General features: G+C 71.4%; 103 protein-coding genes, 1 tRNA gene and 1 pseudogene (2 of these 105 running past the window's edge). 53 read left to right on the forward strand and 52 right to left on the reverse strand.

Features of this window, described 5'->3' with window-relative positions:
• The 3 genes in view from FHR33_RS53025 to FHR33_RS53535 are tightly spaced (at most 12 nt apart) and all read right to left on the reverse strand, a layout consistent with a single transcriptional unit that may run on beyond the window.
• On the reverse strand, positions 1–1,251 hold the 5' portion of the coding sequence (locus FHR33_RS53025) for a M81 family metallopeptidase (protein WP_183661124.1). 219 nt of this gene lie to the left of the window's left edge; only the first 1,251 of its 1,470 coding nucleotides appear in the window; it begins with the start codon at positions 1,249–1,251; its stop codon lies off the left edge, out of view.
• Positions 1,252–1,263: 12 nt separating this feature from the next.
• On the reverse strand, positions 1,264–1,395 hold the full coding sequence (locus FHR33_RS52285) for a hypothetical protein (protein WP_281388545.1): 132 nt from the start codon (positions 1,393–1,395) through the stop codon (positions 1,264–1,266).
• Positions 1,365–1,988 carry an ROK family protein gene (locus FHR33_RS53535; RefSeq protein ID WP_350656421.1) on the reverse strand — a complete coding sequence of 208 codons (624 nt, stop codon included), beginning with the start codon at positions 1,986–1,988 and terminating at the stop codon, positions 1,365–1,367. The genes FHR33_RS52285 and FHR33_RS53535 overlap by 31 nt, the downstream gene beginning before the upstream one ends.
• Before the next feature lie 140 nt (positions 1,989–2,128).
• On the opposite strand from FHR33_RS53535, the gene FHR33_RS43995 reads away from it, so the two are divergent.
• Both FHR33_RS43995 and FHR33_RS44000 read left to right on the forward strand, forming a co-directional pair.
• Positions 2,129–2,503, forward strand: a complete 375-nt coding sequence (locus FHR33_RS43995; RefSeq protein WP_221242604.1) for a helix-turn-helix transcriptional regulator — start codon at positions 2,129–2,131, stop codon at positions 2,501–2,503.
• Between the two features lie 10 nt (positions 2,504–2,513).
• Entirely contained in the window at positions 2,514–2,930 is a 417-nt protein-coding gene (locus tag FHR33_RS44000; RefSeq protein WP_183661127.1) for a VOC family protein, read from the forward strand.
• Between the two features lie 215 nt (positions 2,931–3,145).
• Here the strand turns inward: FHR33_RS44000 and FHR33_RS44005 are convergent, their stop codons facing one another.
• Positions 3,146–3,727 (reverse strand): hypothetical protein, encoded by a 582-nt coding sequence (locus tag FHR33_RS44005; RefSeq protein ID WP_183661130.1) that lies wholly within the window; start codon positions 3,725–3,727, stop codon positions 3,146–3,148.
• Positions 3,728–4,356: 629 nt separating this feature from the next.
• Here FHR33_RS44005 and FHR33_RS44010 point away from each other — a divergent pair.
• The 5 genes from FHR33_RS44010 to FHR33_RS44030 all read left to right on the forward strand — a co-directional run bounded on the left by FHR33_RS44010 (position 4,357) and on the right by FHR33_RS44030 (position 8,270).
• Entirely contained in the window at positions 4,357–5,556 is a 1,200-nt protein-coding gene (locus tag FHR33_RS44010; protein ID WP_183661133.1) for a DUF2786 domain-containing protein, read from the forward strand.
• 196 nt (positions 5,557–5,752) lie between these two features.
• Positions 5,753–6,187, forward strand: a complete 435-nt coding sequence (locus FHR33_RS44015; RefSeq protein WP_221242543.1) for a metalloregulator ArsR/SmtB family transcription factor — start codon at positions 5,753–5,755, stop codon at positions 6,185–6,187.
• Positions 6,184–6,516, forward strand: coding sequence for a YnfA family protein (locus tag FHR33_RS44020; RefSeq protein ID WP_183661135.1), 333 nt, complete (start codon positions 6,184–6,186; stop codon positions 6,514–6,516). Before FHR33_RS44015 ends, FHR33_RS44020 begins: the two co-directional genes overlap by 4 nt.
• 267 nt (positions 6,517–6,783) lie before the next feature.
• On the forward strand, positions 6,784–7,866 hold the full coding sequence (arsB, locus tag FHR33_RS44025; protein WP_281388547.1) for an ACR3 family arsenite efflux transporter: 1,083 nt from the start codon (positions 6,784–6,786) through the stop codon (positions 7,864–7,866).
• The gene (locus FHR33_RS44030) at positions 7,866–8,270 is read left to right on the forward strand and encodes an arsenate reductase ArsC (RefSeq protein ID WP_183661138.1); all 405 of its coding nucleotides are present in this window, start codon (positions 7,866–7,868) and stop codon (positions 8,268–8,270) included. The genes arsB and FHR33_RS44030 overlap by 1 nt, the downstream gene beginning before the upstream one ends.
• 119 nt (positions 8,271–8,389) lie before the next feature.
• On the opposite strand, the gene FHR33_RS44035 is transcribed toward FHR33_RS44030, so the two are convergent.
• The 3 genes from FHR33_RS44035 to FHR33_RS44045 all read right to left on the reverse strand — a co-directional run bounded on the left by FHR33_RS44035 (position 8,390) and on the right by FHR33_RS44045 (position 10,792).
• The gene (locus FHR33_RS44035) at positions 8,390–9,805 is read right to left on the reverse strand and encodes an MFS transporter (protein ID WP_312896051.1); all 1,416 of its coding nucleotides are present in this window, start codon (positions 9,803–9,805) and stop codon (positions 8,390–8,392) included.
• Between the two features lie 190 nt (positions 9,806–9,995).
• The gene (locus tag FHR33_RS44040; protein WP_183661144.1) at positions 9,996–10,349 is read right to left on the reverse strand and encodes an ArsR/SmtB family transcription factor; all 354 of its coding nucleotides are present in this window, start codon (positions 10,347–10,349) and stop codon (positions 9,996–9,998) included.
• A complete protein-coding gene (locus FHR33_RS44045; protein WP_183661159.1) occupies positions 10,346–10,792 on the reverse strand; it encodes an SRPBCC domain-containing protein in 447 nt (148 codons plus the stop codon). Before FHR33_RS44045 ends, FHR33_RS44040 begins: the two co-directional genes overlap by 4 nt.
• A gap of 248 nt (positions 10,793–11,040) precedes the next feature.
• On the opposite strand from FHR33_RS44045, the gene FHR33_RS44050 reads away from it, so the two are divergent.
• Positions 11,041–11,481 (forward strand): pyridoxamine 5'-phosphate oxidase family protein, encoded by a 441-nt coding sequence (locus tag FHR33_RS44050; RefSeq protein WP_221242544.1) that lies wholly within the window; start codon positions 11,041–11,043, stop codon positions 11,479–11,481.
• Here FHR33_RS44050 and FHR33_RS44055 read toward each other — a convergent pair.
• Entirely contained in the window at positions 11,471–12,055 is a 585-nt protein-coding gene (locus FHR33_RS44055; RefSeq protein ID WP_183661161.1) for a TetR/AcrR family transcriptional regulator, read from the reverse strand. The genes FHR33_RS44050 and FHR33_RS44055 overlap by 11 nt on opposite strands.
• A 218-nt stretch (positions 12,056–12,273) precedes the next feature.
• Between FHR33_RS44055 and FHR33_RS51245 the strand changes: the two genes are divergently transcribed.
• Positions 12,274–12,405, forward strand: coding sequence for a zinc-binding dehydrogenase (locus FHR33_RS51245; protein WP_312896052.1), 132 nt, complete (start codon positions 12,274–12,276; stop codon positions 12,403–12,405).
• Here the strand turns inward: FHR33_RS51245 and FHR33_RS44065 are convergent.
• Both FHR33_RS44065 and FHR33_RS44070 read right to left on the reverse strand, forming a co-directional pair.
• On the reverse strand, positions 12,392–13,294 hold the full coding sequence (locus FHR33_RS44065) for a zinc-binding dehydrogenase (protein ID WP_183661163.1): 903 nt from the start codon (positions 13,292–13,294) through the stop codon (positions 12,392–12,394). The genes FHR33_RS51245 and FHR33_RS44065 overlap by 14 nt on opposite strands.
• A gap of 20 nt (positions 13,295–13,314) precedes the next feature.
• The gene (locus FHR33_RS44070; RefSeq protein WP_376773311.1) at positions 13,315–16,101 is read right to left on the reverse strand and encodes an ATP-binding protein; all 2,787 of its coding nucleotides are present in this window, start codon (positions 16,099–16,101) and stop codon (positions 13,315–13,317) included.
• Positions 16,102–16,308: 207 nt separating this feature from the next.
• On the opposite strand from FHR33_RS44070, the gene FHR33_RS44075 reads away from it, so the two are divergent.
• From FHR33_RS44075 to FHR33_RS44090, 4 genes are all read left to right on the forward strand, one after another.
• Positions 16,309–16,824: an NADPH-dependent FMN reductase gene (locus FHR33_RS44075; RefSeq protein WP_183661168.1), complete on the forward strand. Its 516-nt coding sequence runs from the start codon at positions 16,309–16,311 to the stop codon at positions 16,822–16,824.
• Between the two features lie 105 nt (positions 16,825–16,929).
• Positions 16,930–18,489: a serine/threonine-protein kinase gene (locus FHR33_RS44080; protein WP_183661171.1), complete on the forward strand. Its 1,560-nt coding sequence runs from the start codon at positions 16,930–16,932 to the stop codon at positions 18,487–18,489.
• A gap of 180 nt (positions 18,490–18,669) precedes the next feature.
• Positions 18,670–19,677 carry an NAD-dependent epimerase/dehydratase family protein gene (locus FHR33_RS44085; RefSeq protein ID WP_183661174.1) on the forward strand — a complete coding sequence of 336 codons (1,008 nt, stop codon included), beginning with the start codon at positions 18,670–18,672 and terminating at the stop codon, positions 19,675–19,677.
• Positions 19,678–19,800: 123 nt separating this feature from the next.
• Positions 19,801–20,199 (forward strand): STAS domain-containing protein, encoded by a 399-nt coding sequence (locus FHR33_RS44090; protein ID WP_183661177.1) that lies wholly within the window; start codon positions 19,801–19,803, stop codon positions 20,197–20,199.
• A gap of 165 nt (positions 20,200–20,364) precedes the next feature.
• Here FHR33_RS44090 and FHR33_RS44095 read toward each other — a convergent pair whose 3' ends face one another.
• Positions 20,365–21,150 (reverse strand): SAM-dependent methyltransferase, encoded by a 786-nt coding sequence (locus FHR33_RS44095; RefSeq protein WP_183661179.1) that lies wholly within the window; start codon positions 21,148–21,150, stop codon positions 20,365–20,367.
• A 47-nt stretch (positions 21,151–21,197) separates the two neighbouring features.
• Between FHR33_RS44095 and FHR33_RS44100 the strand changes: the two genes are divergently transcribed.
• Positions 21,198–22,508, forward strand: coding sequence for an MFS transporter (locus tag FHR33_RS44100; RefSeq protein ID WP_183661182.1), 1,311 nt, complete (start codon positions 21,198–21,200; stop codon positions 22,506–22,508).
• Here FHR33_RS44100 and map read toward each other — a convergent pair.
• On the reverse strand, positions 22,505–23,329 hold the full coding sequence (map, locus tag FHR33_RS44105; protein ID WP_183661185.1) for a type I methionyl aminopeptidase: 825 nt from the start codon (positions 23,327–23,329) through the stop codon (positions 22,505–22,507). The genes FHR33_RS44100 and map overlap by 4 nt on opposite strands.
• An 86-nt stretch (positions 23,330–23,415) precedes the next feature.
• On the opposite strand from map, the gene FHR33_RS44110 reads away from it, so the two are divergent.
• Positions 23,416–23,685 (forward strand): helix-turn-helix domain-containing protein, encoded by a 270-nt coding sequence (locus FHR33_RS44110; RefSeq protein ID WP_183661188.1) that lies wholly within the window; start codon positions 23,416–23,418, stop codon positions 23,683–23,685.
• Positions 23,686–23,726: 41 nt separating this feature from the next.
• Here FHR33_RS44110 and FHR33_RS44115 read toward each other — a convergent pair whose 3' ends face one another.
• Positions 23,727–24,746 carry an aldo/keto reductase gene (locus tag FHR33_RS44115; RefSeq protein WP_183661191.1) on the reverse strand — a complete coding sequence of 340 codons (1,020 nt, stop codon included), beginning with the start codon at positions 24,744–24,746 and terminating at the stop codon, positions 23,727–23,729.
• Positions 24,747–24,888: 142 nt separating this feature from the next.
• Here FHR33_RS44115 and FHR33_RS44120 point away from each other — a divergent pair, with 142 nt between their 5' ends.
• The 3 genes from FHR33_RS44120 (at position 24,889) to FHR33_RS44130 (ending at position 29,512) form a co-directional block, all read left to right on the forward strand.
• Entirely contained in the window at positions 24,889–25,482 is a 594-nt protein-coding gene (locus FHR33_RS44120; RefSeq protein ID WP_183661194.1) for a TetR/AcrR family transcriptional regulator, read from the forward strand.
• Positions 25,483–25,653: 171 nt separating this feature from the next.
• Positions 25,654–28,710, forward strand: a complete 3,057-nt coding sequence (locus tag FHR33_RS44125) for a WD40 repeat domain-containing protein (RefSeq protein WP_183661196.1) — start codon at positions 25,654–25,656, stop codon at positions 28,708–28,710.
• Between the two features lie 166 nt (positions 28,711–28,876).
• Positions 28,877–29,512, forward strand: a complete 636-nt coding sequence (locus FHR33_RS44130) for an MBL fold metallo-hydrolase (RefSeq protein WP_183661199.1) — start codon at positions 28,877–28,879, stop codon at positions 29,510–29,512.
• Between the two features lie 170 nt (positions 29,513–29,682).
• On the opposite strand, the gene FHR33_RS44135 is transcribed toward FHR33_RS44130, so the two are convergent.
• The 3 genes from FHR33_RS44135 to FHR33_RS44145 form a co-directional block, all read right to left on the reverse strand.
• On the reverse strand, positions 29,683–30,876 hold the full coding sequence (locus tag FHR33_RS44135; protein ID WP_183661202.1) for an MFS transporter: 1,194 nt from the start codon (positions 30,874–30,876) through the stop codon (positions 29,683–29,685).
• A 56-nt stretch (positions 30,877–30,932) separates the two neighbouring features.
• On the reverse strand, positions 30,933–31,478 hold the full coding sequence (locus FHR33_RS44140) for a TetR/AcrR family transcriptional regulator (RefSeq protein ID WP_246453701.1): 546 nt from the start codon (positions 31,476–31,478) through the stop codon (positions 30,933–30,935).
• 165 nt (positions 31,479–31,643) lie between these two features.
• Positions 31,644–32,012 (reverse strand): VOC family protein, encoded by a 369-nt coding sequence (locus FHR33_RS44145; RefSeq protein WP_183661208.1) that lies wholly within the window; start codon positions 32,010–32,012, stop codon positions 31,644–31,646.
• A 490-nt stretch (positions 32,013–32,502) separates the two neighbouring features.
• Here FHR33_RS44145 and FHR33_RS44150 point away from each other — a divergent pair, with 490 nt between their 5' ends.
• The 3 genes from FHR33_RS44150 to FHR33_RS51250 are packed head-to-tail and all read left to right on the forward strand — an operon-like array spanning position 32,503 to position 35,017.
• The gene (locus FHR33_RS44150) at positions 32,503–32,967 is read left to right on the forward strand and encodes a hemerythrin domain-containing protein (protein WP_246453702.1); all 465 of its coding nucleotides are present in this window, start codon (positions 32,503–32,505) and stop codon (positions 32,965–32,967) included.
• A complete protein-coding gene (locus FHR33_RS44155) occupies positions 32,964–33,944 on the forward strand; it encodes an iron-containing redox enzyme family protein (protein WP_183661211.1) in 981 nt (326 codons plus the stop codon). Before FHR33_RS44150 ends, FHR33_RS44155 begins: the two co-directional genes overlap by 4 nt.
• A complete protein-coding gene (locus FHR33_RS51250) occupies positions 33,941–35,017 on the forward strand; it encodes a glycosyltransferase family 2 protein (protein ID WP_246453703.1) in 1,077 nt (358 codons plus the stop codon). Before FHR33_RS44155 ends, FHR33_RS51250 begins: the two co-directional genes overlap by 4 nt.
• On the opposite strand, the pseudogene FHR33_RS51255 reads toward FHR33_RS51250, so the two are convergent.
• Positions 34,981–35,139 (reverse strand): annotated as a pseudogene (locus FHR33_RS51255) (hypothetical protein); the annotation flags it as partial. The gene FHR33_RS51250 and the pseudogene FHR33_RS51255 sit on opposite strands and share 37 nt — an antisense overlap.
• A 152-nt stretch (positions 35,140–35,291) precedes the next feature.
• Between FHR33_RS51255 and FHR33_RS44170 the strand changes: the two are divergent.
• Both FHR33_RS44170 and FHR33_RS49480 read left to right on the forward strand, forming a co-directional pair.
• Entirely contained in the window at positions 35,292–36,032 is a 741-nt protein-coding gene (locus FHR33_RS44170) for a class I SAM-dependent DNA methyltransferase (protein WP_183661214.1), read from the forward strand.
• Positions 36,033–36,107: 75 nt separating this feature from the next.
• Positions 36,108–37,430 (forward strand): serine/threonine-protein kinase, encoded by a 1,323-nt coding sequence (locus FHR33_RS49480; RefSeq protein ID WP_221242545.1) that lies wholly within the window; start codon positions 36,108–36,110, stop codon positions 37,428–37,430.
• A 259-nt stretch (positions 37,431–37,689) separates the two neighbouring features.
• On the opposite strand, the gene FHR33_RS44180 is transcribed toward FHR33_RS49480, so the two are convergent.
• The 3 genes from FHR33_RS44180 to FHR33_RS44190 all read right to left on the reverse strand — a co-directional run bounded on the left by FHR33_RS44180 (position 37,690) and on the right by FHR33_RS44190 (position 39,177).
• Entirely contained in the window at positions 37,690–38,034 is a 345-nt protein-coding gene (locus FHR33_RS44180; protein WP_183661215.1) for an isoamylase early set domain-containing protein, read from the reverse strand.
• 286 nt (positions 38,035–38,320) lie between these two features.
• Positions 38,321–38,644: a hypothetical protein gene (locus FHR33_RS44185; protein ID WP_246453704.1), complete on the reverse strand. Its 324-nt coding sequence runs from the start codon at positions 38,642–38,644 to the stop codon at positions 38,321–38,323.
• Positions 38,645–38,718: 74 nt separating this feature from the next.
• On the reverse strand, positions 38,719–39,177 hold the full coding sequence (locus FHR33_RS44190; protein WP_312896053.1) for a MarR family winged helix-turn-helix transcriptional regulator: 459 nt from the start codon (positions 39,175–39,177) through the stop codon (positions 38,719–38,721).
• A 62-nt stretch (positions 39,178–39,239) separates the two neighbouring features.
• Here FHR33_RS44190 and FHR33_RS44195 point away from each other — a divergent pair, with 62 nt between their 5' ends.
• The 4 genes from FHR33_RS44195 to FHR33_RS44210 all read left to right on the forward strand — a co-directional run bounded on the left by FHR33_RS44195 (position 39,240) and on the right by FHR33_RS44210 (position 43,962).
• Entirely contained in the window at positions 39,240–40,259 is a 1,020-nt protein-coding gene (locus tag FHR33_RS44195; RefSeq protein ID WP_312896054.1) for a hypothetical protein, read from the forward strand.
• Between the two features lie 238 nt (positions 40,260–40,497).
• Positions 40,498–42,282 (forward strand): APC family permease, encoded by a 1,785-nt coding sequence (locus FHR33_RS44200; protein ID WP_221242546.1) that lies wholly within the window; start codon positions 40,498–40,500, stop codon positions 42,280–42,282.
• Positions 42,283–42,400: 118 nt separating this feature from the next.
• Positions 42,401–42,754 (forward strand): STAS domain-containing protein, encoded by a 354-nt coding sequence (locus FHR33_RS44205; RefSeq protein ID WP_183661217.1) that lies wholly within the window; start codon positions 42,401–42,403, stop codon positions 42,752–42,754.
• Between the two features lie 38 nt (positions 42,755–42,792).
• Complete coding sequence (locus tag FHR33_RS44210) at positions 42,793–43,962, forward strand: FUSC family protein (protein ID WP_183661219.1); 1,170 nt, start codon at positions 42,793–42,795, stop codon at positions 43,960–43,962.
• Between the two features lie 108 nt (positions 43,963–44,070).
• Here FHR33_RS44210 and FHR33_RS44215 read toward each other — a convergent pair whose 3' ends face one another.
• Entirely contained in the window at positions 44,071–44,898 is an 828-nt protein-coding gene (locus FHR33_RS44215; RefSeq protein WP_183661220.1) for an ATP-binding protein, read from the reverse strand.
• On the reverse strand, positions 44,888–45,724 hold the full coding sequence (locus tag FHR33_RS44220; RefSeq protein ID WP_183661222.1) for an MEDS domain-containing protein: 837 nt from the start codon (positions 45,722–45,724) through the stop codon (positions 44,888–44,890). The genes FHR33_RS44215 and FHR33_RS44220 overlap by 11 nt, the downstream gene beginning before the upstream one ends.
• A gap of 219 nt (positions 45,725–45,943) precedes the next feature.
• Between FHR33_RS44220 and FHR33_RS44225 the strand changes: the two genes are divergently transcribed.
• Positions 45,944–47,095, forward strand: coding sequence for an NAD(P)/FAD-dependent oxidoreductase (locus FHR33_RS44225; protein ID WP_312896055.1), 1,152 nt, complete (start codon positions 45,944–45,946; stop codon positions 47,093–47,095).
• On the opposite strand, the gene FHR33_RS44230 is transcribed toward FHR33_RS44225, so the two are convergent.
• Positions 47,092–47,934, reverse strand: coding sequence for a UbiA family prenyltransferase (locus tag FHR33_RS44230; RefSeq protein WP_183661229.1), 843 nt, complete (start codon positions 47,932–47,934; stop codon positions 47,092–47,094). The two genes, FHR33_RS44225 and FHR33_RS44230, sit on opposite strands and share 4 nt — an antisense overlap.
• Positions 47,935–48,073: 139 nt before the next feature.
• Between FHR33_RS44230 and FHR33_RS44235 the strand changes: the two genes are divergently transcribed.
• Genes FHR33_RS44235 through FHR33_RS44245 form a run of 3 tightly spaced genes read left to right on the forward strand, consistent with a single transcriptional unit; the run spans position 48,074 to position 50,595 of the window.
• Complete coding sequence (locus FHR33_RS44235) at positions 48,074–49,132, forward strand: type III polyketide synthase (protein WP_183661232.1); 1,059 nt, start codon at positions 48,074–48,076, stop codon at positions 49,130–49,132.
• Positions 49,133–49,138: 6 nt separating this feature from the next.
• Positions 49,139–49,678 carry an isoprenylcysteine carboxyl methyltransferase family protein gene (locus tag FHR33_RS44240; protein ID WP_183661234.1) on the forward strand — a complete coding sequence of 180 codons (540 nt, stop codon included), beginning with the start codon at positions 49,139–49,141 and terminating at the stop codon, positions 49,676–49,678.
• Complete coding sequence (locus FHR33_RS44245) at positions 49,675–50,595, forward strand: NAD(P)/FAD-dependent oxidoreductase (RefSeq protein ID WP_221242547.1); 921 nt, start codon at positions 49,675–49,677, stop codon at positions 50,593–50,595. The genes FHR33_RS44240 and FHR33_RS44245 overlap by 4 nt, the downstream gene beginning before the upstream one ends.
• 142 nt (positions 50,596–50,737) lie before the next feature.
• On the opposite strand, the gene FHR33_RS44250 is transcribed toward FHR33_RS44245, so the two are convergent.
• Positions 50,738–50,811: transfer RNA gene (locus tag FHR33_RS44250), tRNA-Leu, on the reverse strand.
• Positions 50,812–51,248: 437 nt separating this feature from the next.
• On the opposite strand from FHR33_RS44250, the gene FHR33_RS44255 reads away from it, so the two are divergent.
• Both FHR33_RS44255 and FHR33_RS44260 read left to right on the forward strand, forming a co-directional pair.
• On the forward strand, positions 51,249–53,270 hold the full coding sequence (locus tag FHR33_RS44255) for a hydantoinase/oxoprolinase family protein (protein ID WP_183661237.1): 2,022 nt from the start codon (positions 51,249–51,251) through the stop codon (positions 53,268–53,270).
• Positions 53,267–54,895, forward strand: a complete 1,629-nt coding sequence (locus tag FHR33_RS44260) for a hydantoinase B/oxoprolinase family protein (protein WP_183661239.1) — start codon at positions 53,267–53,269, stop codon at positions 54,893–54,895. The genes FHR33_RS44255 and FHR33_RS44260 overlap by 4 nt, the downstream gene beginning before the upstream one ends.
• Before the next feature lie 49 nt (positions 54,896–54,944).
• Here the strand turns inward: FHR33_RS44260 and FHR33_RS44265 are convergent, their stop codons facing one another.
• The gene (locus FHR33_RS44265; RefSeq protein ID WP_183661242.1) at positions 54,945–55,787 is read right to left on the reverse strand and encodes an NAD(P)-dependent oxidoreductase; all 843 of its coding nucleotides are present in this window, start codon (positions 55,785–55,787) and stop codon (positions 54,945–54,947) included.
• 54 nt (positions 55,788–55,841) lie between these two features.
• Between FHR33_RS44265 and FHR33_RS44270 the strand changes: the two genes are divergently transcribed.
• The 4 genes from FHR33_RS44270 to FHR33_RS44285 all read left to right on the forward strand — a co-directional run bounded on the left by FHR33_RS44270 (position 55,842) and on the right by FHR33_RS44285 (position 62,178).
• Complete coding sequence (locus tag FHR33_RS44270; protein ID WP_183661245.1) at positions 55,842–58,793, forward strand: ATP-binding protein; 2,952 nt, start codon at positions 55,842–55,844, stop codon at positions 58,791–58,793.
• A gap of 50 nt (positions 58,794–58,843) precedes the next feature.
• Positions 58,844–59,965 (forward strand): sensor histidine kinase, encoded by a 1,122-nt coding sequence (locus FHR33_RS44275; protein ID WP_312896056.1) that lies wholly within the window; start codon positions 58,844–58,846, stop codon positions 59,963–59,965.
• Positions 59,962–60,624, forward strand: a complete 663-nt coding sequence (locus FHR33_RS44280; RefSeq protein WP_183661249.1) for a response regulator — start codon at positions 59,962–59,964, stop codon at positions 60,622–60,624. Before FHR33_RS44275 ends, FHR33_RS44280 begins: the two co-directional genes overlap by 4 nt.
• A gap of 78 nt (positions 60,625–60,702) precedes the next feature.
• The gene (locus FHR33_RS44285) at positions 60,703–62,178 is read left to right on the forward strand and encodes a serine hydrolase domain-containing protein (RefSeq protein WP_312896057.1); all 1,476 of its coding nucleotides are present in this window, start codon (positions 60,703–60,705) and stop codon (positions 62,176–62,178) included.
• 52 nt (positions 62,179–62,230) lie between these two features.
• On the opposite strand, the gene FHR33_RS44290 is transcribed toward FHR33_RS44285, so the two are convergent.
• Together FHR33_RS44290 and vanR-Sc are read right to left on the reverse strand one after the other, a co-directional pair.
• The gene (locus FHR33_RS44290) at positions 62,231–63,337 is read right to left on the reverse strand and encodes a sensor histidine kinase (protein WP_281388551.1); all 1,107 of its coding nucleotides are present in this window, start codon (positions 63,335–63,337) and stop codon (positions 62,231–62,233) included.
• A gap of 30 nt (positions 63,338–63,367) precedes the next feature.
• Complete coding sequence (gene vanR-Sc / locus FHR33_RS44295; protein WP_183661258.1) at positions 63,368–64,045, reverse strand: VanSc-type vancomycin resistance response regulator transcription factor VanR; 678 nt, start codon at positions 64,043–64,045, stop codon at positions 63,368–63,370.
• Positions 64,046–64,182: 137 nt separating this feature from the next.
• Between vanR-Sc and FHR33_RS44300 the strand changes: the two genes are divergently transcribed.
• Positions 64,183–64,728, forward strand: coding sequence for a M15 family metallopeptidase (locus tag FHR33_RS44300; RefSeq protein ID WP_312896058.1), 546 nt, complete (start codon positions 64,183–64,185; stop codon positions 64,726–64,728).
• Positions 64,729–65,840: 1,112 nt separating this feature from the next.
• On the opposite strand, the gene FHR33_RS44305 is transcribed toward FHR33_RS44300, so the two are convergent.
• On the reverse strand, positions 65,841–67,541 hold the full coding sequence (locus tag FHR33_RS44305) for a hypothetical protein (RefSeq protein ID WP_183661263.1): 1,701 nt from the start codon (positions 67,539–67,541) through the stop codon (positions 65,841–65,843).
• Between the two features lie 417 nt (positions 67,542–67,958).
• Positions 67,959–68,630: an HxlR-like winged helix-turn-helix transcriptional regulator gene (locus FHR33_RS44310; protein WP_183661266.1), complete on the reverse strand. Its 672-nt coding sequence runs from the start codon at positions 68,628–68,630 to the stop codon at positions 67,959–67,961.
• A gap of 338 nt (positions 68,631–68,968) precedes the next feature.
• Here FHR33_RS44310 and FHR33_RS44315 point away from each other — a divergent pair, with 338 nt between their 5' ends.
• The 3 genes from FHR33_RS44315 to FHR33_RS44325 all read left to right on the forward strand — a co-directional run bounded on the left by FHR33_RS44315 (position 68,969) and on the right by FHR33_RS44325 (position 70,363).
• Positions 68,969–69,346: a hypothetical protein gene (locus FHR33_RS44315; protein WP_183661268.1), complete on the forward strand. Its 378-nt coding sequence runs from the start codon at positions 68,969–68,971 to the stop codon at positions 69,344–69,346.
• Positions 69,347–69,600: 254 nt separating this feature from the next.
• A complete protein-coding gene (locus FHR33_RS44320; RefSeq protein WP_183661271.1) occupies positions 69,601–69,972 on the forward strand; it encodes a VOC family protein in 372 nt (123 codons plus the stop codon).
• Between the two features lie 133 nt (positions 69,973–70,105).
• Positions 70,106–70,363, forward strand: a complete 258-nt coding sequence (locus FHR33_RS44325) for a hypothetical protein (RefSeq protein ID WP_183661274.1) — start codon at positions 70,106–70,108, stop codon at positions 70,361–70,363.
• 199 nt (positions 70,364–70,562) lie between these two features.
• On the opposite strand, the gene FHR33_RS44330 is transcribed toward FHR33_RS44325, so the two are convergent.
• The 9 genes from FHR33_RS44330 to FHR33_RS44370 all read right to left on the reverse strand — a co-directional run bounded on the left by FHR33_RS44330 (position 70,563) and on the right by FHR33_RS44370 (position 80,491).
• Positions 70,563–72,596: a PucR family transcriptional regulator gene (locus FHR33_RS44330; RefSeq protein ID WP_183661276.1), complete on the reverse strand. Its 2,034-nt coding sequence runs from the start codon at positions 72,594–72,596 to the stop codon at positions 70,563–70,565.
• Between the two features lie 154 nt (positions 72,597–72,750).
• Positions 72,751–73,776 carry a DUF917 domain-containing protein gene (locus tag FHR33_RS44335; protein ID WP_183661279.1) on the reverse strand — a complete coding sequence of 342 codons (1,026 nt, stop codon included), beginning with the start codon at positions 73,774–73,776 and terminating at the stop codon, positions 72,751–72,753.
• Positions 73,773–74,924, reverse strand: coding sequence for a hypothetical protein (locus FHR33_RS44340; protein ID WP_183661282.1), 1,152 nt, complete (start codon positions 74,922–74,924; stop codon positions 73,773–73,775). Before FHR33_RS44340 ends, FHR33_RS44335 begins: the two co-directional genes overlap by 4 nt.
• Positions 74,921–76,228 (reverse strand): MFS transporter, encoded by a 1,308-nt coding sequence (locus tag FHR33_RS44345; RefSeq protein ID WP_183661285.1) that lies wholly within the window; start codon positions 76,226–76,228, stop codon positions 74,921–74,923. Before FHR33_RS44345 ends, FHR33_RS44340 begins: the two co-directional genes overlap by 4 nt.
• A 140-nt stretch (positions 76,229–76,368) precedes the next feature.
• Positions 76,369–76,737, reverse strand: a complete 369-nt coding sequence (locus tag FHR33_RS44350; RefSeq protein ID WP_183661288.1) for a nuclear transport factor 2 family protein — start codon at positions 76,735–76,737, stop codon at positions 76,369–76,371.
• A gap of 135 nt (positions 76,738–76,872) precedes the next feature.
• Positions 76,873–77,523, reverse strand: coding sequence for a polysaccharide deacetylase family protein (locus tag FHR33_RS44355; protein WP_183661291.1), 651 nt, complete (start codon positions 77,521–77,523; stop codon positions 76,873–76,875).
• A 189-nt stretch (positions 77,524–77,712) separates the two neighbouring features.
• On the reverse strand, positions 77,713–78,471 hold the full coding sequence (locus FHR33_RS44360; RefSeq protein ID WP_183661294.1) for an ATP-binding cassette domain-containing protein: 759 nt from the start codon (positions 78,469–78,471) through the stop codon (positions 77,713–77,715).
• Positions 78,468–79,496, reverse strand: a complete 1,029-nt coding sequence (locus FHR33_RS44365) for an ABC transporter permease (RefSeq protein ID WP_183661297.1) — start codon at positions 79,494–79,496, stop codon at positions 78,468–78,470. The genes FHR33_RS44360 and FHR33_RS44365 overlap by 4 nt, the downstream gene beginning before the upstream one ends.
• Positions 79,493–80,491: a sugar ABC transporter substrate-binding protein gene (locus FHR33_RS44370; RefSeq protein ID WP_183661300.1), complete on the reverse strand. Its 999-nt coding sequence runs from the start codon at positions 80,489–80,491 to the stop codon at positions 79,493–79,495. Before FHR33_RS44370 ends, FHR33_RS44365 begins: the two co-directional genes overlap by 4 nt.
• Positions 80,492–80,626: 135 nt before the next feature.
• Between FHR33_RS44370 and FHR33_RS44375 the strand changes: the two genes are divergently transcribed.
• On the forward strand, positions 80,627–81,265 hold the full coding sequence (locus FHR33_RS44375; protein WP_246453705.1) for a TetR/AcrR family transcriptional regulator: 639 nt from the start codon (positions 80,627–80,629) through the stop codon (positions 81,263–81,265).
• Positions 81,266–81,285: 20 nt separating this feature from the next.
• Here the strand turns inward: FHR33_RS44375 and FHR33_RS44380 are convergent, their stop codons facing one another.
• Positions 81,286–82,086, reverse strand: coding sequence for an HpcH/HpaI aldolase/citrate lyase family protein (locus FHR33_RS44380; protein ID WP_183661303.1), 801 nt, complete (start codon positions 82,084–82,086; stop codon positions 81,286–81,288).
• Positions 82,083–83,270 (reverse strand): CaiB/BaiF CoA transferase family protein, encoded by a 1,188-nt coding sequence (locus FHR33_RS44385; protein WP_183661306.1) that lies wholly within the window; start codon positions 83,268–83,270, stop codon positions 82,083–82,085. The genes FHR33_RS44380 and FHR33_RS44385 overlap by 4 nt, the downstream gene beginning before the upstream one ends.
• Positions 83,271–83,302: 32 nt before the next feature.
• Here FHR33_RS44385 and FHR33_RS44390 point away from each other — a divergent pair, with 32 nt between their 5' ends.
• Positions 83,303–83,944, forward strand: coding sequence for a GntR family transcriptional regulator (locus FHR33_RS44390; protein WP_183661309.1), 642 nt, complete (start codon positions 83,303–83,305; stop codon positions 83,942–83,944).
• A 36-nt stretch (positions 83,945–83,980) separates the two neighbouring features.
• Here FHR33_RS44390 and FHR33_RS44395 read toward each other — a convergent pair whose 3' ends face one another.
• A complete protein-coding gene (locus tag FHR33_RS44395; protein WP_183661312.1) occupies positions 83,981–85,300 on the reverse strand; it encodes a helix-turn-helix domain-containing protein in 1,320 nt (439 codons plus the stop codon).
• 89 nt (positions 85,301–85,389) lie between these two features.
• On the opposite strand from FHR33_RS44395, the gene FHR33_RS44400 reads away from it, so the two are divergent.
• The 6 genes from FHR33_RS44400 (at position 85,390) to FHR33_RS44425 (ending at position 92,587) form a co-directional block, all read left to right on the forward strand.
• A complete protein-coding gene (locus tag FHR33_RS44400) occupies positions 85,390–86,469 on the forward strand; it encodes an S-methyl thiohydantoin desulfurase family protein (RefSeq protein ID WP_183661315.1) in 1,080 nt (359 codons plus the stop codon).
• Positions 86,466–87,767, forward strand: coding sequence for a hydantoinase/oxoprolinase N-terminal domain-containing protein (locus tag FHR33_RS44405; protein WP_183661318.1), 1,302 nt, complete (start codon positions 86,466–86,468; stop codon positions 87,765–87,767). Before FHR33_RS44400 ends, FHR33_RS44405 begins: the two co-directional genes overlap by 4 nt.
• A gap of 25 nt (positions 87,768–87,792) precedes the next feature.
• A complete protein-coding gene (locus FHR33_RS44410) occupies positions 87,793–89,106 on the forward strand; it encodes a purine-cytosine permease family protein (protein WP_183661320.1) in 1,314 nt (437 codons plus the stop codon).
• A gap of 14 nt (positions 89,107–89,120) precedes the next feature.
• Complete coding sequence (locus tag FHR33_RS44415) at positions 89,121–90,638, forward strand: hydantoinase/oxoprolinase N-terminal domain-containing protein (RefSeq protein ID WP_183661321.1); 1,518 nt, start codon at positions 89,121–89,123, stop codon at positions 90,636–90,638.
• Positions 90,631–91,689, forward strand: a complete 1,059-nt coding sequence (locus FHR33_RS44420; protein WP_183661323.1) for an S-methyl thiohydantoin desulfurase family protein — start codon at positions 90,631–90,633, stop codon at positions 91,687–91,689. Before FHR33_RS44415 ends, FHR33_RS44420 begins: the two co-directional genes overlap by 8 nt.
• 157 nt (positions 91,690–91,846) lie before the next feature.
• Positions 91,847–92,587: a GntR family transcriptional regulator gene (locus FHR33_RS44425; protein WP_183661325.1), complete on the forward strand. Its 741-nt coding sequence runs from the start codon at positions 91,847–91,849 to the stop codon at positions 92,585–92,587.
• Here FHR33_RS44425 and FHR33_RS44430 read toward each other — a convergent pair.
• From FHR33_RS44430 to FHR33_RS44445, 4 genes are all read right to left on the reverse strand, one after another.
• Positions 92,531–93,184, reverse strand: a complete 654-nt coding sequence (locus tag FHR33_RS44430) for a DedA family protein (RefSeq protein WP_183661328.1) — start codon at positions 93,182–93,184, stop codon at positions 92,531–92,533. The genes FHR33_RS44425 and FHR33_RS44430 overlap by 57 nt on opposite strands.
• Before the next feature lie 341 nt (positions 93,185–93,525).
• Complete coding sequence (locus FHR33_RS44435) at positions 93,526–95,205, reverse strand: RICIN domain-containing protein (RefSeq protein ID WP_183661330.1); 1,680 nt, start codon at positions 95,203–95,205, stop codon at positions 93,526–93,528.
• Between the two features lie 462 nt (positions 95,206–95,667).
• Entirely contained in the window at positions 95,668–97,749 is a 2,082-nt protein-coding gene (locus FHR33_RS44440; RefSeq protein WP_183661332.1) for an ATP-binding protein, read from the reverse strand.
• Positions 97,746–100,088 carry an ATP-binding protein gene (locus FHR33_RS44445; RefSeq protein ID WP_183661334.1) on the reverse strand — a complete coding sequence of 781 codons (2,343 nt, stop codon included), beginning with the start codon at positions 100,086–100,088 and terminating at the stop codon, positions 97,746–97,748. The genes FHR33_RS44440 and FHR33_RS44445 overlap by 4 nt, the downstream gene beginning before the upstream one ends.
• A gap of 205 nt (positions 100,089–100,293) precedes the next feature.
• Here FHR33_RS44445 and FHR33_RS44450 point away from each other — a divergent pair, with 205 nt between their 5' ends.
• Positions 100,294–102,669 (forward strand): ATP-binding protein, encoded by a 2,376-nt coding sequence (locus FHR33_RS44450; protein WP_183661336.1) that lies wholly within the window; start codon positions 100,294–100,296, stop codon positions 102,667–102,669.
• A gap of 100 nt (positions 102,670–102,769) precedes the next feature.
• Here FHR33_RS44450 and FHR33_RS44455 read toward each other — a convergent pair whose 3' ends face one another.
• From FHR33_RS44455 to FHR33_RS44470, 5 genes are all read right to left on the reverse strand, one after another.
• Positions 102,770–103,204 carry an ATP-binding protein gene (locus tag FHR33_RS44455; RefSeq protein WP_183661338.1) on the reverse strand — a complete coding sequence of 145 codons (435 nt, stop codon included), beginning with the start codon at positions 103,202–103,204 and terminating at the stop codon, positions 102,770–102,772.
• Positions 103,201–103,395, reverse strand: coding sequence for a DUF5999 family protein (locus FHR33_RS49485; RefSeq protein WP_221242549.1), 195 nt, complete (start codon positions 103,393–103,395; stop codon positions 103,201–103,203). Before FHR33_RS49485 ends, FHR33_RS44455 begins: the two co-directional genes overlap by 4 nt.
• Before the next feature lie 163 nt (positions 103,396–103,558).
• Positions 103,559–104,776, reverse strand: a complete 1,218-nt coding sequence (locus FHR33_RS44460; RefSeq protein ID WP_183661340.1) for a metal-dependent hydrolase family protein — start codon at positions 104,774–104,776, stop codon at positions 103,559–103,561.
• A complete protein-coding gene (locus tag FHR33_RS44465; protein WP_183661342.1) occupies positions 104,773–105,216 on the reverse strand; it encodes a GAF domain-containing protein in 444 nt (147 codons plus the stop codon). The genes FHR33_RS44460 and FHR33_RS44465 overlap by 4 nt, the downstream gene beginning before the upstream one ends.
• Positions 105,213–106,601 carry an MFS transporter gene (locus FHR33_RS44470; protein WP_183661345.1) on the reverse strand — a complete coding sequence of 463 codons (1,389 nt, stop codon included), beginning with the start codon at positions 106,599–106,601 and terminating at the stop codon, positions 105,213–105,215. Before FHR33_RS44470 ends, FHR33_RS44465 begins: the two co-directional genes overlap by 4 nt.
• A 108-nt stretch (positions 106,602–106,709) precedes the next feature.
• On the opposite strand from FHR33_RS44470, the gene FHR33_RS44475 reads away from it, so the two are divergent.
• Positions 106,710–107,585: a MurR/RpiR family transcriptional regulator gene (locus tag FHR33_RS44475; RefSeq protein ID WP_183661346.1), complete on the forward strand. Its 876-nt coding sequence runs from the start codon at positions 106,710–106,712 to the stop codon at positions 107,583–107,585.
• On the opposite strand, the gene menD is transcribed toward FHR33_RS44475, so the two are convergent.
• Together menD and FHR33_RS44485 are read right to left on the reverse strand one after the other, a co-directional pair.
• Entirely contained in the window at positions 107,582–109,234 is a 1,653-nt protein-coding gene (gene menD / locus FHR33_RS44480; protein ID WP_183661348.1) for a 2-succinyl-5-enolpyruvyl-6-hydroxy-3-cyclohexene-1-carboxylic-acid synthase, read from the reverse strand. The genes FHR33_RS44475 and menD overlap by 4 nt on opposite strands.
• Positions 109,231–110,157 carry an o-succinylbenzoate synthase gene (locus tag FHR33_RS44485; RefSeq protein WP_221242550.1) on the reverse strand — a complete coding sequence of 309 codons (927 nt, stop codon included), beginning with the start codon at positions 110,155–110,157 and terminating at the stop codon, positions 109,231–109,233. Before FHR33_RS44485 ends, menD begins: the two co-directional genes overlap by 4 nt.
• Positions 110,158–110,206: 49 nt before the next feature.
• Between FHR33_RS44485 and FHR33_RS44490 the strand changes: the two genes are divergently transcribed.
• Both FHR33_RS44490 and FHR33_RS44495 read left to right on the forward strand, forming a co-directional pair.
• Entirely contained in the window at positions 110,207–111,364 is a 1,158-nt protein-coding gene (locus FHR33_RS44490; RefSeq protein WP_183661352.1) for an AMP-binding protein, read from the forward strand.
• A gap of 49 nt (positions 111,365–111,413) precedes the next feature.
• Positions 111,414–111,675, forward strand: the 5' portion of a protein-coding gene (locus tag FHR33_RS44495; protein WP_183661354.1) for a hypothetical protein. 68 nt of this gene lie beyond the right edge of the window; the window shows 262 of its 330 coding nt (coding positions 1–262); it begins with the start codon at positions 111,414–111,416; its stop codon lies off the right edge, out of view.

Genomic DNA, 111,675 nt, shown 5'->3' on the forward strand with positions numbered 1-111,675 from the left:
GTAGGAGGCCAGCTCGCGGTACTGCATCCGCCGGGAGGTGACGAACACGCTGAGCCCGCCCACCCGCACGCTCACGCACCGCCCGCCGTCGGGGTCGTCGGCGACCGCCTCCAGGACTCCTTCGAGCGGAAGCGGGCCCGGGTCCCGCGAGTCGATGCGGCCGCCGACGCGTACGCTGACCGGTGAGCCGAGCGGCAGGTCCGCGACCCGCGCCACGGCCTCGGGGTCGACCAGCGAGGCGTACACGGCCCGGATCGAGCTGTCGGCGATCTCCGGGCGGGCCAGCGTCCGTTCGAGGGCGAAGGTGACGTCGTCGGCGCCGCCGGCTCCCGGGTTGTCGCCGGAGTCGCTGATGAAGAACGGCCGCCGGGCGGGATCCTTGACCGCCACCATGGCCTCGGTGAGGCATTCGTCCATGGAGCCGGTGGGGGCGACGAAGGCGAATTCGTCGCGCGCCGCCCAGAAGTGTTCGGCGAGCTCGCGCGCCGCCTCGGCGGTGACGTCGGCGTCGGCGCCCGTGGCGACGACGGCGCCGCTGCAGCGGGGCTCGTCGGCCCAGGCGAAGCCGATCCAGATCGCCGCGTCGATGACGCCTTCCCTGGACTCGATCTCGGGGATGCGGGCGTACAGCCCTCTGGCCGGGTCGAGCCGGGTGCTGGTCATCTCTCCTGGCAGCAGGATCGGCACGTGGACGAGGGCCCTGTGCGGGCGCTGTCCGCGGCGGAGCGCGTCGACAAGGTTGCGCGCCGCGCGCTCACGGGTCTCCCACACGTCGACGTGGGGCGCGGTGCGGTAACAGGTGAGCAGGTCGCACCCGTCGAACAGGGCGTGGGAGACGTTGCCGTGCAGGTCCATGGCCGCGGAGACGAACGGTTCGGGGCCGATGACCGACCGGATGGCGGTGACGAGGTCGCCCTCGGCGTCGTCGCGGCCGGCGACGCTCATCGCGCCGTGGATGTCGAGCAGCACGCCGTCCAGGGGTCCTGCGGCGGTCAGCCCGTCGAGGATCTCGGCGTGCCAGGCGTCGTAGGTGTCGGGGGCGACCGCACCTCCGGGAAGGGCGCGCGCGTGGACGAGCGGTATCCACTCGACGTCGGCGGCCCACGGCTCGGCGGGTGAGAGCCAGCCGTACCGTGCCAGCAGGCTGTCGCCGCGGGTGACGTCGAAGTCGTCGGCGGTGCTCAGGTGCGGCGAGAACGTGCTGGACTCGATGTGCACGCCGCCGATGGCGACGCGAAGGGGACGGGACACGCGCGGGGCTCCTCAGGAGGATCGGACGTCGGCCTTCGCGCGCACCAGATGCCCGAGGCCGGTCAGGGCCGCATCCGGGCCCGCGATGCCGGCCTCGATGGACAGGGACTGGGTCATGGACGGCAGGCAGCGCTCGTAGAGCATGCTCCTGGCCGCGGCCACGGAGACGTCGAGGCCGGACAGCGCCCCGCCGATGACGACGGCGTCGGGGTTGAGGAAGTTGGCCGGCCCGGACAGGGCGACCCGAGCAGTCCGCCGGCGTGGCGCACCGTCGTCACGACCGAGGGCTCGGCGTCGGCGGTCGCGGCGATGACGTCACGGGTCGTGGCCACCGGCAGGCCCCGCTCCCCCAGCCGGCGGGCCAGGGCGGCGCCGCTGGCGACGATCTCCAGACAGCCGCGGCTGCCGCAGGAGCACTCGCGCTCGCCGCTGTCGGCCACGCGGACGTGGGGGACGTCGCCGCTGAGCCCGCGGCCCCCGCGGTAGATCCGGCCACCGCTGACCAGGCACCCGCCGATGTCGGTGCGAAAACCCTCGACCGGGCCTGCCGCGATCTCTCGACGAGATCGGCACGGGATGTGGCCGCGCCACTCGCCAGCAGGCTGAGGGCCTGCTCGCGCAGGTTGGCGGGACTCGATGGGTCCGACATGCCGCATGACTCTAGCTCGAAAAAAGTAGGCGAAACAAAGTCCATTCGTTCCGCCGGCTTCCTGCACAGCCGTCCAGAATCCCGGCATTGAGCGCACCTCGGCCCGAGACACAGGGCACGCGCACGTCAAGCGAGGAGTGCGCCGGCATCGGCGGGCGTCTGGCGCTGTGGGATGGTGGTGAGGTGACGTTGGAGGACCTCGTCCGGCTGCGCCGGGCCCGTGACCTGATGGATCGCGACTACGCCGAACCGCTCGACGTTCCCGCGCTGGCACGTTTCGCCCTCATGTCGCCCGGCCATTTCTCCCGCAGCTTCCGCGCCGCCTTCAGTGAAACGCCGTACAGCTACCTGATGACGCGCCGGATCGAGCGGGCCAAGGCGCTGCTGCGCAGAGGGGACCTGACGGTGACGGAGGTGTGCTTCGCGGTCGGCTGCACATCGCTGGGGTCGTTCAGCTCGCGCTTCAGCGAGCTGGTCGGCGAGAGCCCGAGCGCATACCGGGCCCGCCGCCATGACGAGGGCGCCGCCATCCCTGCCTGCGTCGCGAAGATCCACACGCGCCCGGTCAGGAACGGAGAAGCGAAACCCGCCCTCGGTCCGTAGCGTGAAGCGCATGGACATCAGGCTTTCGCAGTGCTTCATCGCCGTCGACGACCACGACAAGGCGCTCGCCTTCTACCGGGGCGCTCTCGGCCTGGAGGTGCGCAACGACGTCGGGTTCGAGGGGATGCGCTGGGTGACCGTCGGGGCGCCGTCGCAGCCCGATGTGGACATCGTTCTCGAACCGCCTCTCGCGGACCCGAACGCCTCGCCCTCCGACAGGAGGGCCATGGCGGAGTTGCTGGCGAAGGGCCTGCTGGGCGGCGTCATCTTCACGACCGACGACTGCGACGCCACGTTCGAGCGCATCAGCGCCGCGGGCGGGGAGGTGCTGCAGGAGCCGGTCGACCAGCCGTACGGCGTGCGCGACTGCGCCTTCCGCGATCCCTCAGGGAACATGCTGCGCTTCAGCCAGCCTCGCAAGCAGTGAGCTCTGCTCCCGCGCGTCAGGCGACCGGGTAGCGAGCCGCCGTTCCTGGGGGGTTCGGTCCGGCGGCTCGCCGTCTGGTGGTCGACCATGACTGTTCGCCGACCCCGCTTCCACCACGGTGGACGTCCGGCCGACGGGTGGGCGCTGACCGCTCGTCTGTTGCCCTGCCGGGCACGCCGAGTGCGCGCCGACTACCGGCGCGCACCATGGCGTGGTCAGCGGTCCTGCGTGAACTGATACAGCAGCGGGCCGTCGAGCTTCCAACCCGGCTCGTTCGCCAGGATCTTCTCGGTGTGCGCCTCGATCGCCAGGCGCCACCTGCCGTTGTTGGTCAAGCGGAAGATCTTCACGACCTTCCCCGCCTTGGCCGACGGCGCGTACCCGAGGACGCCCTCGTACCGGAAGCTGCCGGAAGCGACGAGTTTTTCACGCTCGGAGTCGGATCCGGTGATGATGTACGACGCCTTGTGCGTCCAGCGCAGCCGGTAGAGCGGCTTGCCGCCCGGGAACGGAGCGGACGACAGGTAATACATCGGCGTCTTCGTCACAGACCAGCCGTGTGCGGTGACCGCCCTTTCCTTCTCCGTCTCGCTGGCGGTGTAGAAGAAGCCCCCGTCCTTCGTCAGGAGCTCGTACACCTTCACCCGATGGTCGGCGATGCTCGTGGACTCCTTCACGGGAGCGGCCACGGGGTCAGCCGACGCCGGGGCGGCGGCACCCAAGGACAGGGCGGCGCCGAGCGCCACTGCCAGCCCGATGCGAACAGGACGCGCTATACGGCCGAACGTCAATGCCATGGAAGTAGTGATCCCTCTGTGTCAGTCCGACGGCTGCTCGAGGCGTCACCGGTGATGCCGGCATCGGATTCTCCCGCCATGGGGATACGAACCATGGCGCCGCGTCCGTCTCGCGGACGCTTGCCGCCGGGCACAAGCCAGATCAGTACTCGAGAGCAGTCACCTATTCGGCTGTCCTGGACGGCTTCGCCTACGCCGACCAGCAACCTGAGCGCGCCCAGTCTCCCAGCCGATCTTCAGATGATCGAGCCTCAGAACAGCCATCCTTCGCCGCTTTTCTGCCGTTTGATGATCCTGGGCGACAGCGGGTGGTGACTCGCCTCGCTTGACCAGAGCCCTCTTCACTGACGTGCCGGTCCAGTCGGCCGGCGCGTTCCGCCCCTATCGCGGTCGAGATGTGCACGCGAGCAGCTCGGACATGGCCGGTCGCCGGTGCCCAGATGGCGATGCCGCAGCTCCTGCGCCTGCGCGTACGGGTCGCTTGCCATGGACGCCCCCGATGCTCGGCCCTGATCGTCATGGTAGGCGGGTCGGTCAGGGCCTCGCCGCCTTCCACCGCGCCGGTGAGCAGGGGACGAGGCTCCGTCACGGTAGGGTTCTCGTGGACTTCTTCAAGGTGGACGGCATGGGTGAGTAAGGCTAACGAGCTGATCGGCGCGGCGATGGAGGCGCTTGCCCGCGAGGATCAGGCAGGCTTCGACTCCGCCGCCGCCTTCCTGGCCGATCGGGACGACGCCGATCGCGTGCTGGTGGAGGCCGTGACCCGTGCGATCTCGGGGTTGTGGCGCAACGGCTGGCAGCCCGCCGACGTGGTCAGGATCGCGGCCTGGCGGTTGACCGACTGGCACGGGCGGACGGCGGCTGACCTCATCGCCTGGGAGATGCGGGCCTACGCGCCTGCCACGGTGGATGAGCGCTGGCGCGATCAACTCGCCGGCCTGGAGGCCGCGGTGTGGTGGAAGGGCGGCTACCTGGCGGCGCGGCAGGCGCGCGACGGGGCCGGCCGGCTGGTGACCGTCTCGGGTGTGCTGGAACTGCTGGGATTGCTGACCGGGCTGCCGCGGCTGGAGTCGTTGGGCCCGCCGCCCGGGGCCGCTCGCCGTACGGTCCAGCCGCGCTCGCACGCGGTCGGCGAGAAGACGTTCGCGCGGGTGCGGGCGCTGCTGGCCAAGGCGGAGTCGACGACGTACGAGGCGGAAGCGGAGACGTTCACCTCGGCGGCGCAGAGCTTGATGGCGAAGTACAGCATCGACGCGGCGATGCTGGACGCGCAGCCAGGCGGAGGGGAGGCCCCGGCGGGCATCCGGGTCGGCATCGACGCGCCGTACGAGCAGCCCAAGGCCGTGCTGCTCCACCTCATCGCCGAGGCCAACAGGTGCCGGGTGATCTGGTCCAAGGAGCTGGGGTTCGCCACCGTGCTGGGGTTCTGGGCGGACCTGTCCTGGGTGGAGGTGCTGTTCACCTCGCTGCTGGTGCAGGCGCAGACCGCGCTGGTGAACTCGGGCACCAAGAAGCACGGCACCGGCCGGTCGAGGAACAAGACGTTCCGCCAGTCGTTCCTGTCGGCGTTCGCCTCCAGGATCGGGGAGCGGCTCGCCGAGGCCACGGCGGCCGCGATCTCGCAGGAGAGCGCCAGCCGGGGCACCGACCTGGTGCGGGTGCTGGCGCCCCGCGAGCAGGAGGTGGAGCAGGCGGTCGAGCGCATGTTCCCGCACCTGGTCTCGCACGCGGTCCGCACGTCCTGGGACCGGGAGGGCTGGGCGGCCGGATCTACCGCCGCCGATCAGGCCAGCCTCGGGGCGCGGGACCGACAGCGACTGTCTCCCTGATGCTGGGGATGGCTCGCTCGCCCAGGCGGCGGGCTGTGTCCGGGTGATGGATACCGCGCCCTGCGCCGTCGGCTGCGCGACGGGCTTCGGGACGTCACGCTCGCCAGAGGGTGCCATGTCCGGGTGATGGAGGCGTTGGCTGTGGCCGTCTCCCATCACCTATAATTTCGACAGATTTCGAAGTAAGGGGTTTCGCATGACCGCAGTCACGATCCAGTGCTGCGCGCCGATCGCGCGCGAGCCGCTGTCGGAGACCGACGCGGCTGACCTCGCGGTCATGCTCAAGGCCGTCGCCGACCCCGTCCGGCTGCGCCTGCTGTCGATGATCGGCTCACACGCGGGCGGCGAGGCCTGCGTCTGCGACCTCACCGACGCCTTCGACCTGACCGCCCCGACCATCTCCCACCACCTCAAAGTCCTGCGTACGGCAGGCCTGATCGACGGCGAGCGCAGGGGCACCTGGGTCTACTACCGGATCATCCCCGAGGCGGTGAACCCTCTTCGCGCCGCTCACCGCGCCAGGCGGCCCGGTCGAGCTGGAGCTCACCCCCGCATGAGCGAAGCCATCGGCCGGCCCGCGGTGACCCGATGGCACAGCGGCTGCCAGGGTGTGCTGCACTACCGGTCATGACTGTCGCTCGCTCCCTGCTGCTGTTCGCCCTGGCCGCGCTCGCCGAGATCGGCGGAGCGTGGCTGGTCTGGCAGGGCGTCCGCGAGCAGCGCGGCATCATCTGGATCGGTGCCGGCGTCCTCGCGCTCGGCCTGTACGGGTTCGTGGCGACGCTGCAGCCCGATGCTCATTTCGGCCGCATCCTGGCCGCCTATGGCGGCGTGTTCGTCGCCGGGTCCCTCGCGTGGGGCATGGTCGTCGACGGCTTCCGACCCGATAGATGGGACGTCATCGGCGCGCTGGTCTGCCTGGCCGGTGTCGCCGTGATCATGTATGCGCCTCGTGGCTGATCTGCCATAACGTGCTTCCACGTCGGCGCCGCGGGAGCGGACTGGACAAACATATAGACCTCCATGAAAATAGACATGCGTCTATATGTGGCGCTCAGACGACGAGCGCGCCCGGATCGGCGCCGGTACCGCCCATGTCCGGCCTGGCCGCCGCAGACCCGCGCGGAAACGCGGCAGGTGGGCCTTCCACCACGTCACCCTGTTCGCCCAACTGGACCGGCTCCCGCCGCCAGGCCCTGACCTGGCCGACCACCTCGAAGGAAGTTCATGGCGTCACCCACTGTCCTGGCCGACGACACCGAGGTGATGCGCGGGCTGTCACGGCTCGACCGCTTCCTGCCCGTGTGGATCGGCCTGGCCATGGCCCTCGGCCTGCTGCTCGGCCGGACGGTCCCCGGTCTCGACGACGCCCTGGACACCGTCAAGATCGGCCAGGTGTCACTGCCCATCGCGCTCGGGCTGCTGCTGATGATGTACCCGGTGCTGGCCAAGGTCCGCTACGACCGGCTCGACACCGTCACCGGCGATCGGCGGCTGCTGGTCTCCTCCCTGGTGATCAACTGGGTCGTCGGCCCCGCCGTGATGTTCGCCCTGGCCTGGACCTTCCTGCCCGACCTGCCCGAGTACCGCACCGGCCTGATCATCGTCGGGCTGGCCCGCTGCATCGCCATGGTCCTCATCTGGAACGACCTGGCCTGCGGCGACCGCGAGGCCGCCGCCGTCCTGGTGGCCATCAACTCGGTCTTCCAGGTCATCGCCTTCGCCGCGCTCGGCTGGTTCTACCTCGAGATCCTGCCCGGCTGGCTCGGCCTTCCCGAGACCAGTCTCGACATCTCCATGTGGGACATCGCCGAAAGCGTGCTGGTCTTCCTCGGCATCCCCCTGCTGCTCGGCTTCCTGTCACGCAAGCTCGGCGAGCGCGGCAAGGGCCGCGACTGGTACGAGAGCCGCTTCCTGCCGCGCATCGGCCCGATCGCGCTGTACGGTCTGCTGTTCACCATCGTCATCCTGTTCGCCCTGCAGGGCGACACCATCACCTCCCAGCCCGGCGACGTGGCCAGGATCGCGCTGCCGTTGCTGGTCTACTTCGCCCTCATGTGGGCCGGCTCCTTCGCCCTCGGCAAGGGCATCGGCCTGCCCTACGACAGGACCACGACGCTGGCCTTCACCGCGGCGGGCAACAACTTCGAACTCGCCATCGCCGTGGCGATCGGCGTCTTCGGCGTCACCTCCGGCCAGGCGCTGGCCGGGGTGGTCGGCCCGCTCATCGAGGTCCCCGTGCTCGTCGCGCTCGTCTACGTCTCGCTGTGGGCGCGCCGCCGCTTCTACCCCGCGAAGGAAACCGTCTGATGACCGACAAGCCCAGCGTCCTGTTCGTCTGCGTGCACAACGCCGGACGCTCCCAGATGGCCGCAGGCTGGCTCAGCCACCTGGCCGGCGACCGGATCGAGGTCCGCTCGGCGGGCTCCGCCCCCGCGGAAGGGGTCAACCCGGTCGCCGTCGAGGCGATGCGGGAGGTCGGCATCGACATCGCTGATCAGAAGCCCAAGATCCTCACGCCGGAGTCCGTCCAGGCCTCCGACGTGGTGATCACCATGGGCTGCGGCGACGTCTGCCCGATCTTCCCCGGCAAGCGCTACGAGGACTGGAAGCTCGACGACCCCGCCGGGCAGGGCATCGAGGCGGTCAGGCCGATCCGCGACGAGATCCGCACCAGGATCGAGAAGCTCGTCGGCGAGGTCCTGCCCGCGTGAGCTCCTGCGGAGCGCTACGCCTCACCTCCTCGACGTGGGACGGTTCGTCTGACCACGGGCGACGGAAAGGGACGGGTGCGACGCGGTTCGCACCCATCCCTCGCCGCTCCGGGGACGACTCAGTCCGAGGCGGCGGCCACTTCCTTCTCGGCTTCCTTCCATGCCGGTACGGCTGCCGCCACCGTACGGCGCTCGCCGCGCGGACGTAGTCCGAACCAGACGAGGACCACGCTGAGGAGCGTCACGGCCACGTTCACGCTCAGCGCGAGGTGGATGCCGGTCAGTTCGACGCTCCGCGTCGCGGCGACCGCGCTCAGGATCGGGATACCGACGGTGATGGCCACCTGCTGGGTCATCGAGGTCAGGCCCGTGGCCAGGCCCTGCTCCTCGTCCGGCAGCCCCGAGGTCCCTGTCACCGTGTAGGCCACGATGCAGGTGACGTGCCCGAAGAACCCGATGAACAGCGCGGGGATCAGGACCACGAGCGCCATTCGGTCGGCGCCGAGGAAGACCAGCGGGAGAGTCGCCAGGCCCTGCACGGCCAGGCCCAGGGTGAGGACCTTGCGGGTGCCGAAGCGCCCGATGAAGCGGCCGGCGATCACCCCGGCCGCCACGGCCGCCAGGCCGGGGACCCCGAAGATCAGGCCGGTGACCAGCGGGGAGAAGCCGAGGGTCTGCTGGAGGTAGAGCGTGGTCAGGAAGATCATGGCGGTCTCCATGGTGAAGACCACGAACCCCGCGTAGTTGCCCCACTTCACTGTGGGCCGCTTGAGGATGCGCACCGGGACGAGCGGCGCGGGCGAGCGCAGCTCGATCATCCAGAACGCGGCCAGCAGCAGCACGCCGATGACGGCCGAGGGCAGGTTCCTCTCGATGACCGCGTAGATCACGGCCAGCAGGCCGCCGGTCACCGTCACCGCTCCGGGCAGGTCCAGCTTCACGCGGTCGGGCAGCCTGCTCTCGCTGATCACGAAGGGGGTGAGCAGCAGGATGACCAGGGCGACGGGGACGTTGATGAAGAACGCGGCCTGCCAGCTCAGCAGGCTGACGAGGCTGCCTCCCACCAGCGCGCCGATGGTGAAGCCGGCCGAGAGCAGCGCGCCGTTGAAGCCGAGGACGCGGTCGCGCGTCGCGCCCTCCGTGAAGGTGGTGGTGAGCAGCGACAGCGACGCGGGGATCGTCATCGCGGTGGCGAAGCCCTGCAGCACCCGGGCGGTCAGCAGCATGTCGGGGGTGGTCGCGAAGCCGCCGAGCAACGAGGCCAGGGTCAGCAGGATCATGCCGGACATGAACAGCCTGCGGCGGCCGAACAGGTCCGCCAACCGGCCGAACAGCAGGGTGAATCCGGCCGCGGGCAGGGCGTAGGCGGAGGTGATCCAGGGCAGCCCGGTCAGTCCCATCCCGACGCCCGCGCCGACCTCCGGCAGCGCCACGTTGAGGATCGAGAAGTCGACGGACAGCATGAACCCGGCGCCGAGCAGGACGAGCAGGATCACCCGCTGCCTGCCGCTGATCAGGGAAGGCGAGGTGCTCACAAGACGGTTCCCTTCGTGAGAAACCAAAGATCGGCACGCAGGACGGCTGAGCCGTACGGCCATGAGGCATGGCGGACTCGACGCATGGCGATGAGGGGGAACCCGGCCCCGCGCCGTCCGACGGGGCGAGCCGACGCGGGGGGCGCTCTGCCAGAGCGGGACGACAGAGCTGATGAGGGAGAGCGGCGAGCTAGCGCGAATCCCGCTCCGCCGCCTCGGCGACGCGCTTGATGTTCGCCAGCCGCCGGTCCCAGTCGGCGGCGAGCGTGGCCATCCACCGCGCCGTCGCGTCCAGCGCCGCGGGCCGCACCGCGTACCGCACCTCGCGACCGACCCGGGCGCCGGAGACCAGCCCGGCGGCGTCGAGGACGGCCAGGTGCTTGACCACCGCCTGCCGCGAGACGGGAAGCCGTTCGGCGAGCGTCGTCGCGGTGGCCTCGCCCTGGGCGGCGAGCAGATCAAGCAGCTGGCGTCGCGTCGGGTCGGCCAGCGCGACGAGGACGCTGTCGACCGACGCGACGTCGCCGCCAGGCGCGTCCGTCACGACGACGGCTGTTCGGCGCGCGTCTTGAGCGCGTCCAATTCCTGGGGCCAGCCGCCGGTGTTGTCCTTCAGCGCCTTGCTGCGCAGTTCATCGGAGCCTGCCAGGGCCGCGAACCCGCTCTCGACGACGCGCAGCCGCGTCTTGTCGCCCTCCTGGGACAACGTGAACTCCACGAGCGTGCTGTTGTCCTCGCGCAGCTCCTGTCCGGGGAACGCGCTGGCCCAGCGGTAGGCCAGATAGGTCGGCGGCTCGACCTTCTCCACCCGCACAGGGAAGTCGCCGTACTCGGCGTTCCTCGCCACCATCGACTCGCCCTCTCTCGCCACGGTGCCGGACACGCTCGCCCGGTCGGCGACCCAGAACCCGGGCTCGGCCACCAGCGACCAGACCCGCTCCAGGGACGCCGCGATCAGGGTTTCACGTTCGATCCGATCCTCGCTCATGAGGAGACTCCTTTTCACTTCCACCTTTTGATGTGCAATCCCAGAGTTGCACGTCAGCCGCTTCAGACGCAACCCCCGAGTTGCACTTAGTGGCCGAGCTTGACCTATCGCGAGGTCACGTGCCGAGCCGTCGGCCGCGAAGGACAGCCTGCATCAGGGCCGGAGCGTCCCCGCCCATCGACCCCCAGCGAACCGTCAGCGGTGACAGGCAGGGTGAGGGCCAGGAATTCGAACTCGAGGAGCAGATCATGTCGACGCGGATGACGACAGCCGAGCGGGAGAGCTTCCTGGCCGAGACCCACATCGGAGTGCTGAGTGTGGCCGGCGCCGACGGGCGGGCGCCCATGGCGGTGCCCATCTGGTACGGCTACCGGCCCGGCGGTGAGATCACCTTCGCCACGAGCCCCGGCAGCGTGAAGATGACCCTGATCCGCGAGGCGGGCCAGATCGGGTTCACGGTTCAGCAGGAGGCGATGCCGTACAAGTACGTCTCCGTCGAAGGCTCTGTCGTGGGTTATGAGCCGACCGACGCCGACGAGTATCGCCAGTGGTCGATGCGCTACCTCGGCCCCGAAGCGGGCGAGCGGTTCTTCGACGACATCAAGGACTTCGTGCGGACGATGGTCACCGTCCGCGTGCGGCCCGAGCGCTGGCGGACCTACGACTTCGGCAAGGAGTTCAGCGGCTGACGCCCGGTGCCCGCGTGTCGATGACGTGCTCGGCGAGTTCGCGGGTGGCGGCCGCGGGGTCGGTTCCCTGCCGGGTGGCTCCGGCCGCGAGCAGGCCGTCGACGAGCAGCAGGAGCTGGGCCGCCGCGTGCCCGGGGCGCGGATGCCCGAGCGCGACCAGCTCGTGCTCCAGGAGTCGCCGCACCCGGTCGCGGTAGTCGCGTGTGACGGCGTGGCCCGGATGGGCGGGGTCGGGCAGCGCCAGGTCGGCCGCCAGGTAGCGGCAGCCGCGGAAGTCGGGCGCGTCGATGACCCTGGCCAGTTCGTCGAAGACGGCCAGGAGGCGGTCGCGTGGGTCCTGACCTGCGGCGTTCATGGTCTGCCTGTAGCGCGCCTCGTCCTCGTCGGTGCTGCGGCGCAGCACCTCGGCCAGCAGCCCGTCCTTCCCGCCGAAGTGCTCGTACAGCGAACGCCTTGCGACGTTGGCCTCTTTCAGGACCGCGTCGACGCCGACGCCCATGCCGTGGCGGTAGGTGAGGTCCTGGGCGGCCCGCAGCAGGCGTTCGCGTGGGCCGGGAGCGGTTCGTGTACTCACGGGCCCCAGCCTGCCAGCTGTCGACGAGTAGATCAACCGGTCGATATGGCGACGGAGTGATCACCGAGGCCCGGCCCCCTCACCTACGCCGAGGCCGCGACGCTTCCCTGCGCCGCGGTCACCGCCTGGAACGCCCTGACCGGCGACGGCGAGGGCCTGCGGCCGGGCCAGACCCTCGTCGTCCAGACACCGGCCTGCTGGAGCGCTCCCTCAAGGCGGTGACGACGGCCCGTCGGCTGCGCCCGGTCATCGACCGGGTCTTCGCCTTCGACGACGCACCCGCCGCCTACCGCCACCACGCCTCGGGCGAGGCGTTCGGCAAGGTCGTCATCGCCGTCAAGAGAGGGTGAGGACGGCCTTGCCCTGGACGCGGCGGGACAGGAGGGCCTCCGCCGCGCTCAAGGCCTGCTCCCACGGACCGCGCCAGCCCACCTGGGCGTCCAGCTCGCCCCTGGACAGCAGGCCGACAAGCCGGGCGAGGTCGTCGCCGAAGGGTGTGGTGACGTTGAAGTTCTCGATCCGGCCGCGCTGGGAGCGCGACCTCGACTCCTCGAAGTCGATCGTCGTCGGCTCCTTGGACGCCTTGCCGATCGCCTGGATCACGCCGTCGTCCTCCAGCCGGTAGAACGCCTCGGCCAGTTGCCGTCCGCCCACGTTGTCCAGCACGCCGTACACCCTGCCGGTCAGGTCGGCAGGGCCGAGCACGATCTCGGCCGCGCCCAGCTCCCGTAGTCCCTCGGCCCGCGACGGGCTGCCGACGGAGGCGATCACGTGCGCTCCCTCGAGGGCCGCGAGCTGGACGGCGTACCTGCCGACGCCGCCGGACGCCCCGGTGACCAGGACCCTGCGCCCCTGCAGCGGGCCGAGCCGCCGCACCGCCTGCAGGGCGGTGACCCCGGCGACCGGCAGCGCGCCGGTCAGGGCGAGATCGACCTCGTCGGGGACGAGGGCCAGCTCGGTGGTGTCCACGGCGCGCAGCTCGGCCCACGCTCCCGACCAGCCGAACGTCACCACACGAGCACCCACCGCCGGGCCCGAGCCGTCGGCGGCGGCCTGGACGACCACCCCGGCCGCGTCCCAGCCAGGGACGTGGCCCGGCCGCGGGTCCGGGGAGCGGTAGGCGATCTCCCCGAAGTTGAGCGAGACGGCCGACACCTGGACCAGCACCTGCGAGGGCGAGGGGACCGGGTCGGGGACGACACCGAAGGACAGGTCGGGGTTGAAGATCAGTGCTTTCATGCGTGCCACTGTGCCGACCCTCACGCACGATCCGCTGACGGTCGGGCGGCGATCATCCCGAGGATGCGCTCCACGTCGCCGCGTTCGGCCGGTGGCAGCGGCGCTCCGACCGACTCCCGCAGCTCCGCCGCCTCCGCCAGCAGCCTGGAGGCCTCCTCGAAAGCCCCCTCCAGCGCCGCCACCTCCGCCAGCCCCTCCTGCGCCAGCGCCACCGAGCGCGGGTCGCCGACCTCGCGGGCGGCGGCCAGCCCCTCCAGGTGCAGCGCTCTGGCGGCCGCCGCCTCCCCCCGGCCTGAGGCGATGAACCCCAGCTCGGCCAGGATCAGCGTCACCCCGTAGAACGGCACCCCGAACTCCGTCTCCAGCCGCCGGTTCCAGGCCAGCGATTCGAGGAACAGCTCCTCGGCTCGATCAAGCTCGCCCGACCTGCGCGCCACCAGCCCGAGACCCACCCTGGCGAACTCTTCGGCGAACCTGTTGCCCTGTTCGCCTGCCAGCCGCCTCCCCTGCTCGTGCAGGTCCGCCGAACGCTCCAGCTCGCCGGTCAGCAGCGCGATCCGTCCCAGGCTGGACAGCCGGTAGGACACGTCGGTCCACAACCGCAGGTCCTCCGCGATCCGCAGCCCCTGCCGATGCAGCCGGGCGGCGCGCGCGTAGTCGCCGGTGACCTCCGCCAGGTAGCCCAGCATGTCCGAGGCCTGGAGCTGCCCCCATCGATCGCCGAGCTCACTGAAGATCGTCATGCTCTGGGTGGCGCTGCTGGCGGCCAGGTCGAAGTCGCCCTGGAACATCGCCTGCTTGGCACGGCCGGCCAGCGCCGCGGCCTCGCCCCACCTGTCGTCCTGCGCCCTGAACCCCGCCAGCGCCTCGTCCAGCAGCCCCACCGCCGTGTTCACGTCCCCGAAGTGCAGGCAGGCGTGCGCGAGGAACCAGCGCGACCTGGCGTCGGGGAAGTCGATGTCATCGGTACGGCCGGCGCCCGCCAGCAGGGCGAACCCGGAACCCCACGCCGTCCCCTTGGTGTGGCGATACCCCTCCTGGTGCCTGCCCCGCAGGTACCAGTACCAGGTCAGCGCCTCGACCAGCCGCGGGGAGCCCGCCGAGTCCAGCACCGCCCTGAGGTTGAGCGCCTCCTCGTCCAGCCGCACCAGCCACTGCCGCTGGGCGCTGCCGTACAGGTGAGGGGCGGCCCGCACGGCGAGCTCGGTGTAGTAGGCGTCCCTGAGCCCGTACACGGGATCGTCCTGCTCGAGCCGCTCCAGGCAGTAGGCCGCCACGCTCTCCAGCAGGCGGTACCTGGGCGCGCCCGTCACCATCGACCTGCCGACCAGCTCGTCGAGCAGGTGGAGATCGACCCCGACCGCCTCGGCCGCCTCCAGTGTGCACCCGCCGGGATGGACCGCCAGCGCCAGCATCGCGGTCCGCTGCGGCTCGGTGAGCTGCTCCCAGCTCCAGTCGATCACCGCCCGCAGCGTCCGCTGCCTGGCGGGCCTGCCCCGTCCTGCGACCCCCAGCAGGCGGAACCGGTCGTCGAGGCGTTCGGCCACCCCCTGCACGCCCAGCGCCCGCGCCCTGGCCGCCGCCAGCTCCAGCGCCAGCGGCAACCCGTCCAGGCGGCGGCAGATCGCCTCGACCCACGGTGTGCTCCCGGCGTCCAGCGGCGTGCCCGAGCGCTCGGCGAACATCGCGACCGCGCTCGGCTGGTCGAGAGGCGGCACCACGAAGAGCCTCTCGCCCGGCAGGGCCAGCGACTCCTGGCTGGTGGCGAGCACCCGGACCCCGGGGGCCTTGCGCAGCAGCAGGTCCACCAGCGCGGCCACCTCCTCGACCAGGTGCTCGCAGTTGTCGAGCACGAGCAGCAGCCGCTGCCCGCGCAGCGCGTCGGCCAGCCGATGGGCCAGGTCGGGGACGGGCACCTGAGGAGGCGTGGAGGTCTCGTCCCTGATCCCCAGCGCGGCGGCCACCAACTCGGCCACCTGCCCGACGGCGCCGGCCAGCTCCACCAGCCACACGCCGCCCGGCAGCTCGACCGAGGCGGCGGCGGCCAGCGCCAGCCGGGTCTTGCCCACACCGCCAGGACCGGTCAGCGTGACCAGCCTGGAGGAGTCGAGCATGGCCCTGACCTCGGCCACCGCCCCGTCCCTGCCGATGAGGGAGGTGAGCTGCGCGGGAAGGTTCGTCGAGGACGCCGCGGGCGCGGGCGTCAGCGCCGGATCCTGCACCAGGATCGCCTGGTGGAGCGCGACCAGCTCGGGGCCTGGATCGAGCCCCAGCTCGTCGGCCAGCAGCTCGCGCAGCTCGGCGTACCCGGCCAGCGCCTCGCTCTGCCGTCCTGAGCGGTACAGCGCGCGCAGGTGCGCCGCCCGCAGCCGCTCCCTGAGGGGGTGCGCCGCCACCAGCTCCCCCAGCTCGTCGGCGAGGCGGCTGTGCTCGCCCAGCGCCAGCCGTACCTCTGCCTGCTCCTCGAGCGCCGTCAGGCGCTGTTCGTCGAGGCGGGAGGCGGCGGCGTGCGCGAAGGAGTCGCGGAAGTCGGCGTAGGCAGGGCCGCGCCACAGCGCCAGCGCGTCGGACAGCAGGTCGGCCTTGACCCGCAGGTCGTCGCTCGCCAGCGCGCCTGCGAGCAGCCGGGCGAACTCGATGGCGTCCACCGAGTCGCTGACCAGGGAGTATCCGGTCGGCTGGTAGGTCACCAGCTCGCGATCGCCCAGTGCGCGGCGCAGCTGGGAGACCTTGGTCTGCAGCGTGTTGGCGGGGTTGCCCGGCAGGTCCTCGCCCCAGAGGTCGTCCAGCAGCCGGTCGGCTGACACGGTTCGCCCCTCGTGCATCAACAGATCGGCGAGAAGCGCGCGAACCTTCAGTTCGGGAACTCGGACGGGCGTCCCGTCAGCAGCCCACACCGAAAGCGGACCAAGAACACCAAATCGCATCAAGTAAGGCTATCGGCCGCCGACCCCCAGCCGATCGTGCGCGCCCGCCGGCACAGTGGCGTCGTCAACCGGACGGAAGGAGGCGGGATGCGACTCGCGATCATCATCGGCAGCGTACGGCAGGGCAGGTTCGGTCCGACCGCGGCGGCCTGGCTGCACGCCAGAGCGTGTCGCCGAGACGATCTCGACGTGGACGTCATCGACCTGGCCGAAGCGTGGCTGCCGACGGTACTGCCGGCCGGCTTCCCCGCGCGTGGGGTCACCGGACCGCCGGCCGTGGAGCATCTGCGGCCCTGGCTGGCCGACGCCGACGCGTTCGTGATCGTGACGCCGGAGTACAACCACAGCTTTCCCGCCTCGCTCAAGAACGCCATCGACTGGTACCACGAGGAGTGGCGGGGCAAGCCCGTCGCCTTCGTCGCCTACGGGGAGGCCTCGGGCGGCCTGCGGGCCGTCGAGCAGCTGCGCCCGGTGTTCGACGCCCTCGACGCGGTGTGCGTCGGCGAACCTGTCACCCTCCCCTTCCACCGGATCCCTCCGGACTCCTCCGCCGAGCGCCTGCTCGACGCCCTGGAGAAGCACCATCGTGATCGTCAGCTGTGAGATCCGTCCCCTGAGATCAGGGTGAGCGGCCTTACGGCGGACGCACCTCGCGGCGGCGCGCCATCGAGATCGACCGGCCCGCCGCTCGGGCTCTAAGGTCATCGGGTGGGATTGACGGAGAAACGGAGCTTCGGCGTCTACGAGGCCTTCGACGTCCTGGGCGAGGGCGGGCAGGGGACCGTCTACCTCGGTCGCGGGCCCGACGGCGGCCAGGTCGCCATCAAGGTACTGCTCGGCCAGGTGGCCCGCGACGAGGACGCGCGACGGCGCTTCCGGCGTGAGGCCGAGGCCGCGCGGAGGGTGGCGCCGTTCTGCACGGCCAAGGTGCTGGCCATCGGCGTCGAAGGCGAGCAGCCGTACATCGTCAGCGAGCACGTCCCAGGCCCCTCGCTGGACACGCTGATCGCCACGCAGGGCCCGCGGTCAGGCGGCGGCCTGCAACGCCTGGCCGTGGCGACCCTGACCGCCCTGGACGCCATCCACTGGGCCGGGGTCGTGCACCGCGACTTCAAGCCCAGCAACGTGATCATGGGGCCGGAGGGGCCGGTGGTGATCGACTTCGGCATCGCCAGAGCCGCCGGCCACACCACCACGCACAGCGTCATGGGCACCCCCGCGTTCATGGCTCCCGAGCAGTTCGAAGGGCGCGGCCTCACCGGTGCGACGGACCTGTTCAGCTGGGCCAGCACCATGATCTACGCGGCGACGGGGCGCTACGCCTTCCGCGGCGACACGATGCCGGCGCTCATGCACGCCATCCTGACCACCGAGCCGGACCTGTCGGGCGTGCCGGACGAACTGCGCCCGCTGCTGAGATCCTGCCTGGCCAAGGATCCGGCGGCGCGTCCGACCGCCACGGCCCTCCTGCCGGCCCTGACGGGGGCCGCCCCCGCGGCGCGACCGGCCACCAGCCGCTTTCCCGAGGGGGACCGTCTCACGATCGCGGCCCCTTCGCACCACCCGACGGAGGTGGCCCCGCCGAACCCTCATCCCGCCTCCTTCCGGCACCAGGGCCGCTCTCCGGGCGTCCCGGGAGACCCGAGGCGGGTGGAGACGGGCGCGGCCGGGCTGGTGGCGGGTGGGCTGGCGCTCCTGGCCGGACTTCCGCTGCTGTACTACAGCGTGTACTTCGCCCTGGCGTCCATGGACTTCGCCATGGCGGAGCCGTTCCAGGTGGACCTGCCGAGAGCGATCGCGTTCGCGGTCGTGGCGGGGCTCCTGTGTGTGGCGCTCGGCCGGGCATCCTGGCCCGCGGCCCTCCTCGGCCTGGTCCATGTCCCGCTCGTGGTGGCCTTCGCGCTCCCGTCGCTGCCGCTCGCCACGCGGGAGCGGCTCGAGGACTCCTTACGCGCCGACCTCATGACGCTGGTGTCGGCGGCCACGCTGCTGACCGCCCTGATCCTTCTCGTCACCGGCCTGCTGCTGTCGCGCTGGAGCCGGGTCGTCGCCTTCCTCGCGGTGCTGAGCGGCCTGCTGCTGCTGGTCGCGGGCGTCACCGGCCTGCTGTCCGAGGCAGGTCTCGCCCATCCGCGGAGCGGCGCGTTCACCACGGAGGCGCTCGGGCGGCTGACGAGCGCGGTGTGGGCGCTGGCGACCGCGGGGCTGGCGGTGGCGCGAGCCGTACAGGCCAGAGGGCGACCGTCGCAGGGGACCTCCGCCGCCTGAGCGACGGGCCTGGTTCGCCCTGACGTGTCCCGCCGGAGAGGCGGGGCGCGGCCGGTGGGTCGGCCGGTCACGGTGCGGGCCGCGGGACCGGGCGGCGACCACGGTACGCCGTCGGCGAACCGGGTCCGCTGTCGGCGAAGACGCCTGGGTTCTCCATGTGCGCGGTGCTTGGGTGGCGGGATGGAGATCTTGGTTCTGGGCGGAACAGCGTGGGTGGGCAGGGAGCTGTCGCGGCAGGCGATCGAGCGCGGCCATCGGGTGACGTGCCTTGCTCGCGGCGAGAGCGGAGAGGTCGTGGACGGAGCGAGGCTGGTGGCCGCCGACCGGCGCGATCCTTCGGCGTACGAACCGCTGCTCGACCGCGAATGGGATGCGGTCCTCGAGGTGTCCTGGCAGCCGGGCTTCGTGCGCGGGGCGCTCGACGCGCTCGGTGGCAGGGCCGGGCACTGGGTCTATGTCTCCTCCATCAACGCCTACGCCTCCCATGACGCGCCGGACGCGGACGAGTCCGCGGCCCTGCTCGCTCCGACCGGCCAGGACGAGGTCGACCGCGCGTTGTACGGCGAGGCGAAGGTCGCCTGCGAGCAGGTCTCGACCGCCGCCGTGGGCGACCGCCTCCTCATCGCGCGCGCCGGTCTCATCGGCGGCCCCGGAGACACCAGCGGGCGCTCCGGCTACTGGGTGGCCCGCGCCGCCCGCGACACCCGAGGGCCGATGCTGGTGCCCGACACTCCCGCCAGGCCGACACAGGCGGTCGACGTGCGCGACCTCGCCGCATGGCTGCTCGACGCCGCGGAGAAGGGGAGCGTCGGCACCTACGACGCCGTCGGTCCTGTCGTTCCGTTCGGAGAGTGGATCGAGCTGTCGCGCGCCGTCGGCGGGCACACCGGTCCTGTGGTCACCGCCGAGTCGGCATGGCTGCTCGCGAACGGCGTGGCCGAGTACATGGGGCCCGAGTCGCTGCCGATGTGGCTGGTCGAGCCGGGCTGGGAGGGGTGGTCGGCCAGGAACGGCTCCGCGGGGCGCGCCGCGGGGCTGCGTCATCGGCCCAGGGCCGAGATGCTGGCCGACACGCTGGCATGGGAACGCGAGCAGGGTCTGGACCGGGAAAGACGTGCCGGCCTCAGCGCACAGCGCGAACGCGAATTGCTCCACTTGGTTCTCGAACCGGGGGGAACGCGCTCCTGACCACGCGGTGCGAAAGCAACCTGAGGAAGAAGGCAGGCGCCCAGGAGGATTTCCGCCGTACGGGCGGATCTGGCATCGTTCTACAGAGCGCAGGAAGAACGTGGACCAGGGAAGGCGGTCCTGATGAATCCCGATCCCTCCGGGTCAGGCCAGCCCACCCTGGTGATCTTGGTTCTGCCCTCCGTGGCAGGCGTGACGGTCGCGCTCCAGGGCGAGCTCGACATGGTCACAGCGTCATGGCTGCGCCAGGAGCTCGATCAGGTCTTCGCCGAGCCCGGCAGGAAGCGTCTGATCCTTGATCTGTCGGGACTGACCTTCTGCGACTCCTCCGGCCTTGGCGCCATGATCGGCGCCTACAACCAGGTGCAGCAGACGGGTGGACAGATCGCCCTGGTCGGAGCGCAGGAGAGACTCAGGAGCCTTCTGGTCCGCACGGGCCTCGACCGCATCCTCCCCCACTACCCGACCCTTGCCGAAGCGGAGAGCGCCTTCACCCCTCCGCCGCCGACGCCCGACATCTGAGCCGGACACGGCAGTACCCGCCCGCCGGCCCCGGTGGCAGCCCAGCCGCCGCGACGGCCTGCGCCACCGGTCATGACGATCGTCCGCTCCCCGCCGCTGTCCGTTGACGTCTTCCCCTTCCCTGCGGCTGATCGCGGGGACTGACGCCAGAGGCGGGAGGCAGTGTCATGGCCGTTTGGCGCCCACCGCGCACAGGTGGTAGTCGCCCTTGACGAGCGACCTGTCGGTGGTCGCGTCGGGACGCCACTCGCGGGTGTTGACGATGCCGGGCTCGAGAAGCTCGAAGCCCTCCAGGAAGCCCTCGAACACGTCGCGGCGGCGGGGGGTGAACGGCGAGGAGGCGTTCTGGTAGACGGAGCTGACCTTGTCGGCCTTCTGCGGCATCGTGTCGGGGGCGACATGGGTCAGCACCAGGTACCCGCCGGTGGGCAGCAGGTCGCGGTAACGGCGGATGATGCCGGCCGGATCCTCCTCGTCGGTGACGAAGTGCATCAGGGAGACCACGAGGAGCGCGACGGGCCGCTCGAAGTCGAGCACCTCCGCCGCCCGCGCCATGACCTTCTCCGGCTCTCGCAGGTCGCCCTCCTGGACCGTGACGCCGGAGGAATGGCCGAGCAGGGCCCTGGAGTGGGTGAGGACGACGGGGTCGTTGTCGACGTAGACGATTCTCGCCCCGTCGATCACCTCGTGAACATGGCCGGCGGTCGGCAGGCCCGAGCCGATGTCGAGGAACTGGTCGACGCCCGACTGCCTCAGGTGGCGGACCGCCCGCTGCAGGAAGGCCCTGCTGTTGCGGGCATCTCCCCTGACCTCCGGGATGATGGCCAGGACCTTTTCGGCGGCGTGCCGGTCCACCTCGAAGTTGTCCTTGCCGCCCAGGTAGTAGTCATACATGCGGGCCACGTTGGGGACCGCGGCGCTGACACCTGGGACCGTGCGTTCACTGCTCATGGGCCAAACCTAGACGATCTCCATCCGGAGTTGCGATGATCGTTCATATGTTAGGTCTGGACGCGACGCCCGGCATCAGCAAGACCAACCTGTGGGCCTGCATGGGGCTGGGGTTCCTCGGCACCACCGTCATCACCTTCCTGCCGGCCGGCCAGCCGTACATCCTCAACGAGGTTCTGGGGCTGTCCGCCGGCGACCTCGGCAGGATCACCGGCTACCTGCAGATCGCCGCGGAGGTCGCGCTGATCCTCAGCTTGACCTGGTACGGCGCGCTGGCCGACCGAATCGGCAGGCGACCCGTCGCGGTAGCGGGGCTTCTGCTGTGCGCGGCGGGGGCGGCGCTCTACCCGTTCGCCGGCAACGCGGCCGTTCTCGTCGCGCTGCGGGTCCTGTTCGCCCTCGGCATCGCCGCTCTGCACGTCACCATGTCCGCGATCACCGCAGACTACGTGCGAGACCGCACGCGAGGCAGGGCCTACGGCTGGCTCGGGCTCTTCAGCGGCATCGGCGCAGTGATCGCCGTGCTGGTGCTGGTCAGGCTGCCCAGCATGCTGGAGCAGGGCGGAATGGAGCCCATCGCGGCCGCCAGGACCGGCTTCCTGATCGTCGCCGCGCTGGTCGTGGTCGGCGCCCTGGCACTGCGCTTCACGCTTTCACCGAGCTGGGGCGTGACCGAGACGCCCAGGGTGCCGCTGACGCGGCTGATCGGCGAGGGCGTCAGACTGGCCCGCGACCCCGGGGTGGCGCTGTCCTACGCCGCCTCCTTCGTGGCCAGGGCCGATCTGGCCCTCGTGGCCAGCTTCCTGTCGCTGTGGATCGTCGACTACGCCAGGTCCGTACGCGGCATGTCGGCCACCGAGGCCCTGGCCAAGAGCGGCGCCATCGTCGGCATCGCCTACACGGTGATCGTGGTGGGCGCGCCGCTGTTCGGCTGGCTCGGCGACCGGATGCAGCGGCAGCACGTCGTCATCCTCGCCCAGGCCGTCGCCGCTGCCGCCTATCTGTCGACCCTGCTGGTCAGCGACCCGCTCGGGCCCGGGATGATGCTGGTGGCCGCCTTCATCGGTCTCGGCGAGATCGGCGTCATCACCACGGCTGGGCCGCTGCTCGCCCAGCAGGTGCCGGCCCGCTACCGCGGCTCCTCCTTCGGCGTGCAGGTCCTCTGCGGCGCGATCGGGATCTTCGTCGTCTCCGGGGTCGGTGGCTGGCTGTACGACCTGTGGCGGCCGGCCGCTCCCTTCGCGCTGTCCGGCGCGTGCGGGCTGCTGGTCGTCCTGTTCGGGCTCGCGGTACGGCGCCGCGTCGTCCCCCATCCCGAGGTCGTTGCCGCTGAACGAGCGGGCGAGCCGGCCGCTTAGGCGTCCTTCGCGGACAGCCGACCGGCGGAATCAGCCCGCGTTGCTGGATTCTCCGCTTCACGCCGGGTGAGCACCAAGGGGGCGTCCTCGGTGATGGCGACCGTGTGCTCGGAGTGGGCCGTGCGCGAGCCGTCGGCCGACCGGATGGTCCAGCCGTCGGCGTCGTAGACGATCCGGTCGGTCGTCCGCGCGAACCAGGGTTCGAGCGCGAGGGTCAGCCCCGGGCGGAGCGTGAGGCCACGCCCCGCCCGGCCCGTGTTGGAAACGTGGGGTCCCTCGTGCATGGTGCGGCCGATGCCGTGGCCACCGAACTCGGTGTTGACCGGGTAACCGTAGTCACGGGCCACCGACCCGATGGCCGCCGAGATGTCACCCAGGCGGTTGCCCGGACGTGCCACCTCGATCGCCGCCTCCAACGCTTCCTCGGTGGCACGGATGATCCGCAGGTCCTCCTCGGCAGCGGTCCCGACGATGACCGTGCGCGCCGAGTCGGCCACCCAGCCATCGACGCTGACCGCGAGGTCCGCGCTGAGCACATCGCCGTCACGCAGTGTGTAGTCGTGGGGCAGGCCGTGCAGGACGGCGTCGTTGACCGACAGGCAGATGACGTTGCGGAACGGGCCGCGTCCGAAAGACGGCGCGTAGTCCCAGTAGCACGACTCCGCCCCGCGCCGTTTGATCATGCCGCGCACGTGGCGCTCCAGGTCCAACAGGTTGACGCCCACGTCAGCGAGCCTGCCGACCTCGGAGAGCACCTCGGCGACGAAACGCCCGGCCGCATGCATGCGTTGGATCTCCGCAGGCGTCTTCAGTTCAATCACGAAAACCTCGCGTCACAGGTGTTGGTATAGTTATACCGGCACCTTAACACTTGCCGGTATAGTAATACCAGTCCTATCCTGGGAGCATGGTCCGCCAACCGCTCACACCTGAACAGATCGAAGCCGGCAGGCGTCTCGGCGCCCTGCTGCGCCACGCGCGAGGGGGACGCGACCTGGCGGAAGTCGCGCACGCGGCCGGCATCTCGCCGGAAACCCTGCGCAAGATCGAGACCGGACGACTTCCCTCTCCCGGATTCGGCACGATCGTCTGCCTCGGCGAGGCACTCAACGTGCCGATTCAGGAGTTGGCAGCCATCTGGCGCGGCAACGACCTACCGCTGGAAGCCGTCTCCTAGCCGCTGTCGTGGAGACGGTGTGGAGGCTGTCGCGGGGACCATCAGCGGCGGCGCAGTGACGGGTCGAGCAGCGCGGGCGGGGTGTCGTGCTTTTCGTGTGCGGCGAGGTCGGTGCCGGGGGCGACGATGGCGTCGATGGCGTCGAGTACGTCGGCGGAGAGCGCGGTGTCCGCGGCGGCCAGTTGCGAGTGCAGGTGGTCCAGTGTGCGGGGGCCGGTGAGCGCGCTGGTCACGGCGGGGTGCGCTGTCACGAAGCCGAGCGCGAGCTGGATCATCGTCAGGCCGGCCTCGTCGGCGACCTTGGCCAGCTGCTCGACGGCCTCGAGCCTGGCCTGGTTGGAGGGGATGGTGGTGTCGAAGCGTTGCGGCATGAACGTTGAGCGGCTGGTGGTGACTGCCCGGCCCTCGCGGATCGCGCCCGACAGCCAGCCCGAGGCCAGCGGGCTCCATGCCAGCACGCCGAGCCCGTACTCCTGGGTCACGGGCAGGACGTGGGTCTCGATCCCGCGCTGCAGGATCGAGTAGCTGGGCTGTTCGGTGACGTAGCGGCTCAGGTGGTGCTCGCGGGCGGCCCACTGGGCCTGCACGATGCGGTAGGCGGGGAAGGTCGAGGAGCCGAAGTAGCGGATCTTTCCCGCGCGTTGCAGGTCGGTCAGGGCCGACAGGGTCTCCTCGTCGCTGGTGCTCGGGTCCCATCGGTGGATCTGGTAGAGGTCGACGCAGTCGATGCCGAGGCGGCGCAGGCTGTCCTCCAGCGCGGTGACCAGCCAGCGGCGCGAGCTGCCCTGATGGTTGCACTCGTCGCTCATCGGCATGGTCGCCTTCGTGGCCAGCACGATGTCGTCGCGGCGGCCCGCGATGGCTTTGCCGACCATCTCTTCCGACTGGCCGCCGCTGTAGAAGTCGGCGGTGTCGATGAGGTTGATCCCGGCCTCCAGGGCGGCGTCGACGATGGCGGTGGCCTCGTCCTGGGTGGTGCGCCCGATCTTCCCGAAGTTCATCGCGCCGAGCGCGAGCGCGCTGACCTGCACACCTGTGCGACCCAAAGTGCGGTACTGCATGACCGTGTCCCCTCATTGCGGGTGAAGCGCATGGCTTGGCTACCAGGCCCCTGCTCTGACATCATGACGAAAGCGGAACCTCGTTCCGAAACGATACGGAACACAGTTCCGCTTTGCAAGCGGTGGCGGAGGGAGCGGCGCGGTGAACGACAGAAACGAGGTCACAGGGCAGGCGGGCGCGTCCAAGCGGAAGGACGCCCGGCGTAACCAGGAAACCCTCCTCGAGACGGCCGCCGCGGTCTTCGTGACGTCAGGCGTGAACGCCCCCGTACGCGACATCGCGGCCAAGGCCGGCGTCGGGCTGGGCACGATCTACCGCCACTTCCCGACGCGAGCGGACCTCATCATCGCCGTCTACCGGCACCAGGTCGACGCCTGCGCCGAGGCCGGGCCAACCCTGCTGGCGACCAGCCCTTCACCGCACGCCGCACTAGGGCAGTGGATCAACCTCTTCGTCGATTTCCTGGTCACCAAACACGGACTCGCCGCCGTGCTGCGCTCCGACAACTCCGACTTCGAGGCGCTGCACGCCTACTTCCTCGACCGCCTCGTACCCGTCTGCGCCGAACTGCTCGAAGCCGCAACCGTCGCCGGCGAGATCCGCCCCGACATCGATGCGTACGAGCTCATGCGCGGCGTCGGCAACCTCTGCATCGGCGCGGACAGCGACCCCCGCTACGACGCACGCCACATGGTCGACCTCCTCATCGCAGGGCTGCGCCGACCACATCACTGACCTCGGCTCCCGCGACGTCTCCACCGGGCAGGTCTTGTCGGCCAGAGAGCTGCTTGAGGCTGGTCGCGCGGACCTGGGTGGACTCCGCTCCCCCGTCGCGCCACAGGATGTCGGGGTGCGTTCACCGAACAAGAGGTGAAGTGTCGGTCATGTCCGTTACGGTCGCTTGGCATGATGATCAACGGCAGCCAGATCGTGCTGGCCGGGCGGTTCGGCCGGCTTTCGAAGGATGAGGCCAAGCGCCGTCTGGAGGCGTTGGGCGCGAAGGTGACCGCGTCGGTCACGGCCAGGACCGACCTGGTCTTCGCCGGGGCGAAGTCGGGGGCCAAGGCGGGTCCTGCGGCGGTACGCGGCGTTCCGATCTACGACGAGGACGCGCTGGAGGCCGTGCTCGACGGCAGGGAGCCCGGCACCGCGCCACCGTCCCCGCCGTTCACCGGCGTCCCTGGCGAGCCGATGGGCCCCGGCGAGGCCCTTGACCGTCTCAAGAACGCCGACTGGTCCGCGTTCTCCCCGGAGCGCGACACCGTGCCGCTGCGGGACGCCCTCCAGGCACTGGAGCGCGCCCACGGCGTCACCGACGCGCATCGCCTCGCCACCGCCAGACTGCGCGACGCGGGCGCGCTGCTGCGCCACTCCGACGTGCACCACGGCGAGCTGAACGGCCACGCGCTCAGCCCGGACGGCCGCCACCTCGCGGTCGGAAGCGGGGCAGGCGACGACTACGACAGGGGCGGCGTCCTTCAGGTCTTCGAGGTCGCCACCGGCCGCTGCGTCCATGCGATCGACGGCATCATGGGCGGCGTCGGCTTCCCCGGCCACGCGCGCAGCCTCCAGTGGTCGGCGGACGGCACGCGGATCGCCCTGGAGTACAACACCAACGCGACCGGCGTGTGGGACCCGTTCGGCACCGCCCACGAGCCGCTCGCCGACGCGTTCTTCCTCGCCTCCGGCCGGCCGTTGGGCATGGCCCTCGCCCCGGAGGGCAGGCGCGCGTTCGTCTACGGAGGCGGGTCGGACCTCCTTCGCAACGTCGTCGTGGCGATGCACGAGGGCTCGGTCGCCGGGCCACCGGACGCCCGCCCGGAGGGAACGGCGCCGATCGAGTTCAGCGGGCCGTCACCCGACGAGTGCGAGGAGATCTGGAACGACGAGCCCATGTTCGTCCTGGGCCGGGCGTTCTGGTCGCGCGACGGCTGCCGCGTCTACGGAGAGGCGGCGGACGCGTATGCGGCGATCTCGCTCGATGTGGAGAAGCGGCAGGTCGCCTGGGTCCTGCGCCTGGAAGAGGATCCGGAAGCGGCTGCGCCCGAGTGGAGCCTGGACGAACGACTCCTGGCCTGCCAACGCGACGGCAGGCTCGTCATCGCCGACGCGCTGACCGGTGAGCCGACGGCGGAGCTTCCTGGCTACCCGGGCGCCGACGTCCTGTGTTGGGGGCCTGGCGGCCGCCTGGCAGTGGTGGCCCCGGCGGGCGGGAGCGTCGGGATCGTCGACGCGACGACGGGCGAGCACCGGTACGACCTGGACGTTCGGGCGGCCGCCTCCGACCCGCGCGGCTGGGACGCCCGGTCGTGGGCCTGGTCGCCGAACGGCGAGCGGGCCGCCTGTGTCACCGCCGAGGGGCGGATCGAGATCTGGTCGCTCGGTGAGCGCCCCGAACGGCTGCGCGTCCTGGACGGCGTCCGGCGCACGGTCGGCCAGGATGATCACGGCTTCGGCCTGGAATGGCCCGCCGCCGACATGCTGATCGCGATCGGTCCGCACGCGGTGCGCTTCCTCCGTCCCGACACCGGCGAGATCGTGGCCGACCACCCCTTCCACCATGCCCCTGCCTCCGCTCGCCCGCTCTTCCTCACCGGCCGCGACCTCGGCGACCAGCTCCGGCTCAACCCGACGTTCGCGCTGGACGAGAACACCTGGGCGGTGGCGTTCGAGGACGGCACGGTCATCGCGCCGGTCGGCAGGCAAGACGATCTCGACGGTCGGCTCTGCTGGTCCGTCGCCCGCCGCTTCGCCTGGCCGTTCCGCTGGGGCGACCGGGAGATCTTCCCCGACCCCGCCCACGCGGCAGTGGGGGCGGGGTCGCCGGAGACCGACCGGCTCCTGGCGCCGTTCCTGGGACGTGGCAGCACGGCGGAGGCGAAGGGGACGTGGCCGCCACCCGACACCGCCACCGTCGGCGACCTGATCACGGTCGTCCGGGGGACGCTGGCCGACCTGACCGTTCATGACTCGGTCGTCCACGCGGAGTGGACCGTCGACACGCTCCAGCAGCTCGCGATGATCCGGGCCCGGCGGCGCGAGGCTGCCGAAGCCCGCGAACTGGCCCTCGCGATACCGGAACACCGGCGACGCCTCGGACACCTCGCGCGGATCGCGCTCGCGCTCGGCGCCGCCGGTTTCACGGCAGAAGCCGCCGCCGTCTTCCCCTACGCCGACGCCGACCTCGCGGACATGGGCGGTGCGGCGGACACGGCGGCGGACACGGCGGCCGACGCGGCGGCGGTCGCCGGCGCCTGCGCGGTCCTCGGGCAGCATGAACGCGCCGAGCGGTGGTTCACCGTCGCGCGCGAGGTCGCCGACGCCGACCGCTCGAACTGGACAGTTCGGCTGCCGCTGGTCTGGGCGCTCACCGAGTGCGGCCGGGAGCAGGAGGCCCGCGTCGTGCTGGACGAGGGCGTGGGCACGCCGGGGGGCCGGCACCACGGCGTGCCCTGGCTGGTCTGCCTGCTCAGGAGGGGCGAGACGGAGCTGGTGCGCGAGCTGATCGGGGAGCGCAGCGTGCCGAACGACCCGAACGAGCGGCACTCCTACGGCGTGCGCTGGTTCGACGACTGGACGGCTGCCCGCGCGCTCACCGTCCACGGGCAGCCGGAACTGCTCCGGCTGTGGGGCGACATCAACTGGGCCTCGGTGCGCGACCACCTGCCAGTGGCCGAACGGATCGCGGCCGAGGGCATGCCCACCAGCCCGACCGGCGACCAGCTGATCGATCTGGCCGCCCAGTACGCCGGGCTCGCGAACCTCCCCAAGGCGACCAAGCGTCGCGAATGCGCGTGGGCGGCCAAGAAGGCGGCGGAGTGCGGCCACATCAGCGCCGTGCTCGACCTGCTGCCAGGGACGAACGACCCCGGCAGACACGGGATGGGCAGTGACGAGCGCGCCTGGGTCGCGCTCAGTGCCCTGCGGACCATCGCGATCGGCGTGGACGTCGATGTCTGGTGATCCTGTGCCCCGGTCGCGTGCCGGCGCTGCCACCCGCCCCATTGGCCGGGGTGGTGCAAGGGCCACCGGCATGCGGCAGCCGCGTCGCGTTCAGGAGCCGGTGCCCGGCTTACGCCGGTAGCCGAACCTTGGCGCGACCTGCGTGATGTCGGCCACCGTGAGGCGTATGCGACTGACAAAGCTTGGTCATGCGTGTGTGCGGTTGGAGAAGGACGGACGGGTGCTCGTCATCGATCCCGGGGCCATGACCCCGGAGCCCGACGCCCTGGACGGCGCCGAGGCGGTGCTCGTCACGCACGAGCACTTCGACCATTTCGAGCCAGGACGGTTGCGAGAGGCCGTCGAGGCCGAACCGCGCCTGACCGTCTACACATGTCCAGGGGTGGCACGGCGGCTCGGCGAACTGGGCGAGCGCGTGCAGGTCGTACGTGAAGGCGACACGTTCACCGCCGCCGGGTTCGACCTGACCGTCTTCGGTGAGAAGCACCACTTCAGCCACCCCGATGCGGCGCCGGTGGACAACGTCGGTTTCCTCGTGGACAACGAGGTCTTCCACCCAGGGGACGCGCTGACGGTGGTGGAGGCGCCCACGGTCCTGGTCGCCGGGCAGGCGCCCTGGATGACCGTTCCCGACCTGGTCGCCTACCTGCGCACCGCCGCCCCCCTGCGCGCCTACGCCGTCCACGACGGTCTGATGAACGAGTGGGGCCTGCAGGTCCTGGACGGCGTGCTCGCCATGGAGGCGGAGCGCTCCGGAGCCGACATCCGCCGCCTCAAGCCCGGCGAGAGCGTCGAGCTCTGAGCCGGCCGGGGGGCGACACGGCCCGTTCCCGCGGTACTCCGTGGTGGTGTCGCCCCGCTCAGCTCGCCGTCGTGGATCACGCCGTCCACTTCATCGTCTTTCGGAGCGTGGACGGCGGCGCGGCCTGTGCCTCGCGTCGGTGGTTGGCGGTCGGGCCACGGTGCGGCGCGTCAGTGGGTGGGGGCTTCGACGCGCTCCTCCATGAGATTTTCCGTCGGTGACTGTGCCCTGGTACGGGCGAGCTCCGGCAGGAGGGAGCCGATCCCGAGGACGGCCAGCCCGACGCCCAGCCAGAGGGGGGCTCGCAGCCCGAAGCCGTCGATGGCCAGCCCGCCGACCGCGGAGCCGACGATCACCCCGAGGGTGATGAAGGAGGCGTGGACGGTGTTGACCAGTGGCCCCGCGTTGCCGACGCGCTGGACGCGTACGGCCATCGCGGGGTTCATGGTCACCCCGACCAGCCCGACACCCAGCATCGCGATCACCGCGGGGACGCTGAGGTGGGCGAACAGCGCGAAACCGGCCAGGAAGATCGTGTTGAGGATCAGCCCGGCCAGCAGGACGCTGATGGTGTGCCTGTCGGCCAGGCGTCCGACGACGTGGTTCCCGATCACGGTGGCGGCGCCGTACGCGACGAGCAGCAGGGGCACGGTCCCCGAGGAGAACCCGGTGACCTGGGTGAGGATCGGGCTGAGATAGCTGAAGGCGGCGAAGGTCGCGCCGATGATGAGGGTGCTGGTCGACAGCGCCAGCCACAGCCTGCTGTTCCTGAAGACCGCCACCTCCTGCCTGAAGTCGCCGGTGCCGCCGTCAGCACGCCCGAGCCCGGGAACGCCCATCGTGGTGGCGAGCGCGGCGATGACAGTCAGGGCGCCGACGGCCCAGAAGGCGGCACGCCAGCCGAACTGCCCGCCGATCAGCGTGGACAGCGGCAGCCCGAGCAGGGTGCCGAGCATCAGTCCGTTCAGGACGACGGCGAGGGCGCGGCCGCGTACCTCTGGGCGGCTCAGCTGGACCGCCACCGAGATGGCGACGCCGAAGAACGCCTGGGAGGCGACTCCGGTGATGACGCGCGCGACCATCATGATCGGATAGGACGGCGCGAGCGCCGCGAGCACATTGCCCACCAGAAAGATCGCGAACAGCACCATGAGTGCAGGTTTCGGGCGTATCCGCACCAGCGCGACGGTCATCAGCGGCCCGCCCGCCGACATGGCCACCGCGAAGGCGGTGATCAGATAGCCGATCTGGGAGATGGTCACGCCGAGTCCGTGTGCCATCTCGGGCATCAGGCCTCCGACGGCGAACTCGCTGGTCACCATGGCGAAAATGCCTATGGCCAGGACGTAGACGGCTCTGGGCAAGGGGAACTCCTTTCTGCACCAATCGGTGTAGAATTTGGGTATGAAAAAAGCCGAGGTCAGGTCAGGGCGTCCAGGGCCGTGGCCGCGATGGCCTCGAGGGTGGCGTCGGCGGCGCCACCCTGAGCGGCCACCCGGATCCCGGCGATCACGGCGTTGACGAACCTGGCGAGCTCGGCGGGATCACGGGTGGAGCCGATGCTGCCCTCGCGCTGCCCGCTCCCGATGACGGCGCTCAGGTTGACGACTCGGTACTCGGTGTCGCGATCGAGCATCAGGGCGATCTCCGGGTCACGGCCGGCGAGCTCCATCGTGGTGTTGACGGTCAGGCAGCCGAGGCCGTAGCCGTCGCGCCTGTTCTCCGCCTCCGTCTGGAGGATCTTGGCGAACAGCGCGCGGATCCGCTCGATCGCCGGCAGCTCGTGGTTGTCGAGGATCCGCAGCTGGTCGGCGGTGGTGGCGTCCATGTAGCGGGTCAACGCGCGCTTGAACAGCTCGCGCTTGTTGGTGAAGGCGTTGTACACGCTGCTGCGGTCCAGCCCGAGCGCCTCGCACAGGTCCCTGGTCGAGGTCGACTCGTAGCCGTTCGCCCAGAAGGTGCGCATCGCAGTGTCCAGGACCCGGTCCTCATCGAATGATCTCGGCCTCGCCATACGAGTACGTTACCCGTTTTGCATCGATCAGTGCAATATGGGGGCGACCGGAGCACGCCTCGGCGCCCCCGCGGCGGCGCGGCACGCTCATACCAGGAGACGGCTGTGCGGGGCTCCTCAGTCCTGGAGGACCGACAGCACGTTGCCCGCCGGGTCGGTGAACCAGGCGATGGGCGGGCCGTCCTCCCGCATGACGCCCTTCGCGTCCTGGTTCATCTGCGGGTAGCGCTCGAAGCGCACCCCGCGCTCGGTCAGCTGGTCGACGGCCTCGTCGATGTCGTCGACAGGGAAGTTGAGGATGGTGAACGTCGCGGGCGTATGGTCGGGCTTCGGGTAGACGAGCGTGTCGCGGTCGCCCGCGAGATGCAGCGTCAGCATGCCGTTCTCCTCCGACACGCGGATTCCGAGCGTGTCGCCGTAGAAGGCCTTGGCCGCCTCGATGTCGTCCACCGAGAACCCGCTGAACGCCTTCGTGTCACGGAACATCAGTTCTCCTCCATTGCTGCGTGGGGTGCTCATCGCTGACCTGGATGTGCCGCACGCCCCGGTCGATCGCGATGGCGAGCGGACTGCCGTCGCGTTCCTCCGGCTCGGCCGGACCCATGACGGCGTCGGGTCGATGCGGGCGTCGGCCGCGTCGATGTTCAGTATCACCCGCCCGGGCTCGGTACCCCGGTCCGACACTTCGGCCGTGGGGCGGGTGGGCACACACGGGCACACGCGGGAGCGCCGACGGGGTCGTCGTCTGGGGGCGGATGGGCGCACGGGGCACACGCGGGAGCGCCGGCGGGATCGTCGCCTCGCCGCCGGGCGCCTCCGCCGGGCGCGGCACGGGTCGGACGGTCGAGCGAAAGCGCAACCCGGCGATCCCCAAGGCAACCTCCTCGTTGTCCGAGCCGCAGGAGTGGAATGGGTAAAGCCGTGCGTGGCCCATCGGCGCCTGGGTAGGCACGCCGTACTCGGAAGGAGATCGCTCATGGCCACTCGGCAGATGACGCCGGAGATGACGGACGAGGTCGACGTCATCGACCTGTTGCTGGCGCAGCATGCCCTGATCAGGGACCTGTTCGACGAGGTGGAGCTGTCCTCGGGCAGACAGCGGGCCGAGGCCTTCGAGAGGCTGGCGCGGCTGCTGGCCGTCCACGAGCGCGCAGAGGAGCAGGTCGTGCATCCGAAGACGCGCGCGACGATCGACGGCGGCGACGGCGTCGTCGCCGACCGGCTGGCCGAGGAGGACGAGGCCAGGCGGCTGCTCGGCGAGATGGAAGAGAACGGCACCGACGCCGCCGACTTCATGGACAGGTTGGCGCTGCTGCGCGGCGCGGTGACGGCGCACGCCCGCAGCGAGGAGCGCTACGAGTTCCCGCAGCTGCGCGCCCGCACCACCGAGGCCGAGCGCAGGAAGCTGGCGGTCAAGGTGAAGGCGGCCGAGGACCGATGAACCTGCCTGCCGCGCGAGGCCCGATCACCGCGGCGTTGTTCGGACGGCTGACCGGCCCGCCGGGAGGCGAGCCGCTCGCCGTCCACGAGGTGGACGACGAGGATCTGCACCTGGCCCTGTTCGTCTGCTACGAGCTGCACTACCAGGGCTTCGACGAGGTGGACGAGCGCTGGGAGTGGGAGCCCTCGCTGCTGCGTACCCGAGCCGAGCTGGAGCGGCGCTTCGAGTCGGCGCTGCGGGAGCTCGTGCCGCGCCCGCCCGCCGTCCCCCCGCAGGAGGTACGGCGCGCGCTGACCGAGCTGGTGGCGGCCGACGACGGCCCGCCGCTGTCGACGTTCCTGCAGCGTGAGGCGAGCCTGGAGCAGTTCCGCGAGTTCGTCGTGCACCGGTCGATCTACCACCTGAAGGAGGCCGACCCGCACTCGTGGGCGATTCCGCGCCTGCGGGGCAGGGCCAAGGCGGCGCTGGTGGAGATCCAGTCCGACGAGTACGGCGGCGGCCGTCCCGAGCGCATGCACTCGGAGCTGTTCAGGGCCACCATGCGGGGCCTGGGCCTCGACGACTCCTACGGCGCCCATCTCGGCAGGGTGCCCGCGGCGACGCTGGCGATCTCGAACGCGATGTCGCTGTTCGGGCTGCACCGGCGGCTGCGCGGCGCCTCGATCGGCCATCTGGCGGCCTTCGAGATGACCTCCTCGCTGCCCAACCGCCGCTACGCCGCGGGGCTGCGCAGGCTGGGCGGCGACGCGACGGCCACGCGCTTCTACGACGAGCACGTGCAGGCCGACGCCGTCCACGAGCAGATCGCCGCGCACGACCTGTGCGGCGCCTTCGCCCGCGACCACCCGTCGCTGGCAGGCGACGTGCTGTACGGCGCCGCCTGCGCGCTCACGCTGGAGCGCCTGTGGGCCGCGCAGGTCATGTCCCGCTGGCTGCGCGGCACGACGTCGCTGCTCGGGGAGGTCGTGGCCGCATGATGGACTACGTGCTCCCGCTGCGATGGGACGACGACGCGGGCCTCGAGGAGCTGACCGCCTACCTGCGGACCCTCAGCCGGCACGTGCGGATCATCGTGGTGGACGGCTCCCCTTCGCCGCTGTTCGAGCGCCACGCCGCCGCATGGGACGGCCTCGCGACCCACGTCAGGCCCGCGAGCGAGCTGCGCTTCGCCAACGGCAAGGTCAACGGCGTGACCACGGGCATGCGCCTGGCCAGGGCCGAGCACGTGGTCATCGCCGACGACGACGTCCGCTACGACCAGCCCGCTCTGGCCAGGGTGGAGGCGCTGCTCGCCGACGCCGACCTGGTCCGCCCGCAGAACCACTTCTGGCCGCTGCCGTGGCACGCGCGCTGGGACACCGCTCGCAGCCTGCTCAACCGCAGTCTCGGCGCCGACTATCCCGGCACGTTCGGGGTGCGCCGCTCCTTCTTCATCGAGATGGGCGGATACGACGGAGACGTACTGTTCGAGAACCTCGAGCTGATCCGCACCGTGCGATCGCACGGCGGCAGGGAGCTGCGCCCTCTCGACCTCTACGTGCGGCGGCTGCCGCCCGAGGCGGCCCGCTTCTGGGACCAGCGGGTGCGCCAGGCCTACGACGACCTCGCCCAGCCCGCCCGCATGGCGCTGTTCCTCTCCGTGCTTCCCGCAGTCGGTCTCTGCCTGGCCCGGCGGCGCTACGGCCTGCTGGGGGCGGGCGCGGCGCTGGCGGTGGGCCTGGCGGAGGCGGGGCGGCGCAGAGCGGGAGGCCGACGCGTCTACCCCGCGACAGCGGCGCTGTTCGCCCCTGTCTGGATCCTCGAACGCGCCACCTGCAGCTGGCTGGCCCTGGCCGCAGCGCTCGGCGGCGGCGTGCCGTACGCGGGGCGCAGGCTGAGGACGGCGGCCCACTCGCCGCGGAGCCTGCGTCAGGCCGCGGGGTCGGGCTCACTCGTGGCCCGGAAACCCGTCGACTTGTGCGAGCCGTCGCAGAACGGCTTGACCGAGGAGCGTCCACACCTGCACAGCGCGACGGTCGCCCGGCCCGGCGGGATGGGCACACCCTCCTGAGTCAGCAGCTCGAAGGGGCCCCTGATCAGCAAGGGGCCGTCCTCGCACGGGGTCACCGTCACCACATCATCGTCTTCACGCGACATCCCGCCCCTCTTTCCCACGATGACCAGCGAAAACATCCCGGCTCTCCTGACCGGCACCTCGACGGGCAGTCGCGGGGAGCCACCACCGACCAGCCACCACCAACCAGCCACCACCGACCAGGAGGAACGACAGTGCACCAGCCACCACGTCGCCACCGTCCACGCTCTGACCGCGAGGGGGGCCGCTGATGTCACCCGCCTTCGACGCCTCCGCCTACGGACGGAGCATCGCCGACATCTACGACGCGACGGTCACCGACCTGCCGACCGAGGCGACCGTCGAGCGGCTCGCGCTGCTGGCCGGTGACGGCCCCGTACTGGAGTTCGGCATCGGCACCGGCCGCCTGGCCCTGCCGCTGGCCGCGCGGGGCCTGACCGTGGCCGGCATCGACGGCTCCGCCGACATGGTGGAGATCCTGCGCTCCAAGCCGGGCGGCGAGCGCATCCCCGTCTCCGTCGGCGACTTCGCCACCACCAAGGTGGAGGGCAGGTTCAGCCTGGTGGCGCTCACGACGAACACGATCTTCGCCCTGCCGTCGCAGGACGCCCAGGTCGACTGCTTCCGCAACGCGGCCGACCACCTGCTGCCCGGCGGCAGGTTCGTGGTGGAGACCTGGGTGCCCGACCCCGCGGCCTTCCGCGACGGCTCGGCCCTGCGGCTGCTGTCCATGAGCGAGGACACCGTCCTGGCCGAGGCGGCCAGGCTCTCACCCGCCGAGCAGTTCATGCACACCACCAAGGTACGGCTGACCGCCGAGGGCGTACGGCTGCTGCCCGCCAACCACCGCTACGCCTGGCCCGCGGAGCTCGACCTCATGGCCAGGCTGGCGGGCATGGAGCGCGAGCACCGCTGGTCGGACTGGAACGGCTCGGCGTTCGGCGACGACAGCCGGGCGCACGTCACGGTCTACCGCCTGCCCCAGGACTAACGTTTCACCACAGGCGTGATCACGTTGTTACAACTCTGCTGAATGCCGACATGTCGGGCGGGTACCCGTACTCCCATGTCCGAACACGTGGAGCGGCTCGGCGGGCGCTACCGGCTGCTGAGACCGCTCGGTCAGGGCGGCATGGGCCGGGTGTGGCATGCCCACGACGAGCTGCTCGCCAGAGACGTCGCGGTCAAGGAGGTCGTGCCGCCTGTCGGCATGGCCGAGAACGAGGTCGAGGTCTTCACGAGCAGGACGCTGCGGGAGGCCCGCGCTGCCGCCAGGATCAGCCATCCGGGCGTCGCGGCCGTCTACGACGTGCTGGAGGAGCGCGGGCACCCGTGGATCATCATGCAGTTCGTGCCGTCCAGGCCCCTCGGCGGGCTGATCGCCGAGCGCGGCGGGCTGCCCGCCGAACGGGTGGCGCGCATCGGCCTGGACCTGCTGCGGGCCCTGCGCGCCGCCCACGCCGTCGGCGTGCTGCACCGCGACGTGAAGCCGGACAACGTGCTGCTCGCCCACGACGGCAGCGCGGTGCTCACCGATTTCGGGCTGGCCGCGCTGGACGAGGACGCCTCGGTGACCAGGTCGGGCATGGTCGTCGGCACCCCCGCCTACATGGCGCCCGAGCGCGCCACGGGCGGCCCTTCCCTTCCCGCCTCCGACCTCTGGTCGCTGGGCGCGCTGCTCTACGCCGCCGTCGAGGGCCTGTCCCCCTTCCACCGCTCCCACGTGCTGGCCACGCTCGGCGCGGTGGTGCACGACGAGCCGCCGCCCATGGTGAAGGCGGGTGCGCTGGCCCCGGTGATCCACGGGCTGCTGCGCAAGGAGCCTTCCGAGCGGATGAGCCTGGACGAGGCCGAGGCGCTGCTGCTCGCCGCCGTTCACGACGGGCGCCTGCGCTCCACCGCCGACGTGCCGCCCCAGCCCGTCTCTCCGGCGTCCGAGACCTCCGTGAGCGCTGCGACGGCCGCCCGCCCATGGCGCAGCAGGCTGTTTCCCGCCGCCGTGGCGGCCCTGGTCGTCGCGGCCCTGACCACGTCCCTGCAGAGCGGCGCTCCACCCACCCCGTCGGCGGCCCGCCCCGCCGTTCCCCCGGCCGCGGACGCCCCCTCCGACTCCTCCATGGACGCGCCCGTGAAGGCGCCCGTGAAGTCGGTCTCCCCCTCGCCCGCCGTACGGCGGAGCTCCGCCGAACCCGCGCCCCACGCCACGACCAGGAAGACGCGCAGACAGAGCACCGGGGAGAGCACGGGAGAGAACACCGGGGTGAGCACCGCGTCGGCCTTCCCCCGCAGGCCCGCGGTCGTCGCTGAGCCCACGGACCGGAAGAAGGCACAGCCCGGCAAGGGGAACAAGCGCGACAAGAACAAGGGCAAGGGCAAGAGCGGCCGGTGAGCGCCACGGCCGGACGGAGACGTCGATCGACTGAAGGGCCGACACCCTCCTGCGTCGCCCGCTGCCGTGCGGTGGCACGGCAGCGGGCAACGGCGGCGACATCCTCGGCTGCACGAGCAGGACCGGCGTCACCGCGGACGGCAGCGTAGGGTCATCGTCCCGGTCTCCACCGAGTTCCAGGACTCCCACAGGCACGCCGAGCGGCTCGTCGACCGCGCCCTGTGCGGCGGAAGGTGAGAGCCGGCAGCCGTCAGGCCGTCTACTTGGCGGCGGCCTTGGCCGCGTTGGCGCGGCGCGCCGGCTTCTCCTCGCCGGCGGAGACCGCGGGCAGGTGCACGATGGAGCCGCGGTGGTCGCGCTCGTCGGCGTCCGGCTCGTCCAGCCACGCGCCTCCGTGGGCGAGGTAGCGGAAGCAGATGCTGGTACCCGCGGGCAGGGTGACCACGGTGCTGTGCGCCCCCTGGTCGGTGCGGGTCATGGGATGGGCGTAAGGGTCCCACTGGTTGAAGTCGCCCACGACCGAGACCGGCCCCGGCAGGTCGGCGGGGAGGGTGAACGTGAGGCTGACCAGCCCGTCGTCGCTCGGCATGTCCTGTCTGATCATCGAGAATCCTCCTGTTGCGTCTGCACGGCATGCGCGCCCCGGCCGTGACTGCCACGGTGAGGCGCGCCTCCTGTGATTGCAGAACGCCGCTCGAAATGGTGCAATGCGGCACGACGTCCGGCAAGGACATCTTGATCCGGGTTTGCCGCTTCCCTTGCCGGGACGCCGCGGCGCTGGCCGGGGCTTGGGCCTTCGAGCGTGACCCGTCCCCCGTTGTTCGCGCCGCGGCGCCGGCTCGGGTGAGCCGGCGCCGCGGCGGCGAACGTCGCGATGCGACGCCGGCCCGTTACGGCTGCGTGTGCACCGGAGTCCTGCCGCCCTGCGACTTGTCGAACATGCCGGTGCCGGTGTCGGTGCTGGTGCTGGTACCCATGCGCTGCCGCATCTCCTCCTCCTCGCGCAGTTCCTCCATCCGGAGGGCGACGCCGAGCGCGAACAGCGTCGGCGCCCACTCGCCGACGAAGATGCCCCATCTGTCGGCGCGGTCGAGGCCCGCGTTCTCCGACCCCTTCGAGACGACCCAGGAAGCGACGGACAGGCCGATGGAGGCGATGCCAGCCGTGTACGCGAGGCTGGACCTGATGCCCATCGAGTGAAGCTGCTTGATCATGGTTCCCCCTTGTTGTGGTGCATGTGAAGCGCTACCCCACATGACCGGAAGGTGAACCTGCCCGTTGTGGCCGGTCAGACGATCGTGATGAGCCTGATCAGCTGTTCGCGGAAGCTGTCGTACTCGTCCACCGCGCCGAGCAGCCGGTCGGAGCCGCGCTCCTCCTCGCGGGCGTGCGCCAGCACCTCGGCTCCCGCTGGGGTGATGCGGACCAGCACCCTGCGGCGGTCGCGCTCGTCGGGGCCCTTGCCGACGTAGCCCGCCCTGCGCAGGTGCTCGATGGTGCGGCTCATGGTCTGGTCGGTGACCCTGCTGAGCCTGGCCAGCTCGCGCTGCGCCAGGGGCCCCTCGGCGAGGTGGTGCAGGGTGATCAGGCCGGCATGGGTGAGCCCGTGGGCCTCGAGGAAGTCGTGGAAGCGGCTCTCGACCAGTCGCGCGGCCATCGACAGCAGGCGGCCGGTGGGCCAGGAGCGAATGTCGGCCCGTACGGCGTCGGCCGCGCCCGCGACGTCGTGCCCCTCCTTCTGCGCCACCCGCCCATTGTTCCACCGACGGCGGGCGCCATTTGTTCAGCAGGCTGAGCATAATAGTCAGCGTGCTGAACAAATCGGATGCCACCCGTACACTCGCCTGGGGCGTCGTGGCCTGCGCCGTCGCGACGGGACTCGTCTGGCTGCTCGGCCAGCGGCTCCAGGGCATCAGGCTCCTCCCCGACCAGGGAGTCTCCTGGTACTACTGGAAGCTGCCCGAGCCGACCGTGTGGAGCAGGCTGTCGGCCTGGGCCGGCTACGCCGCCCACCAGATCGCGTTCTGGGCGCTGATCTACTACGCGCAGACTAAGGTCGGCAGGTACACGGCGGGGCTGCACCCGGTCAACGTCGTCGCGCTGGCGGTGAACACCGGTTTCGTCGCCCTTCACACCCTGCAGACCCACCTGTTCTACGACGGGCTCGCACAGGACGTCTCGATCTTCAGCTCGCAGGGCTCGGTCATCCTGCTGCTGGTCGCGGTGCTCGTGATGGAGAACCGCCGCCGCGGCCTGTTCCTGGGCAGGCCGGCGCCCATCGGCCGCCAGGTCGTCGACTTCGCCCGCCGCTACCACGGCTACCTGTTCAGCTGGGCGGCCGTGTACACCTTCTGGTACCACCCCATGGAGATCACGAGCGGTCACCTGGTCGGCTTCTTCTACATGTTCCTCCTGCTGCTTCAGGGCAGCCTGTTCCTCACCAGGGCGCACACCGACCGCCGCTGGACGGTGACGCTGGAGCTGGCGGTCGCCGTCCACGGGACGCTCGTGGCGCTGGCGAGCTCGGGCCCCGGCGGAGCCTGGCCGATGTTCCTGTTCGGCTTCCTCGGGGTCTTCGTGATCACCCAGATGCACGGCCTCGGACTGTCACTCCCGGTGCGCTGGGCGCTGGCCGGCTGCTACGTCGGCGCGCTCCTGGTCGTCCACGCCCTGCGCGGCCAGGTCGGGTCTGCCTTCGACGCGCTGCGCATCCCCGCGATCGAGTACGCGCTGGTCGGGGTCCTGGCACTGCTCGTCTGGCTGGGCCTGCGGACGGCGCGGCTGATCCGCGGCGCGCGCACGCCCCCAGCGGACAGATCGCGTTTTTGACGTTTTCTTGACGCCCCGATCATGAAGAAATCACCTTCGACGTCAGTAGTGTGCACCTTCGTCTTGACGTGCGCTCGGTGTTGGGGGTGGCCAGGTTGGCCGGGGTGGATCAGTCCGTTTCCGTAAGGGAGCGGACGCTGCGGACGTGGCTGCTGAAAGGCCTGCAGCGTGTCGCTCCGGGAAGCGCGGACCCGCACCACGAGGAGTCCCCGCCCATCAGCACTCCTGGTGGCAGGTGATGTGCCTGACAGGCGTGGACTACTTCTCCACCCTGGGCTACCAGCCGGGCATCGCCGCCCTGGCCGCGGGGGCGCTCAGCCCGATCGCCACGATGCTGCTGGTGGCGCTGACCCTGTTCGGCGCCCTGCCGACCTACAGGGCCGTGGCCAAGGAGAGCCCCAACGGGCTCGGTTCGCTGTCGATGCTGGAGCGCCTGCTGCCCGGCTGGCGCGGCAAGCTGCTGGTGCTGTTCCTGCTCGGCTTCGTGGCCACCGCCTTCATCGTGACGATCACGCTGTCAGCGGCCGACGCCACCGCCCACCTGCTGCACAACCCGTTCGTTCCCGCGTTCCTGTCCGGCTGGCAGGTGCCGGTCACGCTGGCGTTGATCGCCGCGCTGGGCGGGGTGTTCCTGGTCGGCTTCAGCGAGGCCATCTCGATCGCCATCGTCCTGGTGGCCGTCTACCTCGTGCTGAACGCGGTCGTGGTGGCCGCGGCGCTGCACAGGGTGTTCACCGAGCCTTCGTTGATCACCGACTGGCAGTCCGTGCTGACCAGCCAGCACTCGAGCCCGATCGCGATGATCGCCGTCTCGCTGTACGTGATGCCCAAGCTCGCCCTCGGCCTGTCCGGGTTCGAGACGGGTGTCGCGGTGATGCCCCTGGTCAAGGGCGACCTCGTGCAACGGATCAAGGGCGCGCGCCGGTTGCTGACCACCGCGGCGCTCATCATGAGCGTCTTCCTGATCTCCTCCAGCTTCGCCACGGCCGTCCTCATCCCCGCCGAGGAGTTCGCCGAGGGCGGCGCGGCCAACGGCCGAGCCCTGGCCTACCTGGCACACGCCTACCTGGGCGACTGGTTCGGCACCGCCTACGACCTGTCCACCATCGCCATCCTGTGGTTCGCCGGGTCGTCCGCGCTGGCGGGGCTGCTCAACATCGTGCCCCGTTACCTGCCCAGGTACGGCATGGCCCCCGACTGGTCGCGCGCGGTCCGGCCGATGGTGCTGGTCTTCACCGCCATCTCCTTCCTCATCACCGTCTTCTTCGGCGCGGAGGTGGAGTCGCAGGGCGGCGCCTACGCCACCGGCGTGCTCACGCTGATCCTGTCGGCGGCCGTCGCGGTCACCCTCTCGGCCTGGAACGGCGGCCGCACCCGCGCCGCGGTCTCCTTCGGGATCATCACCCTGATCTTCGCCTACGCCACCGCCGCCAACATCGTCGAACGCCCCGACGGACTGGTGATCGCGCTGCTGTTCGTCCTGGCCATCGTGATCACCTCGCTGGTCTCCCGAGCCACCCGCTCCACCGAGCTGCGCGTCACCGGCATCTCCATGGACGACCTGGCCCGCCAGTACGTCAACCAGTGCGGCGACCTCCGGCTCATCGCCAACGAACCGCACGCGCGCGACCAGAGGGAGTACGTCGACAAGGCCCGCGAGGCGTGGGAGCTGCACCGCCTGCGCACCGGCGAGGGCCTGCTGTTCCTGGAGGTGAGCGTGCCCGACGCCTCGGAGTTCGCAGGAGAGCTGCGCGTGGTCGGCGAGGAGCGCCACGGCTTCCGCGTCCTGCGCATGGAGAGCACGACGGTCGCCAACGCCATCGCGGCGCTCCTGCTGTACCTGCGCGACCAGACCGGCAAGACGCCGCACGTCTACTTCCACTGGGCCGCCGAGGGCAACCCCATCGGGGCGCTGCTGCGGTACTTGGTCTTCGGCGGCGGCGACATCCCGCCCCTCACCCGCGAGGTGCTGCGCCAGGCCGAACCCGACGCCGATCGCCGCCCCGTCGTCCACGTCGGCTGAGGGGCCGCCCACCGACGTCCGCGCCCGCGCATCTGGCCATTTGCCCCGGCTGGGCCGCTGACCACGCGTAAGGTATGCGGGAGCGGGGTTGACCCCCTGCGGAGAGGGGCTGGTGCACATGACGGTTCTCTCAGCGGACGTGCGCTTCGACGCGGCCCATCCGGTCGTGCGCCTGTCGGGTGAGCTGGATCTCACCTCGTCCGCGGTCCTGCGCGAGGCGATCGAGACGGCGCTGGGCTGCCGTCCCGCCACGGTCGAGCTCGACGCCGAGGCCCTGACGTTCTGCGACTCTCAGGGGCTTCGCGCGCTGTTGCAGGTCCAGCACTGCGTCACGAACGCGGGCGCCGCCCTTCGCCTCACCCATGTGCACGGCACGTTCCTGCGCGTGCTCGAGCTCACCCAGCTCGACAAGGCCTTCGCCGTCGACTCGGCCACCGGCAGGGGAGCCGGGGACACGCGCGCGCGAGCCTGACGCTTGCGCCGAAGGGAAAGATCCGGAAATGTCGCGCTATGCGACATCCGGAGTCCAGCCGCCTGTCGGCCGCCATTCGTCAGGAGCTCGCCTATGTCCGCACCCAGCTGAAAGCCCTCGGCGAACGCGGCTCGCACCAGCGCTTCGAGCTGAGGCAGATCGCCAAGGCCACGCTGGCCGCCGTGCTGGCCTGGCTGCTGGCCGACCGGTTCCTCCCGCGTGAGACCCTGTGGATCGCCCCCGCCACCGCCGTGATCATGGTGCACGCCACCGTGTACAAGACCCTGACCAACGGGCTGCGCAAGGTCGCCGCCGTGGCCGCAGGGGTCATCCTGGCCGGCAGCATCGGCCACCTGCTGGGCCTGACCGCCTTCACCCTCGTCCTGGTCGTCCCCCCTGCCCTCGTCGCGGCCCGCTGGCACCGGATGGGCCGCCACGGCACCGACGTGGCCACCACCGCCGTGCTCATGCTCTCCTTCGGCGCCGCCTCCCAGGAGCGCTATCTGCTGGCCTACGTGATGGCCACCGCCATCGGCGCCCTGTGCGGAGGGGTGGTCAACTCCACCCTGTGGCCCCCGCTGTACCGCAGGCGCCCGGACACCGCCATCGAACGGCTGAGCGGCGAGATGTCCGCCCTGCTCGACGACGTGGCAGGGGCGCTGCGCGACGGCTGGGACCTGTCGGGCCTGCCGTCGTGGCGCCACCAGACCGACAGGCTCGACGAGCACCTGGCCGAGGCCGCCGCCACCGTCGCCGACAGCGCGGAGAGCCGCCGCTACAACCTGCGTCAGCGGGACAAACCCGACGGAGACGAGCACGTCCAGCTCCTGCGGGCGCTGACCGAGATCGGCGTGCACCTGCACGCCATCGTGCGCGCCCTGGCCCACCTGGACCACCAGAACGACCTGGCCGCCACACCCGACGACCTCAGCGACCACTACGCCCGCGACTACTCCGTCCTGCTGGAGCTGATCGCCGACATCGTGACCGGCCGCGTCAGACCCGCGGGCGTCGGCGAGAGCGCCGACTCCGGCCCTGACGCCTTCGCGCGGGCCCATGCCCAGGCCGACCACATCCGCGACCAGATGACCACGCAGATCCAGGCGGGGGCCCTCGACCATCCCCGTGGCTGGGCCATCAGCGGAAGCCTGCTGACCGACGCCGAGCGCATCCTGAACATCCTGGCCACCCTGCGCACCCCGGCCTGACATCAGCCGCGTCGGGCGGGTCAAGGCGGGGTCCACTGCCCGCCCACCGAGTCGACGGTAGACCCTTCGCGCCTGCGACCGGAGTCGAGGTCAAGGGGGGGCGGACGGTCATCTGTCGTCGGGAGAGGGCATCTGCTTGGCGGCGTGCTCGGGGCTGTCGCAGAAGGTGAAGCCGGTCGGGCTGAGCGCCGTGAGCCGCCGCCTGAACTCCTCCGACAGCCCTGCCACGAACATCACCCCCGCCGAGGTCTCGTTGACGCGCTGCTGCGCGGTGACCAGGGCCGCGATGCCGATGGCGTCCCAGAAGGTCACCTCGGTCAGGTCGAGGACCAGCCGCGGCGCCGGGTGCTCCGACAGCAGGGCCTGCACGGCGGTGCTCACCTCCTGCGCCGCCTGCTGGTCGAGGTCGCCCGAGAGCGCCAGCTCGACATGGGACGGCCTGGCGTGACGGACCAGGCTGAATCGGGGGAGGCGATCGTCGCGCGGCAGGTCGAAGGCGACCGTGACGACGCTGCCCGGCGAGGCGGACCGCACGGTGAGCCTGTCGGCGAGATAGCGGGCGATCCACAGCCCGTGCCCGTGCTCGTAGGGCCACTGGTCGGCGGGACGGCCCGCGGACCGCTCGCCCGCCTTGACCCTGCCCTCGTCGCTGACCTGGCAGTGCAGCGCCCCCGCCTGCCTCCACAGCCGCACCCGCCCGGCGCCCGCGCCGTGCAGGACGGCGTTGGTGGCCAGTTCGTGCACGGTGATGATCAGGTCGCTGGCCCTACCCTCCGGCAGCCCGGCCTGCGCGACGTGCGCCTCGAGCGTGGCCCGCAGCGCGTAGAGCGAGTCGCCGTCGAAGTGCTGGTCGAGGATGAGCGGCGCGCCCGCGGGCAGCTCGCCCCCGCCGTCGGCGGGCGCCTGTGGGGTGTTCAGCGTTCCGTCACCGGTCATGGACGGTCACCAGACTGACGCCGGGAACGGCCGCCGCGCCCAGCAGGACGAATCGCGCCGCGACCGCGCCGCCGCAACGCAGGAGGACCCTGCGGGCGGGGGCCAGGCTCCGCGCCGCGTCGATGATCATCCGGGTGCAGGACAGGTCGATGAACGACAGCTCGGCCATGTTGACGGTGATGTCGCCGTCCACCCTGATCGCCTCGGCCAGCGCCAGCGCCAGCGAGTCCTCGGCCGCCTGGTCGATCTGCCCTGCCAGCCTGATGCCCGGTGGCGCGTACTGGCGGCAGATCCGCAACAGCGGGTCGTTGTGGTAGGTGGCCGCGGCGACCGAGCGCGTATGGAAGGCCGAGACCGAGGCCAGTGTCACGGGGTCGAACCGGTCGCGGTCGTACTGGCACAGCACCGACGCGCTGGTGCCCGACAGTGCCACCGCCATCTCCTCCTCGAACGCGGGCAGCTGCTCGATACCGCTGATCGGGCGCAGCGCCCAGCTCATGTCGAGAGCGATCCTGAGCCCCGCGTATCCCTCGCGTTCGGTCGCTGCCATCTCATCGCGCAACCACCCCATCGCGTGCTCGACCGCGAAGCTCTGCCCAGCCAGCAACCCGTCCTGACAGGCCCTGATCTCCATCCGGCCCGCCTCGGACGTGGACTGCGTGGCGATCCCCCTGCGGTTCAGCTCGATCAGCGCTCCCTGCGGCTCCTCGCTCAACCATACGACGCGCTGGCCTCCGGCCAGGCCGTCTCTGATGTAGGCGGCGGTGAGGTCGAGCAACTCCTCGGGCTCGCCGAAGGTGAGGCAGGCGTGATCGTTGAGTCTCAAGTCCGTGATCTGCGTATCCGCATCCAACGTCATCACGCCACCATCCCCACCGCGGGCCCTGTGCCGCGTTCCGCACCGTCAACCGCCCAAGGATAGTGATCAATCGTCCTGGCGGAGGCGTCAATGCCACACACCCTCAGCCGCCTCCCCTACCCTCAGACCGGACGCTCACCAGGCGCGCGCCGGTTTCGGCCGGCGCGGCGGTGGAAGGAGCGCTGTGTGACAGACGTCTGGGATGTGCTGGTCGTCGGCGGCGGCCCCGCGGGCGCGGCCGCCGCCCTCCGCGCCAAGCAACTGCGTCCCGGCGCCGCCGTGCTGCTGCTGGACCGCGACGACTTCCCCCGCGACAAGGCCTGCGGCGACGGCATCGCCGCCCACGGCAGGGACGAGCTCGGCCTGCTTGGCCTGCCCGACCTCATCGCCGACTACCGGCCGACGCAGCGCCTGTCGGTCATCTCCCCCGGCGGAGTACGGGTGTCGGCCAGGGTCGCCCGCCCCAACCACGTCGTGCCCCGCATGGTGTTCGACGCCCGCCTGGTGGAGGCGGCCCGCGCTCGCGGCGTGGTGGTGCGCCGCCACCGCGTCCGCTCCCTGACCTCCCAGGACGGCAGGGTCGTCGTGGACGGCGAGCTGACCGCCCGCTCCGTCGTCGCCGCCGACGGAGCCCACTCCACGCTGCGGCGCCTGCTCGGCGCCCGTCCCACACCCGAACGACACACCGCCATCGCCGTCCGCGGCTACGCCGACATGCCCGACGACGAGGACGCCCAGCTCATCGCCATGCAGCGGGCAGGCTGGCCGGCCTACGCCTGGGCCTTCCCGATCGGCGACGGCACCGCCAACGTCGGCTTCGGCATGCTGCTGCCGACCCTGCACGCCACGGGCCTGCCGGGACGGCAGGTGCTGCACGGCAGGCTGGCCGAGCTGCTGCCGCACCTGCCCGCCCGCGACCTGCGCGCCCACCACCTGCCGCTGTCGCCGGGCCGCCCGAAGCCCGGCGTCGGCAAGGTGCTGTTCGCGGGCGACGCCGCCAGCCTCATCAACCCCCTCACCGGCGAGGGCATCTACTACGCGCTGCTGTCGGGCAGGCTCGCCGGCGAGGCGGCCGTCCTGTCCGCGGGCGACCCGCTGACCGCCTACCGGCGCCGGCTGCGCGCCGCCCTCGGCAGGCACCTGCTCACCACCGACGTGCTGGCCCGCGCCGCGCAGTCGCCCGGCTTCATCGACGCGGCGATCGCCACGGCCGCCCGCCGTCCGGAGGTCTTCGACCTGCTGGTCGAGGTCGGCCTCGGCGCGGGGACGGTGCCCGCGCCGCTGGCGGCGGCCGTCGTGAGCCGCTGGATCAGGACGAACCTGGGCGCGCGCGGCTAGGCGGTGAGCCTGGCGCCGTTGGCGACCAGCAGCGCGACGTCGATGCCGGCCACCGCTATCGCGGCGACGAAGGGGGCCTTCGGCCACCTGCCCGCGGCCGGCAGCCCCGCCGTCAGTCCCGCCGCCGTCGTCGCGCCCGCGGCGGCGAGCGCGACCCAGGCGGCGGGCGTCGCGCCGTACGAGCCGAAGGCCAGCAGCGCGGTGGCGGCCAGCAGCGGCAGCGGCACCAGCGCCGAGACCCGTGCGCGCCCGAGCCGCTGCGGCCAGCCGCGCACGCCGGCGGCCAGGTCGGAGGCGATGTCGGGCAGCACGTTGGCCAGGTGCGCGCCCACTCCCAGCAGGGCCGCGGCCAGCACGACCCACCAGGACGGCCACGGCCCGCCGGGCAGCCCGAGCGTCACGAAGGCCGGCAGCGCGCCGAACCCCACCGCGTACGGCAGCCAGGACAGCCGCGTCGCCTTCACCCCGAGGTCGTAGGCCCACGCCGCCACGACGCCCACCAGATGCGCCAGGCCCGCGACCACCCCCGAGGCCAGCGACAGCGGCACGCACAGCGCGAGCGCCACGACCGCCGCGTCACGCACCGCCGTCGCGCTCACCACACCTGCGACGACCGGCTTGTCCGTGCGTCCCGCGGCCGTGTCGCGACCGGCGTCGACCGCGTCGTTGCACCATCCGATCGACAGCTGACCGGTCAGGACCGCGGCGAACACCAGCACGCATCCGGCCGCGTCGCGGCCGCTCGCGACGGCCAGCACGGTGACCAGAACGGTGACCGCGAGCGTCGGTCCCGGATGGCAGCTACCGGCCAGCCCCCTGAGCGCGCGCGCCGTGCCCATCGTCCGTCACACCCACTCGATCATAGGCAGCTCGATCATAGGCAGCTCGATCATAGGCAGCGAGGATTCATGCCATCCCATGGGCATAGTAGCCACCGGTTCGGGCACCCTTCCGGCAACCGCTACCGGAGGGCCTTCGATGACCTGGATCGCAGCCGTTCACGGCGTCCTGCCCCCCAACCGCTACCCGCAGGCCGACCTCACCACACTGGCGGCCCGATCCTTCCTCCCCGAGGGCGCCGACCGGCGCCTGCTCGAGCGCCTGCACGCCGGCGCCAAGGTCGACCAGCGCCACCTGGTGCTGCCCCTGGAGGAGTACGCCAAGCTCGACGGGTTCGGGGCGGCCAACGACGTCTTCGTCACCGCCGCCGTCGACCTGGGGGTCGAGGCGGTCGCGGGCGCGCTGGAGCAGGCCGGCCTCTCCCCCGCGGACGTCGATCTGATCATGTTCACGTCGGTCACCGGCGTCGCGGCGCCCTCGATCGAGGCCAGGGTGGCGGGCCGCCTCGGGATGCGGCCCGACGTCAAGCGGATCCCGATCTTCGGCCTCGGCTGCGTCGCGGGCGCGGCCGGCATCTCCCGTCTGCACGACTACCTGCGCGGCTGGCCCGACCACGTCGCCGTGCTGCTCTCGGTCGAGCTGTGCTCCCTCACCCTGCAGCGCGGGGACGCCTCGCCCGCCAGCCTGGTGGCCAGCGCCCTGTTCGGCGACGGCGCCGCCGCCGTCGTGGTCTGCGGCTCCGGACGCCCCGCCAGGACGGGCGCGCCCACCGTGATCGCCACCCGCAGCCACCTCTATCCCGACTCCGAACAGGTCATGGGCTGGGAGGTCAGGGACAGCGGCTTCGGCGTCGTGCTCGACGCGGGCGTCCCCGACGTGGTGCGCACCTACCTCGCCGACGACGTGCACGGCCTGCTGGCCGACCACGACCTCACCACGAAGGACATCGCGGCCTGGGTGTGCCACCCGGGTGGACCCAAGGTGCTCGAGGCCGTGGCCGACGCCCTCGACCTGCCCGCCGGGGCTCTCGACCTGACCTGGCGCTCCCTGGCCGCCATCGGCAACCTGTCCTCCGCCTCCGTCCTGCACGTGCTGCGCGACACGCTGCGCCTTCGTCCACCGCCGTCCGGGACCCCCGGGCTGCTCGTCGCGATGGGCCCGGGGTTCTGCTCCGAGCTCGTCCTGCTGCGCTGGTAGGCGCCGATGCCCTGGTACTCGCTCCTCATCGTGCTCGTCGGCCTGGAGCGCCTGGCCGAACTCGTCGTCGCCCGCCGCAACGCCAAGTGGAGCATGGCGCGCGGCGGAGTCGTGCGCGGGCAGGGCCACTACCCCTGGATGGTGGCCCTGCACACCGGCCTGCTGGCCGGCTGCCTGCTCGAGGTCCACCTGGCGGACCGGCCCTTCGTCCCGGCCCTCGGCTGGCCGATGCTGGCCCTCGTCGTCGCCGCCCAGGCGCTGCGCTGGTGGTGCATCCGCGCCCTCGGCCCCCGCTGGAACACCCAGGTGATCGTGGTGCCAGGGCTGCCCCTGGTCACCTCAGGCCCCTACCGGTTCAGCCGGCTGCCCCACCCGAACTACGTGGCCGTCGCCGTCGAAGGCGCCGCGCTCCCCCTCGTGCACGGCGCGTGGGTCACGGCGCTGACCTTCACCGTGCTCAACGCCGCCCTGATGGTGGTGCGGATCCGCTGTGAGAACGAGGCGCTCGCCACCCTGGCCGACGGACCCAGACCGGCCACCTCGTGATCGACATCATCGTCGCGGGCGGCGGCCCCGCCGGTCTGGCCACCGCGATCCACGCGGCGCTGGCCGGCATGGACGTCGTCGTCGTCGAACCGCGCGCCGCCCCCGTCGACAAGGCCTGCGGCGAAGGGCTGATGCCGGGTGGCGTGGCCGCGCTGCGGGCCATGGGCGTCCAGGTCGGCGGCCATCCCCTGCAAGGCATCGACTACATCGACGCGGCCACCCGCGCCAGGGCCAGCTTCCGCCACTCCCCTGGGCGCGGCGTGCGGCGCACCGAACTGCACGCCGCGCTGACGGCGCGCGCCGCCGGGCTCGGCATCCCGATCGTCACCGGGAAGATCACCCAGGCCCGCCAGGACGAGCACGGCGTCGAGGCGGCGGGGCTGCGGGCCAGGTGGCTCGTGGCCGCCGACGGCCTGCACTCGCCGCTGCGCGCCTGGCTCGGCCTCGGCCTGCCCGATCGCCGCCCCCACCGCTACGGCCTGCGCAGGCACTACCACGTCGCCCCCTGGTCCGACTACGTCGAGGTCCACTGGTCACAGGGCGGAGAGGCGTACGTGACCCCGGTCGGCGACGACCTCGTGGGAGTGGCGATCCTGACCTCACAGCGGCGCGGCTACGACGAGCATCTGGCCGCCTTCCCCGCGCTCCTGGACAGGCTCGCGGGCCCCGCCGCGACCCCCGTGCGCGGCGCGGGGCCCCGCTGCGCCAGCGCGTGCGCACCCGCGTGGCAGGCCGCGTCCTGCTCGTCGGCGACGCCGCCGGATACACCGACGCCATCACCGGCGAGGGCCTGTGCCTTGCCGCCCTGTCGGCGCGCGCCCTCGTGCGCTGCCTGGCCGCCGGCCGCCCCCAGGACTACGAGCGGGCGTGGCGGCGCCTGTCGCGCACGCACCGCCTGCTCACCGGAGCCCTGCTGAGGGCCGCGCACCGGCCGGGTACCGCCCGCCTGGTCGTCCCCGCCGCCGCGCGCCTGCCCGCGGTGTTCACCACCGTGGTGCGCGCACTGGCCTGAACGGCGCGCCCGCTCCGGCTCCTCGATCCTGCGTCCTCGATCCTGCGTGCCGCCCCAGGGATTCGAACCCTGACTGTCCGCGATCTGAACACGGTGCCTCTCCCAGTTGGGCTAGAGCGGCCTTGCTGAAGTGCCCGTCGCGGTGCCCGCTCGGCAGCGGGCCCTCCCACGGGCTCTGCCGATGCCGCCGCGTGGCCGGCGAGCGCTGGCAGCCATCGGGCGGCGCAGGAAACGACCGCCCGGGAAGGGAAGACTGAGGCCAATGGAACGAAAGAGCCGCCAGGACGACTGTCCACGGCGGCCACAGGAGCGATCCCCGAAAGGACTACCCGAGAGCCCGCCAGGACAGCAGGGCAAGCCAACTCAGCTGGAGAATCACGACCGCCCCTTTCCTGTTCCACCGTTGATCCGGCTCTTTTCCGATGTCACGACAGTAACCCGCGCGATTCCGGCGTCGCCACTCATTTAAATCGGCCGCAGTGCCTCACGCCCGCGACCGGTGAGCGCCCTGTGCGCCCTGCACACCCGCCGTCGCCGCCGACCACGTACGGTGCCCCCATGACTTATCGCGTCGCCATGGACATCGGCGGCACCTTCACCGACGTGGTCTGTTACGACGAGCGGAGCGGCGCCGTCGTGGCCTCGAAGGCGCCGACCACCCCGGGAGACCTCGCCGAAGGCGTCTTCGCCGCGCTCGGCCGCGTCGTGGACGACCCCGCGCGCATCTCCTTCTTCGTGCACGGCACCACCCAGGGACTCAACGCCCTCCTCGAACGCAAGGGCGCCCGCGTCCTGCTGCTCACCAGCGCCGGCGCCCGCGACGTCTACCAGATCGCCCGCGGCAACCGCGACCGCATGTTCGACCTGCGCTACCGCAAACCCACCCCGCTGGTGCCCCGTGGCGACGTGATGGAGGCGGCAGGCCGCCTCGACTGGCGCGGCGAGGAGCTCCACCCCCTCGACGAGCAGGCCGTACGGCAGGCCGCCCATCGCGCCAGAGCCGAGGGCTTCGACGCCGTCGCCGTCACCCTCCTGTTCTCCTACGTCAACCCGGCCCACGAGATCCGCGCGGGGCAGATCCTCGCCGAGGAGCTCGGCGACGACGTCCTCGTCGTGCTCAGCCACGAAGTCGCCAGGGAGTGGCGCGAGTACGAGCGCACCTCCTCGGCCGTGCTCGAGGCCTACACGGGCCCCGTCGTCCGCGCCTACCTCGCCAGGATCGAGCAGCGCTTCGCCCAACGCGGTCTCACCGTCCCCGTTCACGTCATGCAGTCGTCCGGCGGCCTGGTCAACGCCGGCTACGCGATGAGGCGCCCCCTGCAGACCCTCCTGTCGGGACCGGTCGGCGGGACCATGGGCGGGGTCGCCGCCGCCCGCCTGCTCGGCCGCGACAACGCCATCTGCGTCGACATGGGCGGCACCTCCTTCGACGTCTCCCTCGTCGTCGGCGGGCGGCCCGACGTCAGCGCCGAGGCCCGCATCGAGGGCTTTCCCGTCCTGATGCCCATCGTCAACCTCCACACCATCGGCGCGGGCGGCGGCTCCATCGCCTACGCCGAGGCGGGCGCGCTGCGCGTCGGCCCCGAGTCGGCGGGGGCGGTACCGGGACCGGCCTGTTACGGCAGGGGCGGCACCCGGCCCACCGTGACCGACGCCAACGTCGTCCTCGGCCGGGTCGACCCCGCCTGGTTCGCCGGCGGCCTCATGCGGCTCGACACCGACGCGGCGGGCGAGGCCGTCGCCACCCTCGCCGCAGAGCTCCACATGGACCCCCTGCAGCTGGCCGAGGGCATCTGCGACGTCGCCAACGCCAAGATGGCGCAGGCCATCCGCACGCTCACGGTCGAGCACGGCGTGGAGCCGCGCGAGTTCGCCCTGGTCGCCTTCGGCGGCGCGGGCGCCATGCACGCCGTCTTCATCGCCAGGGAGCTCGGCATCGGCGAGGTCGTCGTCCCCCGCTTCCCCGGCGCCTTCTCCGCGTGGGGCATGCTCGAGGCCGACGTGCGGCGCGACCTGACCCACCCCTACTTCCGCCAGCAGGACGACCTCGACGGCCGCGACATGGCCGCCGCCCTTGCCGAGCTGCACCGCCAGGCCGAGTCCGCCCTCACCGGGCAGGGCGTCCCCCGCTCCAGGCAGCGCGTCGAGCACGCCGTCGACATGCGCTACGAGGGCCAGGACTACACCCTCACCATCCCGCTCACCGGCGCGGACGAACCGGCGGGCGAGGGCTTCCTCCAGACCGTCGCCCAGCGCTACGCCGAGGCCCACACCAGCCGCTACGGCCACGCCACCCCCGAGGCCCCCGTCGAGTTCGTCATGCTGCGCAGCACCGGCTTCGGCACCTTCCCCAGGACCGCCACCGCCGCGCCCACCACCGAGGAGCACCCGCCCGCCGTACGGGACGTCATCTTCGACGGGCAGGTCCACCGCACCCCGGTCCTGCGCAGGAACGCCATCGACGGCGAGCTGGAAGGTCCCGCGATCATCGTCGAGGAGACCGCCACCACCGTCGTCCCGCCCGGCTGCCTCGCCGCCCTCGACGCCAACGGATTCCTGATCATCAAGGTGACCTCATGATCGACCCAGTGACCACAGAGATCATCCGCTGCGCGCTCCTGCAGGCCGCGGAGGACATGAACACCACGCTCATCCGCTCCTCCTACACCCCGGTCATCTACGAGGCCAAGGACTGCGCCGTCGCGCTCATGGACCGCGACCACAACGTCCTGGGCCAGTCGAGCGGCCTGCCGATCTTCCTGGGCAACCTGGAGGTGTGCACCCGCGAGACCGAGCGCATGTTCGGCCGCGACGTCTGGCAGGAGGGAGACGTCTGGGTGCTCAACGACTCCTACATCGGCGGCACCCACCTCAACGACGTCACCGTCTACGGCCCCATCTTCGTCGAAGGGGAGCTGGCCGGGTTCGCCGCCTCCCGCGCCCACTGGCTCGACATGGGCTCCAAGGACCCCGGCGGCTCCATGGACTCCACCTCCATCTTCCAGGAGGGCCTGCGCATGGGCCCGATGAAGATCTACGAGGCCGGACGGCCATGCCGCGACCTGCACGAGGTCATCGCGCGCAACGTCCGCTTCCCCCACGCCACGCTCGGCGACATGCGCGCCCAGGTCGCCTGCGCCATGACGGGACAGCGCCGCCTCGCCGAGATCGTCACGCGATGGGGTCTCGACACCGTCACCGCCGCCCGCGACGAGATCTTCGCCCAGACCGAGCGCCTCGAACGCCAGGCCATCGCCGCCATCCCCGACGGCACCTACACCGCGGGCGGCCACCTCGACAACGACGGCATCGACCTCGCCACCCCGCTGCCGGTCAACGTCACCGTGACCGTCGAGGGCGAGACCGTCCACGTCGACCTCACCGACTGCGCCGGCCAGACCACAGGGCCGGTCAACTGCGGCGCCGCCCAGGCCGTCGCCGCCGTCCGGGTCGCCTACAAGCTGCTCGTCAGCGGCGAGGTCCCCCTCAACGGCGGCTCCTTCCGCCCCCTCGACGTCACCACCAGGCCGGGCTCCATGCTCGCCGCCCAGTCGCCGGCCGCCTGCCAGTACTACTACTCCCACCTCGGCCTGCTCATCGACCTGGTCGTCAAGGCCCTCGCCCCCGTCCTGCCGGGCAAGGCCGCCGCCGCCTCCTACGGCGACTCCCTCATCGTCCAGTTCACCGGCACCGACCCGCGTACCGGCAAGCTGTACGTCTCCCAGGAGGCCACCGTCGGCGGGTGGGGCGCGTGGGAGGGCGGCGACGGGGAGAGCGCCCTCATCAACAACGTCAACGGCTCCCTGCGCGACATGCCGATCGAGGTCCTCGAAACGCTCTTCCCCGTGCGCGTCACCCGCTACGAGGTCCGCCCCGACACCGGCGGGCAGGGACAGTGGCGCGGCGGCAACGGCGTCGTCCGCGAGTACGAGTTCAGCGGAGACACCTCCCTGTCCCTGTGGTTCGAGCGCTCCGTCACTCCGGCGTGGGGCCTGGCGGGCGGCGCGGCGGGCGCACCGCCCCGCGTCGTCCTCAACCCCGGCACCGACGCCGAACGCCACATGCTCAAGGTCAACGCCCTGCCCGTCAAGGCGGGCGACGTCCTTCGCTGCGAGTCAGGAGGAGGCGGCGGCTACGGCCCGGCCGCCCGGCGCGCCCCCGAGGCCGTCGCCGACGACCTCGCCCAGGGCATGACCACTCGGTAGGACCGGCGAACTCCCCGCCGCGCCCGGTCCGGCGCGGCGGGGAGCCGGGCTACTCCTTGATCATGTCCACCAGGCGCGTCAGGCTGTCGGCCCCGTGACCCGCCTCGACCGCCCTGTCGATCATGTCCCTGATCGGCGCCAGCACGTCACCCCGCAGCCCCAGCTCCTTGCTGGCCTCGAAGAAGTTCGGCATCGCCAGCTGGTTCATCGCCAGCGCCGACACCTCCGTCGTGTACTCGCCGGAAACGACCTCCTCGGCCGCCTCCGGTGTACCCGCCATCATCGCCGCCAGCCACGCCGTCAGCATCGGCGCGAACTCCCGCACGTCACCACCTGACGCCCGCACCATCGCGAACGCGTGGTAGATCCCGCCGAACATGCCGTACATGCCGCTCAGCAACGCCAGGTCGTACAGCGCGGCCGCGCCCGCGTCCTCGCCCATGAACCGCGCCTCCGCCAGCACCTCCAGCGTGGCGCTGTGCTCCTCGAAGGCCTCCCGCGAGCCGCTGTAGAGCACCAGCGCCCCCGGCCCCGCGATCACCTGCGGCACCGCCATGATGCCGCCGTCGACGTAGCGCCCGCCCAGCTCGGCCACCCTGGCGGCGACCTCCCGCGCCTGCGCAGGCGTGCCGTTGGTCAGGTTCACCAGCACCCTGCCCTCCAGCGAACCGGCCTGCTCCAGCACCCCGAGCACCGCGTCGTTGTTCACCACGCACACCACCACCAGCGAAGAGGCGCCGACCGCCGCCGCCACGCTCTCCGCGCGGCGCGCCCCCTCCACCTCCTTTCCAGCCGAGCGGTTCCACACCGTCGTCCGAAGTCCCGCGTTCACGAAGGCGCCCGCGAGCGCCCTGCCCATCAGGCCAAGCCCGATCACCGTCACTGAAGTCATGCCCACCACCCTGCGGCGACGCCCTCTCGATCCGCTCTCGATACGGTGTCGCCCATGCGCTTCGCGATACTCGGACCCCTGGAGGTCCACACCGAGGACGGCACGCCCGTCCGCGTCCGCGAACGCAAGGTCCGCACCCTGCTGGCCGACCTGCTCGCCCACGAGGGACAGGTCGTGCCTGCCGACCGCCTCATCGACGACCTGTGGGGCGACACACCGCCCACCGACGCCCACGCCGCGCTCCAGACCAAGATCTGGCACCTGCGCCGCGCTCTCGAGGCCGCCGAGCCCGGCGCCCGCGACCTCGTCGTCTCGCAGGCCCCTGGCTACGCGCTGCGCGCCGTCCACCTCGACGCCACCCGCTTCCGCGCGCTCCTCGGCGAAGGCCGCCTCGACGAGGCGCTGGCCCTGTGGCGCGGCCCCGCCCTCGCCGACCACGCCGACGAGCCCTTCGCCGCGGCCGCCATCACCCACCTCGAAGAGCTCCGCCTCACCGCGCTCGAAGACCAGGCCGAACAGCGTCTCGCCCAGGGCCACCCCGTCGAACTGGCCGCCCTCGTCGCGCAGCACCCGCTCCGCGAGCGGCTGCGCGCCCTCCACATGCGCGCCCTCTACCTGGCCGGCCGCCAGAGCGAGGCCCTCGACGCCTTCACCCAGGCCCGTACCCTGCTCGCCGACGAGCTCGGACTCGACCCAGGACCCGAGCTCACCGCCCTGCACGAGGCCATCCTCAGGCAGGACCCCGCCCTCCAGCCCCCGCGATCCGACCTGCCCGCCGCGCTCACCGACCTCGTCGGCCGCGACGACGCCGTCCGCGAGGTCCGCGCGGCCCTCGAAAGGTCACGACTCGTCACCCTCACCGGGCCTGGAGGCGTCGGCAAGACCAGGCTGGCGATCGAGGCGGCCCGCGCCCACCCCAACGCCCACCTCGTCGAGCTGGCCGACACCGACGACCCCGCCCAGGCCGTCGCCCAGGCCCTGCGCCTGCCCGACACGACCGATCTCACCACCGCGCTCCACGCCCGCCACCCCACGCTCCTCGTCCTCGACAACTGCGAGCACCTCATCGAGGCGACCGCCGACCTCGGCGCCACGCTGCTGCGCCGCGTCCCCGCCCTCCGCATCCTCGCCACCAGCAGGGAGCCCCTCGCCGTCCCCGGCGAGCACCCCTGGCCCGTCCCGCCGCTCGACCCCGCCGCCGCCGCCGAGCTCCTCCTCACCCGCGCCCCCAGCCTCACCCCCGGCGACGCCGCAGCCCTCGTCCCCCACCTCGACGGCATCCCGCTGGCCATCGAGCTGGCCGCCACCCGAGCCAGAGCCCTCGGCGCCGACGCCCTCGCCGAACGCCTCCAGCACCACCTCCTGACCGCCGAGCAGCGCGGCACCCCGCCCCGCCAGCGCACCCTGCGCGCCGTCATCGACTGGAGCTGGGACCTGCTCACCGAGCCCGAACGCGTCGTCCTGCGACGCTTCGCCGTCCACGCCGACGGATGCGCGCTCGACGCCGCCGAGCACACCTGCGCCGAGCCCCACATCGACGTCGCCGACATCCTCGCCCGCCTGGTCGACCGTTCACTCCTCAGCCCCGGCCCGCGCCACCGCCTCCTGCAGTCGGTCAAGGCCTACGGCCTCGAACGCCTCCGCGAAGCGGGCGAACTCGGCGCCGTCCGCGAGCGCCACACCGCCTACTACACCGCGCTCGCCGAACAGGCCGACCCGCACCTGCGCGGCCCTGGCCAACGCCAGTGGCTGGCCACCCTCGACGCCGAGAGCGCCAATCTCCGCGCCGCCCTCGACCACGCCCCCGCCGACCACGCCCACCGCCTCGTCGACGCCCTCGCCTGGTACTGGTTCCTGCGCGGCCGCCTCACCGAAGCCCGCCGCCACCTCGCCAGGGCCCTCCGGCAGGGCCCGAACGCACGCACCGCCGCTTGGCAGGCCGCCTTCACCCTCCTGTCGGGCGAACCGGCCGACGCCGGCGCCGCCCTGGCCCTCTTCCACGACGACCCCGCGGGGCTGGCCCGGGCGCAGTGGTCGCTCGCCTTCGCCCAGCGCGGCATCGGCGACGACACCGTCCACCTCACCGACGCCGCGCTCGCCGCCTACCGCGACCTCGGCGACGCGTGGGGCACCGCGGCCGCCCTGAGCACCCGCGCCGCCAAGGCGCTCCAGTCCGGCGACCTCCTCAGCCTCCACCGCGACGCCCAGGCGGCCCTCGACGCCTTCCGCGCCGTCGGCGACCGCTGGGGGCAGAGCCGGGCCGCCGACCTGCTCGCCACCCACGCCGAGATCACCGGCGACTACGCCCGCGCCACCGCCCTGCGCACCGAGGGACTCCGCCTCGCCGAGGAGCTCGGACTCGCCAGCGAGATCTCCTGGCGCCTTTCCAGCCTCGGCCGTATCGCCCTGCTAACAGGCGACCACGACCGCTCCCGCGAGCTTCACACCCGCGCAGGACGGCTCGCCGCCGAACAGGCCAACAAGCCGGCAGAGGAGTTCGCCCAGACCGGCCTCGCCCTCACCGCCAGACGCCAGGGCCACCTCGACGAGGCCGAAACCCACCTGCGCGCCTGGCTCGACTGGATGCGCAGGCTCGACGCCAGGCCCGGCAGCGCCCTCGTCCTGGCCGAGCTCGGCTTCGTCGCCGAGCAGCGCGGTGACCACGCGGGCGCCCTCGACCTCCACCTGCAGGGACTGGCCGCCGCCCGAGCCAGCGGCGACCCCCGCGCCGTCGCCCTCGCCCTCGAAGGGCTGGCAGGGGCGCACTCCCTGGCAGGACGCCATGACCTGGCCGCGCGCCTGCTCGCCACCGCGGCCGCCACCCGTCGCGCCGTCGGCGCTCCCCTGCCTGCGGCCGAACGCGGCGACGTCGACCGGATCGAGGCCCGTGTACGGCAGGCGCGCGGCACCGCCGACGCCGCCCCGCTCACCCTCGAGGAGATCTCGGGCGTCGAGGAACATCGATCACCTCCCGTCACGCGGTCCACCGGGAGGCGACGACCGTGACAGTCTCCCGGCGCCGGAGCACATGGCCGGCGACGACGGCGGTGGCGCACGTGGTCCTGGCTCTCCTGACGGTGATCATCCTGGCGGGCGTCCGGCATCTCGGCGCGGACCTGTGGCAGATCTTGGCCGCGGCGGGAGCTGCCGTCCTGCTCCATGTGGGAGCGGTGGTGGCTCATCGACGGCCGTGGGTGGGGTACGTGATCGGCGCGCTTGGCATGCTCGTCCTGGTGACGACGCCCTTCCTGGGGTGGTCACCGACCATGCTGCCCTCGGCCGCGTGCTTCCCCCTGACGTTGTGGCGGCTGACCAGCCGGGTCTCGGTCAGGTCCTCGGTGGTCGCGTTGGCCGTCGCCGCGCTCGGGATCGTCCTCACCGAGCTGGTCGCGTGGGCCCGGCTGCCCCCTGACGTCCCTGGGTGGACCCGCCTGGTCGAGGGCGGGCTGCTGATGCTCGTGGTCGGCGGTGTGTGGCTTGCGGCCCTGCTGGTACGCCGCAGGCACGAGGCCGGCCGACGAGCCGAGAGCGAACGACTGGCCGCGGCGGTCGCGGACGAACGGGCCAGCATCCGCCGCGACCTGCACGACGTGATCGCCCACACGGTCACCGTCATGGTCGCGCGGATCGAGGCCGCGGCGGTGACGACGACGGATCCGGCGACCCGCCGCGAACTCGGCGACATCGCCGAGGCCGGCCGGGACGCCCATCAGGGTCTGCGAGCGATGCTGGCCACCCTGGGCCCGGCCGCCGTGGCGCCGCGCGCCGATTCCCGGCCCAGAGAGGTCCCGATCGCGCTCGATGCCCTCCCTGACCTCGTGGCCTCGGCGGCGAGCCCGCTCCATGCGGTGACGTTCGCGGAGGTGGGTGAGCGACGGCCGCTGAGCCTGAGTGCCGAGGTCGCGGCGGTCCGGACTGTGCAGGAGGGCATCACCAATGCGCTGCGCCACCTCGAACCACCGGTCGAGGTGACCGTTCGCCTGCGCTGGACCCCGGCCGAGGTGGTGGTGGAGGTGCGCGACGACGGCGGCAAGGCGCTTCGCGACGTCGGCAGCCAGGGGACCGGCTTGATAGGGATCGAGGAACGTGTGCGTACCGCAGGAGGCACCCTGTCGATCGACGACGGGGACGACGGGTGGATGCTGCGGGCGCGGCTCCCCACGAAGGAGGGGGCATGACCGGGATCCGTGTCATGCTCGTCGACGATCAGGAGTTGCTGCGGGCCTCGCTCCGTACGGTGCTGTCGGCCGACGAACGCATCGAGGTCACCCACGACGTCGCGAACGGCCGCGACGCGATCGAGGTCGTCCGGCGGCACCGCCTCGACGTGGTACTGATGGACATCCGCATGCCGCGCATGGACGGGGTCGCCGCCACGGCGGAGATCGTCAGGATCGCACCGGCGACCCGGGTGCTCATGCTGACGACGTTCGATGATGACGAACTGGTCGTGGCTGCCATCCGGGCCGGCGCGAGCGGCTACCTGACCAAGGACGTCCGGCCCGCCGCCCTGGCCCAGGCCGTGTGTGACGTCGCCTCCGGGACGTCGGTGCTGGCCCCGGGTGTGGCCGCGACGATCCTCGATCTCGTACGGCAGGTGCCGATGCGGAGGACGGCGGCCCTGGACGGCCTCACCCCACGCGAAGTCGAGATCTTCGGCCTGCTCGCCCGTGGCAGGTCCAACAGCGAGATCTGCGCGGAACTGGTGCTGAGCGAGAACACGGTGAAGTCGCACGTCCGGGCCGTCCTGCAGAAACTGCACCTGCGCGACCGCGTGCACGCGGTGATCCACGCGTACGAGAACGGGCTTGTGGGTCGCAACGATCTGCCTGACTGAGATTCCATCCTGCCGGGTGGTTCCGTCTCACCCCTTGGGGTGATGTCGGCCGGTGACGCCCGGCCTAGGTTCGACGTCGTGCATCTCCTACGTCTGCCCTCCTTTCCTCGTGTGACCTCCCTCCTCGTCCTCGGCGGTGTGCTCGTCGCCGTGCTGCTCGGCTGGACGGCACCGGCCCACGCCACCGGCGAACGACTGGTCGACGACTTCCGCTCCGTCTACGGCACGCCCGGTGTCGCGGCGGCCGTGATCGACAAGTCGTCGGTCGAGACGATCGTCCGCGGCCGGGACGGGGACGGCAACGCGGTGACGGCGCGGACACGGTTCCGGATCGCCTCGATGAGCAAGTCGATGACGGCGGCGGCGATCATGCTGCTGGTCGACCGTGACCGCCTCTCCCTGGACGACCCGGTCGTCAAGGTCCTGCCCGACTTCAGGATGGCCGATCCGCGCTTCACCGGGATGACCGTGCGCCAGCTCCTCAGCCACACCTCGGGGCTGTCGAACAGCACGAACGACGAGTACGTGTTCCCCCCTCCGCGCAGCGCGCAGGACATCGTGGCCGGGCTGGCCGACAAGACCCTGGCCGCCGATCCGGGCAGCCGCCCGGAGTACCACAACACCAACTACTCGATCGCGGCGAGGATCGTCGAGGTGGTGTCGGGGAAGTCCTTCGACGCCTTCCTCCACGCCGAACTGTTCACACCGCTGGGCATGACCGGCACCGGCTCGACGCTGGGGTGTTCCGATCGTGCCGAGGGGCTGCCGTCCGGGTACGAGGTCGTTCTCGGGGTGGCCGTCGCGGCACCGGAGATGCCGGGGATGTGCGTCGGCAACGGCGGGGTGATCTCGACCCTGGACGACATGGTGCGGTGGCTGCGGTTCAACCAGGGAACCCTCGGGGCGGACCTGCTGAGTGCCGCTTCCCTGGCCGAGTTGCACACCGTCCAGCCGAAGGCCGGCGGCTACGCCCTCGGCTGGCAGTCCCGTCCCGTCGCACCGGACGCCCCGCCGTCGGTGATCGGCCACGGCGGAACACTGGCGACGTGGACCGGGGACATGGTCTTCTCGCCCAAGACCGGTGTGGCCGCCCTCGTCCTCACCAACAGTGGCGGCGATCCCGGCCTGCTCTCGACCAACCTTCTCGCCGAACGGATCGGGGCACCGGCAACGCCGATGAGCAACCCGCTCACCGTCGTGAACGCGGTCCTGCTCGGGCTCACGGTGGGGATGGCCGCGCTGCTCGTCACCGCGGCCGTCCGAGCGCGCCGCTGGGCCTCGCGACGCCGCGCGGCGCGCCGGCCGAGGCTGGTTCTGCGGCTCGTGCCTCTCGCCCTGGTGACGGTGCTGGGCGCGGCGCTGCCGACGCTGATCTGGGGGGCGTTCAGCTTCCAGTACTGGATCGTCACCGCCTGGCTGCTGCCGCTGCTGGCGCTCTTCTGCCTCGCCTGCTGCGTGCTCGGGGCGGTCGCACTCGGCCGTCGCCTCTGGTGCTTCCGCCGCGCCGGTCAGGCGACCTTCGCACCGGTACGGCCGGCCACGGTGGACAGCTGACCTGGGCGGGAACCTGGCCGGCCATCGTTCCGACCTTCCTCGACGGCCGTCATCATCGCGTGGGGGAAGAGCGGGGCCAGGAGTAGCCCGCGCGATCAGTCAGTGGTGCGGCGGGGAGTTCAACGGTGATGCGGAGCCCTCCGTCAGGGCGGGGGGTGATGGTGAGTGTTCCGTCGTGTGCCTGGGTGATGCTTTTGACGATGGCCAGGCCGAGTCCCACGCCTGCATGGTCGTCGCGCACGCGCTGGGTGCCGCGCTGGAATGGTTCGGTGAGGGTGGGGACCAGCTGTGGTGAGAGCTTCTTGCCGGTGTTCTCGACAGTCAGCATGACGGACCCGGGGTGAACGCTGGTGCTCACCCAGATCGCCCCCTGGGTGGGCAGGTTGTGGACGATCGCGTTGTGCACGAGGTTCGTGGTCATCTGCAGCAGGAGCGCTTGCGATCCGATGGTCGGGGTGATGTCGCCGGAGGCCTCGAGGGAGATTCCACGTCGCTCGGCGAGGGGGAGCAACGTTTCGGTGGCTTCCTCTGCGACCAAGGACAGGTCGACATATCCGCGGGTGAAGGACCTCTGGTCAGCACGGCTGAGCATGAGCAACGCCTCTGTGAGGTCGATCGCTCGGGCGTTGACGGCGTGGAGGCGTTCGACGAGTTCGCCGGTGTCGCGCTTCGGATCGTTGCGGGCCACGTCGAGAAGTGTCCGCGAGATCGCCAGCGGGGTGCGCAACTCGTGAGAGGCGTTGGCTGCGAATCTCTGCTGTTCGGCGATGTGCGCTTCGAGCCGGGTGAGCATCGTGTCGAAGGCGTCGGCGAGTTCGCGGAACTCGTCCCTGCGGCCTTCCAACTCGATCCGGTGGGAGAGCGATCCTTCCGCGGCCCTGCGTGTGGCATTGGTGATGCGAGTCAGGGGCGCGAGCATGCTGCCGGCGAGGATCCATCCTCCCAGGAGGCCGAACATCAGCAGGAAGATCAGCACTGCGGTTGCCGCTGGGGCGAAGGCGCGTAGGAGGTCGGACTGGTTGGGTACGAACATTCCGGGCGTGTGGATCACTTCAGGTACGTAACGCAGCAGGAACACCCACACGGCCGCGAGCAGCAGGGCGCCTGCGAGCATGAGGAACCCCGCGTAGCTGAGGGTGAGTTTGAGGCGAACGCTCAACCCGGGTGCCCTATCCACGGTCATCCGCCTTCACCCCCCGGTGCCGGATGCCGTGTCGATGCGATACCCGACGCCGGGCACCGTGGCGACGACCCAGGGTTCGCCGAGCCGTTTGCGCAGCGCCGAGACCGTGATGCGCACGGCGTTGGTGAACGGGTCCGCGTTCTCATCCCATGCCCGTTCCAGCAGTTCTTCGGCGCTGACGACACCGCCTTCGGCTGCGACGAGAACTTCGAGCACGGCGAACTGCTTCCTGGTCAGCGCCACGTACCGGCCGTCACGGTAGACCTCTCGGCGGAACGGGTCCACCCGCAGACCTGCGATCTCTCGCACAGGAGGCCTGTTGTACGCGCGCCTGCGGTCGAGTGCTCGGAGCCTGAGCACGAGTTCTCGGAGTTCGAACGGCTTCGTGAGGTAGTCGTCGGCGCCGAGCTCGAACCCGGAGGCCTTGTCGTCGAGACGGTCGGCAGCGGTGAGCATGAGGATCGGCATGCCGCTACCGGAAACGACGATACGTTTAGCGATCTCGTCACCGGAGGGGCCGGGAATGTCGCGGTCGAGGACAGCGATGTCGTAGGCGTTGACGCTCAGCAGTTCCAGAGCGGTATCACCGTCACCGGCGATATCGGCCGCGATCGCTTCCAGACGCAGCCCGTCGCGGATGGCTTCTGCCAGATACGGCTCGTCCTCGACGATCAGCACACGCATGCTCCGACACTACGAGCCGGAGCATATCGTCGGCATATCAAAAATCTCATACGTGCTGGCAACCCCACGCTTCCTTGACTGGAGGCATGGCTAGCAGAGCACCAGCACGAGCAGCAACCCGCCGGACTCCCAGGCTCGTGATCGTCGCCCTGGCAGTCGCCATCACGGCGTTCATCGGGGCCGTCGGCTATCAGTCGGCGTCGTCCTCGGCCGCGTCACCCATTGACGTCGGCGAGGCTGCCGGGGCCGTTCCCGACGGCGTGACAGTCTTCGATGACGAGATCCCGGCAGTGGCCAACCTCGATCCGGATCTGCTCAAGGCTCTCCGCCGAGCTGCAACGGATGCCATGGAAGACGGCGTCGAGTTTCGGGTCAACAGCGGATGGCGTTCACCGGAGTACCAGGATCAGCTTCGTCGTGAGGCGGTCTCCACGTACGGCTCAGAAAGCGAGGCCGCGCGATGGGTGGCCACCGCGGAGACCTCCCTTCACGTCTCGGGAGAAGCGATCGACATCGGACCCGTCGACGCCACGGCGTGGCTGTCCGAGCACGGCGCCGATTACGGGCTGTGCCAGATCTACCGCAACGAACCCTGGCACTACGAACTGCGCCCCAAGGCTGTCGATCGTGGCTGCCCGCCCATGTATGCCGATCCCACGCACGACCCGAGGATGCGGCAGTGACCGGCACGCTCGCCGGGCTCGGTGCCGGGGCTGGCTCGTCGTACTGCGCGCGAACGCTCTATCGAACGCACTCGATCAACGTTCGGCCGGCCGAAGCCAAGGAGAAGCTTGGGGGCAGCCGTGCGCGCAGCCTGGCGGCACGGGCCGCTCAGAAGATCCGAGCACCCCGTGCCGCCAGGCACAGGCGCTCCTCTTACACTTCGCGAGCTTCGCTATTTAGCCTTCTTCCCCTTCTTCCCCTTCTTCGCCTTCTTCGGCCCGGGTGCGAAGCGGTAGTCAGCCTGCAAGCGCACCGGGAACATAGTGAGGATGGTCATGCCAACCTCCAACACCAAACCGGCTCCCCCTTCACGGGGTACAATACCGGCGAACTCGGGCCTTTCACCTCAAATTCGCGCCAATCCGATCGTGAGGTCATTGGCGAACATTTTGGCCGGGTGAGGACTATACCTTTTCACTCTCAAGCGGTCCGAGATCGTCACTTTGGCCGATTAGGGCTATCAAGGGGCCGAGGGACCGGTGATTCCTCCGAACGAGGTCATGAACAAGGCCCGGGCGTCAGAAGGCGGGCCAACGGGTGAACGCCCAGCTCAAGGGCTGGAAGATACTCCCCGCCACGCTGCGAGGCCGGCCACCCGTGCAAGTCCACCGCCGATCTCCAGAATCACGGTGTTGCCCAGGCCGCTTGAGGATGAATAAGGTTCAATGTTCTCATTTCACTCGGCATAGCGGCGGAGCTGACACAAGCCGGCGCCCTCGGCGAATTCGGCGAGTTTCGCCTTCTCGCTGGACGGCTTGGCAACGGTGTGCTCGTCATCCAGTCGAACGATTACTTAGTCCGCGAAACACTCGCCGCCCCGCCTCAGTAGGGCCCATGCCGGGGCGTCGCATGGGGCTCTTCCCATGCGAGTGGGCTTGCGGGGTGCATTACCGCCGGTTCCCGAGGATTGTGGAAGCCGTACGCGTACTGCCCAACCGTCTTGTTCACCCGGTCGGTGATCTCGGAGCCCGCGTCGGTGATCCCGGTGCGGATGGACACGCGGATCTCCGGCCGCCAGGTCTGCGCCGAACGAGCAGGCCCTGTCCTGGTAGCTGTCTCCGGCCGCCACCGCTCATGGCTTCAGCTCAAGCCTCTTCCTCGACGCACCCGGGAAGGCGACGACCAGGTGGTGCTCCTGGCCCGCATCGTCGACCCGCACGTAGACACGGAGCCGGTAGCGGCCCTTCCCCGCGATCGCCAAATTCGGCATCGGGGCGCCCGCGCCCACGTCTCCGCCCTCACCCATCTCCGGCACGGCGAGCCGGCCGCTGCGGCTAACGATCGGCACCTCGTTGACCTGATCCCACCCGGCCGTCCGCCGAGGCGGCGCGGTACGGAAGGCCTTCACCGTAAGGCACAGGTCACTGACGTCTTCGACGTGCCCGATGAGCACCGCGCTGCCGGCCACCCCGATGAGGGCGTTGTCGTCGTAGACCTTGTCCATCGCCTGCTCCGCCGCGAGGTCGGCGGCTTCGTCGCCGGGGTCGTGGACCAGATAGCCGTGATCGCCGTCGGCGAAAAGGAAGTACTTGGCTGTGGCCTGGGCGACAGCCTTCGTCCGGGGCCACGGGTCGCGGCATTTCGCATTCTCCTCGGCGATGTGGGCGGTGTACGCCGTCTCCGTCTCCGTGCTCGACCGCAGCAGCTCGGGATGGGTGGCGCCGACGATCTCCGGGCAGACGTAGACGAGGTCCCACGGGTCCGCGCCCCCGGCCGGCCGCGCGCTTCCGGCCCGCGTCAGAATCGCCTCCTGCTCGTCGCGGTCCTTTGTACGGCACAGCGCCCGCCCGTACGCGAGGATCGCCTGGTCCGACAGGCTGTCCGGGAACATGGGCGGGACTCCGCCCTCTGTGCTCCGCGCCCGGCACAGGAACGCGGCGTCGTGTTCGGCAGGTTCCAGGTCGCCGAAACGGGGCCGGTCATAGCAGTCCATCGACCAGCCGGTGTAGGTGAGGTGCGGGGTCTGCTCTGGGTGGATCAGTGCGATGACCGGCAGTACGGCCACGGCCGCCACCGCGACGCGGATCACGCGCCGCCGCACGGGCGGAAGGTCCGCCGGGCGGCCCTCAGCGGGCAGTTCACGGGCGGTCGCCGCGATCCACACGGTGCCGACGAGCCCCACCGCGCCCATCATGACCAGCACCGCCTCCTTGCCGCTGGAGATCCTTTCGAAGAGAAAGTTGAACGGGATCACCAGCGCGTACACGCCCACCGACAACCACCCGGCGGCCAGCGTGCCGCGGCTCCACCGGCCGTCGCGCCGCTGCCCGACGACCGTGATGATGGTCGCCGCCACTCCGCCCAGTACCAAGCCCAGTTCGACGATGCCGCCCGGTCCAAGCTCTGGGAGGTCGAGTTCGTCGAGCAGTTCGTTGGCCATCCCGGCCAGCTCGACCGCGAACATCGCTCCGGCCGCCGCGCGCAGCATGCGGGACCGCCAGCGGATGACGAGCAGGTAGAGGACGTCGATCGCGGTCCACAGCGCGAGCTGGAACACCGCGTCGACCGCGTCGGGGAGCAGCGCGATCGGATACCACAGCACCAGGGTGTACGCCACCGCCAGATACAGCAGTCGGCGCAGCGCCTTCGCCTGGCGGTCAAGCGGTCCCGGCGCGGGGGCACGCAGGATCAGCCACAGGAGCGCGGCCTTCACCAGGGCGGCCACGAGCAGCGCCACAACCGTCGGGGCGTCAAACCCGCCGCGCGCGTAGAACTCCAGGTAGGTCGGCGGCGCCCATTCGACGGCCACCCAGAGCCAGACGTCGCCGAGCACCAGGCCCGCGACCGCCGCCGCCAGAACCAGACCTACTAAGCCAATCCTGATAATCCGCCAGAAACTATCTGAAGGCACGGGAGGCGATCTTAGCCCGGCACCGCCGTACAGGCGGGCACAGCGGAAAGAGCGGTCCCGCCCCGCCGATCAGAGCCATGATCTTCGACGCGATGCGGTTTCGTTTTGATGGTGAGGCGCCGGGTGCCCAGGATGTTGCAGGCGACGTAGTCGGAGAAGGAGTGGTCCCAGAACTTCTCCCAGCCGGGCTGGGCGGCCCCTGGACGGGCAGGGCCTGAGCCGGCGGGCCGCCGGCAGCACGACGCGGCCGCAGCGCAGGCGAGGCAGATACGGCAGGCGCGCTGCTGCAGCGCCCACGTGCTCCAGCATCGCCGGCGCGGCTCGTCACGACCCCCCCTGTCACTCCTGGGAGGTCCGGTGCCGAGGTGGGGAGTCGGCGACTCCGTACAGCAGCCGCTTGAGGTTCAGAAGGTCGCCCACAAGGGCCACGTTCCCTTCGGCGAGCGCAGCGTCGAGCGAGGCCGGATCGGCCAGCAGGCCGCCGAGCGTCTTCGGGTCCGTACGAAGCGAGATGTCGGCCGTGGCAGGCTCACCGCTCCGCACCTGAACCTGTCCGGAGTCTACGCAGACCGTCCAGACCGAGCCGTCGAGATCGAGGCGACAAACGATCGGCGGCGCCGCCGGGTCGGGACGAACGTGACCTCGCAGGAAGATCAGCACTGAGGTGGCGCTGAGTGAGGTGGGCTCTGGAGGGTGGGGGGCATCGATCCCCCAATCGCTCAGAGCCAGGACGATCGGTTCCAGCTTCCGGCCCCACTCTGTCAGTTCGTAGACCTGCGGGCCTGCCGTTGACGCCAGTTTGCGGCGACGGATCACCCCGTGATGCTCGAGTTCTCGAAGCCGATCGGCAAGCAGGTTCGAGCTGGCGTTGGGCAGAGCGTGCCGCAGCTCGGAGAAGCGTTGAGGCATCAAGAGCAGCTCGCGGACGACCAGCAGTGCCCATCGCTCCCCGACGACGTCGAGAGCCCGAGCCATCCCACAGGAGTCCCGATAGCTACGGCTGGTCGGCATGGCTGCTCTCCTCGGTCTGCCCTGATCCGGAACTACCACTCACTGTAGTTGCTATTCACAACTCATCGCCTGCCGTTCCCCGATGACGTCGAGACCCCGACCAGTGAGCACTGCTCCTTAAGAACTACCTAGTTCGGTTGCTTTTAACAACTTCTTATGGTTATCGTTCAGCAGCGGCCTGACGGAACCAGCGAGGGGCAGATGGCGCTCGGCGGCGACCTGCACCTCGGAAGGACAGACCCATGCGACAGCCCTTGGCCCACTTGAGATCACCGGACCGATCCGGTGGTGGAGCCGGCGCCAAGGTCGCGCGACAACCAGGAAGACAGGAGCCTGCGATGAGTACTTCTCTTTCGAACCAGAGCCCGGCCTCGACCCAGAGGCCCGAGCATGCGTCGATCGTGGATCCCGATGCGCACCAAGTCCTGTTCGAGAACGAACACGTTCGGGTGATCCATGCGCGCGCCTCCCACGGTTGGGAAAGTGCGATGCACTCGCACCCGCCGATGCTCGTGGTCAACCTCGGCTCCGGGCGGCAGAAAGTGACCTGGGCGGATGGGGCGACGCAGATCGTGGATCTGAACCCCGGCGCGGTCGTCTGGCAAGACGACGCTTTCGATCACGCCTGGGAGTTGCTGGCGGGCGAAGTGAACGTGATCCTCGTCGAGGTCAAGTCGGCGAACGTCAGAGAACAAGCGTCAGGTGGCGGCGGGTGATTTCGTCTGGGCCTGTCCGTGTGGGGGTTTGCCGGTGCTAGACACGTGAATCCCGGCTCCACCAGCGAATTCCCCGTGAGTCCGGAGACTTACTGGCGTGACAGCTCAGCAAATTACCGGCCTGGATTCTGAGCGTGATGGACGGCTTCCCTTTCGGCGGGTGGCACGGGGCAATACTCGCCGAAAAGGCAACGGACATGCCCATCGCCCCTGCTCGAAAGCGTCCCCGCGAAATCAACGACAAGGAGACTGAAATGATCACACCGAAGCCCGGCAGTGTCCTTCTGGGCACCACCCGGCCCGCAGAACTGCGTGAGTGGTACCGCAGGGCGCTCGCACCGGCGCACGAGGGTGAGGGTGCGATCGATCTGGGCGGCTTCCTGCTGGTCATCGATCAGCGCGACGACGTCGACACGAAGAACAACGAGCCGGGCCGGATGATACTCAACTTCCACGTCGACGACTTCGACGCCGTCGAGACCCAGCTGCGGGCGGCAGGGGTGGACTGGCTGTTCCCCGTCTCCGACCGCCCCAACGGCCGCTTCGGAACATTCGCAGACCCTGATGGAAACTACCTTCAGATCATCCAGCTCAACGAGACGCACAGGCACCGGCCCCACGCGTAGCCATGAGAGCGCCGCCCGGCCGGCACCCGGCACGCCCGGCGGCGACGCTGAGATCGACGTCACCTGGCACGACAGGCTCACGGCCGTCGACTGCGGCCAGAACCTGGAGAGGATCGGCTGTCCGCACTGCGGGATGTCGATCGGCACCGACTGGTGGGCCGATCTTCTGGAAGCGAACTGCGAGGACGGCTTCGCCACCCTGGCGGTCGAGCTCCCCTGCTGCGGCGTCGAGTCGGCACTGGACGCGCTGGACTATCACTGGCCGTGTGGATTCGCCCGCTTCGAGATCGCCGTCTGGAATCCCGACCGCAGCTGGTTCACCAACGAAGAGCTGGCTGCGCTCGCGGAGGTGCTCGGGCACCCCGTGCGCCAGATCAGGGCTCATATCTGACCCTCGCCCGCCAGAAGTCAGAACCCCATCAAGCCGGCAGCACGAATCCAAGCGCAGTGGTGGTCGGGTGGTGGCGCCGACGTACCGGATGCGGCTGCCCTGCCGGTCGGCGAGGCCGTATACGTCTTGGCCAACGAGCATGCGTCTCGGTTCGGCGCCGGCAGGGACATGACACCACCGGCGTCCTTTACAACGTAGATCAGCCTTTGCTGATCACGTGCCAGGCCAGGTGCAGGGCCAGTCTGGTCGCCGGGTCGTCCAGGTCGTAGCCCACCTCCTTGATCCGCTCCAGCCGCGCGGTGACCGTGTTGCGGTGCACGCCCAGCCGTTCGGCCGCCCGGACGGCGCCGCCCTCGCTCAGCACGGCCCCCAGCGTCTCCAGCAGTGTTCCCTCCCTGTCGGCGGCCATCAGCGGCCGCAGGACGACCGTGGCCGGCGCCCTGAGAACTCCCCCTGGAATGGCGGCCAGCAACTCGGCGGGCCCCAGCCGGTCCGAACGGGCCACACGCCCGCTCCCTGCCAGGAACGCCGCCGCCTCCGCGCCCAGCAGCGACTCCCCCACGGCGCGAAGTCCCGTCACGGGGGTGCCCACTCCCGCAGCGCACGGCCATGGCAGGGCTCGCAGGCACGCGCCGAGCCGCTCGGCCAGCTCGCCGGGTTCGAGCGCGGACCAGCCCGCCCAGCCGTCACCCCGCCTGACGACCGGAGCCCCGCCCAGCGTGGCCGCGATCACCTCGCCGGCCCTGGGGCTGTCCTGCCTGTCCGCCGTCCATCCGGACGGTCTGACCATGAAGGCGGACACGGGCCCGCGCACGGCCCACCCCAACGCCACCGCCCTGGCCCAGACCCCTTCACCAGCTCTACGGTCATCAGCGCGCCGGCCTGGCCGGCCGCCACGAAGCCTGCCCGAGCCGCTCGGGGCGCCGAGAGCGCCGGCGCCGCCGCTGAGTCTGGCGCCGCTGCCGCCCTTGGAGCCGGCTGGGCTCTCGGAACCCTCAGCGCCATCGAAGCCATCGGGCCCGACGGGGCCGTCACAGCCGTCGAAGCCGCCAAGGTCGCCGGGAACCTCGGAGCCGTCAGGATCGTCGTAGCGGCCGAGGTCGCCGGGAACGTCGGAGGCTGCCGAATCCCTCAAGCCGCCGAGGTTGCCGGGGACGTCGGAGGCGTCAGAAGCCTCCAGGCCGCCGAGGCTGCCGGGAACCTCGGAGCCGGCTGCGTCCTCCAGGTTTTCCGAGCCGCTCGCGGCCTCCGACAGCAGGCGCTCGGCCAGGGCGGACTGGAGGGCGAAGTCGCCTGCGGCCGCCAGCCGTTCGGTCGCCGCCCACGCCGCCAGAGGAGCGACGGCCAGCTCCAGCACCGTGCGCACCACCGAAGGCCAGCCCGCCGACCTCGCGGGACCCCCGGCCACCAACCTGCCGAGCACCTCACCGGCAGGCCCCCGCACGACCACTTCGGCCGGCCACGCCCCCACGATCCCGGACGACTGAGCCACCGGCCCCCGTCCCGCGGGACCCGACGAAGGAACGGCCGGCCCCCGGCCCTCGAGCCCTGCGGGGTGAACGGCCGGACCTCGGCCCCCGAGACCGGACGCGGGAACGGCCGGATCCCGGCCTGCGAGACCGGACGCGGGAACGGCAGTCCCTCCGCTCGCTGCGCCGGACGACAGCGCCGCCGCCCGGCCCGCCAGGCGTGTGCCGGTCTCGTCGACGAAGGCCACCGATGTGCCAGGCAGCTCCGTGTTCAGCACCCCGAGCACCCGCCGTGCCGAGGCTCCGGCCTCCGCCAGCCTGGTCGCGCAGCGTGCCACCAGTTGGGTGCGGGCCGCCGCGGGACGAGCCGCCGCGGAGGCCACCTCCACCGCCGTCACCAGCGGATCGGCCGTCACGAACACCAGCGTGATGCCGAGCCGATCGGACAGCACCGCGCTGGAGCCCGCCCCCACCGCGCCGACAGGGGCGATCACGCAGGCCGCCGCCTGCTCCCAGGCCCGCCGCATCGCCATCTCCACCGCCCAGCCGCCGCTGGCCGCCGCGCCGATCAGCACCACGGCCGTGTGCGGCGCCACCGAGGAGAAGACGGCCAGCTCGTCGACGATGCGCACCTGATGGACGGGGCTCTCCCCCGCGCCGTACATCCGCGCGCCCGCCAGCGGCCCGCCGTTGACCAGCTCGGCCACCGTGATAGGCGCCTCCCACTCCGCCGCCCCGCCCACCGCACCACGTGGCCCGCTCACAGCTCCACCACTCCACTCACGACTCCCCCGCTCCGCCTGCCACGCCCGGCTCTGTGCACCGATCCGTGTGACCGCCACTCCCACTCGGTTCGCGACGACGACTCAACCCACCACACCCGCCTCCGCCCAGCTCCCTGTTCGCTCACCAGGCCGTTCACAGCGGCACCCCGAAGGCGCGCAGGCCGCCGAGGGCGCTGCCCTGCTCGGTGTGCCACGCCGGGGCCGCGCGCAGCACCAGCACCTCGACACGCATCCCCGGACTCGCCTTGTCGACGTCCACCACCACCCCGTCCGCCGACGAGATCATGCAGATCTGGTCGGGCGCCATCGCCACCGCCGCCCCGTCGGCCAGGGCCAGCACGATCTCGTTGTGCGCCTCCAGCCGCACCAGCCGTCCCAGCCCCTCGCTCTCCTCCACCACGATGCTCGACGGCGCCGACGGCAGCGTCACGTCCGCGCCGTGCCCGCTGCTGCCCTCCACCGCGACGATGCGGCCCTCGCACAACCTGCGCACGCCGTACGGCGCGGCCACCGAACGCGGCGCACCGGGTCTGCCCGCCTCGAGCAGCAGCGACACCGTGCCCGGCACCAGCACCCGCGCCAGCTCGGCGGCCTCCATCGGGTAACAGACGGCCAGCCCCCACCCGCCGAACGACAGCACCACCGGCCGCAGCGTCTCCTCCACCCTGTCGGGCGCGGTCTCCAGCAGCACCAGCTCGCCCGAGGGCCCCGCCAGCGCCAGAGGGGTGGAGCTGACCCCGCCCAGCGTGTAGGTGGTCTGCTCCACCAGCGGGAACACGCGCCCTGAGCCGTCGCCGTCCACCAGGGGCAGCCCCAGCGAGGCGGCGGCGATCAGCGGGAGCAGCGCGTTCTCCGCCGCCAGGTTCAGCGCGACGACCGCGCCCGCGCGCCTGCCCAGCCTGCGTTCCAGCGCCCGTACGGCACGAGCAGGCTCCTGCCCTTCCGGCAGCTGCTCGCCCAGGGCGGTCGTCGACCCGACCAGGCTGACGGCCACGCACAGGGTGCCGGGCGGCAGGTCACCGGCCGCAACGAGCTCCACAGGCGTGTCGAGCACCGCGCCCGCCCAGTCCACCGCCAGCTGGAAGGAGGACTCGGCGGCGCCCGTCGCGAACAGCCTCGACCCCGCCGCCAGCACGGGCAGGTCCTCACGCCCGATCATGGGGTGGTTCCCGCGGCGGTGACCCGGACCCGGTAGAGGCCGTCGGGCAGGTAGGACAGCGGGTTGACCGTCACCTCGCCGATGCGCGCCGAGCCGGGAGCGGCTCCCGCGCTCACCACCCTGGTCAGCGCCTCGTCGCGGGCGTCGGCCAGCGCCCTGTCGAGCTCGGCCCTTCCCCTGGCCTGGACGATCCGCTCCACCTCCGCCAGCGGTCCCGCCAGCGCGGCCCCGAAGGCGGCCACCACATCCGGCGGGAAGCCTCCGCCCTCCCCCGCACCGGCCACCGAGCCCGGCGAGACGGCCACACTCCCTCGCCCGCGGTCCGCCGGGCCGGTCGGCGCGGCCTCGGTCTTCCCCATGGGCCCAGGAGAGACGGCGCGTCCGGAGTGTGGGCCGGGCAGGGCGTGGGCTCCGTGCAGGGCGGCGGCGGTGGCGCCTTCGCGACAGATCAGGGGGTAGCGGCGGAAGTAGTGCGCCGAGACCAGGCCCTCGCCGCTCCTGGCGAAGTACAGCGGGATGCCCTCGAGCCACGAGGCCGCCGCGTCCGCCAGGCGCTCGGCCTCAGGGCGCAACGCCGCGTTGAGCATCGCCTGCCGCTCACGCTCGCGCAGCCCAGGCCGTCCGAACTCGTAGGACAGCGTGATGCGCGCGCCCGGCACCTCGGCGGCGATCAGCTCGGCCACCGCGAGCTCATGGTCGGCCAGCACCGGCGAGCCCGTCGCCGTGACCGCGAAGTCCGCCAGCCCGCACCCGGCGGCGAAGGCGCGCACGGCGGCGGCGTCGAGAGGGGCGAGGGGGCGCCGGGTGAGGCTGTGGCCGCCGCGCACGATCGTGGCCAGCCCGCGCGGGTGCGTCACCTGCGGGCCCAGCGCCGGCGGGCACGGGCCGCCCACCCTGATCGCGGCGACGGGCGCGGCGCGCACGTCGTCGAGGTCGACCGCGACACAGGCCGCCCTCACCTCGCCGAGATCCGCCTCGGCGGGCCCGTTCCCCAGCGAGCCGGCAGAGGCGCGCGCGGAGGCGGGCAGGCTCTCGCCGTCTCGGGCTGGGAGCAGGGCGCCGTCATAGGCGCGCCACCAGGCCAGGACGCCGTGGCGGACGACCGCGACCGTGGTCGAGGACCGTCCGGGAGCGACGCCGAGGATCATTCCAGGCCGCGCCCCTCCGTCTCGGGCAGCGGCACCGCCAGCAGCGCCGTGACCACCATGAAAGCGTTGATGACCAGCATGGTCGCGGTGAATCCCGTGGCGCCTGCCAGCAGCGCGCCCACCGCCGACGGGGCCACCGTCGTGGCCACCAGCTGCGAGGCCGTGGCCCAGGAGTAGCCGGTGCCGCGCAGGGCCGTCGGGTAGAACTCGCCGTTCCAGGTGTTCCAGACGCCCCACGCGCCCAGGCTGAAGAACGACAGCACGAAGTTGCCCGCGTAGAGCTCGAAGGGGGAGTCGGCCAGCGCGAACCACAGCCCGCCCAGCGCCGCGGCCACCACGTAGACGAGGAACACCTTCTTGCGTCCGAAGCGCCCGGTCAGCAGGGAGGCGCTGACGTAGCCGGGGATCATCATCAGCGCGCTCAGCGCCGCGAATCCCAGCGAGGCGTCGAAGGTCAGGCCCTTGTCCTGCAGCAGCGTCGGCAGCCAGGTCTGCAGGCCCCAGTAGCCCCAGTTGAAGGCGAAGTTCAGCAGCAGCATCGCCACGGTGATCTTCGTCAGCCTGCCGCGCAGCAGATCGAGGGGGCGGCCCACACGCTCGGTCGCCACGGTGAAGGTCGCGTCGTGGTCGGGGCTGCCCAGCTCGCGCAGGACCTGGCGGGCCTCCTCCTGCCGTCCGCGCGCGGCCAGCCAGTACGGCGACTCCGGCACCCACGCCCTGATCGCGAACGCCCACAGCCCCGCCGCCGCGCTGGCGATGACGACCACGTGCCAGCCGAGGTCGCCCAGCGCCACCGACGCGCCGATGGCGGCCAGCATGCCGATCGGCCAGCCGATGGACAGGTAGACCGCGGCCCTGCCCCTGCTCCTGGTGGGCAGCAGTTCGAGGAAGTAGGGGAAGGTGATGGTGTAGACGCCCGCCAGCGCCAGCCCCGAGGCGACCCGCAGGGTGACCAGCGTGGCCATGTTCGGGGCGAAGGCCGAGGCGAAGGCGATCGCTCCGTAGGCAAGCAGCGACCAGAAGGCGGCGGGCCTGCGGCCGATCCTGTCGGAGACGGGCCCCCAGATGAGCGCCCCTGGGATCATGCCGAAGGCCACGGCCGACAGCACGATCCCGATGCCCGCCTCGTCGATGCCGAAGGACTCACCGAGGTCGCCCGAGACGTAGATGAGGGCGAGTTGCTCCCACGACTCGATGACGAAGGCGATGAACAGGGCGAGGGCGATGAGCACGTGCCGTCTGGTGAACGGCATCCGATCGAAGGCCGACCCGATGGGCAGCGTGCGGGCGTCGGTGGCGGTCATGGAGACTCCTCGGAGGAGGGGGGCGCTGTGGGGATATGGCGCACCATAGGGCCGCCCCCTCCCTCCTCCGCTGTGCACGACGCACCGGCCCGGCGGGCCGCGCTGTGCGCCTTGCCTTGAGGCCTCAGAATACCCGCAGGTCAGAGGCTGTTCTCGTGCACGTGCACGATGAGCCACTCCCCGTCGAGGTGACGCAGCACGGTGGTGGTGCGCACGATCTCGGGCTCCCCCGTGGCGTAGTCGACGCGCAGCAGGTAGCGGGCCAGCGCGGTGTCTCCCCACACGTCCACGACCTCGTCGTAGGCGTGCAGACCGGTCTCGGCGGGGCCGTCGGTCGGCCTGGCGTCCCGCACCTTGTCCAGCTGCGCCCTGCTGGTGATCAGGTCGGGGGCCGCCGAGTCGAAGATCGTGGCCTCCGGGTGCAGCAGGCGGTCGATGCCCGCCCTGTCCCCCCTGGTGTAGGCGTCGTACATGCCGGTCACAACCGCCCACACTGCCTGGCGCGTCATCGTTGCCCTCTCGTTCGCGTCTTTGTCCCATCGACCCTTGGCGATGGCCGATCAGCCACTTTAGGGTGTTTTGTCGGCATCACCGGACACCCCCTGCGCCTGCGGCCAGGAGCGGCACGGGCCGTCACGCTCGGATCAGCCGCACCACAGGCGGTGGAAGGAGTAACCGCGCGCCTTCAACGTCTTGATGATCTTGGGGAGGGCGGCGACCGTCTGCCTCCTGTCGCCGCCGCCGTCGTGCAGCAGCACGATGCCGCCCGGCCTGACGTCGGCCAGCACCCGCTTGGCGATCGCCTTCGAGCCGGGCCTGGCCCAGTCGCGCGGGTCCACCGTCCAGAGCCGGACCTGCTTGCCGAGCGCGGCCGCGCGCTTGCGTGCCCGCTTGTCCACCGCCCCGTACGGCGGACGCAGGCACTGCGGCGTGTACCCGGTCTGCCTCCTGATCTCGGCGTCGGTGTGGAGCACCTGCCGCCTGAACGCCGGCCACGACAGGCCGCGCACGTCGGGGTGCGACCAGGTGTGGTTCTGGACGCTGTGGCCCTGCTCGAACACCTTCCTCGTCAGCGCCCTGTTCTCCTTGATGTTGACGCCGAGCTGGAAGAACGTGGCCCGCACGCCGTGCTCCCCGAGGATGGCGAGCACCTTCGACGTGTACTCGGACGGCCCGTCGTCGAAGGTCAGGTAGACGACCTTCTCCGCCGTCCGCGCGTGAGCGGCCGGAGCCGTCCCCAGACCCGCCACCATGACAGCGGCCACGACCGGCACCACAGCGCGCCAGCGAACCATCGCTCCCCCTCGTCCCCACGCCACGAGATCCCCTCTCACGAGAACCCCCGTCACAAGATCGCCCTCATGACATCGCCCCTCATGCGAGCCCCCTCAAGAGCTCGGATCACGAGAGCTCACGTCACGGGAGCCACCATTACGGGAGCATCATGAAATGTCGGGATCTATCTTGCTGTACGCGGAGATCGCTCACTCCCGTCTGAGCTCGTGCTCGAGCTGTTCCAGCTCCGAGCCCCCGGCCATGAGCGTGGTCAGCTCCTCACGGGTGATGTCGGCCTTGCCGTACTCACCGATGCTCGTCCCCCTGTTGAGCAGCAGGAACCGGTCGCCGACCGGGTAGGCGTGGTGCGGGTTGTGGGTGATGAACACCACCCCGAGGCCGCGGTCGCGAGCCTTGGCGATGTAGCGCAGCACCACCCCCGCCTGCTTGACGCCGAGGGCCGAGGTGGGCTCGTCGAGGATGAGCGCCCTCGCCCCGAAGTGCACCGCTCTGGCGATCGCCACCGACTGGCGCTCTCCGCCCGACAGCGTGCCGACGGGCTGGTCGACGTCGCGGATGTCGATACCCATCGCGCGCAGCTCCTCGCGGGCGACGCGGCGGGCGCGTGCCACGTCGAAGCGCCCCATGGACTTGACCGGCTCCGAGCCGAGGAAGAAGTTGCGCCACACCGACATGAGCGGGATCATCGCCAGGTCCTGGTAGACGGTGGCGATGCCCCTGTCCAGCGCGTCTCGCGGACTCGACAGGCGCACGGGCGCGCCGTCGACCAGCAGCTCGCCCGAGTCGTGCTGGTGCACCCCCGCCAGGATCTTGATCAGCGTCGACTTGCCCGCGCCGTTGTCGCCCAGCACGCAGGTCACCTGGCCCGCGGCCACGCTCATGGACACCCCGCGCAGCGCCAGCACGCTGCCGAAGGACTTGCCGACGTCCCTGGTCTGGAGGATCAACGTTTCACCTCTTCGGCGTAGCGGCGGACCAGACGGTTGGCGAGCGTGGCCAGCAGCAGCATCGCTCCGAGGAAGAACTTGAACCAGTCGGCGTCCCAGCCGAGGAAGACGATGCCCTTGTCGGCCATGCCGAAGATGACGGCGCCGATGGAGGCGCCGATGGCCGAGCCGTACCCGCCGGTGAGCAGGCAGCCGCCGATGACAGCGGCGATGATGTAGATGAACTCCTGGCCGATGCCCGAGCTGGCCTGCACCGAGGTGTAGCGCAGCGCCAGGATCGAGCCGACCAGCCACGCCGCGAAGGCCGTGGTCATGAAAAGGGCGATCTTGGTGCGGGCGGCCGGCACGCCGACCGCGCGCGCGGCCTGCTCGTTACCGCCGACCGCGAAGATCCAGTTGCCCGCCCTGGAGCGCATCAGCACCCAGGTGGCCACCACGGTCGCCAGCACCCACCACAGGATGGCCACCCTGAACCCGCTGTCGCCGACGGTGCCGCCGAAGACGGCCCTGGCCGACTCGTAGCCCTCGGCCCCGCGCAGGCCCGCCACCTGGACGGTGCCGGTCAGCGCCTTGGTGACACCCAGGTTGAGCCCCTGCAGCATCAGGAAGGTGCCCAGTGTGACGATGAAGCTGGGCAGTCTCGTCCTGGTGACGATGAGGCCGTTGGCGAAGCCCACGGCCAGCGCCACCGCCAGGCCCGCGAGCATCGCCAGCCACACGTTGAACCCGAACCTGGTGGCGAGCGTGACCAGCACCAGCCCCGTGGTGCCGGTCAGCACGCCCGCCGACAGGTCGAACTCGCCGCCGATCATCAGCAGCGCGATCGCGACCGCCATGATGCCGAGGGTGGCCGCGGGGTCGAGCCAGTTGGCGATGCCCGCGACCGAGCGGAAGACCTCCGACTGCCCCGCGAAGAAGGAGAAGACCACCACCGCGCCGACGACCGCGCCGAGCTCCGGCCTGATCAGCAGGCGGCGCAGGCGGCCGACGTCGGCCAGACGCTCGTCGGCGGCCGCGGAGCTCACCTGGTTCCGCTCTCTGCGAGCTTGGCGACCTGCTCGGCGTTGTCCTTGGTCACGAATCCCGGGCCGGTGTTGACCGGCAGCCCGCCGCCGACGGTGTTGAGGTTGGACTTGTACAGGTGCAGGAAGGTGATCGGCAGCCAGCCCTGCAGGTACTGCTGCTGGTCGACGGCGAACAGGACCTCGCCGTCCTTGATGGCGGTCACCACGTCGCCCGACAGGTCGAAGGTGCCCAGCTTGGCCTGCGAGCCCGCGTCCTTGAGCGCGTCCCTCGCCGCGATGGCCACGGCGGGGTTGAGCGCCAGCACGCCGTTGATCGCCTGGTCCGACTGGATCTTCGCGGTCACCTTGGAGCTGACGTCGGCCAGGTTGCTGACGTCCACCTGCAGGCGCTCGACCGATCCGCCGAGCGTCTGCTCGGCGCCCTTGCACCGCTGGTCGAGGCCGACGTTGCCGGCCTCGTGGATGACGCACAGCAGCTTGGTGACGCCCGCCGCCTTGAGCTGTTCGCCCGCGCCGCGCCCCGCCACGTCCTCCGACTGGCCGACGTGCGTGAGGGCGCCGAACTCCTTGGAGCGGTCGAGGCCGGAGTTGACAGTGATCACTGGGATCCTGGCGGCGACGGCCTTGCCGATCGACTCCTTCAGCGCGTCGGGGTTGGCCATCGAGACCACGATCCCGTCGACCTTCTGCGTGACCGCCTGGTCGATGAGCTGCGACTGCTTGGCCGCGTCGCCGTCGCCCTGGTAGGTGACGCTCGCGCCGTACTGCTTGCCCGCGGCCTCCGCCCCGTTCTTGACCACGTCCCAGAAGGAGTCGCCGGGTGCCGCGTGGGTGATGACGGCGTAGGTGCCGCCCCCTCCGGCGGGGGCCGCGGTGGGAGCCGGCGAGCCGGCGGGCGCCGTGGCGGGGGCGGCGGACTGTGCCGCGCCACCGCCCGAGCAGCCCGCGAGGGCCAGCGCGCCTGCCAGGACCAGCACGATCGGGGTTCGTTTCATGCGATACCTCCAAGACCATCGGGCACGTCCTTGATGTAAACGCGTGGTCACCCCTTCGTCAACAATTTGTCGTGACATTAGGACTAATGAGCGGGTTACAGAACGGAATCGTTCGTTCCGTAGTATGGTCGTGTCATGACCGCCACACCGATGAGCGGCCGCCGTGCTCAGGCCGCCCGCAACGACGAAGCCATCCTCCAGGCGGCGAGAGCCGTCTTCACCACCGATCCGAGCGCGCCCATCTCGGCGGTGTCCGAGCGGGCGGGGGTCGGCATCAGCGCGCTCTACCGCCGCTACGGCAGCAAGGAGGGGTTGCTGCAGAAGCTCTGCGGCGACGGCCTCGAGCTCTACATCGCCGCCTCGGAGAAGTCACTGGCGATGCGGGGTGACCCGTGGGAGGCGTTCACGACGTACATGCGCGACATCGTCGACGCCGACTCCAGCTCCCTCACCATCGCGCTGGCCGGCACCTTCCAGCCCACCGAGGAGCTCTACCACGCCTCCGCGCGCGCCTCCCAGCTGGCCATCGAGGTCCACGACCGCGCGGTGAAGGCCGGCGCGCTGCGACCCGACGTGACCGCCGCCGACATCGCGCTGCTGTTCGAGCAGATCGCCTCCATCAAGCTCGGCGACGGGCAGCGCACCACCGAGCTGCGGCACCGCTACCTGACGCTGGTGCTCGACTCCCTGCGCAACCCCCCCGCCCACCAGCCGCTGCCCGGCCCTCCGCCCACGGACGAGGAGCTCGAGCAGCGCTGGGCGCCGCCCTCCTGACGGCGCGCCCCGCCGTAGGCTCAGAGGGCGAGCCGCTCGGCCAGCGCGAGCGTGCGGCGCGCCCTCGTGATGATCGGCGCGTCCACGAGGCGGCCGTCGGGCAGCGCGACCGCGCCCACGTCGACGGCGCTTTCGGCGGCCTCCACGATCTCCCGCGCGGCGGCCACCTCCTCCCCCGACGGCCTGAACGCCTCGCGGATCACCGGCAGCTGCCGCGGATGGATCGCGGTGCGGCCGAACAGCCCGAATCCCCGCCCACGCCTGGTCGAGGCCAGCAGCCCCTCGTCGTCGGCGACGTTGGCGTACACCGACATCGGCACCGGCGGCAGCCCCACCGCGGCCGCGGCCAGCACCGCCCTGATACGCAGCTGGTCGAGCGCCGCCTCGTCGGTGAGCGACAGCTGGGCGATCAGGTCCTGCTCGCCCAGCGCCACGCCGGCCACCCTCGGGTGCGCCGCGATCGCCACCGCGTTGACCACACCGGCCGCCGACTCCAGCAGCGCGTGGATCGGCGCGTCCAGATCGACCAGGTCCACCGCCGCGGGCGACTCCACCTTCGGCACGCGCACCCCCGCCATCGGGAGTCCCTCCAGCGCCCGCAGGTCGAGCTGACCCTCGTCGGTGGCCGGGTCGTTGATCCGCACATGGACGGCGGGCGCCCCGCCGCGCAGGTAGGCGACCGCGTTGCGCCTGGCCTCCTCCTTGCGGGAGGGGGCGACGGAGTCCTCCAGGTCGATGATCACCACGTCGGCGCCCGACGTCACGGCCTTGTCGAACCGCTCGGGCCTGTCAGCCGGAACATAGAGCCACGTGAGGTTCATGCGATCACCCCGTTCTCCCGCAGTTGCTTGATCTGCTCGGGCGTGTAGTCGAGCTCGCCCAGCACCTCGTCGGTGTCGCGGCCGAGTGGTCGTCCGGTCCAGCGCACCTCGCCGGGGGTCTCCGACAGCCTGAACAGCACGTTCTGCACGGTCACCGAACCCAGCTCCTCGTCGGGCAGCTCGACGAAGGTGTTCAGCGCCTCGTACTGCGGATCCTCGGCAATGTCCTTTACGTTGTAGATCGGAGCGATCGCCGCCTGCGCCTCCTCGAAGCGGGCCACGACCTCCTCCGCGTCACGTGCGGCGATCCACGAGCCGACCGCCTCATCCAGCTCCTCCACGTGCTCTACCCGGCCCGCCCCGCTGGAGAACCACGGCTGCGCGACCAGGTCGGGCCTGCCCACCAGCGTGACCACGCGCTCGGCGATGGTCTGCGCGCTGGTGGAGACGGCCAGCCAGCGGCCGTCCCTGGTGCGGTAGGTGTTGCGGGGAGCGTTGCTGCTCGAACGGTTGCCCGTGCGCCGCGGCACCACTCCGAGCGCCTTGTAGGCCGTCATCTGCGGTCCGAGCAGGCCCATGATCGGCTCGATGATGGCCATGTCGACGACCTGGCCGCGTCCGGTCCGCTCGCGGGCGTGCAGCGCCACCATGACGGCGTAGGCCATCGCCAGTCCCGCGATGCCGTCGGCCAGCGCGAGCGGCGGCAGCGTCGGCGGCCCCTCGGGCTCGCCCGTCATCGAGGCGAAGCCGCTCATCGCCTCGGCCAGCGTGCCGAACCCCGGCCGGCTCGCCATCGGCCCGAACTGGCCGAACCCGGTCATCCTCGCCACGATCAGGCGGGGGTTGAGCGCCAGCAGGTCCTCAGGCGCGAGGCCCCAGCGCTCCAGCGTGCCAGGCCTGAAGTTCTCCACCAGCACGTCCGACTCCCGCACCAGGCGGCGCAGGATCTCCTGCCCCTCGGGCTTGGACAGGTCGACGGCCGCGGCCCTCTTGTTGCGCGAGAGCGACTTCCACCACAGGCCGACCCCGTCCTTGGCGGCCCCGTGCCCGCGCGAGGGGTCTCCGCGCCTGGGGTGCTCGATCTTGATGACGTCGGCGCCGAAGTCGCCCAGCATCATCGCGGCGGACGGCCCGGCGAACAACGTCGCCGCGTCAATCACTCGGATATCGGCAAGACTGGTCATAGTCCTATATCTTATAAGTTATGCGAGCGCCCATGAGCAAAGCGGACTACGCGTACGAGGTGCTGCTGGAGGAGATCAGGACGGGCCAGATCCCCGGCGGAACCGCGCTGCGCGCCGCGGCCGTCGCCGCCAGGCTCGGGGTGTCGGTCACCCCGGTGAGAGAGGCCCTGCGCCGCCTGGAGAAGGATCGGCTGATCAGCTACGAGACGCACCACGGCGCGACGGTCGTCGATCTCGGGGACGAGGCGCTGGCGGAGTTCTACGGCGTGCGCGCGGTGGTGGAGGGCCTGGGAGCGAGGCTGGCCGCCTCCCGCGTCACGGCCGTGGAGCTGGCCGACCTGCGCGAGCTGCACCGCTCGATGGTCGAGGCGGCCGCGGCAGGGCGGCTGGAAGGGCTGGGCGCTGGCTCGGAACGCTTCCACCTGCGGATCGCCGACATCGGCGGGCCCGCCTTCCTCGGCCAGCACGCCAGAGCGGTGCGGGCCAGCTTCCCCGTGCCCGCCACGGCCTCGCTGTGGCTCGACCCCGAGGTGGCGGCGCGGCAGCTGGAGGCGCACGAGCGGATCCTGCGGGCGCTGGAGGAGGGCGACGGGGCCAGCGCCGAGCGCGTAATGATCGAGCACGTCGAGGCGGGCGCCGTCCACCGGCGCGAGCACGGCGCGCCGCCGGTCTGAGCCCCGGCTCCGGCCCGGCGTCGCGGCCCCCGCGCCTCAGACCCGCGCGGCCCTGCAGGCGAGCTGGAGGGCCAGGCGTTGCTGGGGGTCGTCCAGGTCGGCCTGGAGCAGTTCCTCGATGCGCCTGACGTTCCTGCTGACGGCGTTGCGGTGCATGCGCACCTCCTCGGCGGCCCTTGCGGGCGAGCCGTGGTGGTCGAGGTAGGCCCGCAGGATCTCCAGCAGCAACCCGGCCTTCTTCTGCTCCATGATCGGCTGCAGCAGCTCTCTCACCGCCTGCTGTGCCGCGTCGGAGGAGTACCACTCCTCCAGCATCCGGTCCAGGCCGGCCAGGTCGTAGGTGGTCAGGGCCGAGGAGCCCCTGCGCACGGCCGTACGGGCCTCGGAGGCCGAGGTGCGCAGCCCCAGCAGCCCCTGGTGGGCGGTGCTGACACCGCATCGCAGGTCGGCGCCGGCCGGCCGTACGCGCTCGAGCAGCAGCGCCGCGTCCCTGGCGGCCGCGCGCAGGCCCGCGCGCCCCGGATCGTGCGCCGAGGTGCGCACCACGATCAGCGCCCCGTCGGCCATGGTGACGCTCCACTCGGGCCCCACCAGCTCCCGCACCAGCCGCGCGGCCCGCGTCGCGAGAGTGTCGAGCAGCGCGTAGGGCTCGGGGCCCTCCATCCGCAGCACCACGTGCCACCCGTCGACGGGCAGCCCGAGCGTGCGCGCCCTCGGGGCCAGCTCCTGGGCCTGCTTCTCCGGCGCGACCAGCAGCTCGGTCAGCACCTGGGCGCGCGAGCGGGCCGGCGCCTCCTCCGAGGGCCCCGCCGCCGCCGCGAGCTCGGCCAGCTTGAGCACGATCCGCGTCGCCCTGCCCAGGTGGTCGTCGCGCTCCTGCGCGGAGAAGTCCGCCGCCACCTCGACGCCGAGAGCCGCGCCCGCCTCGGCGGCCATCCGCTCAGACGCTCCGGCGGCGGCGAGCACGCCGCGCACCGCCTTCTCCGCTCTCACCAGCGCGTCGGCGGCGTCACCGGCGATGGCGCGCTCGACGGCGACGACGAGCCCGGCCAGCTCCGTCCCGTCGGGCGCCGCCAGGAGCGCCACCCCTGCCCGCTCGGCCAGGGCGGCGGCCGAGCGGGCCACCTCCACCGGCGCGGTCAGCACCAGCGCCGCCGCGCCCGCCGCGCCCGCGTCGCGCAGCACCACCTCCAGGCGGTAGCCGGTGGCCCGCAGCGACGCCTCGCCCGTGAGCACGAGCACGGCGCCCGGCGGCTGGTCCACGACCGTGCGCAGGTCTTCCAGCAGCCGCACCCCCGTGGCGGGCCGCGGCTGCGCGGGCCCGGCCAGTCGGCGCAGGTCATCGCCCTTGTACATGCGTTCAGTGTGCCACCAGCACACCGATCCCCCAACGAGGGTCTCTCAGCACACCCCAGGTGACCTGCGGCTTTCCTACTGTGGGAGACATGCACATCGACACGGGGGCGCTCCCCGCCTACGCCAGGGGATGCGCCGTCCTCGGTTCGGGCGGCGGCGGTCCCGTGACGATCGCCAGGGCCGCCGCTCTCCAGGCGCTGGACGACCACGGTCCCGTCCGCGTGGTCCAGCCCGCCGACCTCGACCCCGACCTGCTGGTCATGCCGGTCGGGACCGCAGGCTCCTCTGCGGTGATGTCGGAGCGGGTCGGCGGCACCGACGAGCCCCTGTACCTGCGCCAGAAGATAGAGGAGCTGTACGGCACGCCCGTCGCCGCCCTCATGGCCAGCGAGATCGGCGGCGCCAACGGCTGTCTGGCCGTCGCGTGGGCGGCCCGCCTCGGCCTGCCCCTGGTCGACGCCGACGGCATGGGCCGCGCCTTCCCCCGCATGGACCAGACCGTCATGCAGCTGCGCGGCATCTCCCCCACCCCGGCCGTGGTCTGCGACGGGCGCGGCAGGACCGTCGTCATCGACCACGTGTCGGGCCGCTGGCTGGAGCGCCTGGTCCGCGCCGCCCTCGAACCCTTCGGCGGCCAGGTGGCCACCAGCGAGTACGTGCTGCGCGGCCACCAGGTCGCCTCCTCCACCGCGCTCGGCTCGGTGACCAGGGCGCTGCGCCTCGGCACCGCGCTGCCCGCGCCCCTCATCTCGGGGAAGGTCGCCGAGACCGGTTCCATCCTCGTCGAAGGCCTCGGGCCCGACCTCGGCCGCCTGGTCAGGGTGGAGGCGGGTACCGAGTTCCTCGCCGTCATGGAGGACGGCGCGCCGCTCGCCGCCGTCCCCGACGTGATCGCGATGCTCGACTCCCGCACCGGCGAGGCCGTCGACACCGAGCACGTCAGGTACGGCCTGCGGGTCAGCATCGTGCGCGTCCCCTGCGACCCCGTCTGGCACACCCCCGAAGGACTGCGGCTGGCAGGACCTGAGGCGTTCGGCCTGTTCGCCCTCCCGGCGCCCGCGACCTCCTCCGCTCCCCCTGGGGGACCCCCGCCCGCGGCCGCCTCCGCCCTCCGGGAGGACCCCCCGGCCGCGACCCCGTCCCCGCCGCAGCGGCCGGTGACGTCGTGAAGGCCGGAGTCGACGTCGGGCCGACCAACACCGACGCCGCCCTGCTCGGACACGCCGACGCGATCCTGTCCACCGTCAAGGTCGCCTCGGTCCCCGGCGACCCGGTGGCCAGCGTCACCGCCGCGCTCGGAAGGCTCGGCGCGCCGCCCCTCGCGCAGGTCGCGGTCGGGCTGCGCGGCGCCGCCTCGGCCGTGGACGACAGGCGCGGCCTGTACAAGGTCGCCGTCCTGCGCATCGGCGGGCACGAGGCGCAGGCCGTACGGCCGCTGTTCGGCTGGCCGGAGGACCTGCTGCGGGCCGTCTGCGCCGGGACCGCGATCGTGGACGGCGGCGGCGGCCTGGACCGCGAGGACTGGACGCCCCTGGACACCGTCGCGGTCGCCCGCTTCGCCGCCGGCGTCGCGGGCAGGGCGCAGGCGGTCGCGATCACCGGCCTGTTCTCGCCCCTCGACGCCGAGCAGGAGCTCGAGGCCGCCGACATCGTCAGGGCCGAGCTGGGCGAACTGCCCGTCGCGCTGTCGGCCGACCTCGGCTCACTCGGCCTGATCGAGCGTGAGAACGCCACGGTCCTCGACGCCGCCCTGTCCGGCTTCGCCACCGACGTCGCCGCCCGCCTGGCGGCCGCGCTGTCGCCGGTCACCGCCGTCCACGTCACCCGCGGCGACGGCACGCTGATGAGCCTGGAGCACCTGGCGCGGCATCCGGGACTCAGCCTGGGCAGCGGCCCCGCCAGCATGCTGCGCGGCGCGGGCGTGCTGACCGGCCTCGAGGACGCCGTGGTCGCCGACGTCGGCGCGCGCCGCGTCAGGGTGGGCGCCCTCGCCGGCGGCTTCCCCGAGGAGGCCCCCGGCGGCGCCCGCATCGGCGGCGTGCCCGTCGGCCTGCGCATCCCCGAGCTGATCAGGGTCCCCCGCCCCTTCGAGCCCGCCGAGCTGGCCGAGGCCGTCGACAGGATGCAGCCGGGCGCGGACCGCCTGCCGCTCGTGGTCGTCGGGGGAGGCGAGCGGGCCGTGCCGGGCGGGCTGCACCCGGCCCACGGCACGGCGGCGGGCGCCATCGGCGCGGCCACCAGCCCGGTCGGCGGTCAGTACGAACGCGTCGTGCGCCTGCCCGACCGCTCAGACCTGCCCGCGGCGCTGGAGGCGGTGATCGAGGAGGCCAGGGCCAGCGCCGTCAGGGCCGGCGCCGATCCCAGGCACGTGCGCATCCTCGAGGCCGCCGACACGCCGCTCGCCTACCTGCCAGGCCCCTTCGTACGGCTGCGCGCCAGGGCCGCGGGCCCGCCCGCCCAGCTGTGAGACCCCCACGAAAGGCACACCTTCCATGAGCACAACGACCACCGACGAGGACTACCCACTGGAGCGGGTGCCGCAAAGCGCCCGCTACCCCTGGTTCAACGTGGCCGTGCAGCGCTTCGGCCAGCTGTCCGACCTCACCCAGTTCCTCCTCGGGGCCACGCTTGGCGCGGGCCTGTCGTTCTGGGGCGCGTTCTGGGCGTTCACGCTCGGCTCGGTGATCCTGGAGATCGTCTGCATCTTCGTCGGCATCGCCGGCATGCGCGAGGGCCTGTCCACCTCGGTCCTGGCCAGGTGGACGGGGTTCGGCCGCTACGGCTCCACCCTGATCGGCGTCATCATCACGCTCAGCCTCTTCGGCTGGTTCGGCGTGCAGACCGCGGTCTTCGCCGCCGGCCTGCACTCGATCATGAACTGGCTGCCCCTCTGGGCCTGGTCCCTGATCGCGGGTCTCGGCGTGACCGCGCTGGTCATCCGCGGGTTCAAGGCGATGGGCATGACGGCCTTCATCACCGTGCCTGCCTTCCTCGGCCTGGCCGGATGGGCGATGTGGGTGGAGATCTCCCGCCACGACCTGGGCGGGCTGGTCGCCTCGCCGCCGTTCGGCGAGCCGATCTCGATCGCGACGGGCGCCACGATCGTGGCGGGCTCCTACATCGTCGGCGCGGTCACCACGCCCGACATGACCCGCTTCAACCGCAACGCGGGCGACGTGGTCAAGCAGACACTGGTGGGCATCTCCCTCGGCGAGTACGTGCTCGGCCTGGCCGGCGTGCTGCTGGCCTACGCCGTGAAGTCCTCCGACGTCATCGCCATCATCACCGCCTCCTCCGGCGTGGTCGGCGTCATCGTGCTGATCTCGGCCACCGTCAAGATCAACAACTGGAACCTGTACTCCGCCTCGCTCGGCCTGCTGAACGCCATCGAGTCCACGACCGGCCTCAAGCTCAACAGGGTCGCGGTGACCATCGGCATCGGGATCTTCGGTAGCATTCTGGCCGCGATGGGCATCCTCGAGCGGTTCACCGACTTCCTGCTCATCCTCGGCGTCATCACCCCGCCGATCGCGGGGATCATGGTGGCCGAGTACTTCGTGGTCAAGCGCTGGCGGCCGGTCCTCGACGCCTCCCGCGAGCGGGGCGAGCTCCCCGCGACCGAGCCCGGCTGGGTGCCCGCGACGCTCGTCATCTGGGCCTGCGCGGCGCTGGTCGGCTGGCTGAGCGAGCACCACCAGTGGATCGGCATCCCCGCGCTCAACTCCCTGCTGCTCGCAGGCCTGGCCTACATCGTCGCGGGCAAGCTCGGCCTGGTCCGCGGCTCCCGTGAACTCGTCACCGTCTGAAGGATCTCCCCCTTATGCGCATCGGCATCGACGTGGGCGGCACCAACACCGACGCCGCCCTCATCGGCGACGGCGGCGAGGTTCTCGCCACCGTCAAGTCCCCCACGACCGAGGACGTCACCGGCGGCGTCGCCGCGGCGCTGGCGGGCCTCGGCGCCACCCAGGTGTCCGCGGTCATGATCGGCACCACGCACTTCGTCAACGCCCTGGTCGAGGCGGCCCGCCTGGAGCCCGTCGCCGCCGTACGGCTGGGCCTGCCCGCCACGGCGGCCCTGCCGCCCATGGTCGACTGGCCCGAACGGCTCAGGAAGGTCGTCGAGGGCGCGTCCTACCTGTGTCACGGCGGCCACGAGTACGACGGCACCCCCATCTCCGAGCTCGACCCCGAGGAGCTGCGCAGGGTCGCCGCCGACATCAGGGCGCGCGGGCTGCGCTCAGTGGCGATCTCCTCGGTCTTCTCCCCCGTCAGCGACTCCTCCGAGCGGCGCGCCGCCGAGATCCTCGCGGCCGAGCTGGGCCAGGAGGCGCACCTCTCCCTCTCCTGCGAGATCGGCCGCGTCGGCCTGCTGGCCAGGGAGAACGCCACGATCGTGAACGCGGCGCTGCGCCCGCTCGCCGAGCGCGCGGTGGCCGCCTTCAGCCAGGCGCTCAAGGTGGCCGGCATCGACGCGCCGCTGTTCCTGTCGCAGAACGACGGCACGCTCATGGACCTCTCGCGGGCCACGCGCTACCCGGTGGCCACGTTCGCCTCGGGGCCGACCAACTCCATGCGGGGCGCCGCCTACCTGTCGGGGCTGACCGACTGCGCGGTCGTCGACATCGGCGGCACCACCTCCGACGTCGGCATCCTGGTGGGCGGCTTCCCCCGCGAGGCCTCGGGCGAGGCGATGGTCGCCGAGGTCCGCACCAACTTCCGCATCCCCGACGTGCTGTCGATCGGCATCGGCGGCGGCTCGCTGGTCGCCGAGGACGGCTCGGTGGGGCCGCGCAGCGTGGGCTACCGGCTGCCCGAGGAGGCGCTGGTGTTCGGCGGCGGCACGCTGACAGCCACCGACCTGGCCGTGGCCGCGGGCCACGCCGACATCGGCGACCCCTCCCTGGTCGCGGGGCTCGACCCGGCCAGGCCGCTGAAGCTCATCGCCGATCGGGTGGCCGACGCCGTGGACCGCATGCGCACCTCCTCCGACCCGCTGCCCGTCGTGCTGGTGGGCGGCGGCAGCATCCTCATCAGGGAGCTGCCCGGCTTCGAGGACGTGCGCAGGCCCGACCACTACGCCGTGGCCAACGCGGTGGGAGCGGCCATCGCCCAGGTCGGCGGCGAGGTGGACAGGGTCTTCTCAGGCCCGCGCGACACCGTGCTGGCCGAGGCCAAGGCGGAGGCCGTGGCCCGCGCCGAGCGGGCAGGCGCGCGCGAGGGCAGCGTGCGCATCGCCGACGTGGAGGAGGTCCCGCTGGCCTACCTGCCCGGCGACGCAACCCGCATCCGGGTGAAGGCGGTCGGCGACCTGGACTTGGAGAAGATCAATGCGTAAGATCGGCATCGACCAGCTGGACGACATGGCCAGGGGCGCCGGCATCCTCGGCACCGGCGGAGGCGGCGACCCCTACGTCGGCAAGCTGCTGGCCAGGGAGGCCATCCGCCGTCACGGCCCGGTGACCCTCTACGACATCGCCGAGGTGCCGGCCGACGCCACCGTGGTGCCGATCTCGGGCATGGGCGCCCCCACCGTGCTGCTGGAGAAGCTGCCCGCCGGCACCGAGGAGCTGGCCGCGCTGCGGGCGCTGGAGGCGGTGCTCGGCCGCAAGGCCACGCACATCGTCCCGATCGAGGTCGGCGGCGTGAACTCGATGATCCCCATCGCGGCCGCCGCCCAGGCAGGACTGCCCCTCGTGGACGGCGACGCCATGGGCCGCGCCTTCCCGGAGGCGCAGATGGTGCTCCCCACCCTCATCGGGGTGTCCAACACGCCCATGGCCCTGGCCGACGACAAGGGCAACACCCTGGTCGTCGACGCGATCTCCAACCACTGGGCCGAACGGCTGGGCAGGGCGGCCTGCGTGCAGATGGGCTGCCAGGTCTCGTGCGCCGACACCGTGCTGCGCGGCGACCAGCTGGCCGACGGCCTGGTCCCCGCCACCCTGACGCTGGCCGAGGACCTTGGCAGGGCCGTACGGCTGGCGCGGGCCGCCCACGCCGACCCCGTGGCCGCGGCGACCTCCGTGCTCGGCGGCGTGAAGCTGTTCGCGGGCAAGGTCGTGGACGTCGAGCGCCGCACCACCGGCGGGTTCGCGCGAGGCAAGGCGCTGCTGGCGGGGGCGGGCTCCTTCGAGCTCAGCTTCCAGAACGAGCACCTGCTGGCCCGCAGGGACGGCGGGATCGTCGCGACCACCCCCGACCTCATCTGCGTGCTCGACACCGACACCGGCGAGCCGGTGACCACCGAGGCCATGCGCTACGGCCTGCGCGTCACCGTCATCGGGGTGCCCTGCGACCCGCGGTGGACCTCCCCCGCGGGGCTCGAGCTGGCGGGGCCGAGGTACTTCGGCTACGACTGCGACTACCGGCCCCTGCCCCTCGCCTAGCCCCGAGCCCTCGGCTCAGGGACTTCCCAGGGCCGGGGGCGCGTGACACCCTCCGCGGCGCGCCCCCGGTCCCGGTGCCTCGCTCGGGTGCCCCTGCCGTCCCTGCAACGTGGAGGAAATATTTGTCAGGACATTCTGACCTCGGTAGCCTGATCACATGACCGCGAACCTGGCGATCGACCTGGACCGCTCCAGTCCCGTCCCGCTGTACTTCCAGGTGGCCGAGCAGATCGCCGAAGCGATCAGGCGAGGCGACCTCGCCCCCGGATCCAGGCTCGACAACGAGATCCTGCTCGCCGATCGGCTCGGGCTCTCCAGGCCGACCATCCGCCAGGCGATCCAGTATCTCGTCGACAAGGGCCTGCTGGTGCGCAAGCGCGGCGTGGGCACCCAGGTCGTGCACGGCCAGGTCAAGCGCTCGGTCGAGCTCACCAGCCTCTACGACGACCTGCGCCGCGCGGGGCAGGAACCGGCCACGAAGGTGCTGGCGCTCGAGCCGCGCCCCGTCGACGAGCAGGTCGCCCAGGTGCTCGGCCTCTCGCCCGGCGACGAGGCCCTCTACCTGGAGCGGCTGCGCTTCGCCTCGGGCGAGCCGCTGGCGCTGCTGCACAACTGGCTGCCCCTCGCCCTGGCGCCGCTGACCGCCGAGGGCCTGCAGGGCAGGGGGCTGTACGAACTGCTGCGCGCCGCCGGGGTGCGGATGCGGGTGGCCAACCAGCGCATCGGCGCCCGCGCCGCCTCCGCGACCGAGGCCAAGCTGCTCGACGAGCGCAGGGGCGCGCCGCTGCTCACCATGATCCGCACCACCTACGACGACCAGGGCAGGGCCGTCGAGCACGGCTCACACGTCTACCGGGCTTCGCACTACTCCCTCGAGGTCACCCTCATCGAGCGATGAGGCCCTGCTCGCCTTCCTCCTGAGGTACCAGGTGGTGCTGAGCCCGAACAGCACGGCCGCCGCCAGCCCCACCCACGAGAAGCCCTTCAGCCACTTCTCGGCGACGATGCCCAGGTAGTAGATCACCGCCGTGGTGCCGCCCGCCCAGACGATGCCGCCGAGCACGTTGGCGACCAGGAACTTCCAGTACGGCATGCGCAACGCCCCCGCCAGCGGCCCGGCCAGGATGCGCAGCAGTGCGACGAAGCGCCCGAAGAACACCGTCCACATGCCGTAGCGGTGGAAGTAGTGCTCGGCCTTGGCGATGTGGTGCGGCCCGAAGTGCTTGGGGAACCTTCTGCCCAGACGGTCGAAGAGGGGCTTGCCGCCCCTCCTGCCGATGGCGTAGCCGATCGAGTCGCCGACGATCGCCCCCACGCTGGCGCACACGCCCACCCAGACGGGGCTCACCACACCCTTGGCCGACAGCAAGGCCGAGCTGACCAGGACGATCTCGCCCGGCAGCGGGATGCCCAGGCTCTCCAGCCCGATGACCACTCCCACCAGAGCGCAGATCCACAGCGGCGGGATGGCCTGCAGCCATTCGTCGATATGCATCCGGACACCTTAGCGTCGGCAACCTGCGGAAAGAGCGCCGACAGTAGTCGCGATCACACGGGCCGGCCGGCTCAGGGTCCGGGCCGGCCAGGAGGGCGGCCGGTCGCGTGTGAGGTGGCGGGCACCGGGCGGCACCGGGTCGCGCTCCCCCTGTCGAGGAGCGGCCCCGCCGGCCCGACTGGGTCTCGACACCCGCGCCGACGGCCTGGCCGCCTGCGTGCTCTCCCCATGGCGACCGGGATCGGGAACGTGGCGCCCCAGCCGTCAGGCTGTGTGACGGGTTCGATGTCGTAGCGCCCCGGCCGTCTATGGACGGGGCCGGGGCGCTCGACCAGAAGGGGTTACCGCGTGACCCGGGTGCCGCCGAAGGTGACGACGAGGCGGCCGTCCGCGGCGAAGGACCAGTTCAGAGCGCCGGAGTAGGAGGCGCAGCGAGAGCCGTTCGTGCCGGACCAGAACTGGTTGGAACTGTCCGCGTTGCCGACGATCTTGTCGTTGCTTCCGCTGCCGGCGCGGCAGGAGACGTTGTTGCGGAACACCGAGCTGCCCGCCTCGAAGGTGTAGTTGCGTTCGGTGTTGTCGACGCTGATGTTGTCGGAGACCGTCATGGCGCCGGGGTTGCGGTTGTAGGTGAAGCCGTGCTTGCCGTTGTTGTACGCGATGTTCCGCCGGATGACGTGGTTGACCCCGATGTCCTCGCCGCCGAGCTTGTAGCCGTTGCGGTCGCCGTTGCCGGCCTGGCCGCCGTCGCTGAGGGTGCCGTTGTCGTACGACAGGGAGTCCTCGATGGTCACCGCGCCGATGGCCCCGGTGTCGGTCTTGGTGTAGAGGTCCCAGCCGTCGTCGATGTTGTTGCGGGCCACGGCGTAGCGGAAGACGTTGCCGGAGCCGACGGTGAGCTTGGCGGCGAAGCCGTCGGCGTCCTCGCCGTCGGAGTCGGCGTTGTCATGGGAGAGGACGCTCAACATGAGGTTGTCGGCCGGCCACCGGTCGCGGGGGGTGGTGGAGAGCATCCGCGAGAGCTGCAGGCCGGTGTCGCGGTTGAACCTCGTCACCGTGCGCTCGATGATGTTGTCGCTGCCGCCCACGAAGATCCCGTTGTCACCGGCGCGCTCGACGGTGATGCCGTTGACGTGCCAGTACGACCCGTTCACTGCGAGACCGCGGTTGGCCGGGTCCTCGGCCTGGGCCGAGAAGTTCAGGATCGGCGTCTCGCCGGGGTAGGCGGTCAGCTTCTTGCGGGCGCCGGGGGTGCCGTTGTTCCCGTCCGCGATGGTGACGGTCTGCGCGAAGGCGTACGTCCCGCCGCGCAGGTAGATCGTCCCACCGGCGGCGACGCGCGTGATCGCCGAGGTGAGCGTCGTCGGGTCCGACTGCGTGCCGGTCGCGCCGTCCCTGCCGCTGGGCGACACGTACAGCGCGCCGCTCGGCGGGGTCGTCGGGGTGACGGTCGGGGTGGGCGTGGGGCTCGGCGTCGGCGTGGCGGTCGGGGTGGGGGTGGGGCCGCCACCCGCGGGGCGCAGGGTCCACTGTTTGGAGGTGACCGAGTCGCAGGAGTTCTGCTGCAGGACGGCGCCGACCGCGGTGGAGCTGTCCTTGACGTTGAGGCACTTGCCGCCGTTGGCGTTGACCACCCGGTAGTTCGAACCGGCGGCGACCAGCTGCCAGCTCTGCGAGGCGGCGCCGGTGCACGTCTCCTGCTGGACGGCCTTGCCCGCGCTGGTGGAGGCGTCACGGACGCCGACGCACCTGCCGCTGTGCCGGGCCTTGATCTGGTAGGCGCCGCCGGAGGCGGTGAGCGTGAAGACCGGTCCTGAGGTCTCGGCGCACGCGTTCTGCGTGAGCTGCACGCCCTCGCCGGTGCTCTGCCCCGGTACGGCGGCGCACAGGCCGCTGTGGGCGTTGACCAGGGTGTAGTCGCCGTTGGCGGGGGCTGCCCAGGCCGGCGTGGTGAGCGCGGCCACCAGGCCGGCGGTGGTGAGGAGCCCAGCGGTCAGCGCGACCGCCAGTTTCCTTCCCATGGATGGCTTCTTGTGCACGTCCAGCTCCATTCCTGCGGGGGGTTTGTTCAGGCATGGCTGTCAGAGCTGCGGGCCGGAGGGGACCGCGGCCGTGGACTGAGAGGAATCCGAGGTGCCGGGGCCTCCGTGGCACCGGGGACCGCCCCCGGTGGGTCGTGGAACGGCTTGCGCGGGCCGTACCTGTGCCCGGTCGGTTCCTCAGGTCGTCGGCACCGGGTCGTGCTCGGCGCATTCGATACCAACCGGTTGCAGAAACAGTGCCGTTACATGACAAGCACCGTCAATACATCCCGATAAAACTGCAAACACCATCACGTGTTTCGCCTGGTTGCGTCGCTATTTCTGCAACAACCGCTTGCAAGGATGCTGCCGCAGCGGGGACCGTGCGCGAGGTGACCCTGGCGTCCTCCTCCGACACCGTGGGGAACCCGTCGCGGTGCGCCCCAGCCGGGACGCGCCCGATCATGCGCCGATCGCGGAGATGACGCCGGGCTCCAGGCCGCGCCTCGCCCCGTCGCGGAAGGCCGCCGTGAAAGCCCGTTTTCCCAGCTTCCTGCGGGACTGCTCCGCGCAACGTTCGTGCCACCTCGCGTGGTACCCGAGCCGGCCCGGTGTGGTCCCCACCACCTGCCACAACGCGTGGGCCGCGCCCAGCGTCCTGGCGGCCCGTTCGTGGTCCCCCCTGGCGCCGGCCGTCCACGCCAGCACCTCCAGGCACTGCGTGAGGGTCCACCGGTCGTTGATCTCCTGGGCGAACTCGGCCGCCTCGCTCACCAGTTCTCCGGCACGACGGCAGTCACCCAGGTTCCACATGGCGATGCCGAGAGCCAGCTGGGCGTGACTGCGTGACATCGAAGCGTGACGGATCTCGCACAGCGCCAGCAGTTCCTCACCGAACCTGGCGGCTCGCGCGGGGTCCTCCATCGAGCCGTAGACGGCCGCGTAGTAGAGGTTGAAGGCGATGCTGTCGAGATCGCCGGTGGCGCGGTGGAGGGCGAGCGACTCCTCCAGGAGCGCGAGGCCGCGTGGCGCGTCGCCGGTGGAGAAGGCGGCAAGACCGGAGGTCCGGATGGCGAGCGGCAGGACATCCTCGTTGCCTGCCCGCCGTGCCATGGTGTGACATTCCTCCAGTCTCGGCATCGCCACGGCCAGGTCGCCCTGGCGGAGGGCGAGCATGCTGTCCACCCAGAGCGCCATCGCACGGGCGCCGACCGCGCCGGGCACCAGGTCCAGGCCGCGCTCCAGCCAGTACCGGCCTTCGGTGAGGGAGCCGGCGAGGAGCCAGTAGAGCCACATCGCCGTCGCGGTCTCCAGCCCCTCGACAGCCGTGCTCGGCTCGCTCAGGCACATCTCCAGCGCCGCGCGCACGTTGGGCAGCTCCCGTCGCAGGAGCCGGTAGCGCTCGAGCTGGTCCGGGACGATCCGGTCGATCCGGTGTGCCTCCACCACATCCCGGTAGTGGTCGATGTACCGCCCGCGCAGCGCTCGCGCCTCCGAAGGATCCAGCCGCTCGTACCCGTACGCTCGGATGCTCTCCAGCATGCGGTACCTGACTCCGGCCTGCCCCTGCTCGCCCACCAGGACCGACTTGTCCACCAGCCCCGCGAGCAGATCGATGACGTCGGCGAGGTGGATCTCGCCGCCCGCGCACACCGCCTCGGCGGTGTCGAGGTCGGCCCCACCGGGGAACACCGAGAGCCGGGCCCACAGCCGCTGTTCGGCCGGCGAGCAGAGATCGAAGCTCCAGTCCATGGTCGCGCGCAGCGTCCGGTGGCGGGGCAGGCCGGTGGGGCTCCCGCGCGCCAGCACGTCGAAGCGTTCCTCCACCTCGTGGGTGAGCTGCTCCAACGGCACTGCGCGCAGCCGCGCCGCGGCCAGCTCGATCGCCAGCGGGATTCCCTCCAGGCGCTGGGCCAGCCTCGCCAGATACGCCGCGTTCCCTGCGTCAAGGGAGAAGCCAGGCCACACGCTCGCCGCGCGATCCACGAACAGCCGTACCGCATCGTGCCGGGCGATGTCGCTCGGCCGGTGGCCGTGGTCCGGCACCGACAGTGACGGGACCACCAGCACCTGCTCGCCGCTCACCCTCAAGGTCTGCCTGCTGGTCACCAGGATCCGCAGCCGGGCGGCACCCCGCAACAGCTGCTCCACGAGGCGGGCGCAGTCCTCGAGCAGGTGCTCGCAGTTGTCCAGCACGAGCAGCATCCGCTTGTCCGCCAGGTAGTCCACCAGCATGGTCGCGGGGTCGGGTCCCGCCTCCGGCAGGCCCAGCGCCGCGGCGACGGTCGGTGCCAGCAGGTCACCGGCTTCCAAGGTGACCAGCTCGACCGTCTCCACGCCGTCCCTGTACGTGCGCCCGAGCGTCTCGGCGACCCTGGCCGCCAGCCGCGTCTTGCCGACACCGCCCACTCCGGTCAAGGTCAGCAGCCGCGTGTGGGACAGCATCTGCCTGGCCTGTGCCACCTCGCGTCTGCGCCCGACGAACCTGGGCGCCTCCGTCGGCGGGCCGGTCCCGGCCGCAGGACAGCGCTCGGTCCGGCTCACGGCGCATCTCCGGCAAGGCTCGGGTCATCCCCCGGCTCCTGTCGGCTGACCCAGGCGGCGATCTGGACGCGCGAGGTGAACCCGAGCTTGACGAGGATGTGCTCGACGTGTCCCTCGGCGGTGCGCTGCGCGATCACCAGCGCGGCCGCGATCGCCTTGTTGCTCATGCCCTGGGCGACCAGCCGGGCGATCTCCATCTCCCTGCGGGTCAACGGTGAAGGTCTGCGCTGTGGCTCGCCCTCTGGCGGGTTCTCCCGCATCGCGTACTCCAGCGCCTCGGCGAGGGTGAGCCCCGTGCCCTTGCGGAAGGCGGCCTCGAACCCCCTGGCGCCGAGGTTTCCCCTGGCCGCCCGCTCGCAGGTGTCATGGTGTTCGGCGAGGTAGCCGAACAGGGGGCCGCCGAAGGAGCGCCAGATCTCCCGCAGCGCGCCGAGGAGCAGGGCCGCACGCTCGCCGTCACCGTCGCCGCAGCTCATCCATGCCAGGGCCTCGATGCACAGGGCGATGCCCAGGTGGTCGTCGAAGGGCTCCTTCAGCCGGACGGCCTCGCGTTCCATCTCGACCGCCCGCCGGGTCTCCCCCCGCTTCCACACCTCGATCCCGTACGTCCACAGCGTGTATGACCGGAACCAGTTCTCGTGGCGAGGCTCGCAGATCGCCAGGCACTCCTCGAACTGCTCGACGGCCTGGTCGGACTGGCCGAGAAGCGACCGCGTGGTGGCGAGATAGATCAACGAGTTCACGACGCCGATCTGGTCGTCCGTCCTGCGGCTGCAGTCCAGCGCCTTGCCGAGGAGGGTCAGCGCCCTGGGGAGGTCCTGCTGGAGCAGGGCGGCGAGGCCGGCGACGTACGTGGCGCTCCCTGTGATCGTCAGGTCGTCGAACCGGCGGGCCAGCTCTCCGCACTCCTCCAGCAAGGTCGCGGCCGCCGTGAAGTCGCTCTGCAGGACCGCGAGCCGCGCCTTGACGCAGAGAGCCCAGGCGCGGGCGGGAGTCGGCCGCTCATCGGCGGCGAGCAGGCGGTCGAACCAGTTCCTGCCCTCGTGCGGGGAGTCGGCCGCGATCCAGTAGTACCGCAGCGCCGAGGCGATGATCAGGCCGGACTCGGCCTCTCCCGCCGCCGCGAGGCAGAAGTCGAGGGCGGTGCGGAGATTGCCGTGCTCGGTGCGTAGGCGCGCGTACCAGGTCACCTGCTCCGGCGTGAACCAGTCGTGCTGGGCGCGGAGCACCAGGTCCAGATACCAGTCGCGATGCCGACGCCGCAGTCTCTCCTCCTGGCCGGACTCGCGCAGCCGGTCCCGGCCGTACTGGCGGATGGTCTCCAGCAACCGGAACCGTACCTTCGACCGGTGCTCCTCCCTGACGAGGATGGACTTGTCCACGAGGCCGATCACCAGGTCGAGGATCTCCTCGGTGGCGATGCCGTCGCCGGAGCACACGTGCTCGGCCCCTTCGAGGTCGAGGCTGCCGGAGAAGACCGAGAGGCGTGCCCAGAGCAGTTGCTCCTGCGCGGTGCACAGGAGGTAGCTCCAGTCGATCAACGCCCGCAACGTCCGCTGGCGGGGCAGCACCACCTTCGATCCCACCGTGAGCACCCGGAACCGGTCCTCCAGCCGGGCCAGCAGCTGTTCAACGGAGATGGCTCGCAGCCGGACGGCCGCCAGCTCGATCGCCAGTGGGATGCCGTCCAGGCTCCGGCAGATCCGTACCACGGCTTCCCGGTTGTCGTCGGTGACCGCGAAACCGGGCAGCACGGCCCCGGCCCGCTCGGCGAACAACCGCACCGCGTCGGACTGCTCCGACGGCTTGCCTGGCGTCCGCGACATGTCGCCGTCCAGCAGCGGCAAGGGAGGCACGACCATCGTCTGCTCGCCCGCGACGCCGAGCACCTGCCGGCTGGTCGCGAGGATCCGCAGGCCGGGAGCGGAGCGCACCAGCGTCTCGGCCATGACGGCGCAGTCATGCAGCAGGTGCTCGCAGTTGTCCAGGACCACCAGGGTCTGCCTGTCGCGCAGGTGGTCGGCGACCACCTCGAGCAGGGGCCTGGTGGACAGGTCCGGGATCTGCAGGGCCTCGGTCACCGCCTGGACGAGCAGATCCGGGCATTCCAGCGCCGCGAGCTCGACCAGGTACACGCCGTCGGGGAAGGCGCGCCGCACGTCGGCCGCGACCCTGAGGGCCAGCCGGGTCTTGCCGACACCGCCCACGCCGACGAGGGTCACCAGCCTGGAGCCGGCCAGCAGCCGCTTGACCTCGGCTATCTCACACCGACGGCCCACGAAGCTGGTCAGCTCGGCCGACAGCCCACGGATCTCCGACCCCTTCGACGCCACCCCCATGAGCGCTCCACCCGCGCGACACCCGTTCCATCGGAACTCAGCCGATGAAATCCAGGTTACGCCTGGACCCGGCTGACTGTTTTTTACCCTTTTGTACGGAATCGCCACAAGGATCCTGGGGTTGCAGACGTGTGGAGACCTGCGCACAACCTGAACAACGGCGGCTTGGTCGTTCCATCGTCGACCAAGCCTGGCGAGGTAATCGATGACAGCGCTGAGGACCAGCGCCTCCAGCCGGCAGCAGCAGGCGCGACTGCCGGCCGAGGTGACCAGCTTCGTAGGCCGCAGGCACGAAGTGGCCGAGGTCAAACGATGCCTGTCCGTCTCACGTGCGGTGACCTTGACCGGTGTGGGCGGCGTCGGCAAGACACGGCTGGCCCTCCGGGTCGCGCTCGACGTCGCGCGGGACTTCCGCGGCGGGGTGTGGTTCGTGGAGCTGGCCGCGGTGGAGGATCCGGACATGCTCGCCCAGATCGTGGTCGAGGCTCTGGAGATCCGTGACAACAGACTCAGCTCGCCCGTGGAGGTGCTCACCGAGCATCTGCGGGACAGGCAGGCAGCACTGATGATCCTCGACAACTGCGAGCATCTGGTGCACGAGTGCGCCGTCCTGGCCGACGTGCTGCTGCGCTCGGCCCCCGAGCTGCGCATCCTCGCCACCAGCCGGGAGGCCCTCGGCTTCGCGGGTGAACAGACGCTGTCTGTGCCCACGCTCCCGTTGCCTGACCTCGACGGCGCGCGGCTTCCCGTCAAGTCGCTCGCCAAGTGCGATGCCGTCTGCCTGTTCACCGAGCGGGCCAGGGCCGTCCTCCCCTCGTTCGCCCTCACCGAGGACAACAAGGACGTCGTCGTCGATATCTGCCGGCAGCTGGACGGCCTGCCGCTCGGGATCGAGCTCGCCGCCGTCAGGTTGCGCGCGCTGTCCGTCCAGCAGTTGCACGAGCGCCTGGACGACCGGTTCCGGCTGCTGACCGCCGGCTCGCGGGCCGTACTGCCACGTCACCAGACACTCCGCGCGCTGATCGACTGGAGCCATGCCCTCTGCTCCGAGAAGGAGCAGGCGCTGTGGGCACGCGTGTCGGTGTTCGCAGGCAGCCTGGATCTGGAGGCGGCCGAGGCTGTCTGCTCCGGCGACGGAATCGCCCGCGAGGAGATCCTCGACCTGGTGTCCGGCCTGGTGGACAAGTCGATCCTGATCCGGGAGGAGCACGGGTCACAGGCGCGCTACCGGTTGCTGGAGATCATCCGCCAGTACGGCATGGAGAAGCTCGTCGCCGCGGGGGAGGAGGCCACTCTGCGACGGCGGCACCGTGACTACTACCGCGCGCTGTCGGCGCGGGCACGAGCGCAGCTGTTCGGGCCGTCGCAGATCGCCTGGTTCGCCAGGCTGCGACTCGAGCACGCCAACCTGCACACCGCGCTGGAGCACTGCTTCGGTGATCCGTCAGAGGTCGCCGGCGGCCTCGACATGGCCGCCGACCTGCTCTACCACTGGATCAGCTGCTACTACTTGGGGGAGGGCCGCCACTGGCTGGACCGGGGACTCGCCGCTTACACCGAACCGGACGAGATACGCGCCCGGGCGCTGTGGGCCGACAGCTGGCTGGCCATCATCCAGGCCGACCTCGCCTCCGCCACGGCGATGCTGAAGGAGAGCCGGTCCATCGGCGAGCGGCTGGAGCTGGAGCCGGTCCTCGCCTACGTCGCGCTCTACTCCGGGATGATCGCCATGTGCGAGGGCGATGCCGAGTCCGCCATCGCCCTCTATCAGGAGGCGCTGGCCCGGCACCGGGCCGGCGACGACCCCGTGGGCACGGCTCTGGCCCTCATCCGGCTGTCCCTCGCGTACTCCTTCTGCGGCGACTCGGCGCGGGCCATCTCGCTCGGCGATGACTGCCTTGCCCTGTCCGACGCCCACGGAGAAGGCTGGCACAGGGCGTACATGATGATGGCGCTCGGTGTGGAGGTCTGGCGGCAGGGCGACGCCGCGCGCGCGACCGAGCTCGAGACGGAGAGCCTGACCTTCAACCGCGCGCTCGACGACCCGCTGGGAGCCGGGGTCAATCTGGAGGTGCTGGCCTGGATCGCCGCCACCGAGAAGCAGTACCGGCGAGCGGCCCAGCTGCTGGGCATCGTGGAAACGGTGTGGCAGAGGGTCGGAGCGCCACTGTCGGGGTTTGGCCATCTTTCGCACTATCACCACGAATGCGGGCAACACACTCGCCAGGCGCTCGGCGATTCGGCCTTCGACCTCGCGTTCAAGCGGGGCGCCCGGCTCACCTATGACCAGGCGCTCGCCTACGCGCTCGGTGAGGACGAATGCGTTGAGGAGCAGCCCGCCGAGACGAAGGGGGCGCAGCTGACCCCGCGGGAGACGGAGATCGCCGCCCTCGTCGCCCAGGGCCTGTCCAACAGGGAGATCGCCGCCTCCCTGGTGATCTCTCAGAGAACCGCCGAGGGGCACATCGAACACATCTTGAGCAAGCTCGGCTACCACTCACGCGCCCAGATCGCCGTCTGGGTCGGCGAGCAGGCCCGCACGGCCGACGACGGGTCCCCGCCCGACACCGGCGATCAATAGGGCAACAGCCGCCCGGACGGCGTCCGCAGGTCCTGGGCCGGGCGGACGGTCGGCCTGCCGCCCTTGCGGGTCCGGATCCTTCGCACGTCACCACCTCCCTTCAGACGAGTCCGGGCGCGGGAAGCTCGAACCAGACGACCTTCCCTTCGCAGGTATGGGCGGTGCCCCAGCAGCAGGCCAGGTCGGCGAGCAGGAGGTGCTCACGGCCCACCCGGTCCCTGGCCCGCGAGGAATCGGCGTGCTCGACCTCGCAGCGCAGCAACCCGTCCTCGGCGGCGAGCATGAACCGGATCTTGTCGCCGCTGTGACGCAGGGCGTTGGTCACCAGCTCGCTGACAAGAAGGTCCGCGACCGCGGCCTGGTGCTGAAGTCCCCACTGCACCAGGCGGTTACGGGTGATGCGCCGCGCACTGGGCTCGGCGGAGGGCTCGCACGAGAGCACCCAGCAGGCCGTCCGGTCGCCGCCGGCCGGCCAGACGCGAGCGAGCAGGCCGTCGGCGAAGGCCAGGAGCCGATTGGGAGTCATGAGTTTCATGCCGCATTCCCAGTGCGCACCAGTCCGACGAAGATGCTCCGGCCGTCCGGCAGTAGTTCACCGGCGTCATCGAAGATGACGACACCGTTGCAGAGCAGCCCCCACCCCTGTTCTGGGTGGAAGGCGAGCATCCGGGCCGAATCGTGGTCCGAGGCGTCCGCCGACGGGCACTGTGGTTGATGCTGGCACATGGCTCGCACCCTTCTCTGTTTGTCCGTGGTTCCGCTGAGCTCATGTCTAAGCACTCAGCCTGCCCCGCGGACGGTACGAGCGAGACGGGATAAACCCCCGTATACGTACCTATTAGCTACAGGTAGGTACATACGTAGTGGGTGTGCATCCGGCGACGGCCGCCTACGCCGAGGTCGAGACCACCTCGCCGCCCTGCACCACGTACCTCAGGTTCTTCGGCTCGGCGAGCGCGCCGATGTCACGCGTCGGGTCGCCCTCCAGCACCAGCAGGTCGGCGTGCGCTCCCACCGCCAGCGTCCCGATGCTTCCCGCCATGCCCACCAGTTCGGCGGCGTTGACCGTCGCGGCCCGCAGCACCTCGAGGGGGCTCTGCACCCGCGCCCGCAGGCGCAGCTCCTCGCTCTGGTGGCGGTGCATCCCGCCCAGCAGGTCGCTGCCGTAGACCAGGCGCACCCCCGCCGAAGCGGCGCGCTCCAGCGCGGCGAAGCCGGCCTCGAGCACCTCGTCCACCTTGCGCCAGCTCGCCTCGGGCAGCCCGAAGGCCATGCCCTCCTCCTTGAGCGCCCAGTACGTCACCAGGGTCGGCACGAGGAAGGCGTCCTTGCGCAGGAACAGCTCCACGCTGCTGTCGTCGATGAGGTTGCCGTGCTCGACCGAGCGCACCCCCGCCTCCAGCGCCCGGTTGACCGCCTTGGCGGTGTAGGCGTGAGCGGCGACGTAGCGGTTGGCCGCCTCGGCCTCCTCGACGATCGCGCGCAGCTCGTCCATCGAGTACTGCGTGGAGTCGATGCGGTCGGTCGGCGAGGCCACGCCGCCCGAGGCCATGACCTTGATGTGGTGCGCGCCCTTGCGCAGTTCGTCGCGGGCGGCCACGCGCACGGCGTCCACGCCGTCGGCCACGCGGCCCACTCCCGCGCAGCAGGGGTGGTCGTCCTGCCGGTTCACGCCGCGCCCTCGCAGGTCGCCGTGGCCGCCCGTCTGGCTCAGCGCCTTGCCGCAGAACAGCAGGCGGGGCCCGCGGATCAACCCCTCGGCCTGGGCGTCGGCCAGCCCGTAGTCGGCGCCCGAGGCGTCGCGGACGGTGGTGAAGCCGCGCTCGAGCATCTGGCCCATCAGCCGCGCGCTGTGCGCGGCGAGGTAGGAGGGCGACATGGAGGGCAGCGAGCCGAGGTCGGCCGTGGAGGCGGTGACGTGCACGTGCGCGTCGATGAGACCCGGCATCACGTGCGCGCCGCGCAGGTCGATCACCCGCGCGTCCTGAGGCGCCTTCAGCCCTGGCCCCGACTCGACGATGCGGCCGTCCTCGCAGCGCAGGTCGCCTTCGGTGTGCTCGCCCGAGGCCACGTCGAGCAGCAGGGCGTTGCGCAGCAGCAGGCTCATCGCCCTTCACCCGCCCCGACGGCCTGGCGCAGCGCGGGCACGGCCAGCGGCGCGAGCGTCACGGCCGCCGCCACCGACGCCTCGTCGTAGCTTCCCTCGGCGTCCAGCAGGTTGAGCACGCCCAGCACCCGCCCCTCCTCGACCACGGGCACGTTGATCACGCACCCGCACCCCAGGCTCTCGATGAGCTCGTGGTCGGCGAAGATCTCCCGCACCGCGGCCCTGTCGGCGCCCAGGTACGGCCTGCGCCCCTCGATGCACGTGGCCAGCCAGCCCTTGGCCACCTCCACCGTCTTCTCCCCTCCCACCGGGTACTGGCCGGGGTGGCTGCTGTGCACCCGCCGCAGCGCGCCCCGCTCGGGAATCCAGGCGAGGACGGTGAACAGCCGCGCCCCCACCTCCCGCCTGATCGCGCTCTCGACGTCGAGCAGCTCTTTCACCTGGTCATCTCCTTGTTCGGGGCGGGAAGGTCCCGCTCGGTCAGGTCTTCGAGTGATCGTCCCGCCGTGGACAGGCCGAACACCAGCACGCAGATCACCCCGGCCGCCAGCACCGCGGTGGTGAGGCCGAAGACGCCGGCGAAGCCCAGGCTCGCCGCCGACAGGCCGATGATGGTCGGCGCGAGGATGCTGCCCACCCGCCCGAACGCGCTGGACAGCCCCGTGCCCGTCGCGCGGATCCAGGTCGGGAACACCTCGGGGGTGTAGGAGTAGACGCCCGCGTAGGTGCCGTTGAGGAAGAACGACAGCACCGCGCCCGCGAGTGTGATCGTGGCGGGGGTGTCCATCTGCGACAGCCAGAACGCGCTGACCGCCGACCCGGCGAGGTAGATCGCGATGGTGTTCTTGCGGTCCAGCCTCTCCGTCAGCCACGCGGCGGAGAAGTATCCGGGGATCTGCGCCAGATAGATGATGATCGAGAACTCGAAGCTCTTGGTCACCGTGATGCCGCGCTGCACGAGCAGGGTCGGGATCCACGAGAAGAAGCCGTAGTACGAGAAGGTGATCACGAACCAGATGAGCCAGATCACGGCGGTGCGCTTGGCCATCGCCGGGCTCCACAGAAAGCGCAGCGCGCTGAGGAGGTTGACCTTCGGCGTCTGCTTCACCGGCGCCTCGGACGCCGGCGGCACCGGCGGCAGCGTCTGGCCCGTGGCCCGCTCCACGCGGCGCTCCAGGTTCGCCACGACCGCCTCGGCCTCCTCGTGGCGGCCCTGCTGCAACAGGAAGCGCGGCGACTCGGGCAGCGAGCGCCGCCACCACAGCAGCATCACGATCGGCACCGCGGTGATCAGCTGGGCGACGCGCCAGCCGTCGTCCAGCGTGGGCACCACGAAGCGGCCGATCAGGGCGGCCAGGACGAATCCGAAGGAGAAGAAGCCCGCCAGCGCGCCGATGAACCAGCCGCGCCGCCTGGCCGGCACGAACTCCGACAGGAACGGCGCGATGATGGCGCTCTCCGCACCCGCTCCCGCCCCTGCCAGGACCCTCGCGCCGAGGAAGACCTCGTAGTTGGGCGCGAAGGCGGCCACGACGGAGAAGACGGCGTAGAAGGCCAGGGCGTACATCATGACCTTCTTGCGCCCGATGCGGTCGCCGAGCAGGCCCGCCGCCGTGGCGCCGAACAGGAAGCCGAACGGTGTCGCCGACCCGATGAGCCCGAGCTGGCCGTTGGACAGGCCCCACGCCTCCTGGGCACTGGGCAACAGGAAGGCGACGACGGCCGAGTCCATGCCGTCGAAGGTGTAGCCGAGCCCGCCTATCAGCAGCAGAACGTAGTGCGGACGGCTCAGCGGGAGCCTGTCCAGGCGCGCCAGCAGAGTCATGGCACATACCTCCCGGATCGATTTGCAGCAACGTATAGTGCGTTTCAGTGAAAGCGCAATAGTCTTTGCATGCAAGTACGATGACTCCCGGCCGAGGGAGAGGATCACGTGACAGAGCGCGCGACGGACAGGTTCGACGACTGGCTGCGCGCCCGCGTGCCCGCGCGGGGCCTGCGGCCCAAGGCCGCCGCGGTGCTCGAGGTCCTGCTGTCGCAGCCGCGCAGGGCCTCCTACGGCTCGGCCGCCGAGCTCGCCCAGCTGGCCGGCGTCAACGTGGCGACCGTCACCCGCACGGCGCAGGCGCTGGGCTTCGCCGGCTGGCCGGCGCTCCAGCAGGAGCTGCGCGCCCGCTACATGTCCTCGCTCAGCGCCGGGCAGGTCGCCGCCGAGCACAGCGGCACGGGCTCGCCGAGCGCCAGATCGCTGCGGCGCGACCTCGACAGCCTGGCTCTGCTCAACCGGCGTATGGACGAGGAGGTCCTGCTCACCATCGCCGAGGCCGTCGCGGCCGCCCGCCGTACGGTGATCGTCGCCGACGGCAGCTACGCCGCCGTCGGTCTCGCGCTCGCGCATAACGCGGGTCTGGCGGGCTACGACGTCAGGGCTGTGACCTCAGGCGACGCCGAGCTGGCCAACACCGTCGCGGCGATCGGCGAGCGCGACGTCCTCATCGCCATCAGCTTCTGGCGGCTGTACGAGAGCACCGTGCTGGCCGCCAACGTGGCCCGCGCGCGCGGCGCCCGCGTCTTCGCGGTGACCGACGCCGCCAGCCCCGCCCTGGCCGAGGCGGCCGAGCAGGTGGTGATGGTGCCGGCGGAGGGGGTGGCGTTCTTCCCCTCGCTGACCGCGGGCATGGCCGTCGCGCAGGCGCTCGTCACTCAGCTGGCCGCCGTCGACCCCGCGCGCACGAGCGCCTCCATCGAGGCGGCCGAGGGCATGTGGTCGAAGTTCGGCCTGCTGCACAGGCGGCCGTCCGGCGGCTAGAGCTCCCTGATCGCCGCCTGGGCGGCGTCCCTCAGCTGGCCGTGCAGGGCCGCGTTCGGCTCCCTGTCGGTCCTGACCTCCACGATCCGCAGCCCCTCGCCCCTGACCGCCTTGGGCAGGTCGGAGATGTCCTCCACCAGCCGGTACGGCGTGCCCGTCGCGGCCGCCACGTAGCCGAGGTCCACCCCGTGCGGCGTGCCGAAGACCCGTTCGAACGGATCACGGATCGCCGCCTGCGGCAGCAGCGAGAAGATCCCGCCGCCGTCGTTGTTGACCACCACGAGGCACAGGTCGGGCCGAGGCTCCCTCGGCCCGAGGATCAGCCCGTTCTGGTCGTGCAGGAAGGTGAGGTCGCCCAGCAGCGCGTAGGAGGGGCCGTTGTGCGCCAGCGCCGCCCCCATCGCGGTCGAGACCAGCCCGTCGATGCCCGACACACCCCTGTTGGCCAGCAGCCGCAGCCCTCTCCTGGGCCGCATCGCCTGGTCGAGGTCCCTGATCGGCATCGAGGACCCGCAGAACAGCAGCGCCCCGTTGGGCAGCGAGTCGGCCAGGTCGCGGGCGATGCGCGGCTCGCTCATCCCGCTGGAGTCGAGCAGCTCGTCGATCGCCGCCCTCGCCGCCGCGTCGGCGCGCCGCCACGAGTGCAGCCAGGCGTCGTCGCCCGCCGCGACGGGGATCTCCACCGCCTGCGCCACCTGGGTGGCCGAGCGCGTCGGGTCGGGCCAGCGCGACAGGTCGGTGGCGACCACGATGTGCTCCTGAGCCCCGCGCAGCCACGACAGCAGCGAGCGCGACAGCCCGGGACGGCCGAGCGTGACGACGACGTCGGGCTGGTGGGCCTCGGCGAAGGAGGGCGTGCCGAGCAGGAAGTGGTAGGTGGAGATGGCGTGGTCGCCGTACCTGCCGCCGCCGTTGGGCTCCGAAAGCACCGGCCAGCCCGCCATGCCCGCCGCGGCGACGTAACGGCGCACGTTCGCCGCGCCGTCGCCGACCACCAGCACCCCTCGCCTGGTCGGCGGCAGGTGCAGGGCGACGGGCGGAGGGGCGACGCGGGTGCGCACCCACGGCCCCGAGGCGTCGCCGTCGAGCGACTCCACCCACGAGCTGTCGCCGTCGGGGATGAGCGGCTCACGGAAGGCCAGGTTGAGATGGACGGGCCCGGGGTCGGAAGGCCCGACGGCCCGCTGGTAGGCGCGGCAGGCCAGCGACCGCCAGTAGGCGACCTGCCCCGCCCGCTCCTCAGGGACTCCGACCTCGGCGAACCACCTGGCCGAAGGGCCGAAGACCTTCAGCTGGTCGATGGTCTGGTTGGCGCCGGTGCCGCGCAGCTCGGGCGGGCGGTCGGCGGTCAGCACCAGCAGCGGCACCCCCGACTCGCTCGCCTCGATCACGGCGGGGTGGAAGTTGGCCACGGCCGTGCCGGAGGAACAGATCAGTGCCACGGGACGCTCGGAGCGGCGGGCCAGGCCGAGCGCCAGATAGGAGGCCGAGCGCTCGTCGATGCGCACGTGCAGCCGCACCCTGGACTCGGCGTGCAGGGCGAGCGCCAGCGGGGCCGAGCGGGAGCCCGGCGCCATCACCACGTCGGTCAGGCCGCACCGGACCAGCTCGTCGACCAGGACCGTGGCGAGCGCCGTAGCCGGGTTCACAGGTCCGCCTCCCGCATCCGCCGCAGCCACGACGGCGACTCGATCTCAAACTCCGACAAAAGCGAAAAATCCACTGCAGGACGCAATACTGGCAAGAAACCATCCACGGGGGCCAGCGAGGGGCTCGCGACATCGCCTGACAGCAGCGACATGGTCCCCAGACCGCAGGCGTACGGCAGCGACGGCAGGCACGCCGCCAGCGCCACCCCCGCGGCCAGACCCACCGACGTCTCCACGGCGCTGGAGACCACCGCGGGCAACCCGCAGGCCTCCACCACCCGCAGCGCGGCGCGCACCCCGCCGAGCGGCTGCACCTTCACCACCGCGATGTCGGCCGCCTCGGCCGCCCTGACCTTCAGCGGATCCTCGGCGCGCCTGATCGACTCGTCGGCCGCGATCGGCACCTCGACCGCCCGCCGCACTTCGGCCAGCTCCTCGAGCGTGGCGCACGGCTGCTCGGCGTACTCCAGGTCGAAGGCGTCGAGCTCCTTCAGGTGCCGTACGGCCGCGGAGACCTCCCACGCGCCGTTGGCGTCCACGCGCAGCTTCCCCGAGGGGCCGAGCGCGTCGCGCACCGCCTCGACCCTGGCCAGGTCGTCGGCGAAACTCTGGCCCCGCTCGGCGACCTTGACCTTCGCGGTGCCGCAGCCCGATCGCCTGACGATCTCGTGGGCCTGCTCGGGCCCGACCGCGGGAACCGTCGCGTTGACGGGCACGCGCGAGCGCACCGGCTCGGGCCAGCCGTCGAAGGCGGCCTCGCGGGCGCAGGCCAGCCAGCGCGCGCTCTCGCGCGGGCCGTACTCGGGAAAGGGGGAGAACTCACCCCACCCGGCGGGCCCCTCGATCAGCACGCCCTCGCGAGCCGTCTGGCCGCGGAAGCGGGTGCGCATCGGGATCCGGAAGACCCGCGGCCCAGAACCCATCAACGCACCTTTCCCATGACCACCCGCTGTCGCCACTAACCTTACGAGCATGTGGAGGAACCCGTCGCATCCGGACCGTCCGTTGCGGGCGCTCGTCCTGCCCCCGGGGCAGCGGCTGTTCGAGGCGATCGAGGCGGCGCTGTCCGGCGAGGGTCCCGCCGTCCTCCCCCTGTCCCCCGACCGCCCCGAGGCGGCGCTGGCGACGCTGCGCCCGACGGAGATCGAGACCACCGAGGGCGTACGGCAGGCAGGCGGCCCCGGCGTCGGCGCCGACATCGCCGTCGTCATCGCCACCTCGGGCAGCACGGGCGCGCCCAAGGGCGTCATGCTGACCGCCTCCGCGCTCAGCGCCTCGGCCGCCTCCTCCCTGCGCCGCCTGGGCGCCGCCTCCGGCGAACGCTGGCTGTGCTGCCTGCCGCCCTCCCACGTCTCCGGCCTGCAGGTGCTGGTCAGGTCGCTCCTCAGCCGCGCCGAGCCGATCATCCACGAGCGCTTCGACCCCGCGGCGGTCGCGGGCTCAGGCGCCGAGCACGTCTCCCTGGTCCCCACCCAGTTGCACCGCCTCATGGAGTCGGGCGCCGACCTGAGCGTCTTCCGCACCATCCTGCTCGGCGGCGCCGCCCCCAGACCGGGGCTGCTGGAGGCCGCGAGGCAGGCGGGGGCCAGGATCGTCACCACCTACGGCAGCAGCGAGACCAGCGGCGGCTGCGTCTACGACGGCAGCCCCCTCGACCAGGTGGATCTCAAGATTCGCGACGACGGCAGGATCCTCGTCTCAGGGCCCGTGCTGTTCTCCGGCTACCGCTCGGGCGAGGCGGGGGCCGTCCTGGAGGACGGCTGGTTCGCCACCTCCGACCTGGGCTCGATCGAGAACGGCAGGCTGAGGGTGCTCGGCCGTGCCGACGACGTCATCAACACGGGCGGCGAGAAGGTCGTCGCCGCCTCGGTCACCGAGGTGCTCGCCCGGCATCCCCAGATCGCCGACGTGGCCGTCGTCGGCCGCCCCGACCCCGAATGGGGCCAGGCTGTCGTCGCCGTGGTCGTCCCCAGGGACCCCGCGGCCACCCCCACGCTCGGCCAGCTCAGGGCCTACTGCCGCGACCGGCTGCCCGCCTACGCCGCCCCGCGCGAACTGCGGCTGATGTCCGCACTTCCGCTGCTGCCGAATGGTAAAACCGATCTCGCCGCCCTTCGGACCGGAACCTGAGGCCCGCCGGATGCGTCTTATAGGAGCAGCTGGAAGATAGGAGCCCTTCATGAACCCAACCCGCAAGATGTGGGTGTCCGCGGCGGCTGTCGGCGTCATCGTCGTCGGCGGCGTCTCTGTCGCGGCGGCCGCCTCGGCGGGCAGGCTCGAGAAGGTGAGTCAGGAGACGAAGGTCGTGATCGCCCCGACACCGTCCAGCCAGCCCGCCGAAAGCCAGGGTCCCCCCGCCGACGGACAGGATCCGGGCGAGGTCGTCTCCCATGAGGTCAACCAGGACCCGCAGGACGCGGTCGACTACTGGACCGACCAGC

The sequence above is a fragment of the Nonomuraea dietziae genome (assembly GCF_014195505.1).
Taxonomy (GTDB): Bacteria; Actinomycetota; Actinomycetes; order Streptosporangiales; family Streptosporangiaceae; genus Nonomuraea; species Nonomuraea roseola.

What these genes read in the sequence shown, in the direction of transcription:
- FHR33_RS44100 (WP_183661182.1), top strand. Translation starts at nt 21,198, where the DNA reads ATGTTAGGTCTGGACGCGACGCCCGGCATCAGCAAGACCAACCTGTGG.
- FHR33_RS44375 (WP_246453705.1), top strand. Translation starts at nt 80,627, where the DNA reads ATGACCGCCACACCGATGAGCGGCCGCCGTGCTCAGGCCGCCCGCAAC.
- FHR33_RS44425 (WP_183661325.1), top strand. Translation starts at nt 91,847, where the DNA reads ATGACCGCGAACCTGGCGATCGACCTGGACCGCTCCAGTCCCGTCCCG.
- FHR33_RS44265 (WP_183661242.1), bottom strand. Translation starts at nt 55,787, where the DNA reads ATGACTTCAGTGACGGTGATCGGGCTTGGCCTGATGGGCAGGGCGCTC.
- FHR33_RS44325 (WP_183661274.1), top strand. Translation starts at nt 70,106, where the DNA reads ATGTCGATCGGCACCGACTGGTGGGCCGATCTTCTGGAAGCGAACTGC.
- FHR33_RS44320 (WP_183661271.1), top strand. Translation starts at nt 69,601, where the DNA reads ATGATCACACCGAAGCCCGGCAGTGTCCTTCTGGGCACCACCCGGCCC.
- FHR33_RS44205 (WP_183661217.1), top strand. Translation starts at nt 42,401, where the DNA reads ATGACGGTTCTCTCAGCGGACGTGCGCTTCGACGCGGCCCATCCGGTC.
- FHR33_RS44350 (WP_183661288.1), bottom strand. Translation starts at nt 76,737, where the DNA reads ATGACGCGCCAGGCAGTGTGGGCGGTTGTGACCGGCATGTACGACGCC.
- FHR33_RS44460 (WP_183661340.1), bottom strand. Translation starts at nt 104,776, where the DNA reads ATGAGCCTGCTGCTGCGCAACGCCCTGCTGCTCGACGTGGCCTCGGGC.
- FHR33_RS44470 (WP_183661345.1), bottom strand. Translation starts at nt 106,601, where the DNA reads ATGACTCTGCTGGCGCGCCTGGACAGGCTCCCGCTGAGCCGTCCGCAC.
- FHR33_RS44380 (WP_183661303.1), bottom strand. Translation starts at nt 82,086, where the DNA reads ATGAACCTCACGTGGCTCTATGTTCCGGCTGACAGGCCCGAGCGGTTC.
- vanR-Sc (WP_183661258.1), bottom strand. Translation starts at nt 64,045, where the DNA reads ATGCGTGTGCTGATCGTCGAGGACGAGCCGTATCTGGCAGAAGCCATC.
- FHR33_RS44280 (WP_183661249.1), top strand. Translation starts at nt 59,962, where the DNA reads ATGACCGGGATCCGTGTCATGCTCGTCGACGATCAGGAGTTGCTGCGG.
- FHR33_RS44015 (WP_221242543.1), top strand. Translation starts at nt 5,753, where the DNA reads ATGACCGCAGTCACGATCCAGTGCTGCGCGCCGATCGCGCGCGAGCCG.
- FHR33_RS44370 (WP_183661300.1), bottom strand. Translation starts at nt 80,491, where the DNA reads ATGAAACGAACCCCGATCGTGCTGGTCCTGGCAGGCGCGCTGGCCCTC.
- arsB (WP_281388547.1), top strand. Translation starts at nt 6,784, where the DNA reads ATGGCGTCACCCACTGTCCTGGCCGACGACACCGAGGTGATGCGCGGG.
- FHR33_RS44150 (WP_246453702.1), top strand. Translation starts at nt 32,503, where the DNA reads ATGGCCACTCGGCAGATGACGCCGGAGATGACGGACGAGGTCGACGTC.
- FHR33_RS44065 (WP_183661163.1), bottom strand. Translation starts at nt 13,294, where the DNA reads ATGAAAGCACTGATCTTCAACCCCGACCTGTCCTTCGGTGTCGTCCCC.
- FHR33_RS44095 (WP_183661179.1), bottom strand. Translation starts at nt 21,150, where the DNA reads ATGAGCAGTGAACGCACGGTCCCAGGTGTCAGCGCCGCGGTCCCCAAC.
- FHR33_RS44170 (WP_183661214.1), top strand. Translation starts at nt 35,292, where the DNA reads ATGTCACCCGCCTTCGACGCCTCCGCCTACGGACGGAGCATCGCCGAC.
- FHR33_RS43995 (WP_221242604.1), top strand. Translation starts at nt 2,129, where the DNA reads ATGGATCGCGACTACGCCGAACCGCTCGACGTTCCCGCGCTGGCACGT.
- FHR33_RS44430 (WP_183661328.1), bottom strand. Translation starts at nt 93,184, where the DNA reads ATGCATATCGACGAATGGCTGCAGGCCATCCCGCCGCTGTGGATCTGC.
- FHR33_RS44110 (WP_183661188.1), top strand. Translation starts at nt 23,416, where the DNA reads ATGGTCCGCCAACCGCTCACACCTGAACAGATCGAAGCCGGCAGGCGT.
- FHR33_RS44050 (WP_221242544.1), top strand. Translation starts at nt 11,041, where the DNA reads ATGTCGACGCGGATGACGACAGCCGAGCGGGAGAGCTTCCTGGCCGAG.
- FHR33_RS49485 (WP_221242549.1), bottom strand. Translation starts at nt 103,395, where the DNA reads ATGTGCCAGCATCAACCACAGTGCCCGTCGGCGGACGCCTCGGACCAC.
- FHR33_RS44450 (WP_183661336.1), top strand. Translation starts at nt 100,294, where the DNA reads ATGACAGCGCTGAGGACCAGCGCCTCCAGCCGGCAGCAGCAGGCGCGA.
- FHR33_RS44210 (WP_183661219.1), top strand. Translation starts at nt 42,793, where the DNA reads ATGCGACATCCGGAGTCCAGCCGCCTGTCGGCCGCCATTCGTCAGGAG.
- FHR33_RS44140 (WP_246453701.1), bottom strand. Translation starts at nt 31,478, where the DNA reads ATGCGCACCTTCTGGGCGAACGGCTACGAGTCGACCTCGACCAGGGAC.
- FHR33_RS51250 (WP_246453703.1), top strand. Translation starts at nt 33,941, where the DNA reads ATGATGGACTACGTGCTCCCGCTGCGATGGGACGACGACGCGGGCCTC.
- FHR33_RS44255 (WP_183661237.1), top strand. Translation starts at nt 51,249, where the DNA reads ATGACTTATCGCGTCGCCATGGACATCGGCGGCACCTTCACCGACGTG.
- FHR33_RS44310 (WP_183661266.1), bottom strand. Translation starts at nt 68,630, where the DNA reads ATGCCGACCAGCCGTAGCTATCGGGACTCCTGTGGGATGGCTCGGGCT.
- FHR33_RS44215 (WP_183661220.1), bottom strand. Translation starts at nt 44,898, where the DNA reads ATGACCGGTGACGGAACGCTGAACACCCCACAGGCGCCCGCCGACGGC.
- FHR33_RS49480 (WP_221242545.1), top strand. Translation starts at nt 36,108, where the DNA reads ATGTCCGAACACGTGGAGCGGCTCGGCGGGCGCTACCGGCTGCTGAGA.
- FHR33_RS44410 (WP_183661320.1), top strand. Translation starts at nt 87,793, where the DNA reads ATGAGCACAACGACCACCGACGAGGACTACCCACTGGAGCGGGTGCCG.
- FHR33_RS44075 (WP_183661168.1), top strand. Translation starts at nt 16,309, where the DNA reads ATGCGACTCGCGATCATCATCGGCAGCGTACGGCAGGGCAGGTTCGGT.
- FHR33_RS44145 (WP_183661208.1), bottom strand. Translation starts at nt 32,012, where the DNA reads ATGTTCCGTGACACGAAGGCGTTCAGCGGGTTCTCGGTGGACGACATC.
- FHR33_RS44345 (WP_183661285.1), bottom strand. Translation starts at nt 76,228, where the DNA reads ATGACCGCCACCGACGCCCGCACGCTGCCCATCGGGTCGGCCTTCGAT.
- FHR33_RS44045 (WP_183661159.1), bottom strand. Translation starts at nt 10,792, where the DNA reads ATGAGCGAGGATCGGATCGAACGTGAAACCCTGATCGCGGCGTCCCTG.
- FHR33_RS53535 (WP_350656421.1), bottom strand. Translation starts at nt 1,988, where the DNA reads ATGCCGGGATTCTGGACGGCTGTGCAGGAAGCCGGCGGAACGAATGGA.
- FHR33_RS44240 (WP_183661234.1), top strand. Translation starts at nt 49,139, where the DNA reads ATGCCCTGGTACTCGCTCCTCATCGTGCTCGTCGGCCTGGAGCGCCTG.
- FHR33_RS44130 (WP_183661199.1), top strand. Translation starts at nt 28,877, where the DNA reads ATGCGACTGACAAAGCTTGGTCATGCGTGTGTGCGGTTGGAGAAGGAC.
- FHR33_RS44400 (WP_183661315.1), top strand. Translation starts at nt 85,390, where the DNA reads ATGCACATCGACACGGGGGCGCTCCCCGCCTACGCCAGGGGATGCGCC.
- FHR33_RS44125 (WP_183661196.1), top strand. Translation starts at nt 25,654, where the DNA reads ATGATGATCAACGGCAGCCAGATCGTGCTGGCCGGGCGGTTCGGCCGG.
- FHR33_RS44340 (WP_183661282.1), bottom strand. Translation starts at nt 74,924, where the DNA reads ATGATCCTCGGCGTCGCTCCCGGACGGTCCTCGACCACGGTCGCGGTC.
- FHR33_RS44415 (WP_183661321.1), top strand. Translation starts at nt 89,121, where the DNA reads ATGCGCATCGGCATCGACGTGGGCGGCACCAACACCGACGCCGCCCTC.
- FHR33_RS44335 (WP_183661279.1), bottom strand. Translation starts at nt 73,776, where the DNA reads ATGATCGGGCGTGAGGACCTGCCCGTGCTGGCGGCGGGGTCGAGGCTG.
- FHR33_RS44455 (WP_183661338.1), bottom strand. Translation starts at nt 103,204, where the DNA reads ATGAAACTCATGACTCCCAATCGGCTCCTGGCCTTCGCCGACGGCCTG.
- FHR33_RS44445 (WP_183661334.1), bottom strand. Translation starts at nt 100,088, where the DNA reads ATGGGGGTGGCGTCGAAGGGGTCGGAGATCCGTGGGCTGTCGGCCGAG.
- FHR33_RS44030 (WP_183661138.1), top strand. Translation starts at nt 7,866, where the DNA reads ATGACCGACAAGCCCAGCGTCCTGTTCGTCTGCGTGCACAACGCCGGA.
- FHR33_RS44185 (WP_246453704.1), bottom strand. Translation starts at nt 38,644, where the DNA reads ATGATCAAGCAGCTTCACTCGATGGGCATCAGGTCCAGCCTCGCGTAC.
- FHR33_RS44385 (WP_183661306.1), bottom strand. Translation starts at nt 83,270, where the DNA reads ATGACCAGTCTTGCCGATATCCGAGTGATTGACGCGGCGACGTTGTTC.
- FHR33_RS44200 (WP_221242546.1), top strand. Translation starts at nt 40,498, where the DNA reads ATGTGCCTGACAGGCGTGGACTACTTCTCCACCCTGGGCTACCAGCCG.
- FHR33_RS44395 (WP_183661312.1), bottom strand. Translation starts at nt 85,300, where the DNA reads ATGTACAAGGGCGATGACCTGCGCCGACTGGCCGGGCCCGCGCAGCCG.
- FHR33_RS44005 (WP_183661130.1), bottom strand. Translation starts at nt 3,727, where the DNA reads ATGGCATTGACGTTCGGCCGTATAGCGCGTCCTGTTCGCATCGGGCTG.
- FHR33_RS52285 (WP_281388545.1), bottom strand. Translation starts at nt 1,395, where the DNA reads ATGCTCTACGAGCGCTGCCTGCCGTCCATGACCCAGTCCCTGTCCATC.
- FHR33_RS44000 (WP_183661127.1), top strand. Translation starts at nt 2,514, where the DNA reads ATGGACATCAGGCTTTCGCAGTGCTTCATCGCCGTCGACGACCACGAC.
- FHR33_RS44090 (WP_183661177.1), top strand. Translation starts at nt 19,801, where the DNA reads ATGAATCCCGATCCCTCCGGGTCAGGCCAGCCCACCCTGGTGATCTTG.
- FHR33_RS44020 (WP_183661135.1), top strand. Translation starts at nt 6,184, where the DNA reads ATGACTGTCGCTCGCTCCCTGCTGCTGTTCGCCCTGGCCGCGCTCGCC.
- FHR33_RS44180 (WP_183661215.1), bottom strand. Translation starts at nt 38,034, where the DNA reads ATGATCAGACAGGACATGCCGAGCGACGACGGGCTGGTCAGCCTCACG.
- FHR33_RS44485 (WP_221242550.1), bottom strand. Translation starts at nt 110,157, where the DNA reads ATGGGTTCTGGGCCGCGGGTCTTCCGGATCCCGATGCGCACCCGCTTC.
- FHR33_RS44435 (WP_183661330.1), bottom strand. Translation starts at nt 95,205, where the DNA reads ATGGGAAGGAAACTGGCGGTCGCGCTGACCGCTGGGCTCCTCACCACC.
- FHR33_RS44085 (WP_183661174.1), top strand. Translation starts at nt 18,670, where the DNA reads ATGGAGATCTTGGTTCTGGGCGGAACAGCGTGGGTGGGCAGGGAGCTG.
- FHR33_RS44315 (WP_183661268.1), top strand. Translation starts at nt 68,969, where the DNA reads ATGAGTACTTCTCTTTCGAACCAGAGCCCGGCCTCGACCCAGAGGCCC.
- FHR33_RS44115 (WP_183661191.1), bottom strand. Translation starts at nt 24,746, where the DNA reads ATGCAGTACCGCACTTTGGGTCGCACAGGTGTGCAGGTCAGCGCGCTC.
- FHR33_RS44235 (WP_183661232.1), top strand. Translation starts at nt 48,074, where the DNA reads ATGACCTGGATCGCAGCCGTTCACGGCGTCCTGCCCCCCAACCGCTAC.
- FHR33_RS44270 (WP_183661245.1), top strand. Translation starts at nt 55,842, where the DNA reads ATGCGCTTCGCGATACTCGGACCCCTGGAGGTCCACACCGAGGACGGC.
- FHR33_RS44420 (WP_183661323.1), top strand. Translation starts at nt 90,631, where the DNA reads ATGCGTAAGATCGGCATCGACCAGCTGGACGACATGGCCAGGGGCGCC.
- FHR33_RS44355 (WP_183661291.1), bottom strand. Translation starts at nt 77,523, where the DNA reads ATGGTTCGCTGGCGCGCTGTGGTGCCGGTCGTGGCCGCTGTCATGGTG.
- FHR33_RS44155 (WP_183661211.1), top strand. Translation starts at nt 32,964, where the DNA reads ATGAACCTGCCTGCCGCGCGAGGCCCGATCACCGCGGCGTTGTTCGGA.
- FHR33_RS44490 (WP_183661352.1), top strand. Translation starts at nt 110,207, where the DNA reads ATGTGGAGGAACCCGTCGCATCCGGACCGTCCGTTGCGGGCGCTCGTC.
- FHR33_RS44390 (WP_183661309.1), top strand. Translation starts at nt 83,303, where the DNA reads ATGAGCAAAGCGGACTACGCGTACGAGGTGCTGCTGGAGGAGATCAGG.
- FHR33_RS44260 (WP_183661239.1), top strand. Translation starts at nt 53,267, where the DNA reads ATGATCGACCCAGTGACCACAGAGATCATCCGCTGCGCGCTCCTGCAG.
- FHR33_RS44230 (WP_183661229.1), bottom strand. Translation starts at nt 47,934, where the DNA reads ATGGGCACGGCGCGCGCGCTCAGGGGGCTGGCCGGTAGCTGCCATCCG.